85 protein-coding genes, 5 pseudogenes and 1 other annotated feature are annotated in these 104,531 nt (G+C 68.3%); of the genes and pseudogenes, 36 read left to right on the top strand and 54 right to left on the bottom strand.

The window, feature by feature from the left end; all coding sequences use genetic code 11:
* Positions 1-231 precede the first annotated feature (231 nt).
* Complete coding sequence (locus JWP60_RS15325; RefSeq protein ID WP_299793004.1) at positions 232-669, bottom strand: cupin domain-containing protein; 438 nt, start codon at positions 667-669, stop codon at positions 232-234.
* Positions 670-860: 191 nt separating this feature from the next.
* Between JWP60_RS15325 and JWP60_RS15320 the strand changes: the two genes are divergently transcribed.
* The gene (locus JWP60_RS15320) at positions 861-2,732 is read left to right on the top strand and encodes an AI-2E family transporter (RefSeq protein ID WP_299793001.1); all 1,872 of its coding nucleotides are present in this window, start codon (positions 861-863) and stop codon (positions 2,730-2,732) included.
* A 76-nt stretch (positions 2,733-2,808) separates the two neighbouring features.
* On the opposite strand, the gene JWP60_RS15315 is transcribed toward JWP60_RS15320, so the two are convergent.
* From JWP60_RS15315 to JWP60_RS15275, 9 genes are read right to left on the bottom strand one after another with little or no spacing between them, the layout of a single operon-like run.
* Positions 2,809-3,468, bottom strand: coding sequence for an aspartate/glutamate racemase family protein (locus JWP60_RS15315; protein ID WP_299792998.1), 660 nt, complete (start codon positions 3,466-3,468; stop codon positions 2,809-2,811).
* A 25-nt stretch (positions 3,469-3,493) separates the two neighbouring features.
* Positions 3,494-4,441, bottom strand: a complete 948-nt coding sequence (locus JWP60_RS15310) for an SMP-30/gluconolactonase/LRE family protein (protein WP_299792995.1) — start codon at positions 4,439-4,441, stop codon at positions 3,494-3,496.
* Positions 4,441-5,205 carry an aldolase/citrate lyase family protein gene (locus JWP60_RS15305; RefSeq protein WP_299792992.1) on the bottom strand — a complete coding sequence of 255 codons (765 nt, stop codon included), beginning with the start codon at positions 5,203-5,205 and terminating at the stop codon, positions 4,441-4,443. Before JWP60_RS15305 ends, JWP60_RS15310 begins: the two co-directional genes overlap by 1 nt.
* Positions 5,206-5,252: 47 nt before the next feature.
* Positions 5,253-6,005, bottom strand: a complete 753-nt coding sequence (locus JWP60_RS15300; protein ID WP_299792988.1) for an SDR family oxidoreductase — start codon at positions 6,003-6,005, stop codon at positions 5,253-5,255.
* A gap of 12 nt (positions 6,006-6,017) precedes the next feature.
* Positions 6,018-7,016 carry a tripartite tricarboxylate transporter substrate binding protein gene (locus JWP60_RS15295; RefSeq protein ID WP_299792985.1) on the bottom strand — a complete coding sequence of 333 codons (999 nt, stop codon included), beginning with the start codon at positions 7,014-7,016 and terminating at the stop codon, positions 6,018-6,020.
* A 39-nt stretch (positions 7,017-7,055) separates the two neighbouring features.
* A complete protein-coding gene (locus JWP60_RS15290; protein ID WP_299792982.1) occupies positions 7,056-7,748 on the bottom strand; it encodes a GntR family transcriptional regulator in 693 nt (230 codons plus the stop codon).
* 9 nt (positions 7,749-7,757) lie between these two features.
* Positions 7,758-8,375 (bottom strand): DAK2 domain-containing protein, encoded by a 618-nt coding sequence (locus JWP60_RS15285; RefSeq protein ID WP_299792979.1) that lies wholly within the window; start codon positions 8,373-8,375, stop codon positions 7,758-7,760.
* Positions 8,375-9,373: a dihydroxyacetone kinase subunit DhaK gene (locus tag JWP60_RS15280; protein WP_299792977.1), complete on the bottom strand. Its 999-nt coding sequence runs from the start codon at positions 9,371-9,373 to the stop codon at positions 8,375-8,377. Before JWP60_RS15280 ends, JWP60_RS15285 begins: the two co-directional genes overlap by 1 nt.
* Positions 9,374-9,392: 19 nt before the next feature.
* Positions 9,393-10,283: a dihydrodipicolinate synthase family protein gene (locus JWP60_RS15275; protein ID WP_299792974.1), complete on the bottom strand. Its 891-nt coding sequence runs from the start codon at positions 10,281-10,283 to the stop codon at positions 9,393-9,395.
* A gap of 130 nt (positions 10,284-10,413) precedes the next feature.
* On the opposite strand from JWP60_RS15275, the gene JWP60_RS15270 reads away from it, so the two are divergent.
* From JWP60_RS15270 to JWP60_RS15255, 4 genes are all read left to right on the top strand, one after another.
* A complete protein-coding gene (locus tag JWP60_RS15270; RefSeq protein ID WP_299792971.1) occupies positions 10,414-11,148 on the top strand; it encodes a GntR family transcriptional regulator in 735 nt (244 codons plus the stop codon).
* A 404-nt stretch (positions 11,149-11,552) separates the two neighbouring features.
* A complete protein-coding gene (locus JWP60_RS15265) occupies positions 11,553-12,698 on the top strand; it encodes a PAS domain-containing sensor histidine kinase (RefSeq protein WP_299792968.1) in 1,146 nt (381 codons plus the stop codon).
* A complete protein-coding gene (locus JWP60_RS15260) occupies positions 12,695-13,150 on the top strand; it encodes a response regulator (protein WP_299792965.1) in 456 nt (151 codons plus the stop codon). Before JWP60_RS15265 ends, JWP60_RS15260 begins: the two co-directional genes overlap by 4 nt.
* Positions 13,138-15,090, top strand: a complete 1,953-nt coding sequence (locus tag JWP60_RS15255) for a PAS domain-containing protein (protein ID WP_299792962.1) — start codon at positions 13,138-13,140, stop codon at positions 15,088-15,090. The genes JWP60_RS15260 and JWP60_RS15255 overlap by 13 nt, the downstream gene beginning before the upstream one ends.
* 145 nt (positions 15,091-15,235) lie before the next feature.
* Here the strand turns inward: JWP60_RS15255 and JWP60_RS15250 are convergent, their stop codons facing one another.
* Complete coding sequence (locus JWP60_RS15250) at positions 15,236-15,571, bottom strand: CzcE family metal-binding protein (RefSeq protein ID WP_299792959.1); 336 nt, start codon at positions 15,569-15,571, stop codon at positions 15,236-15,238.
* Between the two features lie 268 nt (positions 15,572-15,839).
* On the opposite strand from JWP60_RS15250, the gene JWP60_RS15245 reads away from it, so the two are divergent.
* Positions 15,840-16,235 (top strand): hypothetical protein, encoded by a 396-nt coding sequence (locus JWP60_RS15245; RefSeq protein ID WP_299792956.1) that lies wholly within the window; start codon positions 15,840-15,842, stop codon positions 16,233-16,235.
* A gap of 143 nt (positions 16,236-16,378) precedes the next feature.
* On the opposite strand, the gene JWP60_RS15240 is transcribed toward JWP60_RS15245, so the two are convergent.
* On the bottom strand, positions 16,379-16,735 hold the full coding sequence (locus JWP60_RS15240; RefSeq protein ID WP_299792953.1) for a hypothetical protein: 357 nt from the start codon (positions 16,733-16,735) through the stop codon (positions 16,379-16,381).
* A 243-nt stretch (positions 16,736-16,978) separates the two neighbouring features.
* Between JWP60_RS15240 and JWP60_RS15235 the strand changes: the two genes are divergently transcribed.
* Complete coding sequence (locus tag JWP60_RS15235) at positions 16,979-17,866, top strand: tetratricopeptide repeat protein (protein ID WP_299792950.1); 888 nt, start codon at positions 16,979-16,981, stop codon at positions 17,864-17,866.
* A 48-nt stretch (positions 17,867-17,914) separates the two neighbouring features.
* Here the strand turns inward: JWP60_RS15235 and JWP60_RS15230 are convergent, their stop codons facing one another.
* Positions 17,915-18,505, bottom strand: a complete 591-nt coding sequence (locus tag JWP60_RS15230; RefSeq protein ID WP_299792947.1) for a YSC84-related protein — start codon at positions 18,503-18,505, stop codon at positions 17,915-17,917.
* A gap of 343 nt (positions 18,506-18,848) precedes the next feature.
* On the opposite strand from JWP60_RS15230, the gene JWP60_RS15225 reads away from it, so the two are divergent.
* The 3 genes from JWP60_RS15225 to JWP60_RS15215 all read left to right on the top strand — a co-directional run bounded on the left by JWP60_RS15225 (position 18,849) and on the right by JWP60_RS15215 (position 20,644).
* Positions 18,849-19,223 carry a response regulator gene (locus JWP60_RS15225; protein ID WP_299792944.1) on the top strand — a complete coding sequence of 125 codons (375 nt, stop codon included), beginning with the start codon at positions 18,849-18,851 and terminating at the stop codon, positions 19,221-19,223.
* Positions 19,224-19,344: 121 nt separating this feature from the next.
* A complete protein-coding gene (locus tag JWP60_RS15220; protein ID WP_299792941.1) occupies positions 19,345-19,653 on the top strand; it encodes a hypothetical protein in 309 nt (102 codons plus the stop codon).
* Between the two features lie 169 nt (positions 19,654-19,822).
* Entirely contained in the window at positions 19,823-20,644 is an 822-nt protein-coding gene (locus JWP60_RS15215; RefSeq protein ID WP_299792938.1) for an alpha/beta hydrolase, read from the top strand.
* Here the strand turns inward: JWP60_RS15215 and JWP60_RS15210 are convergent.
* From JWP60_RS15210 to JWP60_RS15185, 6 genes are all read right to left on the bottom strand, one after another.
* On the bottom strand, positions 20,634-20,777 hold the full coding sequence (locus tag JWP60_RS15210) for a hypothetical protein (protein ID WP_299792935.1): 144 nt from the start codon (positions 20,775-20,777) through the stop codon (positions 20,634-20,636). The genes JWP60_RS15215 and JWP60_RS15210 overlap by 11 nt on opposite strands.
* Positions 20,777-21,370, bottom strand: coding sequence for a ubiquinol-cytochrome c reductase iron-sulfur subunit (petA, locus tag JWP60_RS15205; RefSeq protein WP_299792932.1), 594 nt, complete (start codon positions 21,368-21,370; stop codon positions 20,777-20,779). The genes JWP60_RS15210 and petA overlap by 1 nt, the downstream gene beginning before the upstream one ends.
* A gap of 75 nt (positions 21,371-21,445) precedes the next feature.
* Positions 21,446-22,396, bottom strand: coding sequence for an AEC family transporter (locus JWP60_RS15200; RefSeq protein ID WP_299792930.1), 951 nt, complete (start codon positions 22,394-22,396; stop codon positions 21,446-21,448).
* A gap of 7 nt (positions 22,397-22,403) precedes the next feature.
* Positions 22,404-23,405, bottom strand: coding sequence for a cytochrome d ubiquinol oxidase subunit II (cydB, locus tag JWP60_RS15195; RefSeq protein WP_299792927.1), 1,002 nt, complete (start codon positions 23,403-23,405; stop codon positions 22,404-22,406).
* Positions 23,402-24,793, bottom strand: coding sequence for a cytochrome ubiquinol oxidase subunit I (locus tag JWP60_RS15190; RefSeq protein ID WP_299792924.1), 1,392 nt, complete (start codon positions 24,791-24,793; stop codon positions 23,402-23,404). Before JWP60_RS15190 ends, cydB (JWP60_RS15195) begins: the two co-directional genes overlap by 4 nt.
* A 139-nt stretch (positions 24,794-24,932) precedes the next feature.
* Positions 24,933-25,487, bottom strand: coding sequence for a paraquat-inducible protein A (locus tag JWP60_RS15185; protein ID WP_299792922.1), 555 nt, complete (start codon positions 25,485-25,487; stop codon positions 24,933-24,935).
* Between the two features lie 330 nt (positions 25,488-25,817).
* On the opposite strand from JWP60_RS15185, the gene JWP60_RS15180 reads away from it, so the two are divergent.
* From JWP60_RS15180 to JWP60_RS15145, 8 genes are all read left to right on the top strand, one after another.
* Positions 25,818-28,025 carry a molybdopterin cofactor-binding domain-containing protein gene (locus JWP60_RS15180; RefSeq protein ID WP_299792919.1) on the top strand — a complete coding sequence of 736 codons (2,208 nt, stop codon included), beginning with the start codon at positions 25,818-25,820 and terminating at the stop codon, positions 28,023-28,025.
* Between the two features lie 96 nt (positions 28,026-28,121).
* Positions 28,122-30,134 (top strand): PQQ-binding-like beta-propeller repeat protein, encoded by a 2,013-nt coding sequence (locus tag JWP60_RS15175; protein ID WP_299792918.1) that lies wholly within the window; start codon positions 28,122-28,124, stop codon positions 30,132-30,134.
* A gap of 11 nt (positions 30,135-30,145) precedes the next feature.
* Positions 30,146-30,775 carry a hypothetical protein gene (locus JWP60_RS15170; RefSeq protein ID WP_299792916.1) on the top strand — a complete coding sequence of 210 codons (630 nt, stop codon included), beginning with the start codon at positions 30,146-30,148 and terminating at the stop codon, positions 30,773-30,775.
* A 24-nt stretch (positions 30,776-30,799) separates the two neighbouring features.
* Entirely contained in the window at positions 30,800-32,029 is a 1,230-nt protein-coding gene (locus tag JWP60_RS15165; RefSeq protein WP_299792914.1) for a cytochrome c, read from the top strand.
* A 174-nt stretch (positions 32,030-32,203) separates the two neighbouring features.
* Positions 32,204-32,509, top strand: coding sequence for a hypothetical protein (locus JWP60_RS15160; RefSeq protein WP_299792912.1), 306 nt, complete (start codon positions 32,204-32,206; stop codon positions 32,507-32,509).
* Between the two features lie 123 nt (positions 32,510-32,632).
* Positions 32,633-34,438, top strand: a complete 1,806-nt coding sequence (locus JWP60_RS15155; protein ID WP_299792910.1) for an NADH-ubiquinone oxidoreductase-F iron-sulfur binding region domain-containing protein — start codon at positions 32,633-32,635, stop codon at positions 34,436-34,438.
* Entirely contained in the window at positions 34,428-37,295 is a 2,868-nt protein-coding gene (gene fdhF, locus JWP60_RS15150; protein WP_299793015.1) for a formate dehydrogenase subunit alpha, read from the top strand. Before JWP60_RS15155 ends, fdhF begins: the two co-directional genes overlap by 11 nt.
* A 125-nt stretch (positions 37,296-37,420) precedes the next feature.
* On the top strand, positions 37,421-38,011 hold the full coding sequence (locus tag JWP60_RS15145; protein ID WP_299792908.1) for a rhomboid family intramembrane serine protease: 591 nt from the start codon (positions 37,421-37,423) through the stop codon (positions 38,009-38,011).
* Between the two features lie 61 nt (positions 38,012-38,072).
* Here the strand turns inward: JWP60_RS15145 and JWP60_RS15140 are convergent, their stop codons facing one another.
* From JWP60_RS15140 to gcvA, 3 genes are all read right to left on the bottom strand, one after another.
* A complete protein-coding gene (locus tag JWP60_RS15140) occupies positions 38,073-38,723 on the bottom strand; it encodes a glutathione S-transferase family protein (RefSeq protein WP_299792906.1) in 651 nt (216 codons plus the stop codon).
* A 93-nt stretch (positions 38,724-38,816) separates the two neighbouring features.
* The gene (locus JWP60_RS15135; RefSeq protein WP_299792904.1) at positions 38,817-38,954 is read right to left on the bottom strand and encodes a hypothetical protein; all 138 of its coding nucleotides are present in this window, start codon (positions 38,952-38,954) and stop codon (positions 38,817-38,819) included.
* On the bottom strand, positions 38,951-39,892 hold the full coding sequence (gene gcvA, locus JWP60_RS15130) for a transcriptional regulator GcvA (protein ID WP_299792902.1): 942 nt from the start codon (positions 39,890-39,892) through the stop codon (positions 38,951-38,953). Before gcvA ends, JWP60_RS15135 begins: the two co-directional genes overlap by 4 nt.
* Positions 39,893-39,996: 104 nt before the next feature.
* Between gcvA and JWP60_RS15125 the strand changes: the two genes are divergently transcribed.
* The 4 genes from JWP60_RS15125 to JWP60_RS15110 are packed head-to-tail and all read left to right on the top strand — an operon-like array spanning position 39,997 to position 45,197.
* A complete protein-coding gene (locus JWP60_RS15125) occupies positions 39,997-40,872 on the top strand; it encodes an NAD(P)-dependent oxidoreductase (protein ID WP_299792900.1) in 876 nt (291 codons plus the stop codon).
* Complete coding sequence (locus JWP60_RS15120) at positions 40,869-41,861, top strand: tripartite tricarboxylate transporter substrate binding protein (RefSeq protein ID WP_299792898.1); 993 nt, start codon at positions 40,869-40,871, stop codon at positions 41,859-41,861. Before JWP60_RS15125 ends, JWP60_RS15120 begins: the two co-directional genes overlap by 4 nt.
* A gap of 7 nt (positions 41,862-41,868) precedes the next feature.
* Positions 41,869-43,566: a hypothetical protein gene (locus JWP60_RS15115; protein WP_299792896.1), complete on the top strand. Its 1,698-nt coding sequence runs from the start codon at positions 41,869-41,871 to the stop codon at positions 43,564-43,566.
* A complete protein-coding gene (locus JWP60_RS15110; protein ID WP_299792894.1) occupies positions 43,566-45,197 on the top strand; it encodes a hypothetical protein in 1,632 nt (543 codons plus the stop codon). Before JWP60_RS15115 ends, JWP60_RS15110 begins: the two co-directional genes overlap by 1 nt.
* A 238-nt stretch (positions 45,198-45,435) precedes the next feature.
* Here the strand turns inward: JWP60_RS15110 and JWP60_RS15105 are convergent, their stop codons facing one another.
* The 16 genes and pseudogenes from JWP60_RS15105 to JWP60_RS15030 all read right to left on the bottom strand — a co-directional run bounded on the left by JWP60_RS15105 (position 45,436) and on the right by JWP60_RS15030 (position 70,793).
* Positions 45,436-53,424 carry a glucoamylase family protein gene (locus JWP60_RS15105; protein ID WP_299792892.1) on the bottom strand — a complete coding sequence of 2,663 codons (7,989 nt, stop codon included), beginning with the start codon at positions 53,422-53,424 and terminating at the stop codon, positions 45,436-45,438.
* A gap of 158 nt (positions 53,425-53,582) precedes the next feature.
* On the bottom strand, positions 53,583-54,035 hold the full coding sequence (locus JWP60_RS15100) for a hypothetical protein (RefSeq protein ID WP_299792890.1): 453 nt from the start codon (positions 54,033-54,035) through the stop codon (positions 53,583-53,585).
* A gap of 309 nt (positions 54,036-54,344) precedes the next feature.
* Positions 54,345-55,532 (bottom strand): ATP-binding protein, encoded by a 1,188-nt coding sequence (locus JWP60_RS15095; protein ID WP_299792888.1) that lies wholly within the window; start codon positions 55,530-55,532, stop codon positions 54,345-54,347.
* The gene (locus JWP60_RS15090) at positions 55,529-57,880 is read right to left on the bottom strand and encodes a PAS domain-containing protein (RefSeq protein WP_299792885.1); all 2,352 of its coding nucleotides are present in this window, start codon (positions 57,878-57,880) and stop codon (positions 55,529-55,531) included. Before JWP60_RS15090 ends, JWP60_RS15095 begins: the two co-directional genes overlap by 4 nt.
* Before the next feature lie 640 nt (positions 57,881-58,520).
* Complete coding sequence (gene cydB / locus JWP60_RS15085; RefSeq protein ID WP_299792882.1) at positions 58,521-59,534, bottom strand: cytochrome d ubiquinol oxidase subunit II; 1,014 nt, start codon at positions 59,532-59,534, stop codon at positions 58,521-58,523.
* A complete protein-coding gene (locus JWP60_RS15080; protein ID WP_299792880.1) occupies positions 59,531-60,913 on the bottom strand; it encodes a cytochrome ubiquinol oxidase subunit I in 1,383 nt (460 codons plus the stop codon). The genes cydB (JWP60_RS15085) and JWP60_RS15080 overlap by 4 nt, the downstream gene beginning before the upstream one ends.
* Before the next feature lie 341 nt (positions 60,914-61,254).
* Positions 61,255-62,301, bottom strand: a complete 1,047-nt coding sequence (locus JWP60_RS15075; RefSeq protein ID WP_299792878.1) for a hypothetical protein — start codon at positions 62,299-62,301, stop codon at positions 61,255-61,257.
* A 9-nt stretch (positions 62,302-62,310) separates the two neighbouring features.
* Positions 62,311-64,587 carry a xanthine dehydrogenase family protein molybdopterin-binding subunit gene (locus tag JWP60_RS15070; protein ID WP_299792876.1) on the bottom strand — a complete coding sequence of 759 codons (2,277 nt, stop codon included), beginning with the start codon at positions 64,585-64,587 and terminating at the stop codon, positions 62,311-62,313.
* A gap of 5 nt (positions 64,588-64,592) precedes the next feature.
* Positions 64,593-65,606, bottom strand: a pseudogene (locus JWP60_RS15065) (xanthine dehydrogenase family protein subunit M); the annotation flags it as partial.
* Positions 65,603-66,169: a (2Fe-2S)-binding protein gene (locus JWP60_RS15060; protein WP_299792870.1), complete on the bottom strand. Its 567-nt coding sequence runs from the start codon at positions 66,167-66,169 to the stop codon at positions 65,603-65,605. The pseudogene JWP60_RS15065 and the gene JWP60_RS15060, both read right to left, overlap by 4 nt.
* Positions 66,170-66,233: 64 nt before the next feature.
* Positions 66,234-66,725: a hypothetical protein gene (locus JWP60_RS15055; protein WP_299792867.1), complete on the bottom strand. Its 492-nt coding sequence runs from the start codon at positions 66,723-66,725 to the stop codon at positions 66,234-66,236.
* A gap of 105 nt (positions 66,726-66,830) precedes the next feature.
* Entirely contained in the window at positions 66,831-68,384 is a 1,554-nt protein-coding gene (locus JWP60_RS15050; protein WP_299792864.1) for a glycosyltransferase family 39 protein, read from the bottom strand.
* A gap of 148 nt (positions 68,385-68,532) precedes the next feature.
* Positions 68,533-68,865, bottom strand: coding sequence for an undecaprenyl-diphosphate phosphatase (locus JWP60_RS15045; RefSeq protein WP_363320861.1), 333 nt, complete (start codon positions 68,863-68,865; stop codon positions 68,533-68,535).
* Positions 68,866-68,988: 123 nt separating this feature from the next.
* Positions 68,989-69,399, bottom strand: a complete 411-nt coding sequence (locus tag JWP60_RS15040) for a signal peptide protein (RefSeq protein WP_299792861.1) — start codon at positions 69,397-69,399, stop codon at positions 68,989-68,991.
* 216 nt (positions 69,400-69,615) lie between these two features.
* Positions 69,616-70,314, bottom strand: a complete 699-nt coding sequence (locus tag JWP60_RS15035) for a DUF4337 domain-containing protein (protein WP_299792858.1) — start codon at positions 70,312-70,314, stop codon at positions 69,616-69,618.
* 104 nt (positions 70,315-70,418) lie between these two features.
* On the bottom strand, positions 70,419-70,793 hold the full coding sequence (locus JWP60_RS15030; RefSeq protein WP_299792855.1) for a hypothetical protein: 375 nt from the start codon (positions 70,791-70,793) through the stop codon (positions 70,419-70,421).
* Between the two features lie 239 nt (positions 70,794-71,032).
* Between JWP60_RS15030 and JWP60_RS15025 the strand changes: the two genes are divergently transcribed.
* Both JWP60_RS15025 and JWP60_RS15020 read left to right on the top strand, forming a co-directional pair.
* Positions 71,033-71,305 (top strand): hypothetical protein, encoded by a 273-nt coding sequence (locus JWP60_RS15025; protein ID WP_299792851.1) that lies wholly within the window; start codon positions 71,033-71,035, stop codon positions 71,303-71,305.
* Between the two features lie 596 nt (positions 71,306-71,901).
* Entirely contained in the window at positions 71,902-72,258 is a 357-nt protein-coding gene (locus JWP60_RS15020) for a hypothetical protein (protein WP_299792848.1), read from the top strand.
* 1 nt (position 72,259) lies between these two features.
* Here the strand turns inward: JWP60_RS15020 and JWP60_RS15015 are convergent, their stop codons facing one another.
* The 3 genes from JWP60_RS15015 to JWP60_RS15005 all read right to left on the bottom strand — a co-directional run bounded on the left by JWP60_RS15015 (position 72,260) and on the right by JWP60_RS15005 (position 77,373).
* Positions 72,260-75,631, bottom strand: a complete 3,372-nt coding sequence (locus tag JWP60_RS15015) for a serine/threonine-protein kinase PknK (RefSeq protein WP_299792845.1) — start codon at positions 75,629-75,631, stop codon at positions 72,260-72,262.
* 627 nt (positions 75,632-76,258) lie between these two features.
* Positions 76,259-76,531 (bottom strand): hypothetical protein, encoded by a 273-nt coding sequence (locus JWP60_RS15010; protein ID WP_299792842.1) that lies wholly within the window; start codon positions 76,529-76,531, stop codon positions 76,259-76,261.
* Positions 76,532-76,857: 326 nt separating this feature from the next.
* Positions 76,858-77,373: a hypothetical protein gene (locus JWP60_RS15005; protein ID WP_299792839.1), complete on the bottom strand. Its 516-nt coding sequence runs from the start codon at positions 77,371-77,373 to the stop codon at positions 76,858-76,860.
* Between JWP60_RS15005 and JWP60_RS15000 the strand changes: the two genes are divergently transcribed.
* Positions 77,372-78,073 (top strand): hypothetical protein, encoded by a 702-nt coding sequence (locus tag JWP60_RS15000; RefSeq protein WP_299792836.1) that lies wholly within the window; start codon positions 77,372-77,374, stop codon positions 78,071-78,073. The two genes, JWP60_RS15005 and JWP60_RS15000, sit on opposite strands and share 2 nt — an antisense overlap.
* On the opposite strand, the gene JWP60_RS14995 is transcribed toward JWP60_RS15000, so the two are convergent.
* From JWP60_RS14995 to JWP60_RS14960, 7 genes are all read right to left on the bottom strand, one after another.
* Positions 78,060-79,415, bottom strand: coding sequence for an ATP-binding protein (locus JWP60_RS14995; protein ID WP_299792833.1), 1,356 nt, complete (start codon positions 79,413-79,415; stop codon positions 78,060-78,062). The two genes, JWP60_RS15000 and JWP60_RS14995, sit on opposite strands and share 14 nt — an antisense overlap.
* The gene (locus JWP60_RS14990; RefSeq protein WP_299792830.1) at positions 79,412-80,086 is read right to left on the bottom strand and encodes a response regulator transcription factor; all 675 of its coding nucleotides are present in this window, start codon (positions 80,084-80,086) and stop codon (positions 79,412-79,414) included. Before JWP60_RS14990 ends, JWP60_RS14995 begins: the two co-directional genes overlap by 4 nt.
* Positions 80,087-80,099: 13 nt before the next feature.
* Complete coding sequence (locus JWP60_RS14985) at positions 80,100-80,810, bottom strand: hypothetical protein (protein WP_299792827.1); 711 nt, start codon at positions 80,808-80,810, stop codon at positions 80,100-80,102.
* Positions 80,807-81,619, bottom strand: a complete 813-nt coding sequence (locus tag JWP60_RS14980) for an SDR family oxidoreductase (protein WP_299792824.1) — start codon at positions 81,617-81,619, stop codon at positions 80,807-80,809. The genes JWP60_RS14985 and JWP60_RS14980 overlap by 4 nt, the downstream gene beginning before the upstream one ends.
* Positions 81,616-83,823 (bottom strand): AMP-binding protein, encoded by a 2,208-nt coding sequence (locus JWP60_RS26775; protein WP_363320860.1) that lies wholly within the window; start codon positions 83,821-83,823, stop codon positions 81,616-81,618. The genes JWP60_RS14980 and JWP60_RS26775 overlap by 4 nt, the downstream gene beginning before the upstream one ends.
* Positions 83,807-84,424, bottom strand: coding sequence for a thermostable hemolysin (locus JWP60_RS14965; protein ID WP_299792821.1), 618 nt, complete (start codon positions 84,422-84,424; stop codon positions 83,807-83,809). Before JWP60_RS14965 ends, JWP60_RS26775 begins: the two co-directional genes overlap by 17 nt.
* 152 nt (positions 84,425-84,576) lie before the next feature.
* A complete protein-coding gene (locus JWP60_RS14960) occupies positions 84,577-84,834 on the bottom strand; it encodes a hypothetical protein (protein WP_299792818.1) in 258 nt (85 codons plus the stop codon).
* A gap of 107 nt (positions 84,835-84,941) precedes the next feature.
* Between JWP60_RS14960 and yjjJ the strand changes: the two genes are divergently transcribed.
* Both yjjJ and JWP60_RS14950 read left to right on the top strand, forming a co-directional pair.
* The gene (yjjJ, locus tag JWP60_RS14955; RefSeq protein ID WP_363320859.1) at positions 84,942-86,474 is read left to right on the top strand and encodes a type II toxin-antitoxin system HipA family toxin YjjJ; all 1,533 of its coding nucleotides are present in this window, start codon (positions 84,942-84,944) and stop codon (positions 86,472-86,474) included.
* Positions 86,475-87,084: 610 nt separating this feature from the next.
* Positions 87,085-88,674 carry a restriction endonuclease gene (locus JWP60_RS14950; protein ID WP_299792815.1) on the top strand — a complete coding sequence of 530 codons (1,590 nt, stop codon included), beginning with the start codon at positions 87,085-87,087 and terminating at the stop codon, positions 88,672-88,674.
* Positions 88,675-89,126: 452 nt separating this feature from the next.
* Here JWP60_RS14950 and JWP60_RS14945 read toward each other — a convergent pair.
* From JWP60_RS14945 to JWP60_RS14930, 4 genes and pseudogenes are all read right to left on the bottom strand, one after another.
* A pseudogene (locus tag JWP60_RS14945) lies at positions 89,127-90,356 on the bottom strand (IS3 family transposase).
* Positions 89,963-90,079, bottom strand: a sequence feature (AL1L pseudoknot). It overlaps the preceding pseudogene by 117 nt.
* Positions 90,357-90,475: 119 nt before the next feature.
* A complete protein-coding gene (locus tag JWP60_RS14940) occupies positions 90,476-91,255 on the bottom strand; it encodes a phosphonate utilization protein (RefSeq protein WP_299792812.1) in 780 nt (259 codons plus the stop codon).
* Between the two features lie 45 nt (positions 91,256-91,300).
* Positions 91,301-92,515, bottom strand: coding sequence for a phosphonoacetate hydrolase (gene phnA / locus JWP60_RS14935; RefSeq protein WP_299792809.1), 1,215 nt, complete (start codon positions 92,513-92,515; stop codon positions 91,301-91,303).
* A 61-nt stretch (positions 92,516-92,576) separates the two neighbouring features.
* Positions 92,577-92,828, bottom strand: a pseudogene (locus tag JWP60_RS14930) (2-aminoethylphosphonate--pyruvate transaminase); the annotation flags it as partial.
* A 333-nt stretch (positions 92,829-93,161) separates the two neighbouring features.
* Between JWP60_RS14930 and phnY the strand changes: the two are divergent.
* From phnY to JWP60_RS14915, 3 genes are read left to right on the top strand one after another with little or no spacing between them, the layout of a single operon-like run.
* Positions 93,162-94,604 (top strand): phosphonoacetaldehyde dehydrogenase, encoded by a 1,443-nt coding sequence (gene phnY / locus JWP60_RS14925; RefSeq protein ID WP_299792806.1) that lies wholly within the window; start codon positions 93,162-93,164, stop codon positions 94,602-94,604.
* 38 nt (positions 94,605-94,642) lie between these two features.
* A complete protein-coding gene (locus JWP60_RS14920) occupies positions 94,643-95,185 on the top strand; it encodes a phosphonate degradation HD-domain oxygenase (protein ID WP_299793007.1) in 543 nt (180 codons plus the stop codon).
* A gap of 10 nt (positions 95,186-95,195) precedes the next feature.
* On the top strand, positions 95,196-96,593 hold the full coding sequence (locus tag JWP60_RS14915) for an FAD-dependent oxidoreductase (RefSeq protein ID WP_299792804.1): 1,398 nt from the start codon (positions 95,196-95,198) through the stop codon (positions 96,591-96,593).
* Between the two features lie 32 nt (positions 96,594-96,625).
* On the opposite strand, the gene JWP60_RS14910 is transcribed toward JWP60_RS14915, so the two are convergent.
* Positions 96,626-97,348 carry a phosphonate utilization associated transcriptional regulator gene (locus JWP60_RS14910; protein ID WP_299792801.1) on the bottom strand — a complete coding sequence of 241 codons (723 nt, stop codon included), beginning with the start codon at positions 97,346-97,348 and terminating at the stop codon, positions 96,626-96,628.
* 179 nt (positions 97,349-97,527) lie between these two features.
* Between JWP60_RS14910 and JWP60_RS14905 the strand changes: the two genes are divergently transcribed.
* From JWP60_RS14905 to JWP60_RS14880, 6 genes and pseudogenes are all read left to right on the top strand, one after another.
* The gene (locus JWP60_RS14905) at positions 97,528-98,577 is read left to right on the top strand and encodes a putative 2-aminoethylphosphonate ABC transporter substrate-binding protein (RefSeq protein WP_299792798.1); all 1,050 of its coding nucleotides are present in this window, start codon (positions 97,528-97,530) and stop codon (positions 98,575-98,577) included.
* Positions 98,578-98,587: 10 nt separating this feature from the next.
* Positions 98,588-99,640: a putative 2-aminoethylphosphonate ABC transporter ATP-binding protein gene (locus tag JWP60_RS14900; RefSeq protein ID WP_299792795.1), complete on the top strand. Its 1,053-nt coding sequence runs from the start codon at positions 98,588-98,590 to the stop codon at positions 99,638-99,640.
* A gap of 6 nt (positions 99,641-99,646) precedes the next feature.
* Complete coding sequence (locus JWP60_RS14895) at positions 99,647-101,389, top strand: putative 2-aminoethylphosphonate ABC transporter permease subunit (RefSeq protein WP_299792793.1); 1,743 nt, start codon at positions 99,647-99,649, stop codon at positions 101,387-101,389.
* Positions 101,390-101,398: 9 nt separating this feature from the next.
* The gene (locus JWP60_RS14890) at positions 101,399-102,535 is read left to right on the top strand and encodes a 2-aminoethylphosphonate--pyruvate transaminase (RefSeq protein ID WP_299792791.1); all 1,137 of its coding nucleotides are present in this window, start codon (positions 101,399-101,401) and stop codon (positions 102,533-102,535) included.
* Positions 102,532-102,747: pseudogene (locus JWP60_RS14885) on the top strand (HAD family hydrolase); the annotation flags it as partial. The gene JWP60_RS14890 and the pseudogene JWP60_RS14885, both read left to right, overlap by 4 nt.
* A 74-nt stretch (positions 102,748-102,821) precedes the next feature.
* Positions 102,822-103,527: pseudogene (locus JWP60_RS14880) on the top strand (IS66 family transposase); the annotation flags it as partial.
* Positions 103,528-103,699: 172 nt separating this feature from the next.
* Here JWP60_RS14880 and JWP60_RS14875 read toward each other — a convergent pair.
* The gene (locus JWP60_RS14875; protein WP_299792789.1) at positions 103,700-104,308 is read right to left on the bottom strand and encodes an NAD(P)H-dependent oxidoreductase; all 609 of its coding nucleotides are present in this window, start codon (positions 104,306-104,308) and stop codon (positions 103,700-103,702) included.
* Between the last annotated feature and the right edge of the window lie 223 nt (positions 104,309-104,531).

Below are 104,531 nucleotides of genomic sequence, written 5' to 3'. Positions count from 1 at the left end.
AGCAGCATAAAGGCGCCGAAAGTCGCTCAAAAAGGCGCGGGACGTCTCACAAGATCATGAATTCATCGAGTTTCCGAGAATCGCGCCAGTACGTGCGACTCTCGATTTCGAGATGTTCAGACCTTCCTTAGCGCAGCGGCATGCGATGCCTGCAAACAACCTGCTGTTGGTGTTCAAGCGCTCTTGAGTGAGGCCGCTTCTGGCCGAAGCAGCCATTCTCGGCCCCGACTCCTAAGTCGCAGGCTTCAGACCGTATCGAGCCATCACCTGCAGCAGCTTCGCCTTGTCGGGCGGGCCACCTGCACTCAGCACCGCAGCAACGTCACGGAAGTACTGGGCGCCGATGTCGGGAGTGTTGGTGACCAGTGCCCGCGCTGCCTCTCGATGCGGATTGCTGAATGCGTGCACCGCGCCGCGAGGCGTGAACATCCAGTCCCCCGCTGAAAGGTCGCGTTCTTCCCCGTCGACCCGGTAGCGAAGAACGCCCTCGAGCACATAGATGAACTCGTCGTTGTGCGAGTGGCTGTGCGCGGGCGGCACATTGGAACCGGCGGGAACCGTCAGCTCGAAGCTGCCCATCTCCTGCCTGGCAGTGCCGTCGCGCAGGTAACGAATCGAGAGTTGCCCAATCCCGATCAAGGCATCATCGCTGCGAGCCTGCTCTGTCATTTGCGTCTCCTCTGCGGCGCGATCGTAGCAAACGGCGGGCTCGGAGGACAGGCGGGCCAGGACGGCCCGACAATCCGGAGGCTGAAAGCACCTGCCGACCTCCTGATCCTCACGGGCGAAGGGCTCCTCGACAGGGTCGCGGCCAGCTTCAAGAACCTGCTTCGGCACTCCTTGCTCTAACCGGAACCTCATTGTTGCCGCACATTCCACCACCACTCGGTTCGCGCACGGGGCGCATCGTCGCCACCGGATGCGTTCTGGCGATCCTCTACTTCGGCCGCGCATTCCTTGCGCCGATCGCGCTGGCCGCCATTCTCAGCTTGCTGATTGCGCCACTCAAACGCAAGCTGGCGCGCATCGGCCTCGGACACGCGGCGGGTGCACTGGTGTCGGTCGTGCTCGTGGGCGCCTGCCTCGCCGCGGTGGCCGCAGTGCTGGGGTCCCAGCTGGTCACGGTCGCGGCCGATCTGCCGCAGTACCGGGAAGCCATTCGCTCCAAACTGGAGCATGCAAGGGAACTCACGGTTCGTCCGCTCGAGCAGATGGAATCGGTGCTGCGCACCGTGGTGCCGCCGGCGCACCCGACGACCACCAGCAAGCCGCGTGGGCGAGCAGGCCAGGCGGCAGCCGACCCACAGTCTCCGCCGGTCCAGAGCCGTGAGCCGACGACGGCGGCCGAGGCGATCGCCTGGCTCGTCTCATTCGCGTGGGGACCGGTTGGCCAGGTAGGAATCGTGCTGGTGCTGCTGGTCTTCATCCTTCTGGAGCATGAAGGTCTTCGCGACCGCATGATCAGCCTTGCCGGCGCGGAGGCAGGCAGGACGATGCGAGCCGTGGAAGATGCAGCCCAGGGCGTCTCCCGGTTCTTCGTTTCCCAGTTCTTCGTGAACGTGACCTTCGCAGTCGTGCTCGGCTCCGCCCTGTGGATCGTGGGCGTTCCGCACGCCGCCCTCTGGGGCGCGCTGGCGGGCGTGGGGCGGTTCGTCCCCTACGTCGGCGCCCTGGCCGCCGGTGCCGCCATCGCGGCTTTTGCCGCTGCCGTCGATCCAGGCTGGTCGCTCATGTTCTGGAGCGCGGGCCTGTTCCTCGTGCTCGAAGCGTTGGTTGCGCACCTGGTGGAGCCCCGGGTTTATGGCCAAACCAGCGGCATGGCGCCCCTGGGTGTGATCGTCTCCGCGCTGTTCTGGGGTGCCATCTGGGGTCCTGTGGGCCTCCTGCTCTCCACGCCGATGACCCTGTGCCTTGTCGTGGCAGGGCGCCACGTGCGCGCGCTGGAGCCGATCTCGATTCTTTTCGGCGAGGCTCCTGGGCTGACAGCCGGATTGCGGCTTTACCAGCGTGCACTCTCCGGCGAATCGGGCGAGATCGTTGCAGCCGCCCGGATCTACCTGCGGCGCAGCAACTTCGCGCGCTATTGCGACCAGATCCTGCTGCCCGGCCTGGCTCTCGCCGCCGCCGACTTCCGGGTCGGCCGGATCGGCAGCGAGCAGCAGGATCGGATCCGGCTCACCATCGCGGCAGTCGCGGAATCCCTCAGCGCCGTCAAGCGGCATGAGGGCGCCAGTCGCAAGCGCCGATCCACCTCGCTGCTGGAGGCGGACGTCGGCGCGCACCTGCGCGCACTGCGCGATCAGGGGCTCGATCGCTGGCAGGGAGCCCCACCGCTGCGTGCCGGCCAACTTGTCCTCTGTGCAGGGCTCGGAACCACGCGCGACGACGTGCTCACGCAGTTGCTGGTGCAGGCACTCCGGGACGAAGGCATCCAGGCGGCCGGCTTGTCGCTCGCTCGAACGCTGGACGCGCCGCACGAGGGCAAGTCTGCCCCATTTTCGACAGTGTTCCTGGCCTACCCGCTCGAGGAGAATCTGGACGCCTGGCAAGCAGCCGCGAACAACGTGCGCGTCTCGTTTCCGGAGGCCATGCTGCTGACGGTCAAGCTGCCCCTCGAGGAAGGTGTCGCAGACGAAGCGGTCGTGCAGGGACAGGTCGACCTCCTCGTTCGATCGTTCTCGGAGGCCGTCGCGTTCGAGCTCAGTGGTCGTCTGGACGCCGCCGCAATCTGACCTTTCGGCATGCCTGCTTCGGGCCGGGAGCGGAAGTGATCGGGCCAAGGAACCCGGCTCAGAGGGTCACCGGAATTCAGGCAATGGCGAGGCAGCGGGCGAGTTCGCGCATCAGCAAAGGCGGGCTCGCCAGCACGGGACAGGGCAACTCCTCGGCCAGCGGGCCGGCCAGGTGCGCGAGTGAGGCCTGCGCCAGCACGAGCACATCGACCTCCCTGGCCAGGCGCGTCGCGGAATCGCGGACGAGGAGGTCGTGGGTTGCACGGTCCCCCGACAACAGCGCCTGGTAAGCCGCCGCGTTGACTTCCGTGCGCACCTGGATTTCGCGCTCCTGCTGCACGGCGTGGGACTGCAGCAAGGCGGTGCTAGGCGCGACCGTGCTGCTTGCGGTGCACATCAGGCCGATGCGCTGCCCGCTGCGGACGGCTTGCGCGGCCATCGGGTCGTCGATCTTGAGGATGGGCAGGTCGGTCATCCGGCGGGCCACATCCACCCCGGGCGAGGTGGACGAGCAGGTCATCACGATCAGACCGGCGCCGGCATCGGCAGCGAGCATCAGTTGCTCCGCGACGCGGCGGTGCACCTGCGCTGGCGAGGCGCCACGCAGCAGATCCTGCAGCAGGCTCTCGTTGAGGATGTGGAAGGCGTCGACTTCCGGCTGCTGCGCCCGCATCAGCTTGCGGAATTCATCGGCGAGAAAGCCCACCGTATGGACGAACGCGACGCGCACGGTCATGTGCTTCTCCTTGCAATGCGGGGCGCTAGACCGCGCCCCGGGTGTTGACGTAGAGGCTGTACAGCGACTGGCTGCCGGCCATGAAGAGGCGATTGCGCTGCAGCCCGCCGAAGCACAGGTTGGCGCAGCGCTCGGGCAGGCGGATGCGGCCGATGCGCTCGCCTTGCGGCGAGAACACCATCACGCCATCGAGCTCGGGATCGCCCATGCCCCAGCCGCACCAGAGGTTGCCGTCCTCGTCGACGCGCAGGCCGTCGGGGATGCCCGGTCCGCAGTCGACCAGCACGCGTGGGTTGCGCAGCAGCTTGCCGTCGACGACGTCGCAGGCCACGATGTTGCGCTGGGGCCGGGCGCGGCTTTGCACCACGTAGAGCTTTGATTCGTCCGGCGAGAACGCCAGGCCATTCGGTCCCAGGATATCGCCGGTCGCGACCGTCACCGTTCCGCTCTCGCCATCGATGCGGTACACATTGGTGGGCAACTGCGGCTCGGCCCGGAAGCCCTCGTAGTCGTTGGAGATGCCGAAGGGCGGATCGGTGAACCAGAGGCTGCCGTCGGACTTGGCCACGACGTCGTTCGGCGCGTTGAGCGGCTTGCCTTCGAAGCGGTCGGCCAGCACCGTGATGCGGCCGTCGTATTCGGTGCGCGTCACGCGGCGCTTGCCGTGCTCGCAGGTCACCAGCCGGCCTTGCCGATCGCGCGTGTTGCCATTGGCGAAATCCGAGGGCCTGCGGAACACGCCCACCGCGCCCGTCTCCTCCTCCCACTTCATGATGCGGTTGTTCGGGATGTCGCTGAAAAGGAGGTAGCGGCCGTCGCCGAACCACACGGGTCCTTCGGTGAAGCGGAATCCGGTGGCGAGCCGCTCCACGGCCGCCAGAGCTATGCGGTATTTCTCGAAGCTCGGGTGCAACACCTGCACCGCGGGATCGGGATAGCGCGGGCTGGGCTGCCAGGACGGGATCGCCTCCATCAGCGCTCCGCCATCCGCTGCAGCAGCCCCTTGGCGCCGCGCATGATGATGGACGTGTCCGTGGCCACGCCAACCATCTCGACGCCCTGCGCGATGCGGCGTTTGGCTTCCGCTTCGTTGAGGGTGAGATAGCCCGCCGGCTTGCCGATGCGGCGCAGGCGTGCGAAGGCATCGTCCACGGCGGCCTGCACCTCGGGATGCTGGCCGTTGCCGATGTGGCCCATCGAGGCAGCCAGATCCGCCGGGCCGATGAACACCGCATCCACACCCTCGACGCCAGCGATGGCTTCCAGGTTGCGCAAGGCCTCCACCGTCTCGATCTGCACGATCACGCACAGCTCGGACTGCGCGTTGTGCAGGTACTCGGTGTTCAGGCCGTAGCAGGCGGCGCGCGAACTGCCCGACACGCCGCGCACGCCGTGCGGCGGATAACGCGTGTAGCTGACGGCGGCGGCGGCCTCCTCGGCGGACTGCACGGAGGGAAACAGCAGCGTCTGTGCACCGGCATCGAGCAGGCGCTTGACCAGCACCATGTCGGACCAGGCCGGGCGCACGATGGCGCTCACCTCGAAGCTGGCCATGGCCTGCAGTTGCGCGATCACTTCGCCCAGGTCATTGGGCGAATGCTCGGTATCGAGCAGGATCCAGTCGAAGCCGCAGCCGGCGAAGAGTTCCACCAGCGTGTTGCTGGCGAGGGTGGAGAACATGCCGATCTGCTGGCGCTGGGTCAACGCCTGCTTGAAGCGGTTGGTCTGGGTTTGCATGGGAGTCCTGGGTTGCAAGGGCGGCACGTGGGCGAGCACGGCAGCGGTCAAGAATCGAACAGGCGCAGCGAGGCCATCCCGCCGTCCACAGTGAGCACCGTGCCGACGGTGGAACGCGCCTCGGGATGCGCGAGATAGAGCACGGCCCGCGCGACTTCCTCGGCGGAGACCATGAAACCCGTCGGCTGCCGGTTGTCGTAGACCTGGCGCTGCGCCTGGGGATCCGGCGCCTCTTCGATCAGCCGGGCGATGAAGGGCGTGTCCACCGTGCCAGGCGCCACGCAGTTCACGCGGATGCCCTCGTGCAGCAGGTCCGCCTGCATCGCCCGCGTCATGGCCTCGATCGCGCCTTTGGTGGCGGCGTAGAGGACGCGCCGGCGCAGTCCGGTGCCGGCGGTGCAGCTGGACATGTTGACGATGGCCGCGTGCCGCGACTGCCGCAGGAAGGGCAGCGCCGCGCGCGTGGCGCGGACGTAACCAAGCACGTTGATGTCGAAGATCCGGTGCCAGTCTTCCAGCGGGCCGTCTTCCACGGTGGCCGGATAGCTGATGCCGGCATTGTTCACGAGCAGGTCGATGCGGCCGGCATCGGCACCGAAGGACCCGATCGCGCTGTGCACCTCGGCGTCGCTGGCGACATCCGCCTGCAGGGCCAGCGCCCCGGAGGGAACTCCGGATACGTCGCGGTCCAGGACAGCTACGCGCGCGCCGGCCGCCAGCAGCGCCTCGGTCACGGCGCGGCCGATGCCGGCGCCGCCGCCGGTGACCACGGCCACGCAATCTGCAAAGGCTGCTTTCATGGCGGCGCGCTGTCAGGGCTTGGCGGTGGCCTTGATCTCGGTCGCCAGCGCTTCGTAGAAAGGCCTCTCCCTGGCCACGAAGTCGATCGTGTCCTTGGTGTCCAGGTAGCGGATCGTGAGGCCGCGGGCGTTCATGAACTCGATGAAGGACTTCTCCTTGATGCCCTTGGCAAAGCCGTCCTGCAGGAATTTCACCGCTTCATCCGGCGTTCCGGCCGGGGCGCCGACGGCGCGCCAGGTGCCGATCGAGAGATCGATGCCCTTCTCCTTCAGCGTGGGCACGCCGGGCAGGATGGCGCTGCGCTTGTCCGACATCACGGCCAGCACCTTCATCTTGCCGCCCTTGACCTGCTCGATCACTTCCGGCGGGCTGGCGACGAAGGCCTGGATGTGGCCGCCAAGCAGCGCCTGCACGGTGGGCGAGGCGCCGTTGTAAGGGATCTGCAGCAGCTCGATGCCGGCCTTCTTGGCGAAGGCCGCGGCGGACAGGTGCCAGATGTTGCCGAAGCCCGAGTTGCCCATGCTGATGGCGCCCGGGTTGGCCTTGGCCGCAGCGATCAGCGACTCGAGCGTCTGGAACTTCGAATCGGCGGACACCACGATGCACGCCGGGTCCTCGTTGACCATCAGGATCGGCCGGAAGTCCTTGCCCGCGAGATTCACCGGCATGAAGATCGGCAGGGTGAAAATCTCCGAGGTGTAGGAGTTCAGGTTCAGCCCGTTGGCCGGCTTGCGCGCCGCTTGCCCCAGCCCCACGGCGCCACCCGCGCCCGGCAGGTTCAGCACGACCACCGTGCGATCGAGGTAGGGACGCGAGGCCTCCATCAGCGCGCGGAAAGTCATGTCCGTGCCGCCGCCCGGTGGCACCGGGACGATGAAGTTGATGTTGCCTTCGGGCAGCGGCGACTTGCCGCCTTGCGCGAGGGCCTGCTGCGCCGGGGCGAAGGTGGCCAGTGCGGCGAGCGCCAGCGAGGCGAGCGCGACGCGGCGGGAGGTGGCTGCGGTCTTCATGGTTTGTCTCCGGAAAGGATTGTGTTGCAGGGAGGGGAGTCAGGAAAGCGCCGGCAGCGCGCCGGTGCGGCGGAAGGAGGCGTCGACGACTCGCTGGCGCGAGCTGCCGATGTGGTGCATCAGAGCCGCCACGGCCGCGGCGGCGTCACGCTGGCGCAAGGCCGCCAGGAAGCCGAGGTGCTCCTGCATCGCGGGCACCACGCGCTCGCTGGCGATCTGGCTCGCGTCCAGCGCGATCAGCCGCACGTGCAGGCTGTTGACGCGGTAGATCTCGGACAGGATCTCGTTGCCCATGGCGTCGACCATGCGGTCGTGCAGGCCCCAGTCCAGTTGCTGCGCGTCGTGATCGAGCAGGAGGTCGGGCACCGCAGACTGCGCCCGCGCCAGCATGCGCAGGTGCTCGGCCTCGATCGTGTCGAGCTCCGCCGGCGTGACGACCTGGCTGAAGTGCACGATGGCCTCGCGTTCCACCATCGAGCGCACCTGGAAGGCATTGCGAATCAGCTTGAGGTCCACCGGCGCGATCTGCAGTCCCCGTTTCGGTACCGTCAGCAGCAGGCCGGCCGCTTCCAGGCGCGGGATCAGTTCGCGCACGGCGCCCAGCGGCATGTGCAGCATCTCGACCAGCTCGCGTTGCGAAACGAACTGGCCCGGCCGCAGCCGCGCTCCGCGCAGTTGCTCGCAGAAGCGTTCGTAGGCCTCGGCCCGGCCGGAGAGCACGCGCGTGTTCACGAGAGGGTCCTAAAGCGCCTGCACCATGCGCTGCACGGCGACCATGCCGGGGTCGTCCAGGCCGATGCTGCGCTGCGCGAACATGCGCGCGCGACCGATGCGGTTGGGGCGATTGCGAAAGGCATCGAGCGCCTCCTGCGCCGCCGCCCGCACCATCGTCTTGAGCGCCGACGGCGCGCCATCCCTGGCATGCCGCAGCGCGCTGGCAATGGCGGCCAGGCTATCGAGCATGGTCTTGTCGCCCTGCACGGCGCCACCCCGCTGCGAGAGCGCAGCTTCCACGCCATCGAGCAATTCGACCAAGCCGGCGCGGTCCAGCGCGGCGCGCTCGCCGATGCTCTTGGCGGCGGTGAGGAAGGCGAGCGCCAGCAGCGTGCCGAAACTCGAACCGGAGGCACGGGCACACGCTTGCGCGCAGCCCTTGAGCAAGTCATCGAGTGTCGTCGGCGCAGCGACGAGCAACTCGCGGATGTTGGCCGCGCACTTGGAAAGCGTGGCGCCCAGGTCGCCATCGCCCAGGCAGCCATCGAGCGCATTGAGTTCGGGCGCCGCCGCCTCCAGAGCGTCGCAGCAGCGGGCCAGCGCGGAGTGCAGCACGGTGGCATCCACCAGGGTCTGGTCGTGCATCACACCCTCCAGAACGGGCACTGCGCCGGCGCCTTCAGCAGGCGCTCCAGCTCGGCGTCGAGAGGCATCAGCGTCAGCGAGGCGCCGGCCATTTCCATCGACGTGGCATAGCGGCCCACCAGCGGCATCACGGGCGTGATGCCACGCTGCGCCAGCACCTGCGCGATGCGGCGATAGAGGATGTAGAGCTCCTCGTGCGGCGTCGCGCCCAGGCTGTTCACCAGCACCGCGACGCGGCTGCCGCGATCCAGCGGCAGTTCCGGCAGCAGGTGCGACAGCATTTCGTCGGCCAGGGCGTCGGCGCTCTTCATGGCGCCGCGCCAGATGCCCGGCTCGCCATGGATGCCCATGCCGAACTCGATCTCGCTGTCGGCGATGGTGAAACTGGCCTTGCCCGATTCCGGCACCACGCAGGGCGTGAGCGCCACGCCGATCGAGCGGCAGGCATCGGCAGCCTTCTGTGCGGCGGCCGTCACTTGCTTCAGGGAGGCGCCTTCAGCGGCACGGGCACCGGCGATCTTGAACGCGTACACCATGCCGGCGACGCCGCGACGCTTCATCCGGTCTTCCGTGCTGGCGCTGGCCACGTCGTCGGCCACGCGCACCGAGGTGACCTCCAGGCCTTCCATCTGCAGGAACTCCTGGCACATGTCGAAGTTCATGCGGTCGCCGCCGTAGTTGCCATACAGCTGCAGCACGCCGGCCCCGGCGTCGGCCGCGCGCACGGCCGCCTGGCAGTCAGCCACGCGCGGGCCGGCAAACACGTTGCCGACGGCGCAGGCATCGAGCAGGCCTTCGCCCACGTAGCCGAGGAACACCGGCAGGTGGCCGGAGCCGCCGCCGGTGACGATGCCCACCTTGCCCGGGGAGGTACCGACGGTGCGGGCGATCACCCGGCCGTCGTCGCCCAGGCGCCGCAACGCCTCGGGATGCGCGGCCACCAGGCCTTCGAGCATCTCGTCGACGTAGGCCTGCGGACTGTTCAGGATCTTCTTCATGGCGGCGTCCGGCTTGCGCTCAGATGTCGTAGCGCAGCACGCGGTCCAGCTCGCGCCGGATCGCCACGGCCTGCTGCTCGGACGTCGCGGGCATGGGCATGCGCGGCACGCCGGTCTCGCAGCCTTGCAGCGACAACGAGAACTTGATGTTGGCCGGCAGGTTGTCGAAGGCGATCGTGTTCCAGAAGCGCAGCAGGGCTTCGTGGATCTCCTTGGCCTTCTTGTGGTCGCCGGCCTGCACCGCGTTCCACAGGTTCAGGCACACGCCCGGCACCGCCGCGGGGTTGGCGGCGATGGTGCCGTGGCAGCCCAGGGCAAAGGAGGGATAGAGCAGCGCGTCGACGGCGCTGTAGACCTTCTTGCCGGCCGGCAGGTTGATCAGCAGGTCGGCCATCAGCTTCAGGTCGCCAGCGGATTGCTTGACGCCGATCACGCCCGGCATGTCGCGCATGATGCGCACCAGCAGCGCGGGGCTGAGGTAGTTCCAGGGCACGACGTTGTAGATGATGACCGGGAACTTCGTCGACTCGGACAGCGCCTTGAAGTGCTTGTAGGTCGAGTCTTCGTCCGGCTTGAACACGTAGTGCACCGGGGTGACCTGCAGGCCCGCCATCGGCAGGTGGGCGATCGACTTCGCGCGGGCGATGGCGTCGCGCGTGCTGTTGACGATGATGCCGGCGATCACGGGAATGGCGCCGTTCACCTCTTCGCAGGCGATCTCCATCAGGCGCTTGAATTCCTCGGGCGAGTAGGTGTGGCCTTCGCCGGAGCTGCCGCCCACGCAGATGCCGTGGACCTTCTTCCTGACCATGAAGCGGACGACCCCGCGGAAGGCCTGCTCGTCGACTTCGCCGTCGGCGGTAAACGGGGTGACGATGGGCGGGATGATGCCGGTTAGGTCGTGGTTCATGGCTCTGCTTTCCTTGCGATGCGGTGTTATGACGCGCTGATGTTCTACTGACATGTCAGCGTCATGTCACAGGACAAACCCTGACACGGATGCGTGCGGACCCGCGGTAGACGCGCGCGACAATGGGGCCGTGACTCCACCCGCCACCAAAAGAAAAACCGCGCCCGTGCCGCCGCCCGGCGCCGGGGACGAAGCCCCCGTTCCGCCGAGCCTGCGGGCGCTGGCCTATGAGCGCTTCCGCCAGCAGATCCTGGCCGGCCACCTGCGGGCGGGCCAGTTCGTATCGCAGCGCGAACTGGTCAAGCTGCTGGCGGTGCCGCTGGGCGCCGTGCGGGAAATGATTCCCCGCCTGGAAGCCGCCCGCCTGCTGGTTACCGTGCCCAAGCGCGGCCTGCAGATCGCGCACATCGACCTCAAGCTGATCCGCAATGCCTTCCAGGTGCGCTCGATGATCGAGCGCGAGGCGGTCCTGCACTACGTGCGCACGGCCAGCGACGAAGAGCTGGACGAGGAGGAAAGGCAGCACCGCGCCGTGCTGGAACGGGCGCTCTCCGGCAAGCCCGATCCGCGCCTCGACCAGGACGCGCTCGCCGTGGACTGGCAACTGCACGACCGCATGGTCGATGCGATGGGCAACGAGATCCTTTCAGAGATCTACCGCGCCAACAGCCTGCACGTGCGCATGATTCGCCTCGATGCGCAGCAGGTGCGTCGGCACCGCGTCGTGCCGGCCATGGAGGAGCACCTGAAGTTCATCGCGCTGCTCAAGGCACGCGATCAGGCCGGGGCCGTGCAGGCGATGCAGGAGCACGTGGAGCAATCACGCCAACGCGTGCTGCACACCATCCTGCGCGAAGGCGCTTGAGTGGCGTCGCTTGGCTTACATCGCCGGGCGCCCCTCGGTAGCGCTTGTGGCCGTACCGAAAAAGACGTGCCGACCGCAAGACAGGGGCAGCGCACGCCGCGCGCCGACCCAGGTCCTGCAGATCGAGCTTCTCGGCCGCGTTGGATATGCCAAATCAGCAAAAGGCTGCTTGTGGCTGCGCATCACTACTGCGAGCGTCCAACGGATTGAGCGTATGCTCATTCAAGGATATCCGCTCGGGCGCGCCGTCGAGCAGCAGGAACCAGTGCCGGGTCCCCTGCACTGCTCCTTCAGCTTCGCGATCTCACTGCGGAGCCACGGGCCTCAGGAGCCGCCAGCCCGACAAACCTTGCAGTTCCTGCTGTCGGACGCATAGGATGGGAGGGCGAGCAGAGGAGCGTTCCATGGCTGAGCATTCGGGGCACATGCTGGAGTTCCTGCGGCAACCATCGGCCGCATCGCCTGCGTGGCTGCGTTCCTACGGTTTGGCTGCCGGCCTGTTCGGGATCGCGCTCGGACTGGGCTTGATCGCCCAACAGCTGGGGCTGGAGAACCTGGCATTTCCGCTCCTGCTCATGGTCGTCGCGGCCACGGTCTGGTACGCGGGGCCAGGCCCGGGCGCTCTCGCAATCCTGCTCTCGACCGTGGGCTTCGACTTCTTCTTCATCGACCCGCGCTACAGCCTCGTCATCGAAAGCGCCAACTACCCCTACATTGCCGCCTATATCCTGTTCGCGGTCATGGTCGGCTGGTTCGGCGCGACGAGGCGCCGGATCGAGCAGGAGCTGCGCCAGGCGCGCCACGACCTGCGAAAGCTCAATGCGGACCTCGAACGACGAAGCACCGAGCTCGAGGTGAGCAACAAGGAGCTGGAAGCCTTCGCGTATTCCACGTCGCATGACCTGCGGGCGCCGCTGCGGCACGTCGTGGGCTATACCGAGCTGCTGCAGAAGAACGCCCACGCGACGCTGGACGAGAAGAGCCGCCGCTATGTGGCGATGGTCCTGGAATCGGCGAAGAAGATGGGCGAGCTGATCGACGACCTCCTGGCCTTCTCGAAGATCGGGCGCGCCGATACGCGCAACACGCTCGTGGACCTGGGCGACCTGGTACGGGAAGTGAAGAAGGAAGTCGAAGGGGATGAGAACGGGCGCAAGATCGCCTGGAAGATCGGTGCCCTGCCCTCGCTGCATGGCGACCGCGCGATGCTGAGAATCGCCCTCGTCAATCTCCTTTCCAACGCCGTCAAGTTCACGCGCACGCAGCCGCAAGCCGAGATCGAGATCGGCTGCGCCGATGCCAGGGAAGGCGAGGTCGTGGTGTACGTCAGGGACAACGGAGTGGGCTTCGACATGCAGTATGCGAACAAGCTGTTCGGCGTGTTCCAGCGGCTTCACACCCTCGAAGCCTTCGAAGGCACCGGCATCGGACTGGCCACGGTGCAACGCATCGTGGCTCGCCACGGGGGCAGGGTCTGGGCGGACGGCATTGTGGATGGGGGCGCCACCTTCTATTTCTCGGCCCCGGCCACCGAAAGGAGCCAACCATGAGCGGACTGGGAAGGATCTTGCTGGTCGAGGACGACCCAAAGGATGTCGAGCTCACGCTGGAGGCGCTGGGCGACTACAACCTGGCGAACGAGGTCGTCCTCGTGCGCGACGGCGCAGAGGCTCTCGACTACCTCTATTGCCGGGGCGACTTCGCGGAGCGCGCGAAGGAGAGCCCCGCCGTCCTGCTGCTCGACCTGAAATTGCCCAAGATCAACGGGCTGGAAGTGCTGCAGCGGATCAAGGCCGACGAGAGGTTGAGGATGGTCCCCGTCGTGGTCCTCACGTCCTCCCGGGAGGAGTCGGACATGGTGACGAGCTACCAGCTGGGCGTGAACGCCTATGTGGTCAAGCCGGTCGATTTCCACGAATTCGTCAACGCGATCAAGGAGCTCGGAATCTTCTGGGCGATCATCAACGAGGCGCCGCCGGGCAGCGTCGGATGGAAGCGCTGAGCTCCGCAGACCCGGCTCTGCGCATCCTGCATCTCGAAGACAACGCGAGGGATGCCGAACTCATCCGGGATGTGCTCGAGAGCGAAGGGATCGTCTGCCAGGTGACCCGGGTCGAATCCGCGAACGACTACATCGCTGCGCTCGATGCCGCCGCGTTCGACCTGATCCTCGCCGACTTTTCCCTGCCTTCCTTCGACGGCCTCTCGGCGTTGAAGATCGCGCTGGAAAAGCGTCCCGATGTCCCGTTCATCTTCGTTTCCGGAACCCTGGGCGAGGAGGTGGCGATCGACGCGCTCAAGATCGGCGCAACCGACTACGTCCTCAAGCAGCGGCTGGCGAGGATCGTGAGCTCGGTGCGCCGGGCCTTGCGCGAGGCCCGGGACCGGGCCGAGCGCAAGCAGGCGGAACAGCAGTTGCGACGCAGCGAGGCGTTCCTCGCCGAGGGCCAGAGGATCAGCCACACCGGGAGCTGGGGATGGGTGCTGGCCACCGGGAAGGTGACCTGGTCGGAAGAGCACTACCGCGTGCTGGGGTTCGAACCGGGGGAGGAAGAGCCGTCCGTTGATCTGTTCCTGAGCGCGGTTCATCCCGAGGACCGATCGCGCGTGCGGCACGCCTTCGAAGACGCGACGGGCGCGAAACGGGCTTATGCCTTGAGCTATCGCGTGGTCGTGCCGGATGGATCCATCCGGCATCTGCGCACCATGGGCCGCCCGGTCTTGAACGAAGCGGGTGAAGTCGACGAATTCATCGGCACGACCTCGGACATCACGGAGCGCGTGCAGGCGGAAGCGGCGCTGCTGGCGCGCCAGGAAATGCTCGATCTCGCGCAGAAGGCCGCGCGCGCAGCCGCATTCGAGTGGCGCATCGGCGTGGGCGTCGGGGCCAATCGCTGGTCGGCGGACCTCGATGCGATGTACGGACGCGGGCCGGGGGCCCCCGAACTGAGCTTCGACACCTGGAAAAAGCTGGTCCATCCGGACGATTGGCCGGCCGTGAAGGCCGCGATCGCGCGCGCCAGGGACTCGGGCGATGTCGCCGCGGAGTACCGCGTCATTCATCCGGACGGCTCCGTGCACTGGCTGCAGGCGAAGGGCCGGATGTTCTTCGACCAGGCAGGCGAACCGGTGCGCATCGTGGGAGTCATGGCCGACGCCACGGAGCGGCACCAGGCCGAGGACGAGTTGCGGCGAATGGAGTCCCGGCTGCGGCAGGCCGAGAAAATGGAGGCGATCGGGCGGGTCGCCGGCGGCATCGCGCACGACTTCAACAACGTGCTGGGCGGCATCCTCGCATACGGTGAGACGCTGGTCGACGAAACGCCCGAGGCCTCCGCTCTCAGGCGCTATGCGGAGAACGTACTCAAGGCCGCGAACCGCGGGCGCGCGCTGGTGCAGCAACTCCTGGTCTACAGCCGCAGTCAGCGCGGCAAACGGGTGCGGGTCGACCTGTCGGAGGTGCTGGCGGAGACCCTGGAGCTGGTGCGGGGCACGCTGCTGCCGAACATCGTTCTCGAAGCCAGCCTCCCCGGGCCGCCGCTCGTGGTGATCGGCGATGCCACCGAGCTGCACCAGGTGGTCATGAACCTGTGCAGCAATGCGATGCAGGCGATGAGCGGCAGCGGTCACTTGCACGTGGATCTGGCAGTCACGGAAATCGCAGAGCAGAGCGTGCTGTCGCACGGCACGCTCCGGCCAGGCCCGCACGCGTGCCTGTGCGTCGGGGACGAGGGCTGCGGCATGGACGAGGCGACGCTGTCGCGCATGATGGAGCCGTTCTTCACCACCAAGGAAGTCGGCCGGGGAACCGGCCTGGGCCTCTCGATCGTCTACGCCATCGTCGCCGATACGGGTGGCGCCATCGACGTGAAGAGCGCGGTGGGTCAGGGGAGCACGTTCACGGTCTACCTCCCTTTGGCCGATGGCACTGCGCCTGCCTGAGGGCCGGCGCCGGGGCGGAGGTCGCCAATGCGCAGCGCCTGCGGCGCCCCGCCCGGGGCCGGCCAGGTGGATGCCCTCGCCCACTAGCTGAGCACTCTGCAGCCTGCCGGTTCCAGCCCTGAGGCCGGCGCGGGAACGCGTCCCGTCACGCACCCGAGTTGTACTCGTCCGGCTCGATGTAGACCATCACGCGGCGGTCCAGCATCCCGGGGGGCGCGACCCGCCGCAAGTCGAAGGAGCTCACGCTCCACGCGCCGTCGAAGTCGTACCCGAAGGACTCGCCGTTGGCGACGAAGCGCACGGTGTCGCCGTACGAGACATTCACATACCGGGTGTTCGGCCCGATGGCGACGCTGTGGGTGGCCGACTGCGGCGCCACGCGGTCGCCCAGCAGTCCGATGGGCGTCTGCGGCCAGGCCGCGTGCGCGCCCACCGCGACCAGCAGGCCGGCGATCATGAAGGCAGGGGTTCTTGGTGTCATGGGGATCTCCATTGCTCGGGAGGCGCACAGCGCGCCTTGCCCCAGACCCATGCTGCCCGGCGCCCGTTGCCCTGGCATGAGCGAACCAGGCGCTGCCCACGACAACTGCAGGCCGCCGCTGCCGGTGAAAGTCGCTCACGCGGCTCGGAGACCGGCGCTTGTACAAGTGCAACGGGCCGCGGGCGGGCGTGAAGCACCGGCGTCACGCCCCGGCGGTGCAATGGCTCCGTAGCGACCGGAGTCCCGGTCCATCCAGAAGGAGCATTCCATGAACGCACTCCGAAGCTTCACTCTCGCCACACTCGCCGGGCTCTGCCTCGCGGGCCTCTCCGGCCAGGCGCGGGCCCAGGTCGCCGTGGGCATCGGCCCCGAGCCCGTCTGCGCGTACGGCTTCTACGACGTCCCTCCCTACGCCTGCGCCCCATACGGCTACTACGGGCCCGACTGGTTCGTCGATGGACTGTTCATCGGGGCCGGCCCGTGGTTCCACGGCTCCCGCGACTTCCATGACCGGGCGGACCACGGGTTCGACGAGCATCTTGCCGGCATCGGCCACGAAGGCTTCGGTGGCCATGGGGGCGGTTTCGCCGGACATGCAGGCGGTTTTGGCGGGCATGAGGGCGGCTTCGGAGGTCACGGGGGTGGCGGCGGTCACGGGCGTTGACCGCATGGTTTCGCCCCTGATGGGGCGGACGGCCGCTGAAATCCGCGCGAGATGCCTTGCAACGAGAGCGCAGGCACCCTCGCGGTGCGCGCGTCTCGTGGCGGCCTGTTCCTCGCGTTCGCCGGGCTCTGCGGCGCGCCGGTTCAGCGCGCCGCCTGCTCCTCGGCCTGTGCTTGCTCGGCACCCTGGACCCCGCGGCGGATGGCTTCGGCGCTACCGCGCACCGGATCAGGCGCGTGCGCACGCTCGCGCCAGGCCTCGCGCAAGCGGCCCAGCACGGCCTCCAGCTTGTGGTCCGGGTGGTCGGCTCCATACTGGGCTGCCTCCTGCGCGATCTCGAGCGCCGGCGCGTCTGGCGGCAGCGCATCGGCCCGGGCGAGGCCCGCTCCGAAGAAGACGATCAGCGCGGCGGCGGAGAGGCGTGTCGCACGCGACAAGAAGATCCCTGCGGGGCGCGGCGATTGCGGGCGGCCCCGCTGCGAGGCCAGGTCGGATTTCATCTCATGCTCCTTCGGAAGGCGCATCCCCCTGGACGCGCACGTCCAATGTGGGCCCGCTGCGTGCACCGGGTGTTGCCTGCGTGCCGGGGCCAGACGACGGCTGCAACCTGCCGGCAACGCGCAAGGTTGCGGGCCACGCGACGGCTTCAGCTGTCATCGCGCGCGTCATGCCCTCCTCACACCCGCCCCGCACATTGGGGTGATCGGCCATCTGTTGGCTTACCTTGTGAAAGGCGCCCCGTTATGAAGCGGACTCTCTTGACGGCGGTGCTGGTTCTGCTGACGACGGCGGTGCTGGCCTTGCCCAGCGTGGAGGCGGTGGAGGCGCAAGTCCAGCACGGCAACTACGCGCACGCCGAAAGCACGATGCGCGAAGTCGTTGCCGCCAGGCCGGATAGCGCGAGGGCTCACTACGTCTACGCCGAGATCCTGGCGCACGACCGGCAATTCGACCAGGCAGCGCAGGAGCTGCGAACGGCCCGGCAGATCGAGCCGGACCTGCGCTTCACCCAGCCCGACAGGTTTCGCGCCTTCGAGCAAGAGCTCGGCAACGAGCAGCACCCGGCGCAGCGCACCCGCCAGATGGGGGGCGGGCCTGCGAGAGCCCCGGAAATGCAATCGATCCTGGGCGGCGGCCGCGGCGGCATCCCCGGTGCGGCATGGATCGTGGGCGCGGCCGCGATTGCGGTGCTGCTCTGGCGCGTGTTCAGCGCCAGGCGCCAGTTCGCATCCATGCCGCCCGCACCGGCGACCCCCGCCCTGACCGGTCCGGCGCCGCTTGGCCCTGGCGCGCCGCCACCCGGCAGCGCCTACGGCCTGGCGACAGGCCCGAACGCGGCCGGCAGCAGCCTGCTCGGGACCGGTCTTGCCGCGGCGGGGGGCCTCGCAGCGGGCATGCTGGTCGAGGATCTCCTCGACGGGCGCAACACTTCCACTGGCGTACCGGAAGTGGAGGCCGGCAGCCGCTCGGTGCCGGGCGTCACCAGCGGCGCGCCCGATGCGGATCCTGCTGCCGCCGACCTCGAGCAGCGCCGTATCGACTTTGGCTCGGGCGACGAGTGGGACGACGCTGGCGGGCTGGCCGACAACGGCAGCAGTGGCGATGACGGCGGCAGCAACGATGGTTGGTAACGTACATCCCCGCTGCGTGCACGGCCTGGCGTGCCGGGCACGCCTGATTCACCGCAGCGGGACCGGGAGATCCAGCTTCGACACCCGGGTGCCCTCGACATTCGCCGCCGCCATCAGGCCGGAGTTGGTCAGCGCAAAGGCATTCACGGCGGCCGTGGCGCTGCGGGTGTCCAGGGTGCCATTGGCGCCTGCCCTCAGCACCGCAACCGATGCATCGACGCCCGCGGTCCAGCCCTTGCTGGTGAGGAAGCGGTCCAGCGCCTCCTGCGTCATGAACATGAAGACGAGAGCCTTGGACTCCGCGCCGGCTTGCAGGCCCAGCGACAGACCCGTGGTCTGGTAATAGCCGACCGTCTGATCGCGGACCTGGAGCGCGCCACGGCCGTAGTCGCCGCCGACCACGAGGCCCGCGGCGACGACCCGCGGGAACACCAGGATTCCGTTCGCCTTGCGCGCCAGTTCCCTCGACCCCGGGACGCTCGAATACAGGGTGGCGAGGGTCGCTTCGACACCGTTGTCGATCGCCGTCTCCTGCTGGCCAGGCGAGGCGCCGGACCCCATGTTCGTGGTGCAGCCGGCCAGCAGCAGTGCGGCCGCAACCGAGGCGGCCGCCGTCATCGTCTTGATCCGGTGATGCATCGAGTTTCTCCTGCCTGTTCGGGGGTGCCCACTGTCGGATCCGCGCGTTGCCCACCCGTTGCACGGAGCCGCCCCGGGGTCGCATCTGAAACAATCTCCATCAGAGGCGGATGTGGAACAGCTGCTGCACCACGACGGCGTCGCGTGTTCGGATTCAGCTCCCGGCCGTCGAAGCGGCAGGCACGGATACCCTCGGGCCGGCCTTGCCGCACGTCACGGTTGTGACCTGCCTGGCCCGCTGCGGAACCTGCCGGCGACCCAGCCGGGGAGAATCCTGCGCATCATTCGCTTGTCCTGCCCGAGGCCTGCAATCCCGCGCGCCCGCATCACCCCCGCACCGATCATGTCCGCATCGCGCTCGCCCGATATCGTCGTCATCGAGGACGATTCGATCATGCGGGAAGCGATGACCGAGTGGCTGCAAGCCGCGGGCTATGGCGTGCGCGCCGCAGTCGACGGCAGTGCCGGGCTCGAAGCCGTGAGATTCGCCGCGCCCGCGCTGGTCGTCACCGACATGCACATGCCGCGAACGGATGGCTGGGGGGTCATTGCGGAAATGCGGCATGGGTACCCGGGGGTTCCCGTCGTCGCGGTATCGGGCCAGTTCAGCGGCGTCGACATGGTCGCGACCTTGGCGCTGGGCGCTTCGCGCGTGCTGGTCAAGCCTTTCAAGCGCACCGAACTGCTGCTGGCCGTCGCCGACCTCTTGCGCGGGTAGCGCAGGCGCATTGCGCACGGCGTTTCAGCCGTGACCGCTGCAAGGCGGGCCGACACGCTGGCGTGGTGAAGGGCGGCCAATCTGGGAAGCATCGAAGACTTACCGGATTCAGGAGACCGCCATGCCAGCCTGCCCCACCCCGTTCGCCGGATCTTCCACCAGCCGCGTGCCGGTTCCCGGCAGCGACGCAAGCGGTTTCCAGTTGCGCTTTCGCTCGCTGTTTCGCGAAGGCCGGGGCTACAGCTTCCCATGCGACGCGACGGGCAAGGTCGACCTGGACCGGCTGAGCGAGCGCGCACGACTCAACTACCTGTTCGCCCGCGCGATGGTCGGGCGGGATCTTCACATGGCCGAATTCGTTGCCGGCGAACCGCATGGAAGCGGAGCCGGCGATGAGGGTCCCTGGGACCGCCCGGCAAGGCGGCATTAGCCAGAACGCAATTGCCGCGGCCATTGCAATGGAGACCTCGAAGTACTGGCCGGTCGCGATCGGCTTCTTCGGTCTCGGCACGGCTTACCTCGTCTCGCGAGGCGAGGCGCTGTTCCGATTCCCGGCCCCCAGCCTCCCCAGCCTCCCCAACCCAAGCACCGGAAGAACCATGAACACCTTCATCACCAGGGACGGCACCGAGATCCACTACAAGGACTGGGGCAGCGGCCAGCCGGTCGTCTTCAGCCACGCGTGGCCCCTGAGCGCGGACGCCTTCGAGGAGCAGATGTTCTACCTGGCCTCGCGCGGCTATCGCTGCATCGCGCACGACCGGCGCGGCTACGGGCGTTCCGGCCAGTCCTGGCAGGGAAACGACATGGACACCTACGCCGACGACCTTGCCGAACTCGTGCTGAAGCTGGGGCTCAGGGATGCCGTCCACGTCGGCCATTCCATTGGAGGCGGCGAGGTGGCCCGCTACATTGCGCGGCACGGCAGCCAGCGGGTGGCGAAAGTCGCGCTGATTGCCTCCGCGACGCCCTTGATGCTGCGGACCGCGGCCAACCCGCAAGGCTTGCCGGGCGCCATGTTCGAGCAGCTGCGCGCCAGCGTCCGGGCGGACCGCTCGCAGTTCTTCGAGGACCTCAGCCTGCCCTACTACGGCTACAACCGCGCGGGCGCCAAGGTGTCCGCGGGCGTGCGCAAATCGTTCTGGCTGCAGGCCATGACCGCCGGCTTCCCCGCGGTCTACTTCGGCATCAAGGCCTTTTCCGAAACGGACCAGACCGAGGACCTGAAGAGACTGGACATTCCGACGCTCATCCTGCACGGCGACGACGACCAGATGGTGCCGCTGGAGAACTCCGGCCGGCAACAGGCACGGCTGGTGGCGCACGCGACCCTCAAGGTCTACCAGGGCGGCTCGCACGGCCTGGTCACCACCCACAGGGACGCCGTCAACGAGGACCTGCTCGCGTTCATCATGGAGTAGGAGCCTGGCTGCCGGCGTGGGCTTCCAGGCTGCGCACCAGGCCGTCGATGCCGGAGCTTTCCATGACCTGCGCGAACTGGTCCTGGCATACCGGCGGGCCCTGGGCCATCGCGGCTTCGTCGGCGGCCGCCATCAGCCGATCACCAGCGAATCCGGCCCTGTGAAGCGGTGATGAGGAATCACGAGGTTGGTCGGCGCGGGCACGTTCCTGACCACGCGGCCGGCCAGGTCGAACACCGAGCCGTGGCAGGCGCAGACGTAGCCGTCGGGCGCGCGCAGTTGCGCGGTGAGCGCCGCGTCGCCCAGGCGCAGCGCCGGCGAGCAGCCCAGGTGGGTGCAGATGCCGACGCAGACGAACAGGTCCGGCCGCAACGAACGCGTGGCATTGACGCAGCCAGCCGGCTGCTGCGACCGCGCGGAAAGCGGATCGGCGAGGTCGGAGTTGGTCTGGCGCAGCACCGCCACCTCCGCCGGCGTCCGCCGCATGATCCACACGGGCTGTCCGCGCCAGGGCACGGTGCGCATTTGACCCGGATTCAGCTGCGAGAAGTCGACGTCCACCGGAGCCGCCGCGGCCAAGGCTGCGGCCGACGGTTGGAGGCTGGCAACGAAGGGCATCGCGGCGGTCACGAGGCCTGCCCCGCCGACCACGGCGGTGGCGATCAGCAGGGCGCGCTTGTCCCGGTCGGGCGCCGGCGGCGGGGCGGTCGGTGGCGGAGTATCCATGCCGCATGGTCCGCCCGCCTCATGCGCGCCTGATTGCGGCACGCCGCCGCGACGTTGCTTCCGTCATGGCGCGCCTCACCGGGGATGGAACATCGCGATGGCGATCGCCAGGGTCACGATGCTGAACGCCGTGCTGGCGAACACCATGGAGCCGACGTCCGTCGCTTCCAGCCGGTGGTCCAGGGCGAGCAGGATGCCGAAGAAGCCTGACGGCACGGCCGCCAGCAGGATGGCCATGTTGCCGACCGTGGGCGGGACCGCAAAGAGGTGAACGATCGCCGCGACCGCCAGCGGGCGGATCACATCCCCCGCGACGGTCGCGCCCATGATGCGCCGGTTCAGGCGGGGCGCCTGCGCGGAGAGGACCAGTCCGGTCAGGAACAGGGCCACGCCGCCCGACGCCTTTCCGATCAGATCGAGCGATGCGGAAGCGGCGCCACCCAGGTGCAGGCCCGACAAGGACAGCAGCACCCCCAGTGCAGGAGCCAGCACGATGGGGTTCAGCAGCGCGCGTCTCATCGACCGCAGGACCCGCCCGGCCCGGCTGCGTGCATCGGCCGGCGCCCCGTCGACGGACAGCTCGAGCTGCAGCAAGGCAACCGGGGTCACCAGGATCGAGCCGGCCGCCAGGGTGATCGCGACGGGAACGGCCCCGGCCGGCCCGACGATCGCGGACATCAGCGGCAGCCCCACGCCCGCCATGTTCGGAAAGCAAACCGTCAGGGCCTGGACCGCGGCTTCGGCTTTCGATGCGCTCGTCAGCCGGCGTTGCAGGCCGTACCAGGCCAGGTACACCGCCAGCATGACGCAGCCCTCGATCGCGAAGAGCGAGCCCTGCCGCAGCATCTCGCCGCGGGGAGCGGAGCCGAGGGCGGTGAACATGGCGGCGGGCACCGCGAATTTCATGACCACGGCATTGAGCGAGCCCACCTGCCGGTTGTCGATCGCGCCGGTGCGCCCGGCGACCAACCCCAGTGCCATGACGAAGAACACCGGCGCGAGCGCCAGCAGGATGACATGCGTCATCGCAGCGTCAGTGGTATCCAGCCGCGGGATCGACCTTGCCCTTGAACACGGCATAGATCGTGATGGTGTAGAGAAGGATCAGGGGCAGCACAAAGGCGCCCGCGCCCCAGAAGAAGAACCGCAGGCTGCTCTCGGGCGCCGCAGCCTCCTCGATGGTGATGGAGAACGGCACCATGTACGGCAGGAACGAGGCGGCAAGGGTGGCGAAGGCGGCGATGAAGGTGGTCACCGCCGCGGCGAATGGCCAGGCGTCGCGCCGCCGGCGCATGCCGGCCAGCATGACGGCGCCGGCCAGCAGCCCGATGGCGGGGAACACGGCCAGCCACGGCCGGTCGACCCAGCGATGCATCACCTGCAGGTCCACGCGCAAGGCGTACCAGAAGGCGCAGGCGAGAAAGGCGAGTGCGCCGACGAGCAGACCGGGCAGGAGCCGGTAGCACCGCTCGCGGAATTCCCCGCGGCATTTGAGCACCAGCCAGGTCGCGCCCAGCAGCGTGTAGCCGAAACACAGCCCGACGCCGCACAGGAGCGCGAACGGCGACAGCCAGCCCAGCGTGCCGGCGCCGGCGTAGCGGCCGTCGGCGCCGACCGGCAGCCCATGGACCAGCGCGCCGACGGTGACGCCCTGGACGAATGCGGCCACGAACGACCCGCCGGCGAAGCCCAGGTCCCAGACCCGGCGCATGCGCGGGCCCGCGTTGTGGCGGAACTCGAAGGCGACCCCGCGCAGGATGAGCGCGCCCAGCATCAGGCACAGCGGCAGGTAGAAGGCCGACAGCAGCAGCGCATAGACGGCCGGGAAGGCGGCGAACAGGGTCGTGCCCGCGAGCACCAGCCAGGTTTCGTTGCCATCCCAGGTCGGCGCGATCGTCGCCTGCATCATGCGGCGCTCCCCCTCGTCGCGCGCGAAGCCGAACAGGATGCCCACGCCCAGGTCGAATCCGTCCAGCACGACATAGAGCAGCAGGGACAGCGCCAGGGCCGCGGCCCAGAAGTTGGCGAGCGTCATGACCCTTCCCCCTCCAGCAGCGCCAGCGGCCGGCGCGGGTTGTGCAGTCCGACCGGCGCCGGGGCCGGCAGCGGCCCGCGCCGGAGCATCGCGTAGATGTAGGCCGCGCCGCCGGCGAAGATCAACACGTAAATGCCGCCGAACATCAGCAGCGTGAGCGTGACGTCCTGCGGCGTCAGGAAGGGCGTGACGGCGTCCGCCGTGCGCATCGCCCCGTACACCACCCAGGGTTGCCGGCCCACTTCGGCGGTGAACCAGCCCGCCAGGGTGGCGACCCAGCCGATCGGAAAGCACAGGAAGGTGGCCCACAGCAGGCCCCTCTGCGCCTCGAGCCGGCCACGCAGGGCCAGCCACGTGCCCCGCCAGGCCAGCGCCAGCATGAGGATCCCCAGGCCCACCATGATCCGGAAGGTGAAGAACGGGATCAGCACGGGCGGCCAGTCCGCGCGCGGAATGCTGTTGAGACCGGTCTCGGCCGCGGCAGGATCGTCCGAGTCGATCAGGCTGCCCAGGGGCGCGGGCAGCGTGAGGGCATAAAGGTTGCGCCGGTTCTCGACATCGGGCCAGGCCAGCAGAACCTCGGAGGCGGGTTGCTCGTTGTCCCAGCGCGCCTCGATCGCCGCCATCTTCGCCGGTTGGTACTTGTCGACATATTCGCCGCAGAGGTGGCCGAACAGCAACTGCACCGGCACCAGCACCGCGGCGAGGCCCAGGCCCATGTGCAGCATGACGCGCGCTTGCGCGCGCTGCCGTCCGCCCAGCAGGTACCAGGCTCCCATGGCGGCGACGAAGAAGGCCGAGGTCACGTAGGACGCGAGCAGCATGTGCGGGAAGCGCACCCAGACCACCGGGCTGAAGAGGATGTCCACCCAGCTGTCAGGCACGAAGATGCCGTCCCCTCCCATGTGGCTGCCGATCGGCGCCTGCATCCAGCTGTTGTTGACCATGATCCAGAAGGCCGACAGCGAGGTCCCGAGCATCACCATGGCGCAGGCCACGAGATAGAACCAGCGCGGCACGCGCTTGCGCCCGAACAGCAGCACGCCGAAGAAGGCCGCCTCGAGCGCGAACGCGGTGAAGCTTTCATAGGCAAGCAGCGGCCCCTGGATCGGGCCGGTGCGGCGCGACAGCTCGCTCCAGTTGGTGCCGAACTCGAAGCCCAGGACGACCCCCGTCACCACCCCCAGCCCGAAGGCGACCGCGAAGATGCGCAGCCAGAAATCGAACAGCCGGCGGTAGACGCGCCGCGCGGTCCTGAGGTACAGGAATTCCAGCAGGCAAAGCCACGCAGCCAGACCGACCGTGAACGTCGGAAAGATGATGTGGAAGGAAACGGTGAAGGCGAACTGCACGCGCGAGAGCAGCAGCGCAAGGAACTCGGGCGTCATGGCGATACGCCCGCAGCGGTCTCGGCGAATGGTTCGGCAACAGCGTGCATGAGTTCCTTCCTGGTCCGGACCGGGCCTGCGTTCGTGGCAGTGATTCGGCCGCGGCCAGGTCACGTGCCTGCGTCAGCCTTTCCCGAGCTCATTGCAGCTGTGATGTCATTGCGCGGCTACGTTCCGGTCCACTGACTCGCCCTGCGGCTCTCCAGGGGATTCTTCCGCGCTTCAAGGGCGAGTTCCGGGATCCTGCTCGAGGTCGCGGACCGCGTCCGAGATCTCCCCTGCCATGCGCCAGATGGCGCGGCTGTGCGCGGCCGCGAGCGCCGCGAAATCGCCACCGCGCGCAGTCTCGCGCACGCTCGAATAGCCAGGCCGCCGGCGCCAGCATCGCGCAGAACGCCACCAGGATCGCGGTGGCCGGGTTGCCCAGGCCCGGCCTGACCCACAGGGCGGCAGCGCTTCCCGCGATGGTCGCGGTGTTGCCGATGCCGAGGGCCGTCAGCCGGATCAGGGGCTCGGTATTGGCGATCCAGAACGCGAACGCCGCCGCGATCGACGTGGCGAGCGGTATCTCGAAGGAGCCGGGCCCGGCAATCGGCAGCGCGCCGGCGCAACGGGAGCAGCGCGCCTTCTCCCCGGCGCGCAGCAGCACCTGCGCGTGCAGGAGATCGCAGTCGGGGCAGGCGACGGGCCGCATCGCCGTCAGGCGCGGTACACGCGGTCGCGCGCGGTCGCGTGCGGGATGCCATTGCCGACGCCGGTTGGCGCCGATGCGATGACGGGAAGTTTCATGGGTAGTCCTTTCTGCCTGGCCGCCACGAAGGCGGATTTGGAGCGACGGCGATTCCACCCGCGTTACAGCGCGTCGACGCCGCGTTACGAATGAGACCGCGCACTGCGCCTCGCGTCACATGCCGGGACCACGGGGAGCGCGAAATCGCGGCCCGGGCCCCACCGGCCGTTGCATGGAGAGAACCGACATGTCCCTGAAAACGGCCCTCATCGCCAACGCCGCGAGCAACTGACGATGCGCAATCCGACGCTCTCGCGCCGCGCCTTGCTGCAGGCGGGCGGTTCCCTGGTGGTGACGTTCTCCCTGGCCCCCATGCTGGAGCGGTCCGCGCTCGCCGCCGGTGCGACTGCCAAGCCGCTCGCGCCCGGCGAGGTGGACAGTTTCCTGGCGATCGGCGCCGACGGCACGGTCACCTGCTACTCCGGCAAGGTGGACCTCGGCACCGGCGTGGCGACCGCGTTGCGCCAGATCGTTGCGGACGAACTGGCGGTGGGGCTGGACCGGATAGCCCTCATCACAGGCGACACGCTGCTCACCCCGGACCAGGGCGTGACCTCGGGAAGTTTCTCGATCGAGAACGGGGGCATGCAGATTCGCCAGGCTTGCGCCACCGCGCGCGCGGCCCTGGTGAGCGAGGCGGCGAGATCCTGGAAAGTGGCCGCCAGCGAGCTGTCCGCCGCCGACGGAATGGTTCGCGCGAACACCGGGTCGCGCAGCGTGTCGTACGCGCAGCTCGTGGGCGGCAAGCGCTTCTCCCTGGCGCTGGACCCCAAGGCGCCGCTGCTGGCTCCCTCGCGTTATCGCTTCGTCGGCAAGCCGGTCCCGCGCGTGGACATCCCGGGCAAGGTCACCGGCGAGTTCACCTTCATGCAGGACTTCCGGGTGCCCGGAATGCTGCATGCGCGCGTCGTCCGGCCCGCTGCCATTGGCGCCCGCTTGCTGGCGGTCGACGAGCGCTCCGTGAACGCCATTCCCGATCTGGTGAAAGTCGTGCGCCAAGGCAACTTCCTGGCCGTCGTCGCGCGCAGCGAGTGGGGCGCCGTCAAGGGTGCGAAGCTGCTCAGGGCGACCTGGTCCGAATGGTCGGACTTGCCCGACCAGTCGCGGCTCTGGGAGCACGTCCGGGCCACCAAGGTCGTCAGGGACGACGTCACCAGCAACGTCGGGCACGCCGAACAGGTGCTCCCGCAAGCGGCTACGCACGCCAGCGCCACCTACGACTTCGCGATCCACACCCATGGCTCCATCGGCCCGTCGTGCGCCGTGGCCGACTTCCGCGACGGGAAACTGACCTCCTGGTCGGCGAGCCAGGCCACGCACAACCTGCGCAAGCAGCTGGCCGCCATGTTCTCGCTGCCGCTCGCGGACGTCCGTGCGATCTATGTCGAGGGCGCCGGCTGCTACGGGCGCAACGGCCACGAGGATGCCGCCGCCGATGCCGCCCTCCTCGCGCGCGCCCTGGGCAAGCCGGTGCGCGTGCAGTGGATGCGCGCCGACGAACATGGCTGGGACCCGAAAGGTCCGCCGACCCTGATCGACATGCAGGCGGGGCTCGACGCCCGGGGCAACGTGATGGCCTGGCATTCGCAGTTCCACATCCCGCAGGGCGTCGCCGGCCCCGTCGCCCTCGTCGCGGCCGATCTCGCCGGGCTGCCCCACGAGATGAACATCAGCCCCGGCAACATCCTCAACGACACCGGCGTTCCCTACGTCTTCCCCAATGTGCTGACCGTTGCCCACCGCCTGGCCGACACGCCGCTGCGGCCGTCGTGGATCCGCAGCCCGGGGCGCATGCAGAACACATTCGCCAACGAGGCGTTCATGGACGAACTGGCGATCGCCGCGAAGGCCGACCCCTTCGAGTTCCGGACGCGCCACCTGCGCGACCCGCGCGGCGAGGCAGTCCTGAAGCGCCTGCAGGCGCTCGCCAGGTGGCAGGGCCGCGGCACGCCGGAGCGCACCGGCCCGGGCATCGCCACGGGCCGCGGGGTCGCCTACGTGAAGTACGAGCTGGTGCGAACCTACGTCGGCATCGTCGCGACGGTCGAAGTGGACCGCCGGACCGGTGCGATCCGAGTCAGCCACTGCGCGGTGGTGCAGGACTGCGGGCAGGTCATCAACCCCGACGGCACCCGGAACCAGATCGAGGGCAACGTGCTGCAGACCGTGAGCCGCACGCTGCTGGAGCAGGTGAAGTTCAACCGTTCGCGCGTCACGACCCTCGACTGGGTGAGCTACCCGATCCTGACCTTCCCGCAAATCCCGGCCGTGGACATCGAGCTGATCGACCGGCCGACCGAAAAGCCGTGGGGCGTCGGCGAGTGCGCGGCCGCGGTCGTGCCCGCGGCGATCTCGAACGCGGTGTTCGACGCCGTCGGCGTGCGCCTGCGTTCGGTGCCCTTCCTGCCGGACAAGGTGCTCGCGGCCTTGAAAGGCGCATGAGCGACCGGGCAATGAGGCCGGGCAACGGCCTGGCGTCGATACCGGGAACTACTACCACCCCCGGCAGCGCGATATCAAGAAGGGCGGGATAGTGACATGACTCGCATTTGGCTGCTCGTGGCGATGGCACTCCTGCTGGCGGCGACGCAGTCGCGCGCCGCCGACCCGCCGCCCGGGTTCTACACATCGGGGCAGGCCCAGCAGGGCCGCGCGCTTTACGGCGCGAACTGCGCCGCCTGCCATGGCGCCTCGCTGCAGGGCGGCGCAGGCCCCGCGCTGAGCGGCGAGAACTTCCGCGGCACCTGGGGAACGCGGACGCTGGCCAATCTCGTCGCCTTCGAGCACACCCAGATGCCGCCGGGCAAGCCCGGTTCGGTGCCTGAGCAGGACGACCTCGCCATCACCGCGTTCATCCTGCAGATGAACGGCGCGCCGGCAGGCACCACGGCGTTGGCGGCCCGGTCCCCGCTGCTGGGGCGGCGGGTCGCCGATGCCCTGGCACCCCAGGGCAGCGCGCCCATCGGTGCAGCGGCGCCCGCGCCGCCGCCGGCCGCGCCCCCGCCCGTACTGACCGCTTCCTCCAGGCTGCCGGCGCAGGCGGAGCTGGATGGCGCGGATGCCGATCCGCGCAACTGGCTGATGTACAACAAGGGCTACCGGGGCGAGCGGTACTCGCGGCTCGAGCAGATCAACGCCGCCAACGCCCGCCGGCTGGCGCCCGTGTGCGCCTACCAGCTTGGCGTGGTGGGGCCCTTCCAGGCGAGTCCCGTGGTCTACGACGGGCTCCTCTACATCACCACGGCCACCAGCACCCACGCCATCGACGCCGCGACCTGCCGCAGGAAATGGGTGCACAACTGGGTTCCGACCGGCCCCGACACCACGAGTGTCAACCGCGGCGTGGCCGTGGGGTCCGGGCGCGTGGTCCGCGGGACCCAGGACGGGCACGTGTTCGCCCTCGACGCCAAGACCGGCAAGATGCTCTGGAGCCGGCAGGCGGGCGACCCCAGCCTCGCGCAGTTCTTCGCGGCGCCACCGATCATCTGGAAGGACATCGTCATCATCGGGCGGGCCGGCGGCGACTGGGGCGCGGTCGGCAAGGTGATGGCGTTTCGCCTCGACAGCGGCGCGCCGGTGTGGACCTTCAACACCATTCCGACCGGAACCGAGAAGGGCGCGGACAGCTGGACGCGGCCGCGGTCGACCGAGACCGGCGGCGCCGCGATCTGGACCGTCGCCGCGCTGGAGCCCGAATCGGGCCTGCTGTACGTGCCGGTGGGAAACCCGGGACCCGATTTCGCCGGCGACTACCGGCCGGGCGACAATCTCTTCAGCGACTGCGTGGTCGTGCTCGACGCCGCCACTGGCGCCCTCAAGTGGTGGTACCAGCTCAACCCGCACGACGTGCACGACTGGGACACCACCGGCGTGATCCTGTTCGACCGCTCCGATGGCCGCAAGCTGCTCGGCGCCGTGGGCAAGGAGGGCGTGCTCCACGTCGTCGATCGCGAGCGGCAGACCCTTCTCTACAAGGCCGTGCTCTCGCCGCGCGAGAACGCCGACCTGGCGCCGACGCCGCAAGGCATCCACGTGTGCCCCGGCACGCATGGCGGCATGCTGTGGAACGGCCCCGCCTACAGTCCCCGCACCGGCCTGCTGTACCTCAACACCTCCGACTGGTGCGTCACGCTGATCAGCGGCGACGCCGAGGTCCGCTATGTGGCGGGCGAGCTGTTCAGCGGACTCAAGAACGGCCTGGGCACTTTCGACCCGGTCGAGAAGGCGAAGAGCCTGATCCTTGCCATCGACCCGTACACGGGCAGGACCGTATGGCGGCGCGACCGCGACGGGCCCGGCATTGCGGCCGTCACGGCCACGGCCGGCGGGCTCGTCTTCACCGGCGACCAGAACGGCGCCTTCCTCGCGCTGGACGCGCGGACCGGAAGCATCCTGTACGAGTTCGCGACGGGTGGTGCGGTCGGCGGCGGCATCGCGACGTACGAGGCGGGCGGCCGGCAATACGTGGCGGTGGCCTCGGGCAATGGCTCGAGGATCAACTGGCCGGTCGCCGGGTCGGCCACCGTGCTGGTCTTCGGATTGCCGCGATGACACCGGCCTGGATGCCAGCGCTCCTGCTCGGCGCGACGGCCGTTGCGGCTGCGCCCGCGGCCGCCGTGGAACTGCCGCTGTCGCCCGAGGGCCGGCTGGCTGCCGTCGAAGCGGGGCGCCGGATGGCGGGCGCCGAGGGCGGCTATCCGGTTCGCGACTACGTTCTGTTCGAGACGGACGACGCGCTCGCCATGCAGCCCGGGGAGGGCGAGATCTACGCCGTGACGCTGCGGACTCCGTTCGAGCGGGCCCGCTGGACCAGCTACACGCGCGCGCGGCAGGGAGGACCGGCCACGGAGGCGGTCGACCCGCAGCCGGCCGAGACGGTGGATGTCGTTGTCTACGTGCGAAGCACCGAATCGCGCGGCCATGACGTTCTCGACCGGCTTGGCCTGCCGGTCTTCACGCTGGCCTCCCGCGGTCGGCTCGAGCCCCTGGCGGTCGAGCGGAGCCGGCCTTTCCGCGGCAGCCAGATGGTCGTGCGCGCCGGCGGCCAGGCCAGGCCGGCGGAGCGCTGGTTCGGGACCATCGCCTGGCGTTTCCAGCTGGCCGCGGGCGACGCCGGGCCGCTGTCCTTCGAAATCGTGGACGGCACCGGCCGCACGTACCGGTTGCAGGCGGACCTGGCGCACTTCCGTTGATCGCATGCGACGTTCGAGACCATCATGACCAAGCCCACATTGCGTAGCCTCACCTGGCCGGCGGCCGTCGTTGTCGCGGTTCTATTCGCATCCTGGAGTTTCGGGACGGCGCCCGACCCGCACCGGACCCAGGTGCAGCGGGGCGAATACCTCGCCCGGGCCGGCGACTGCAGCTCCTGCCACACCGCCCCGGGCGGAGCGCCCTACGCCGGCGGCGTGCGGCTCAACACGCCGTTCGGCTACATGCTGGCGTCCAACATCACACCCGACCCGGACACCGGCATCGGACGGTGGTCATTCGACGACCTCTACCGGGCCATGCACCACGGCGTGAACAAGGACGGCCAGGACATGTACCCGGCGATGCCCTACGACTTCTACAGCAAGGTCACGCGCGAGGATGTCGGCGCCATCTTCGCGTACCTGCTGACGCTGCAACCCGTGCGCAACGAGGTGGACGTCAATCACCTGGACTTCCCCTTCAACCTGCGTTCGACGATGGCTGTATGGCGCGAACTCTATTTCAAGGCGGGCGAGTTCAGGCCGGACCCGGCCAGGCCCCCTTCCTGGAATCGCGGTGCCTACCTGGTCGAAGGCCTGGGCCACTGCAGCGCCTGCCATTCGCCGCGCAATGTTCTCGGCGGGATCGAGAAGAGCAGGAGCCTCACCGGCGCGGCGGTCGACGGCTGGTTCGCGCCCGACCTCAGGACGGACATCGCGACCGGACTCGGCACGTGGACCGTGGATGAAATCGCGGCCTACCTCAAGACCGGCGCGGTCGAGGGCAGGACCACGGCCTTCGGGCCCATGGCCGAGGTGGTGCGGAACAGTCTTGCCTACCTGACGGACTCCGATGTCCGGGCCATGGCCGAATACCTGAAGGCGATCCCGCCGGATTCCGCGCTGCGCACCGGCCGGCCGCTGCCGACCCCTGCGCGCACCAAGGGGGCCGCGCTCTACATGGGGTACTGCAGCGGGTGCCACCAGGCCACGGGGGCCGGCATTGTCGGCGTGTTCTCGCCGCTGGCCGGCAATGCCGCCGTCACCGCACCCGATCCGGGGAACCTGCTGCAGGCCGTGCTGCAGGGGCTTCCGGCCGAATTCAGGCACGGCGCGATGCCCGCCTTCGCCAGCCAGCTGAACGACCAGCAGATCGCGGACATCGCCAACTACGTGCGCGGCAGCTGGGGCAACACCGCGCCGCCGAACGCAAGCGCCGCGACGGTCGCCAGGCTGCGCCAGCCAGCGCGGTGATCCAGCCCGGCCCGGCATCAGGCCGGATCCGCGCCGGCGTCCGCCCTGGCGGCGGCCAGGTCGAGGGGGCCGCTACAACCGTGACCTTAGTCACACGAACTGACATCGGCGGCCAGCCAGCCGCCGCCAATCTGGCGGGCGTCGAATTCCGATGCAAGCACAGGGAGGAAATCCATGCGGCACCTGCCGAAACACATCCCGCCTCTGCTCCTGTGCTGCTGTGCCGTGATGTTTCCCGCCGTCGCGAGCGCTCAAGCCGGGCAAGCCAGGGAGGACGAGAAGGCGTCCGCGCCGCTGCCGGGCGCAGGCAACGAAGCCGGGGTCCCGGCCGACACCACCCGCAACCGGCGGGAACAGGAGCGCCTGACCGCGAAGTACCGGCAGATGCACGGCGCCATGCGCCGCCCGGGCATCGCGTTCCACGTGAGCCTGCCCGCGGCGGAGGGGAACGTTCCGCACCAACGGGAGCGATTGCAATGAGCGCGGCTTTGAAGTGCAGCGCCCTGCACTTCTCACGTGGGCAGCCGTGGGCCTTCCGCTGGGATGGGGTGTCTACACAACCCTTCTTGCGGCCGCGAAATTCTTTTCCCAGGCAGGATCGCCATGAGCACTACAGTTCAGATGCCGCAACCGGTTCCGGTGGCGCTCGCGACGCCCGACGACATGCGGGCTCGCATCCGCAGGCACACCAGGCCGAAAGGCCGGCAAGTCGATGCGGGCGCGCTCCAGGATGTCCGCGGCTGCATCGGCGACGCGCCTGCCGAAGGGCATCGCAGGGATCTTCTCATCGAGTACCTGCACCGGCTGAACGACCGGTTCGGCCTCCTGCGCAGGCCTCACCTGGCCGCGCTTGCACGCGAGATGCGGCTCGCGATGGCCGAGGTCTACGAGGTCGCCTCGTTCTACCATCACTTCGAGATCGTCGACGGCGACACCCCGGCCCCGCGTCTCACGGTGCGCGTGTGCAGCAGCCTGTCGTGCGAGCTCGCCGGGTCGGCGGAACTCCTGCAACAAGTCCGCGCCGCGCTCGGGCCCGACGTTCGGGTGATCCCGGCGCCCTGCGTCGGACGCTGCGAGCAGGCGCCCTGCGCCGTGGTCCACCAGACCGCGGTACCGAACGCCACCGAAAGCGCGATCTGCCAGCTGGCGAGCAAGAGCACCGACTTCACACCTCCCGTGCCAGCTCCCGGCCTCAACTTCCAACCGGTTGCATGGGTCGGAAAAGGGATCCCGCCCGCGCTGGGCACCGATGGCCTGCCAGCCTTCACTGACTACGGCACGTACCGGAACAACGGCGGATACCAGCTGGCGGCCTCGGTCGCGCAGGGAGCGCTCGCGCCCGACGCCGTGCTCGAGGCGATGGAGCATTCCGGGCTGCGCGGCCTGGGCGGCGCCGGCTTCCCGGCGGGAAGGAAGTGGCGCATCGTGCGGGACCTGCCCGCTCCCCGGCTCATGGCGGTGAACATCGACGAAGGCGAGCCGGGCACGTTCAAGGACCGCACTTACCTGGAGCGCGATCCGCACCGGTTCCTCGAAGGCGTGCTGATCGCCGCGCAGGTCGTTGGCTGTGAAGCCATCTACATCTACCTGCGCGACGAGTACCACCAATGCAGGCAACTCCTTGCAACGGAGATCGAGCGCCTGGTCGCCGATGCGCCCTGCCCCCTGCCGCACATCGAGCTGCGCCGCGGCGCCGGCGCGTACATCTGCGGCGAGGAGTCGGCCATGATCGAAAGCATCGAGGGCAAACGCGGGGAGCCTCGCCTCAGGCCCCCCTACATCGCGCAAGTCGGACTGTTCGGCCGCCCCACGCTGGAGCACAACTTCGAGACGCTGTACTGGGTCCGCGACATCGTCGAACGGGGGCCGCAGTGGTTCGGCTCCTTCGGCCGCAACGGCCGCAGGGGGCTGCGCTCCTTCAGCGTCAGCGGACGGGTCAAGGACCCGGGCGTCAAGCTGGCCCCGGCGGGCATCACCCTGAGGCAGCTGGTCGACGAGTATTGCGGCGGCATGCAGGACGGGCACCAGCTGTACGCCTTTCTCCCGGGCGGAGCGTCCGGCGGCATCCTGCCCGCGTCCCTCGGCGATGTACCGCTCGACTTCGACACGCTCCAGCCGCACGGCTCGTTCATCGGCTCCGCGGCAGTCATGGTCCTCGGCCACCGGGACAGTGCCCGGGCCGCTGCGCTGAACGTCATGCGCTTCCTGGCCGACGAAAGCTGCGGCCAGTGCACGCCCTGCCGCGTCGGAACGCGGCAGGCCGCGGAACTGATGCAGGCAGCGCGCTGGGACGTCAGCACGCTCAACGACCTGAGCCAGGTCATGGAAGACGCGTCCATCTGTGGACTGGGCCAGGCAGCGCCCAACCCGATCCGCACCGTTCAATCCTACTTTCCCCATGAAATCTGATCTCCCGATCATCGAGTTCGCCATCGACGGCTTGCCGGTGCAGGCCCTGCAGGGCGAGACGATCCTGCGCGCGGCGCAACGGCACGGCCTGGCCATCCCCCACCTCTGCTACATGGAAGGCATGCGCGCCGACGGCAACTGCAGGGCCTGCATGGTGGAGATCGCCGGCGAGCGCGTGCTGGCGCCAAGCTGCTGCCGCACCGCGACCGCCGGAATGCAGGTCAAGGCCGATACCGCTCGCGTGCGCAAGAGCCAGGCGATGGTCCTGGAAATGCTGTTGGCCGACATGCCGGAACGCGGCTTCAAATGGACCGACGGCAACGGGGGCCGCGGCCAGCACGGCGAGCTGTCTGCCTGGGCGGAAAAGCTGGGCGTCAGCCCGCGCCCTGAACTGCTTGCACTCAAGCGCGAACCGGTGCCGCCGGACCTGAGCCACCCGGCGATGGCGGTCAACCTCGATGCCTGCATCCAATGCACCCGATGCGTCCGGGCCTGCCGCGAGGAGCAGGTCAACGACGTCATCGGCTATGCCGGCCGCGGCTCCTCCAGCGCGATCGTGTTCGACCTGGGCGACGCCATGGGCGAAAGCACCTGCGTGGCCTGTGGAGAGTGCGTCCAGGCTTGCCCCACCGGCGCCCTGATGCCGAAGACGATGATCGGATCGCAGGTCGTCGACCGCAAGGTCGACTCGGTCTGCCCGTTCTGCGGTGTGGGCTGCCAGCTGACGTACAACGTTCGCGCCGAAAAGATCCTCAGCGTCGAGGGCCGCGACGGTCCGGCGAACCACCACCGCCTCTGCGTCAAGGGGCGGTTCGGCTTCGATTATGTTCACAGCCCGCAGCGCCTGACCACGCCGCTGATCCGCAGGCCCGGGGTGCCGAAACTGCCGGATGAAACGCCCAGACTGTCCCGGTGGCAGGAGGTCTTCAGGGAGGCAACCTGGGAGGAGGCCCTGGACTTTGCGGCCGCTGGCTTGCTGCGCCTGCGGCAGCAACACGGCGCCATGGCGCTCGCGGCATTCGGCTGCGCCAAGGGAACCAATGAGGAGGCGTACCTCTTCCAGAAGCTGGTACGCACCGGCTTCGGCAACAACAACGTGGACCACTGCACGCGGCTTTGCCACGCATCGAGCGTTGCCGGCTTGCTCGAGGGCGTCGGCTCCGGATCCGTGAGCAACCAGGTGAACGAAGTGGCGCAGGCCGGACTGGTGCTGGTCATCGGCTCGAACCCTGCCGAGAACCATCCGGTAGCCGCCACCTGGATGAAGAACGCCGCCAGGCGCGGCACCAGGTTCGTGCTGGCCGATCCGCGGGTGACCGACCTGGCGCGGCACGCATGGCGCACCCTCCAGTTCAAGCCGGACTCCGACCTGGCCGTCATCAACGCGCTGATCCACACCATCATCGAGGAGGGATTGGCGGACCAGGACTTCATCCGGGAAAGGACCGCGAACTTCGACGCGCTGGCCGAGCACGTCAAGCGGTTCAGTCCGCAAGCCATGGAGCCGGTGTGCGGGATCGCGGCTTCCACCCTGCGCGAGGTCGCCAGGGCCTTCGCGCAGGCGAAGGGCGCGATGATCCTGTGGGGGATGGGGATCAGCCAGCACACCCACGGAACGGACAACGTCCGGGCACTCATCGCGCTGTCCGCGATCACCGGCAATCTCGGCAAGGCGGGCGCCGGACTGCATCCACTGCGCGGACAGAACAACGTGCAGGGTGCCAGCGACGCCGGCCTGATCCCCATGATGTTCCCGAACTACCAGCGGGTCGACCTGCAGGAAGCACGCGAATGGTTCGAGAATTTCTGGGGATGCGCGCTCGATCAGAGGCCCGGCTACACGTCGGTGGAGATCCTGCAGCAGGCCCGGGCAAGCGATTCCGACCCCCACAAGGTCCGGGGCATGTACATCATGGGTGAGAACCCCGCGATGAGCGACCCGGACCTGAATCACGCGCGGCGGGCGTTGGCTGGCCTGCAGCACACGGTGGTCCAGGAGATCTTCCTCACCGAAACGGCCTGGCTTGCCGACGTCATCCTTCCGGCTTCCGCGTGGCCGGAGAAAGCCGGGACCGTGACCAACACGGACCGGATGATCCAGCTGGGCCGCCGCGCCATCAACCCTCCCGGAGACGCTCGAGCCGACCTGTGGATCATCCAGGAGATGGCCCGGCGGATGGGACTGGAGTGGTCCTATCCGGGCGACGCGGATGGAGTGGCGGCCGTCTACGAAGAGATGCGCCAGTGCATGCTCGCGGCGATCGCCGGCATCACGTGGGACCGGCTGGAACGCGAGTCGAGCGTGACGTATCCCTGCCTTTCCGCGGACGATCCCGGGCAACCGACGGTCTTCGTCGACAGCTTCCCGACCGCCGACGGGAGACTGAAGCTGGTGCCCGCCGACCTCGCGACCGCGGATGAGACACCGGATCCCGACTATCCCCTGGTTCTCATCACCGGCAGGCAGCTGGAACATTGGCACACCGGTGCGATGACGCGTCGCGCAACGGTGCTGGATGCGATCGAGCCTCTGCCCACCGCCACGATGAATGGCGCCGACCTTCAGGAACTCGGTCTCGCCGCCGGCGAGGTCGTCACCGTGCAGTCCCGGCGCGGCGAAGTCGTCCTCCACCTGCGCAGGGATGATCGCGCGCCGCCGGGGGCCGTCTTCATCCCCTTCGCCTACTACGAAGCGGCGGCCAACCTGCTGACCAATGCGGCGCTCGACCCCATGGCGAAGATTCCCGAGTTCAAGTACTGTGCCGTACGCATCCGCCGCGGTGGGCAGCTGGCGGCGGCCCAGGAATTCTGGGCGCCCTTGAGTGCCATGCGCGGGGTGGACGAGGAGCTCCCATGAGCGCCTGCCGGCGCCAGGCGTCGAGTGAGGAAGTCCGTTGGCGACGCCACGCAGATCCACCAAGTGGTGATGAACCTCTGCACAAACACCATGCAGGCGATGCCTGAAACGGGCGAGCAGCTGCCATGCCACGACTGACCCGGAGTCTCCTGGTTGCCAACGGCTTGGCTTTCCTGTTGCAACAGGTGCTGGGCGCTTCCTTCGGCTCCCTGTTCGCGCTGTGGCCGCTTGGGTCGGGCCGGTTCATGCCGTGGCAGTTGGCGACGTACGCCTTCATGCACGCCAGCTTGATGCACCTGGCATTCAACATGTACGGCTTGTGGATGTTCGGCTCCGAGCTCGAGAGGATCTGGGGTCCGCGCCGCCTGGCGTTCTTCTACGGGACCAGCGTTCTCGCCGCTGCGGTGGCGCAGCTCGGTGTCTCCGCGTTGATCGGCAATCCCGCACCGACGGTCGGCGCCTCTGGCGGCGTGTTCGGGCTGATGATCGGCTTCGCGATGCTGTTCCCGCATCGCAGGATGATCCTGCTGTTCCCGCCGATCCCGATGCCGGCACGGGTGTTCGTCCTGCTGTACGGGATTCTGGAGCTGACCCTGGGCGTCACCGGCACCGCAGCTGGCGTGGCTCACTTCGCCCACCTGGGCGGCCTCCTCGGCGGGTGGCTGGTGATCCGGTACTGGCGTGGCCAGCCGCCGTTCGGCAGTGCAAGGCGCTGAAATCGAGCGGACCAGCTCGTGGTCGGACGTGCCGTCGAAATGGCCCCGGTCGAATCCTTTGTTACTGCAGCCCCATCTCCTCGCGAATGGATCTGTTGCGGGCGTCCGCGCGTTGGTAAGCGGATCGGCTGTCCAGCCGTTCGACGTAGCCAGTGAACAGCGACGTGGGCGCGATCTGCTTGAAAGACAGCAGGAAGCGGAGCAGACCGCCGAAGACGACGTCGGCCATCGAGAACTCCTCACCCAACAGGAAGGGCCCTTTCGCAACAGCGCTTTCCGCAGTAGCGAGCATGGACGCGTAGTTGCCCCAGCCCGCCGAGACCTCCTTCACCTCCCAGCCCGAGCTTTTCGCCATCACGGCCGGCTCGATGACGCTGGGCGCGAAGAAGGACCAGCGAAGGTAGGTGCCGCGCCGCGGATCGTCCAGGGCGGGCGCCAGCCGGCCCGCAGCGTAGCGGTCGGCCAGGTACAGCGCAATCGCCGCCGACTCCGTTACGACGACATCGCCGTCCACCAGCGCGGGGAGCTTGCCCATCGGGTTGATCGACAGGAACGCGGGCTGCTTCTGCGCGCCCTTCATGATGTCGACGACCTTCAGTTCATAGGGCACCCCCGCCTCCTCGAGCGCCCAGATCGTGCCGGCGGCACGGGAGTACGGGTGGTAATGGAGAGTCAAGGTCATGGGAGCGTCCTTTGAAAACTTGAGCGTCACGGGGCGAATGTTCCCATGATTCATCAAGGCGTGGCAGGCGGCACCCACCCGGCACCACGACGGCGCGGCCGTCGGGGATTCCCTGGCCAGCGGTCACGGGCCGCCTTGAGACCACAACGCGTTGACGGCGCGGTCGCCGAGGTACGCACCGGCTGCTCCGGTGCACAAGGCAACGGCGAACACGACCGAGGCGCTCGAAGCATCGTGGCCACCCAGCTCCTCAGAGATCATCGAGTTGCCCCTGAGGAGCGCGTATGGTTGCGCCCAAGCTTTGGTTCCGCCCTTTCGGGCGCCGCTTCAGAGCGTAGCCACCGCCGGAACTGTTCCAGACGCGCGTCATTCTTCTTGGCAGGTGGATACACGAGGCAGTAAGTGTCCGTTCCCGCGAAGTGCAAGTTCAGTGGATCCACCAGTCGTCCGGAGACGAGGTCGTCCTGCACGAGCAGCGTTGGCACCAGGCCGAAACCCAGGTGCGCCAGCACGGCTTGCGTGACCATGTAGTAGTGCTCGAAGCGCGGACCCACCCATGGGTCGACGCCAGTCACGCCGGCCGCTTCGAACCAGTGGCGCCATTGGTCCGGACGGCGTGTGTGCTGCAGCAGGACGTGATGGCGCAAGTCGCCCGCGGTGCGCACCGGATGACGGCCCGCCAGGTATTCGGGCGAGCAGACGACAGACACTCCGCCACCGAGGGGCTCGGCTACCACGCCCGGCCAGTCGCTGGATCCGAAGTGAAAGGCGGCGTCGAAGCCCTCGCGTTCGAGATCGAAGGGAATGTCGCGCGTCGACAGAGTGACAACGATGTCCGGGCGGGACTGGTTGAAGCGCGCCAGGCGCGGAATCAGCCAACGAGTCGCGAAGGCCGCGCCGGTTGCGATGTTCAGCGTGCCGCCGCCCTTGTGGCCGCGCAGGGCCACCGTGGCTGCCTGCATCTGCTCCAGCGCCTTGCGCACAGCGCCGGCATATTGCTGCCCTGCCTCCGTCAACACGAGCCGCTTGCGGACACGCTGAAAGAGCAGCAGCCCCAGGTACTCCTCGGTCTGGGCCACCTGCCGGCTGACGGCGCTCTGGGTGACATGAAGCTCCTCCGCCGCCTTCGTGAAGCTCATGTGCCTCGAAGCAGCCTCGAACGTGCGCAGGGCGGCGATCGATGGGATTTGCCAGGTCACGGACTCAGTGTATGAGAAAAACTCATGATCTGTTTCGCTTTCCTCGTTTGCCGGTCCCGGGATCCGCTCGAATAATTGCGCGATCAGGTGGCTGGCGCTGCGGCATGGCAGTCCGCGCCACCGCCACAGCGAAGAACACCATGCAGAAGTACGAGCGGCTCTTACTGACCGGCGCCGCCGGCGGCCTTGGACGTGTGTTGCGGGAGGGACTGCGTCCCTGTGGCCGCATCCTGCGCCTCTCCGATATCGCGCCGCTTGGCGCAGCAAGCGAGGGCGAGGAGTTGATGCCTTGCGATCTCGCCGACAAGTCCGCGGTCGATGCCCTGGTGCGGGGTTGCGACGCGATCGTGCATCTGGGCGGGCTTGCCACCGAACACGCGTTCGAACAGATCCTCGAAGCGAACATCAAGGGCGCATTCCACGTCTACGAGGCCGCGCGGCGGCATGGCGTGCGGCGCGTGGTGTTCGCCAGTTCCAATCACGTCACCGGCTTCCATCCGGTCGGACAGCCGCTGGACGCTGAGTCGCCGCGCCGGCCGGACAGCTACTACGGCTTGTCGAAGTGCTTCGGCGAGGACCTCGCGCGCTTCTACTTCGACCGCTACGGCGTCGAGACCGCCTGCGTGCGCATCGGCTCGTGCTTTCCGGAGCCGCGCGATCGCCGCATGCTGATCACCTGGCTGAGCTACCGCGACCTGACCGATCTGGTTCGCTGCTGCCTCGCGGCGCCACGGGTGGGCCACACGGTGGTCTACGGCGTCTCGAAGAATCGCGACGCCTGGTGGGACAACAGCGGCGCGGCGCATCTCCGCTTCGAGCCGCGGGACAGCTCCGAGCCCTGGCGCGAGCGCATCGAAAGCCAGCCGACTGCGGAATCCGGCGATCCTGCAACGCAGTACCAGGGCGCCGGCTTCGTGCAGGCAGGCCCGTTCGAAACGCCGCCGGCGGAAACACCGAAAACACCGAAGGAGACATCATGAAGAAAGCTTTCTCGCACCTGCGGCGCGCGCTGCTGCTCGCAGCCTGCGCGTGCAGCGCCGCGGGCGCGGCGCCGGCCGAGGACTATCCCAGCCATCCGATCCGCTTCATCGTGCCGTTCAGCCCCGGGGGCAGTTCGGACATCGTCGCCCGCCTGCTGGCGAAAGACGGCGACAAGATCATGGGCCAGCCGTTCGTCATCGACAACAAGCCGGGCGCGGCCGCGATGATCGGCCTGAACGAACTGGTGCAGGCGAAGCCCGATGGCTACACCGTCGGCATCACCAACAGCGGCATGGTCACGCAGCCGCTGTACGGGATCGCCAAGTACAACTACGTCACGGACCTGCAGCCGATCGCGCAGGTGGGAGAGGTGCCCTTCGTGCTGGCCGTCAAGGGCGATTCGCCCTGGAAGACGCTGGGCGAATTCATGGCCTATTGCAAGGCGAATCCGAAGGCGTGCAATTACGGCATCACCGGCATCGGCAACACCTCGCACCTCGGTCCGGCGCAATTGACGTACATGGCCAAGTTCCCGATGGAGTTCGTCAATTTCGACGGCGGGGGCACGCTCATCACCTCGCTGCTCGGCGGGCACATCCAGGCCGGCGGCATCAATCCGGTGGACATTCGCGAGTACGTGAAGGCGGGCAAGATCCGCATCCTGTGCGTGTTCGGCGAAAAGCGGCTCTCGGATCCGCTGTTCGCGAACGCGCCGACAGCCAAGGAGCTCGGCTACGACATCGTCGTGACACTCTGGCAGGGCATCGGCGCGCCGAAGAACATGCCGGAGGCGGTGCGCACGAGGCTGGCCGACGGCTTTGCCAGGATCATCAACGACCCGCAGACGCAGCAGCAACTGCGTGCGATCGGCATCGAGCCGGCCTACATGGGCCCCACGGAATTCGCGAAGAAATGGACCGCGGAGCAGCTCCACTACAAGCAGGTGGTCACCGACACGGGGATTCTGCAGCTGGTTCGGGGCAAGTGAAGTGCGCATGACCACCGAACGTTCCGACGCGCGCAAGGGATTCTCCAGCCGCGGCCTCGAGTTCCACTCCAGCCGGATGTGGCAATGGGCGCAGGTCGAGGAGGCGCTGGACTTCATGCAGAAGTTCGGCCTCAACAGCCTGATCTTCCACCAGAACGACATCGTCGACCACCTGGTGTTTCCGCACGCTCTGTTCCCGGAAGAGATGATGTGGAAGCGCTGGCCGGTGCGCCTGCACTCGATCTACCAGAACCGGCACTACATCAACAAGGTGGTGCGCGAGGCACAGCGCCGCGGCATTGGTTTCTACCTGGAGGTCAAGGAGATCTGGTACGTCGATCAGGTGCTGGAGCAGCGGCCCGAGCTGCGCAATCCGGATGGCTCGATGTGCGCCAGCCATCCCTTCTGGTGGGAGCTTGTGGACATGAAGTTTCGCGAGCTGCTCGACGCGGTGCCCGGACTTGCCGGCGTGATTGTCAGCCCCGGAACGCGCGAGAGCAAAGTGTCGATCTCGACCAACACCTGCCAATGCCCGCGCTGCCAGGCCACAGACCCGACCGACTGGTACACCGACCTGCTGCGGGCGATGCATCGCCCGCTGGCCGAGCGCGGCAAGACGTTTGCCGTGCGCGACTTCTCCTACTCCGCCGACCAGCAGAGCCGCATGCTGGATGCGGCCCGGCGCGTCTCGCCGGACATCGTGATCTCGCTGAAGAACACGCCGCACGACTATTACCCGACCTTCCCGCACAACCCGCGCATCGGCCACACCGGCGGGCTGCGCCAGTGGATCGAATTCGACACCTGGGGGCAGTTCTTCGGGCTCGGCGTGTTTCCGGTCAGCGTCGTCGAGGACATGCAGGTTCGCATGCGCCATGCGCTGGCCAGCGGCGCCGAAGGCATCGCACTGCGCACGGACTGGGAAGTGATCACCGATGCCGGATCGTTCAACAGCCCGAACAACCTGAACGTCGTGGCCGGCGCGCTGCTGGCGCGCGACGTCGATTGCCCGCTCGGTGACGTGTACGAAGCCTGGGCGCAGCACGGGTTGTATTCGCCGATGCGCGAGGCGTCCGAGATGGATGGACCGCACGTCGCCACCGCGGCCGACGCGCCGCAGCGGCTGAAGGACTTCATGCGGGCCTCGTGGGCGGTCATGGAGAAGGCGGCCTACGTGCGCGGCCACCTGTTCCATGAGGACGACCAGTACCCGGATACGGTGAAAAAGGCGTTCGACATGCTGGTCGACATCCACGGCCGCGACGACTGGGAGCCGGGCGCCTCGAAGCTGCTCGAGCCCACGGATGCGCACCTGGACATCATCTTTGCCGAGAAGGAGCAAGCCGTGCGCGAAGTCGACCAGCTCGAAGCGGCGCTGCAGCCCGCCACGCTCGGCCTGCCTGCCAGGGTGGCGCATGACTTCAAGGAAATGTTGGACCTGTACCGGCTCTATGTCCGCGGCTACGCGCTGTGCGCCCGGGCCGTGTTCCTGGTGAAGAAGGCGCAGGAGCGGCCGTCCGAGAGCACGATCGCCGCTGCGCGGGGCACCGCCGCACCCCTGCGGGCATTCGGCGAGCAGGTTCGACGCCGCCTGGACGGCAGCTCCTACCCCCATTACGTGTACTGGCTGATGGACACGACGCGCACGGACCTGCTGGCTGACGACGTGGAGCGGCTGCTCACGGCGACGAAGGCGGTCGCCTGATGGCCTTCCAGCTTCGCGCCGTGGAACTGCACGGCCAGCGCATGTGGGAGCGCGATCACGTCGTCAAGCTGCTCGCCTTCATGCAGCGGCACGGATTGAACACGCTGGTGCTGCACGAGTCTGACCTGGTGCACCAGATCGTGTACCCGCGCGCCTACTTCGACCCGTATGCGCTGTGGAGCGACCTGCCCTCACGGCGCGGCGAGAACGCAATCTTCAACAACCGCGCCTACTTCGGGCGGCTGCTGGGGTTGGCAGCGGGTGCGGGCGTCGCGGTGTGGGTGAACGTCAAGGAAATCGGGTTCTCGGATGAGGTGCTTTCCCTCCATCCGGAAGTGATCAAGGGCGGCGTCTTCTGTCCCTCGGAGCCGTTCTGGACCGAGTACATAGGCCACAAGACCGCGGAGCTTTTCGACGATTTCCCCGGTCTTGCCGGCATGATCGTGAGCTTCGGCTCGCAGGAGAGCCGCGCCTCCCGCGTACAGAACCGTTGCCAGTGCGAACTGTGCCAACGCGAGCCGCTCGCCGATTGGTATTCGCGCATGATCACTGCACTGCACGGGCCCATCCACGCCCGCGGCAAGCAACTGGCCATCCGCGACTTCGCCTACAAGCCCTCGGATCACCAGCCGCTCATCGAGGCGGTGCGGCGCGCGCCCGAGGACATCGTGTTCTGCATCAAGGCGATGCCGCACGATTTCTATGTCACCTTTCCCGACAACCCGGCGATCGGCGCGCTGCAGCGGCAGCAGTTCATCGAGTACGACGTCATGGGCCAGTTCTTCGGCTGGGGTCTGATGCCGTGCTTCGTGCTGGACGACCTGAGGCAACGCATGCCGCGCTGGGCCCGGCACGGCGTGAGTGGCGCGATCTTCCGCATCGAATGGGAGCGCATCAACGATCTGGACGCGCTGGACACGCTGAACGAGGCGAACCTGATCGCGGCAGCGGCGTGGGCCCGCGACGACCGCATCGACGCGCGCGAGACCTGCCGGCGCTGGCTGGCTGAGCGCGGCTGGGACCAGGCCGCGGCCCCGTGGCTAGCGGGCATCCTGGAGCGAACGCTGCCGGTGGTGCGTCATGCGGCCTACATGAACGACGCCGTGTCCGCGGACAACAGCATGCTGCCGCGAAGCATCCAGCGCGCCTGGTGGGGCATGGAGGTGCGCGACAGCCTCGCCGCCTGGGACCCGTCGCGGGCGGATGACCTCGTGCTCGATCGCGACAAGGCGAAGGCGCTCCTCGCGGAGAAGGACAGCGCGTTGGCCGACGCGCGTCGGCTCGTCGCCGACATCGCCCGCCCGGCGGCTGGCCTGGACGCGCGCGTCCAGAGATACGTGGAAGCGCAGTTCATGCACTTCGAGAGATGGGTTGAAGGGCTGGTCCTGTGCGCCAAGGTCTGCGTTCTCGTGCGCCAGGCCGCGCACGAGAACTCGCCTGCCGCATCGGACGCCGACCGGCTCGCCGGCAGCCTCGCCGAACTGCAGTCGTATGCCGAATGCACCCGGACGCTGCTGCATGCCGACCCTGGCATTGCGCATCAGGTGCTGATGCTGATCGATCCAAAGCGGGCGCTGGATGTAGTGCGCGAAGGGCGCGTCTTCCTGGAGACGTTGCATGCGAATCACTGACCTCCGCTGAACGCGGTCCGTCTCACTTTGCCGTGCGCTGCAACGTGTGCACGTAATGCCGAAGCTGGCCAGATGACATGCGAGGGATCACAGATCGGGCGGCTATCTCAATCGCCCTGACGCTGGTGCTGCCTTACCTCCCGTTCGCCGGCGGCCAGTGAGCCCGCTCAACGCGGTGCGTAGCGCAGCATCACGCTCGTGACACCCCAGGCGAGCTCTCGGCCCGTCACAGTGCGGCTCATGCCGGTTGCGGCACGGCCGGCGGTTCGACTTGCGATGGCGGCATCGCAGGTGCCTCGCCGCACACCAGCAGCACTGCCTGCGCCGGCAGCCTCTCGAAGTCGACCCACTCACCCCACCCGACCTGCACATCCGGCTGCAGCAGGCGCGACGGGTGCAAGTCCCGTTCCCAGTGCAGCGTGATGTGGCGCTGCTGCACCTTCAGGCGCAGTTCGAACGATGGCCAGTGGGCTGGCAGCCGGGGCGAGAGTGCGAGGGCGCCCGGACGCACCTGCAGCCCCAACAAGGTTTCGACTGCGGCGCGGTACAGCCAGCCGGCCGAGCCCGTGTACCAGCTCCACCCGCCGCGGCCGACATAGGGAGCGGCGCCGAAGGTGTCACCTGCCGTGACGTAGGGCTCGAGCTCATAGGCTGCTGCCTGTCGCGGGTCGCGGCTGCGGTGCGCAGGGCTGATGCCCTTGAAGCTGCGCCACGCCGCTTCCGGATCTCCGGCCAGCGCCTGCGCCATCAGGCCCCACACGGCGGCGTGCGAATACTGCCCACCGTTCTCGCGCACGCCCGGCGGATAGGCCTGGATGTAGCCCGGGTTGTGGGCCGAGTGCTCCAGCGGCGGCGCCAGCAGCAGCAGCAGAGCGGCATCCGCATCGAACAGATGCTGCTCGACGGCCGCCAGCGCGGGCGCGGTGAAGGCCGGCGTTGAAGCGCCGGAAAGCACGGCCCAGGACTGCGCAATGAGATCGATGCGGCACTCGCTGTTCGCTGCGGACCCCAACGGCTCGCCGTCGTCGAAAAAGGCGCGCCGGAACCAACTGCCGTCCCATCCCGCACCGTGCAGCGCCGCGATCCAGCCGTCGCGCGAGCGCAGCCAGCGCTGCGCCCTTTCGCCCTCGCCGCGCGCCGTTGCCAGGGGCGCGAACTGCTCGGTGACGGCGCACAGGAACCACGCGAGCCACACCGACTCGCCGCGCCCCTGGTGCCCGACGCGGTTCATGCCGTCGTTCCAGTCGCCCGTGCCCATCAGCGGCAGTCCATGCACGCCCACCGGCAGGCTGCGGTCGATGGTGCGCGCACAGTGCTCGTACACGCTGGCGCCATCCGCCGAAACGGCCGGCGTGTAGTACGCGTCTTCGGCGCCCGCCGGAATGGCCGCGCCCTCGATGAAGGGCACCTGCTGGTCCAGCAGCGTGGCGTCGCCGGTCGCCTCCAGGTAGTGCGCGCAGGCGTACGGCAGCCAGAGCAGGTCGTCCGAGAAATGGGTCCGCACGCCTTCGCCGCCGGGAGCGTGCCACCAGTGCTGCACGTCCCCCTCCTGGAACTGACGCGAGGCGTTGAGGACGATCTGCTCGCGCAGGCGCCCGGGGTCGGCCAGCGTCAGCGCCATCGCATCCTGCAACTGGTCGCGAAAGCCGGACGCGCCGCCGGCCTGGTAGAAGCCGGCCTTGGACCAGAGCCGGCAGCTCACGGTCTGGTACAGCAGCCAGCGGTTCACCAGCGCGTCGAACAGCGGGTCCGGGGTCGTGACCTGCACCGCATCGTTCAGCCCCGACCACCAGCGCTTGACCTGCGCCAACGCCTGCAGCGGGTCGCGGCCACTCCAGCCGGCGGCCAGCTGCCGCGCCGCTTCGGGCGAGGTCGCGTGGCCCAGCACAAACGTGAACGAAGCATCCTCGCCGGCGGCAAGGACGAAGTCGCCGGCGATCGCCGCGCAGGGGTCCAGGCCTGGCCCGCTGCGCCCTGCCAGGGTCGCAGGCAGGCCTATTCGACCCGTGCCATCGAAGAACTCGGCACGGTCGCAGGTCCATTGCGCGAGCGGCACCCCACCCTGGACCGACAGGAACGCGGTGTGCCCGCCGAAGCCTGCACGTTGCTCGCGCTGCTGCGCGAACAGTGCCGCCAGGTCGGACCCTTTCCAGGTCAGGACGCCGCGCCGGTCGCCACGGTTGGCGCCCAGCTGCCATTCGACCAGTCCCAGCGCGCGCAGCCGCAAGCGGGTGCCTGCGTCATTGCGCAGTTGCACGCGCACGACCTTGACCGAGTCCACGAGGTCGGCGAAGAAGGTCGCTTCCACCTCCAGGCCGGCGCGTGAACTTTCGAACACCGTGTAACCCTGGCCGTGCCGCACCCGCAGCGGCCCGCCGGCCCGCGTGACACTGAACACTTCGCCGCTGTCCAGGTCCTGCAGCAGCCAGTGTTCCGCCGCCGGGTCCGCCACCGGATCGTTGGACCAGGCAGTGAGCTGGTGCAGGCGGCTGTTCACGGCCCACGTGTACCCGCTGCCCGCCTCCGACACCTGGAAGCCGAAGCCGCGGTTGGCAATCACGTTGACCCACGGACGCGGCGGCGCCTGGCCCGGCGCGAGCTCGAAGCGGAACTCACCGGTGGCGGCGTCGAATTCACCCGTTGGCGCGGCAACGCGGATCCTTGCGACGGCGCCCGTGTCGATCGCGGTCGCTACCGGTGCCAGCGGCTGCAGCGGCGGCCCGGCCCAGAGCTCGCGCCGGGCAGCCGCCTGCGCCTCCAGCGGGCGCCCGTCGGCCGTGAGGATCACCCGCGCCAAGCCGGCCAACGCAGCCGTCTCCGAGGGCGAGACCTCCTGATTGCGCAGCAGGAAGAAGCCGGCCTCCTCGCTGCGCGGAAAGCTGTTGCGCACCACTTGCAGCAGGCGGTCCCGCAAGGCCAGGATCTCGCGTTGCAGCGGCATCAGGTAGGAATTGGGTTCGCTGTTGAGAACCACCACGTCCACCGGCAGACCGCCGAAGGTCCACCAGGGCTGGGCGCGCAGCAATGAACGCAGCAGCGGTATGCCGTCGGCGGAATGGATGCGAACCAGCAGGATCGGCTTGTCGCCCGAGAGGCCGAAGCGCCAGAGCTGTCGCTGGTCGATCGGCCCGGGTTCCGGGGCGGCGCGGGGCGCGCTGTACATGAGCGCGGTCGTGAAGTCCTGCAGGGCGATGTTCTCGCCCGGCGTCAGCCCGAGGTCCCGCAGCCGCACCTGGGCCAGCGTGGCCGCCATGCGCACCGCGCGCTCCACGTGCATCGGCTGCCGGTAGCTGTCGATGCGGGCGGCCAGCTCCGTTGCCTGGGGTGCCGCGGTCGTGGCGAACGTCAGGCGCGCCAGCGCGCCCGGCGCCAGCCGCACTCGCACGCGCAGGCAGGCGACGGGATCGAGGCCGTTCACCGGCGCACCATCGCCATCCCTGGACTCGGAAGCGAGCGCCGGATCCGCGACGGCCCGGTTGCGCCCACGGAACGCACGGCGGTCGGTGATGCACTGAACCGAAACCAGCTCGCCTTCGGCGCCGGCCAGGAAATGAGCGGCTGCGATCTCGGGGTCGCCTTGCAGGCGCGGCCTGCGCGTCATCACCAGGGCGCGCGATTGCGGCTGCCAGCTGGTGTGGATGAACAGGTTGGAGAACGCGGGATGCGCCTCGTCGGCCGCCGCAGCGGCCAGCACCGGCTCGAAGCTGGACACCAGCTCCCAGGTGGCGGTGCTCTTGCCGGTATTGCGCAAGGTGACGATGCGCAGCTCGGTGTCGTCCTCCGGGCTGACCAGCACCGTGACGCCGCAAGCCAGGTCGTCCCCCTGTGCGTCGAACTCGACCCGGTCGGCCATGAAGCGCGCCTGGTAGCGCCAGTTCGCCCCGGGGGCGGGACTGGAGGTGAGCGAGACCAGAGCTGTGCGGTCCGGGCGCGACACGTAGAAAAAGCTGCCGAAGTCGTCGCGCAGCAGGTCGTCGCGCCAGCGCGTGATGTTCTGCCCCTGCCAGCGGCTCACGCCCGCCCCGCTCGGACGCAGGGCCACGCTGTAGCGGCCGTTGGACAACAGGTGCGTCGGTTTCCAGCCGCGGGTGGCCGGGTCGACCTTGCGGGCCTGGAACACCGGCGCCTGCGCACTGCTGCCGGGTGCGGGCGGCTGCCTGGGGTCGGCGCTCTCCACGATCTGCCTGGGCGTGCTCTCGTGCAGCAGCACTTCGTGCGCCGCGATCATCGGGTCGGCCGACAGCCAGCGCCGCGGCGCGCCGGCGCACAGCACGTCGCACAGGGCCGCCAAGGCCATGCCCTGGTGGTGTGCCATGAAGGTTTCGACCACCGTGTAAGGTTGCGTCGCCGCCTGGCGCGAAGCGGTGCAGTCCAGCGCCTCGAACATGCCGAGCTCGCCGCGACCCCCGAGCTCCTGCAGCCGCTGCAGGTTGGCAGTGGCATCCCGCGGCTCGAACATCGTCGCCAGCAGCGTGGCGTACGGCGCGATCACCCGTTCCGCGGTCGGCGTGCGACGCAGCGCCAGTCGCGGTGCGCCGAAGGGCCCGTACTGGAAGGCCAGGGAATGGTCCTGCGCGAAATACGCCGATTCCGAAATGCCCCACGGCAACCCCAGCGCCTCGCCGCAGGCGCGCTGTTCGGCGACGGCGGCGCAGGAGGCGGAATGCAGCAGGCCCCCAGCGGGTTCAGGCAACAGCAGCGACGGCATCAGGTACTCGAACATCGAGCCGGACCACGACTTGAGTCCGGCGACCACGCCGACCGACAGGAAGGGCCGGCCCAATGCGGACCAGTGCCGGCGCGGCACGTCACCCTTGGCGATCGCGAGCAGGCTGGTCAAGCGCGATTCGGACGCGAGCAGGTCGTAGTAGCTGGCATCGAGAGCCTGTTCCTGCACCCGCAGGCCGATGTGGAACAGGTGCCGCTTGCCGTCGTACAGGCAGCGAAAGTCCATCGCCATGGCCAGTTCGCGCGAACGGTCCGCCAGGAGCAGCAGCTCGGCACGTACCCCAGTGCCGTCGGTGCCCGCACGCGCCAGCGCCCGGCACGCCTGCGCCACGGTCAGCAAAAGGCCGGCGAGGTTGCCGCTGTCCACGGTCGACACGTAGGCGGGCGGCAGGATCTCCAGCGTCCTGGTGTCGTACCAGTTCAGCAGGTGCCCGCGGTGGCGCGGCAGGCGGTCCATCGTATCCAGCGTCGCCTGCAGGCGGGCGGTCAGTTCCCCGGTACTGATCCAGCCGAATTCCCGGGCACAGCAGACCGCCACCAGGTACAGGCCGATATTGGTGGGCGAGGTGCGGTGGGCGATGGTCGGCTCCGGCACCAGCTGCAGGTTGTCGGGGGGCAGATGGTTATCTTCCGCGCCGACCGTTCGCTCGAAGAAACGCCACGTGTCGCGCGCCAGCTCCTGCAGGTACAACCGGTCCCGATCGCGTAGCTCTCCCAGCGCTGTGCGCCCCTGCGTGATCGCCGACCACCAGCTGACCAGCGGCGAACAGGCCCAGAACGAGAACAGGAGGATGCCGGCGACCGGGTGCCGGCCCCAGAGCGACGCTACGCCGAGTGCAGCGCACAGCAGCGACGCGGGGCCGTGCTGCCGCACGAAGGACGGCAGGTGGTCGCGTGCAGCGCCCTGTGCCTGCTCCGCCGTCGTCCATTCCAGCAGCTTGCGTCGGCTGACGCCCATGCGCCAGAGCGAGCGTGCAATCGCATCGGCCAGGAGCACGGCCTGCGCCGCGAGCTGGCTGAATTGCCACGCCGAGGCGGCGAGCGCACGCAGCAACTCCGTCTTCCCGACATGGAAAAAGTGGCGCCAGGCGATACCGCCGCGCGTCGGCACCAGCCCGGCCAGTGCGCCCAGCATGGGGCCCGCGAGCAGTGCACCGAAGACCATCACGATCGCGCCGACCGGATGCAGCGAACCCTCGAAGACCGACAACGCGAGCAGTACGGCGCAGGCGGGCAACACGAGCGAGCGTCGCAGGTTGTCACCCATCTTCCACAGTCCCAGCGCATCGATGCCGAAGGCGCGGGCCTTGATCATCACAGGGAGCAACTGCCAGTCGCCGCGCGTCCAGCGGTGCAGGCGCGATGCCGCGACTCCCGGGTGCTGCGGAAACTCCTCGACCAATGCGACGTCGCTCACATAGCCGCAACGGGCGATCGCCCCTTCGAGCAGGTCGTGGCTCAGGATCGATTCGTCCGGCAGGCGGCCGTCGAGCACCGCATGGCAAGCGTGCACATTCAGCAGGCCCTTGCCGCTGAAGCTGGCGGTGCCGAACAGGTCCTGGTAGACGTCGGACACGGCACTGTTGTAGGGGTCGATTCCGGCCTGGCCGGCGAACAGCCGGTGAAAGCGCGTGTTCCTGCCATCGGGCGTCAGCGGTGTGACCAGCTGCGGCTGCAGGATGCCGTAGCCGGCCACGACGCGGCGGCTGGCCGGGTCCACGCGGGGCGCATTCAGCGGATGGTCGGCGACCGCCACCAGTTCGCGCAGCGCGCCGGGTGGCAGGCCGGTGTCGCTGTCCAGCGTCAGCACGAAACGGATCCCTTGCTGCAGGCGCAGCGTCGGCGCAAGCGGCTCGAAGCCCTGCCACGCCCCGGTCGCGAGCGCGCGCACCAGCAACTCCAGCTTGCCGCGTTTGCGCTCCCATCCCAGCCAGCGCCGCTGGGTCTCGCACCAGCGGCGCGGCCGATGGATCAACAGGAAGCGCGGCTGCGCGCCATCAGCGACAGGCACACGTGCATTGAGTGCATCGACCTGCGCCAGCGCATCGGCCAGCAGCGGCGCGTCGGTATGCAGCGTCTCGGCATCGGCATCGGTCCAGTCGGTCAGGAGTGCGAACTGCGCATGCTGCTCGCGGTTGGCGAGCCAGTGGCGCTCCAGCTGCTGCAGCAGCAGACGGGTCGACGCTGGTGCCGTGAGCATCGTCGGGATCACCACCAGCACGGCGCTTCCCGGTGGGATGCCCGCTGCCAGCTCCAGCCTTGGCAGCAACTGTACTTTCAGGGATTCGGCCAGCAGCCGGTGCACCAGCGACGCGGCCGCTTCGCTTGCCGGCCATGCCAGCAGGAACAGGAACAGGACGCCTGTCAGCCCTTGGAGGTCCAGCCGGCGCGAGGCCAGGAACAGCAAGACGATGGTGCCCAGCGCGATCGCACCGATGTACAGCGGCAGGCGCGCGCGGCGGCCTGTTTTGCCGCCTGCAGGAAGGCCCAGCGAGGCCGCGAGGGCGCCGCGGCCTTCGCCTATCAGGTAGTAGCCGGCCGTCTGCTCCACCGCCGGACCCGCGCTGGCCTGGGCGATGGCCACGACCGCTTGCGCGACCTGCAGTTCGGGCTTGCGACTGTGGCGCGCGAGCTGCTCCATGGCGCGCGTGATCTGCTGGCGCGTGAGCTCGCTTTCGCGCGCGAAGCTGGGAAGCTGGCGCAGGGCCTGCAGCGAGCGGCTCACCGGCTCGATCAGGTCGACCCAGTCGAGCTGCCCGATCAGCCGCAGTGTGGTGATGATGTTGCCGACCGTGAGGTTGGCCGTGACCTGTGCGGTCTGGCTTTCCATCACCAGGGCTGGCCCGTCGGGACAGTTCTTCTCCATCCACCTGGTCAAGCCCGGCGAGCCGTCGGCCCCGTCCGCCGGAATTCGCTGCCAGAGCTGCGCCAGCCAGGCCCGGCGCAAGCCAACGCGTGTCACCTGCGCATCCAGCAGGTCGAGCTGCGCCTCGGTCACGCTGGCGGCAAGGTCGCCCACAGCGTGCGCCAGCTCACGGGCAACCTTGCCGGATGCGATCTCGTCCGCCATCCGGCGAAGATTTTCCAGCAGCACCACACGCAATGTGGTGGGCAATGCCCAGAGCTCGGCGAGGCGAAGCTCGCTGACCTCCTGGTAGGCGTCGAGGAAGGCGCTCAGGATTTCCGGATCGAGCACGCTGTCCGTGTGAGCGACATACGCCCAGGCGATGCCATAGACGCGCGGCAGGCCGGCAAGCGGCGCGTGCGCGAGTTTGGGCAGATCCGCGTAATACCGGCCAGGCACGCCTTCGCGGATCTGTTCAAGTTGGGCTTCGACGAGGTGGAAGTTGTCCAGCAACCAGTCGGCCGCGGGCGTGACGTAGTGGCCGCTGCTGGAGGTGATTGCGACCTGGTCGTAGGCCCGGCGCAGCGCCTTGAGGTTTTGTTCGACGCGCGGGAAGAATGCGGGGCCGCGGCGGTCGCCGCCCTCCTGGACCACCTGCGCGGCGGCAAGGCTGCGGCCGTGCTCCTCGAAGCGGTGCCGGCCGAACAGCTCCGCGCGGATCGGCGGCTCGATCTCGCCTGCGGATTGCAGGAGGTCGCGGGCGTAGGGGGTGAGGGCTGCCAGCCAGTCGATGCCGGCCCGATCGGCGGCTTTCAGGCGAGGTACAGCAACAGCGCCAGCACCGCCACGCCGAGCAGCGCGCCGGTGCTCACGATGCGTGACGAAACGAGCCCGCGCAGCAGGTCCCCGCCCAGACGCAAGGAAACGAAGCGGCCTTGCGACTGCTTGCAGGCGTCCATGTGCGAGGCCAATGCCGCCATGTCGCTGGATACGAAGGTACGGGGGTCTTCAGGCAACGGTGCCTGTGCGCTTGCGCTGGTCATGCTGAGACTCCGGTAGGTGCGCCGGACGGTGCCACGCGCTGGTGTCCATCTCGGGGCGAAAGACGCATCTTGCGCCTGTTTGGACGAAGCCCGACTTGGAAGGTCTTTCGAGGCGGTGCCGCCGCGCGGCCGTCGTGGCCAGCCAACGGCCTGCCGGACCACCTGCTCGCCGTGCGCGGGCGCAGCGGTGTCGAGCACGCCCGCGTCGACGGCAGGCATCATGTGCGGCTTCTTGCCCGGCTGCACAGCGTGGGCGCTCGGCGCCGCCTCCTCCTGTCTTGCGCCTGGTCCTTGTTCATCTTGTGCTTTCCTTCGCCTGAGCCGAAGCCGCCGGAGGCGTCCTAGGGCTGACTCGACCACGGTGCGCCAGGGCAGAGTTCGCACGCGACAGGAACGCACCCGCTGCTCGGTGGGAGACGTCCCACTCCACGCGTTCCAATCGGGAAACCGCTGTATCGCCATACCACCATCACGTCGCCGCTCAGCGCTGCCTCGATCGCCAGCTGCAGGTCGACGGGAGCGAGCCCCCATTCAGCGCATGACCGCAGCCAGCGCGCGGCGTAGCTCGCCCAGTCGCACGGGCTTGGCCAGCACGTGGTCCACCGGCGCGGACAGGTCATGCTGGCCGTGGAGATCCGGCCGCTGGCCCGTCATCACCATCACGCGCACTCCGGGCAGGAACTGCCTGGCCGTGCGGATCACCTCCGCGCCGCCGACCTGGGGCATCAACCAATCGGTGACCAGCAGGTCGATCGGGGCGCAGTCGGCGGACACCAGCAGTTGCAGGGCCGCGGCGCCGTCCGCGGGCGCGAGCACCTGGTGCCCTTCTCGCTCCAGCATCAGCTTGACGGTCATGCGCACCATGGCCTCATCGTCCACCAGCAGCACACGCAACTTACGGCCGCAGGCCTCCGCCGGCGGCGCTGGATGGTGGTCCGCATTCTCGGTGCGGCGTGCCCTGCTCACGGCGCCCGCCGGCCGCAGCGTCAGGCCGAAGATGGCGCCGCCCGCCGCCGGCGCCTGGGCGCTCACCTCGCCGCCCTGGCGCTGGACCAGTGTCCTGACCAGCGCCAGCCCGATCCCGTTGCCCTCGAATTCCGTCGCGTCGTGCAGGCGCTCGAAAGGACTGAACAGGCGCGCCGCGTAGGCGCTGTCGAAGCCGACGCCGTTGTCCGCCACCGCGAGGGACCAGCGCTCCTCGTGCGCCGTGACTTCGACCCGGATGAGGGCCGGCTCGCGCCCGCGCGTGAACTTGACGGCGTTGGCCAGCAACTGGTCGACGGCCAGCCGCAGCAGGGCCGGGTCTGCCATGGGCCTGGGCCAGGGCGCGCCCGCCAACTCCCATTGCACGTCGCGGCCGGCGTACGCGGAGGCCAGGTCGTGGATCGCCTGTTCCACCAGTCGCTTCACGTCCACCGGTACAAGCTCGACCTCCGCGACCACTGCGGCCGACAGCGCGGCGAGGTCGCCCAGGATGCTGTCGCCTCGGCGTGTGCCGGCGCTGATGCGGCCCAGGTAGTGCCGCTGCCGTTCGCTTGCCTGCCCGGCCAGCTGCTCCTCGAGGACCACCGCGAATCCGTCGATGTTGTGCAAGATCCCCCGCAGGTCATGGGAGATGCGGCTGCTGAACGTGCCGAACTCGGCACGCACCAGGGCGAGTTCCGCCTGCGCCGCCTGCAGGCGTGCCTGCAGCGCGGAGATGTCCGTGGCTTCACTCACTCCCTCGTGCCCCTTTCGTTCGCCTCGCCTGCCGCCAGCACCTCCTCGATCCGGCGCGCGAGCTCGTCGCGGCGATAGGGCTTGGACAGCAGCTGGACGCCGGCTTCGAGGCGTCCGCCGTGCACGATCGCATCCTGGGCATAGCCCGAGGTGTAGAGCACCGGCAGGCCCGGACGCCGCTCGACGGCCCGCGCCGCGAGCTCGCGTCCGCTCATGCCGGGCATCACGACATCCGTGAAGAGCAGGTCGACCTGCTCGCCGCGATCGAGCACCTCCAGCGCCTGCTGGCCGTCGCGCGCTTCGAGCACGACGCAGCCCAGCGCGAGCAGCTGATCGCGCGCGCTGCGCCGCACCAGCTCGTCGTCCTCGACCAGCAGCACCGCGCTGCCGGCCACGGCGCGCGGCGCCGGCGAAAGCGGCTGCGGCGCTGTCGGCGCCTGGCTTGCACGCGCCGCGCGCGGCAAATAGATCCGGATCGTCGTGCCGTGACCGGGCTGGGAATCGATCTCGACATGGCCGCCGGTCTGCTTGACGAAGCCATACGCCATCGCCAGTCCCAGGCCGGTGCCCTTGCCCCTGTCCTTGGTGGTGAAGAAGGGTTCGAAGACCCGGGCGACATGCTCGCGCGCGATCCCCGTCCCGGTATCGGACACGGTCAGCAGGACGTAATGCCCCGCGACCAGGTCGGCTCGCGCTGCTGGCGCCTCTTCGTCGCGCCGCCGGTTCCCGGTGCTGATGCGCAAGTGGCCGCCGCGCGGCATGGCGTCCCGGGCATTGAGGCAAAGATTGAGCAAGGTGTTGTCCAACTGGACCGGGTCGACCAGCGCCGGCCACAGGTCTGCCGCGTCGTCGTAGGTCACCACGATGTCGCTGCCCAGGGCGCGGCGCAGGATGGTGTCCATGGCCGCCACCAGCTGGGACACGTCAACCGGCTTGGGGGCCAGCGGCTGGCGCCGCGCGAAGGCCAGCAGGCGCTGCGTGAGCTCGGCGCCCCGCTGCGCGGCCTGCGTCACCATTTCGGCCAGCGGCCGCAATTGCGCATCATCGGCCAGGTTCTCGCCCAGCATCTCGGCGTTGCCGAGGATGACGGTCAGCAGGTTGTTGAAATCGTGAGCGACCCCGCCGGTGAGCTGGCCCAGCGAGTCCAGGCGCTGGGCCTGGCGCAGGCGCTCTTCCATCTCCACGCGTTCGCTGATGTCCTGCACCGCGCCCTGCACGCGGCGCACCACGCCCTCCGCGTCGTAGTCGGCCTCGCCGAACACGCGCACCCAGCTGCGCCGGCCCCGCCACGTGCTGATCCGCGCTTCGAGGTCGAACGGCGTGCCGGTGATGGCGCAGTGGGCAACGGCGTGAACCAGGCGCTTGCGGTCCAGGGGGTCGACCAGACGGAGCAACTCGCGCGGACGCGGCCTGCGCTGACCCAGCTCCAGGATGTCCATGCCTTCGGCGGACCAGATGAACTGCTGCTGCGGCAGCTCGATGGCCCAGCCGCCGATGCGGGCGACGCGGCCGGCGATGTGCAGCAGCGCGTCCTTCTGCCGAAGGGCGTCTTCGGCGAGCTTGCGTTCGGTGATGTCCTGGAACGCGCCCTGCAGCCGCACGATGCGTCCGCTGGCGTCGCGCACGGCCTCGCCGATCGAGCGGACCCAGATGCGGCGGCCCTTGGCCGTGTACTTCGGCACCTCGAACTCATACGGGACACCTTGCGTTGCACAGGCCTCCACGAGCCGCATCACCCGATCCCGGTGCTCCGGCTCGAACATCGCCAGCCCTTGCGCGAGCGTCGGCTGCTGTCCCACGGGCACGTCGTGGATGGCGCAGTTCTCCTCCGACCACGTCATCCGGTAATCCGGCAGGTCGAGCGTCCAGGCACCCAGGCGCGCCAGCCGCGTGGCGATCCGGGTCAAGCGCAGGCTCTCCGCCAGCCGGTCGAGGGTCAGTTTCTGCTCCGTGACGTCCATGACCATGCCCACGCGACACGCGGCACCGCTGCCGTCTTCGAACAGGCTGCCCCGTTCGTGGAGCCAGCGGATCGCGCCGTCGGGCCGGCGGATTCGGTATTCGCATTCCAGTTGGTCCCCGGGCGCCAGCGCCGCCGTCGCGGCCTGTACGGCAGGCAGGTCTTCGGGCACGACGAAGGTGTGGAAATGCGCCAGCGTTTCACGGAAGTCGCCCGGCGCAATGCCGAACAGCCCGCACGTTGCCGCCGACCACTGCAGCCGGCCACTGCCGGGACTGTAGGACCAGCTGCCCATGGGGCCGATACGTTGCGCGGCGAGCAACAAGGCCTCGTGCTCGGTTTCCGCACGCAGCTCCGGGCGGGCTGCGGGATCGGGGGAGCTGTTCATCCGAGCGGGCGGCGAGGAGTCTGCCGCTCCGAGCGCCCAATGGCTCGCCCCGTGCCGCGCGCGACGAACGCGCCCCTCGCCTCTTTGCGCATGTGATCCCATTGGTGCGGCGCGGTCGAGAACGCTTCCACGATGCTCCCGTCGGCGGACCGGACTGCTAACAATGCCATCTCTTGGGAAGGCTACGCGGCCCAAAGGCCTGCGCCGATGCAGGCGCCGCGAGGGCCGATGCCCATTGGTATGCCTTTGACACCAGTAGAGCCCCCGATTCCGGACCCGGAGAAGTTGAACCGTAAACGAGACCGATTGGCATTGCGCGTGGCACGTGCACTTTCCAGATGAGTGGCAGGAGATCGTCCTGATCGAAGAAAGTACGGGAGAAAAACATGTCGCCGATGTCCGTACGGAACGAGGCATCGCGGCACCTGCCCCTCGAACTGCGAATCAGGGCGGCGCATGGACGTGGATTGTGCCTGCATGGGTGTCGTGCATCCCTGGGCAAATGAACCGCGGCGCATCCTCCCCAGCACGATCGCTGCGTTTTGGCTGTGGCCGAACGGCCTGAACCACCGACGTTGCACTGACAAGGATGATCCCTCCGTGCGCGCGGGGGATGGACGCCATCCCAAGCGCCACTGCGTCAGTGATACCCCTGCCCCGGCTCGAGCTTGCCGCGGAAGAACCAGAACACCAGGCCCATGTATCCCAGGATCAGCGGGATCAGGATCGCGGCGCCCACCAGGTAGAAGCGCTGCGTGGCCGGCGCCGACGCCGCCTGCCAGATCGTCATCGCGGGCGGCACGAGGTACGGCACGTTGGACACCAGCAATCCGGCGAACGCCAGCAGGAAGATCGCGACGGCGCAGGCGAAGGGCAGTACGGCTTGCCCGCGCCGCATCGCTCGCCAGCACCCCCACGCGCACAACGCGCTCGCCGCCGGCAGCAGCCACAGGAACAGGACGTTGGGCAGCGTGAACCAGCGCCGCGCCACGCGCTCGAACGCGAGTGGCGTCCACACGCTCACGATCGCGATGAACACCAGCAGCGCCACGAGCAGCGGCGGGCCGAGCTGGCGCGCGCGCGCCTCCACCGGCCCGGTCGTGCGCAGCATCAGCCAGGTCGCGCCCAGCAGGGCATAGCCCGTCACCAGCCCGAGCCCGCAGACGATGGCGAAGGGCGAGAGCCACCACATGGGCGTGCCCGCGAAGTCCTGGTTCTGCACGGGGATCTCCTGCAGGATGCCGCCCAGCACCAGCCCTTGCGCGAAGGCGGCGAGCGCCGAGCCCACGGCAAACGAGGCATCCCACACGCGGTGGCGCGGCTTGGCGACCCAGCGGAATTCAAACGCGACGCCGCGGAAGATCAATGCCAGCAGCAGCACGAGCACCGGCAGGTAGAGCGCCGGCAGGATGATCGCGAACGCCTTGGGAAACGCCGCCCACAGCGTGACGCCGCCCAGCACCAGCCAGGTCTCGTTGCCGTCCCAGAACGGCGCGACGGAGTTCATCACCAGGTCACGCTGCTGCTCGTCGCGGAACAAGGGGAACAGGATGCCGATGCCCAGGTCGAAGCCGTCCAGCACGACGTACATCGCGACCGCGAATCCCAGGATCAGGAACAGCGCCACCGGCAAGGCACCCGCGGCTTCGCTCATGGCGGCTGCGTGCCGAACCGGCCGCCGGCGAGCGGCCGGTTCGGCAGGGTTTCGGGACCGAGGCGTTGCGCATCGGGCCCGCGCCGGATCATGCGGCTGATGTACCAGATGCCGATGGAAAACACGACCCCGTAGACCACGACGAACAGCGCCAGCGAGACGAACACCTGCCCCGGTTGCAGCGGCGACATGGAATCGGCCGTGCGCAGCAGGCCGGTCGCGATCCAAGGCTGGCGCCCTACTTCCGTCACGACCCAGCCCGACAGCAAGGCAAGGAAGCCCAGCGGCCAGCACACGCGCAGGATGCGCAGGTAGGTCTTCGCCGCCGCGATGCGCCGGCGCCAGTGCAGCCACATGCCCCACCAGCCGAGCGCGATCATCGCCAGTCCGAGCCCGACCATCGCGCGGAAGGCGAAGAACACCGGCACGACCGGCGGGCGCTGGTCGCGCGGGAAATCGCGCAGGCCGCGGTAGCGGCCGTTCCACGAGTGCGTGAGGATCAGGCTGCCCAGGTGCGGGATCGCGACCTGCGCGACATTGCGCTCGCGATCGCGGTCCGGCCATGCGAACAGCACCAGCTCGGCCGGGCCGGTGTCCTCCCAGTGCGCCTCGATGGCCGCCACCTTCGCCGGCTGGTGCTCCAGGGTGTTCCGGCCGTGCTCGTCGCCGACCAGCGCCTGGATGGGCGCGAACACCGCGAGCATCCCCAGCCCCATCTTCAGCATCACGCGCGCTTCCTGTTCGTGCCAGCCGGCGAGCAGGTAGCGCGCACCGGCCGCCGCGACCACCAGCGAGGTCGTGAGATAGGTGGCGATCATCATGTGCAGGAAGCGGTACGGGAAGCTCGGATTGAAGATCACGTGGAGCCAGCTGACCGGATACGCGATGCCGTCCTTGAGCAGGTACCCGTCCGGCGTCTGCATCCAGCTGTTCGCGGCCAGGATCCAGAAGCCGGAGAGCGCGGTGCCCAGTGCGACGAAGATGGAGGCCAGCGTATGCAGCCACGGCGAAACGCGGTTCCATCCGAACAACATCAGCCCGAGGAAACTCGCCTCGAGGAAGAAGGCCGTCAGCACCTCGTAGCTGAAAAGCGGCGCCAGCACGTTGCCCAGCACCTGCGCGAAGCGGCTCCAGTTGGTGCCCACCTGGTACTCCATGACGATGCCCGACACCACGCCCATGGCGAAGGACACGGCGAAGATCTTGGTCCAGAAGCGGGCGAGCGTGTGCAAGTGCTGCCCGCCGGTGGCCATCCACAGCAGCTCCAGCGTGGCGATGAACGCGGACATCCCGATGGAGAACGCCGGGAAGACGATATGGAAGCCGATCGTGAAGGCGAACTGCAGCCGCGACAGCAGCACGGCATCGAGGTATGGCACGGGGTCGCGCTAGGAGACGTTGCGTACGGGAGTCGGGCAGTCACGAAGATGCGACTGGCCAGCACAGTGGGCCGGCAGCATCAGCCATCCTGTAGTCCGGGCACCAGCGCCGTTGTGGGAACGCCGTCCATCACGCCGGCAGCATGAAGCTCTCGCCGGCGCCCGTGTTCGGCGTGCACCACAGGCGCCCGCCATGCGCCTCGACGATCGGGTGACCCTGAAGCCGAACGGTTGAAACGGGGCCTCGTGCAGCGTGCCGGCGCTGCGGCCGCCATTTCCAATGCGACCGGCACGCCGGCAGGCGGGCCCTTACCCGCACACTCGCGGCCGGCCGGCAGCGCTCAGCGCGACGGCTCGACCGACAGCACGCCCAGTTCCCGCAGTTCACCGAACGCCCAGGCGCAGTAGATCGGCGCTGCGATCAGGCCGGAGACGCCGAAGGCCGCCTCGAGCGCCACCATCGTCGCGAGCAGGCAGAACGCCGGCACGTTCGTCGAATGTCCGACGAAGTGCGCGTTCAGGAAATACTCGCCCTTGTGGATCGCGAACAGGAACCCGATGGAAGCCAGCGTCACCGCGGGGCCGACCGTCAGTGAAGCCAGCACGATCGCGGCACTGGAAAGCAGATTGCCCACGATCGGCAGCATTCCCGTGAGCAGCGTCACGGCGACGAGCGTGCCCGAAAGAGGCAGGTGGCTGCCCGCCACCGGCAGCACTGCGAAGAGGTAGATCGCGGTGAAGAGCGCATTGACTGCGGCGATCCGCAACTGCGCGGAGACGACCATGCCGAAGGCGTGCACCAGGTTGCGCAGCGACGCAGCCGCGGCGCGACCCCAGGCGGAGGCGGCCTGCGGCTTGCGCTCGAACGCCGCGAGCAGGCCGATGACCAGCCCGATCAGCACGTGCGCGGCGCCGCGCAAGGCGGCGTGTCCCCAACGCTGCAGGTTCTGGGCATGCGCGCGCAGCCATGCGCCGGCAACGCGCGTGAAATCATCGGCGGAATGCGGGATGCGATCGGACAGCCAGGCCGGAAGGTTCCCGCGCAAGCGATCCAGTGCATCCGCGAGCAGCTCCAGCAATTTCGGAACGCCGCCGGGCGCACTCAGGACCGTGGCGGCCTGCCAGACGGCCGCGCCGAGCAGCGCCAGGACGACGAGCGTCAGGGCGAAGGTTGCTGCAGGCGCGAATCGCGCCGGCAGCCGCCTGCGAAACGTGTGGAGCAGCCGGCTGTAGACAGCGTGCGTCACCAGGGCGCAGACCAGCACTGCGAAGACGCGCAGCGAGAGCACCAGCAGCAGCCCGATGCCGACGAGGACCGCAGCCGATGCACGGGCGATCGTATCGGCCGCGGGGATGCGGCTGGCCGGAGCTTCTGGTTGTGAGCGCATGGGGCGAGCCTAAGGCGCCATCACCTTCTCCGGCGTCATGGGCAGCGTCCGGATCCTGCGCCCGGTGGCGTGCCAGATCGCATTGGAGATCGCGGCCGCGACCCCCAGCGCGCCGATTTCGCCCACGCCCTTGGCGCCCAGGCGGCTGACGATGCGGTCGTCTTCCGGCACGAAGCTGACGTCCAGCGTATGGATGTCCGCATTCACCGGCACGTGGTAGTTGGCCAGGTCCACGGTCATGAAGCGGCCGAGCGCGTGATCGATCAAGGTCCCCTCGTGCAGCGCCTGCCCGATCCCCCAGACGATGCCGCCCAGCACCTGGCTGCGCGCGGTGAGCGCGTTGATGATGCGTCCGGCCGCGACCGCGCTCACCACCCGCGTGACGCGCACGGTGCCCATCGCCTCGTCGATCCGCACCTCGCAGAACACCGCCGAATGCACGGCGCGCTCGTAACGGCCCTGCTCGTCCTCGTCCGGCTCCAGGTGGAAGTGCGCCTCGAACTGGCCGGCGCCGGAAGCCGCCAGCACTTCATGCAGAACCAGCGCATCGCCCGGCGACTTGCGCAGCCGCACCCTGCCGCCGACGAACTCCACCTCCGCGAGCTTGCTGCCCGCCAGCGGTGACCCCGCTATCGCCCGCGCGAGTTGCCAGACTTTCTTGCGCAGCTTCTCGCACGCGCCATCCACCGCCGAGCCCACGCTGGCGACGTGCGAAGAACCGCCCTCCGTCGGCGCCTCGGGCAGGCGGGTATCGGCGATGTGCACGCGCACGTCCTGCAGCGGCACGCCCAGCGCGGAGGCTGCGAGCTGCGCCAGCACGGTGGCCGTGCCGGTGCCGATGTCGCTGGCCGCCGTTGCCACATCAAGGTGGCCGTCGGTGTGCAACACCACCCGCGCCTGCGCTTCCTCCTGCTCGGCGATCCACTGCCCGCTGGCCATGCCCCAGCCAACGAGCTCGTCGCCTTCGCGCATGCTGCGCGGCTTCGGGTCACGCTGCGACCAGCCGAAGCGCTGCGCCGCCAGCGCGTAGCACTCGCGCAGTTTCTTGCTGGAATAAGGCTTGTCGCTGGCCGGCGCGCGCTCGGCGTAATTGCGCAGGCGCAGCGTCAGTGGATCCATCCCGAGCGCGTGCGCGAGTTCGTCCATGGCGACCTCGAGCGGGAACAGGCCGCTGGCCGCGCCCGGTGCCCGCATGTCCAGCGGCGTGGGCAGGTCCAGCGGCAGCACCCGGTAGTCGCCGCGCAGGTTCTCGCAGCGGTACAGCGTGCCTGACCACCTGGTGACCATCTCGGTGTAGTCGTCCACGCGCGAGGTTTCACCTACCGCCTCGTGGATCAGCGCCTTGAGCGTGCCGTCGCGTTCGGCGGCCAGTCGCACGCGCTGCCAGATCTCCGGCCGGTGCCCGAAGGTGAACATCTGCTGGCGCGTCAGCACGACCCGCACCGCACGCCGCAGGTGCAGCGCGCCCACCATGGCCAGCAGCAGGTTGTACTGCGGCCGCAGCCCGGAGCCGAAGGCGCCGCCCACGAAGGTGTTCAGCAGGGTGAGCTGGCTTTCGTCCAGGCCGAACACCTTCGCCAAGCGCCTGCGGGTGCCGTACCCGCCCTGGTTCTTGTCGTGGATGGTGAGCCTGCCACCTTCCTCGAAGATCACCGTGCTGGCGTGCAGCTCCATCGGGTTGTGGTGCTCCGCGCCCTGGTGGAACTCGGCGTCGATCTTGAAGGGCGCCGCGGCGAAGGCCGCATCGGCATCGCCGCGCGGCTTCGGCGGCGCCGTGTCTTCGTCGAGTTCCCTGGGTGCGCGGCTGTCGGCGCGGTGGCGCAGCAGGTCGGTCTCATGCGCCTCCACCTCGTAGTCGATGCGCACCAGGCCCGCCGCGTAGCGCGCCGCTTCCCAGCGCTGCGCCAGCACCAGCACCACTGGCTGGCCGGCGTAGTGCACCCTGTCGCCCACCAGCGGCTTGACCGGCACGGTGGAGAAGTCCTCGCCCGTCTCGAAGTAGTGTGCGAGCTGCGGCGCCTCGGGCCGGTGGCCGTGCCACAGCACGTCCAGCACACCGGGCACGGCGCGCGCCTCCTGATCGTGCACGGCCACGATGCGTCCGCGGGCGATGGCGGCATTGACCACCGCGCCATGCACGAGACCGTCGACGGCGATCTCGGCGGCATAGCGCGCCTGGCCGGTCACCTTTGCGCGGCCGTCGATGCGCGGGACGGCGTCGCCCGTGGTGACATAGCCCTCCCCCAAGGGAGCGACCGGCTGCAGTTCGTGGAGGTGGTCGCTCATCGTCCGTCGTCGCCGAGGTTGGTCACCGTGCCGGCCGTGGCCACCGCCAGCGCACGGACGATGGCTCGGCGGGCCAGCGGGATCTTGAAGGCGTTGCAGCCCTCACCGGCGCCCTGCGGCACGGCGCCCTGCAGCAGGGCGTCGGCGGAGCGGGCGAACGATGCATCGCTCGCCGGCTGGCCGACCAGCAGGGCTTCGGCCGCCGGATCGCGCCAGGGCTTGTGCGCCACGCCGCCCAGGACCAGGCGCGCGCCGCGGATGATGCCGCCGTCCAGGTCCAGTGCCGCCGCCACCGAGACCAGCGCGAAGGCATAGGACAGGCGCTCGCGCAGCTTGAGGTAGACGCTGTGGCCGCGGAAGCCGTCCGCCGGGGGCAGCGTGAGCGCGATGATCAACTCGTCCTGCGCCAGCGTCGTGTCGATGTCCGGCCGGTCGCCGGGCAAGCGGTGGAAGTCGGCGAAGGGGATGGCGCGTTCGCCGCGCGCGGAAGCGACCTGCACCGTTGCCTCCAGCGCGGCCAGCGCCACGCACATATCCGATGGATGGGTGGCAATGCAATGCGCGCTCGCGCCCAGGATCGCATGCTGTCGCGCCAGCCCGCCGATGGCCGAGCAGCCCGCACCCGGCTCGCGCTTGTTGCAAGGCGTGGCGGTGTCGTAGAAGTAGCAGCAGCGGGTGCGTTGCAGCAGGTTGCCGCCGTTGCTGGCCATGTTGCGGATCTGCCCCGAGGCGCCGGCCAGGATGGCGCTGGCGAGCAGCGGGTAGTGCTCGCGCACCAGCGGGTGGTACGCCGTGGCCGCGTTGCGGGTCAGCGCGCCGAGCCGCAGGCCGCCGTCGGACGTGCGCTCGATCGCATCGAGCCCGAGCCCGTTGATGTCGACCAGCCGCGCCGGCCGCAGCACGTTCACCTTCATCAGGTCGATGAGGTTGGTGCCGCCGGCGATGAAGAGGGTCCCCTCCCCAAGCTGCGCGAGCGCCGCGGGAACGTCTCTTGCGCTGACGAAGGTGAACGGGTTCATGCCTGTTCCTCCCTCGCCCTCGTATTCACGGTGGTCCCCGCAATCCACCGCCTCTGCGCCACCTCGCTCGTGTGCGGCCCGGAACCGAGCACCACCTGCGCCACCGCCTGTGCGATCTGCGCATAGGCGCCGCAGCGGCACAGGTTGCCCGACATCAGCTCGCGCACATCGTCCAGCGACTTCGCATGTCCCTCGTTCGCCAATCCGAGCGCGGAGCACAGTTGCCCCGGCGTGCAGTAGCCGCACTGGAAAGCGTCGTGCTGCATGAAGGCCTGCTGCAGCGGGTGCAGCTGGTCGCCGCGCGCGAGGCCCTCCACGGTGGTCACCTCCGTGCCGTCGTGCATGACCGCGAGGGTCAGGCACGAGAGCACGCGCACGCCGTCCACGAGCACCGTGCACGCGCCGCACTGGCCGTGGTCGCAGCCTTTCTTGGTGCCGGTGAGGTCGAGGTGCTCGCGCAGAAGTTCCAGCAGCGGCGTCCAGCTCTCGACCTGGAGCTCGTACGGCGTGCCATTGATGCCGAGCCGGATGGCGTGGCGGGAAGGACCGGCAGCTGGCGGCATGGGCGGCCTCCGGGAAAGCGGGGAACGAGCGAGCATTCTGCCAGCCGGCACGTGGGCCCGCCGCTCAGCGGCTGCCGCCCAGGATCACGTCGACGCCGGCCGCGCGCGGCTGCTGCCGGCAATCGGCGCGCAGCGCGGGCTCGACGATCTGCAAGCTGCGGTCGCCGCGCGCCAGGCCCTCCTTGATGAACGCAAACATGACGCGGTACTCCTCCTGCGGGTTGCGAAGAAGGCGCAGAGGATGGCGGTGCCTGCCGAGCGTGGCGCCGGCAGGCGGCCGGCCGGTCGAGCCGACAAATTCCAGCAAGATTCCGCAATGGGCAAGGCGCGCCGCCGGCCCGCCGCGGTGCGGCCGCGCCATCATGCGAACACCGCTGTTCCGGGTGGCGGTGAACCAGGCCGCGGCCGAGTTCCAGCGCGAAAAGAAGCCCAGTTCAATGCCGCTGGTACAGAGGCGCGGATCAAGATCTCGCTGGGCTTCCGCAGTCCCATCGAGCACCGCAGGAACCTCGGACTCGCTGCTTAACCCGTCCACGTTTTCTGCCGCATCCCCCATCGGGCGGTTTCGGCTCCGCGCCCTTGCGGGCTTGCTCGCGCCCCGCGTGGGCCACGCACACGGGGCGGCGGCGACCTGCAAGTCGAACCTGCTGCCAGGCGGCGCCTAAAGCCTGCAGTCACCAGGGTCGCGCGGCTCGATCACCCCCCATGCAATCCGGGTCGTCAGGCCCCATGGATGCCGCAGACCGCGCGAAGGAGCCCACGGCAGCTGCCATTCTCCATGCACGTCCGAGAGTACGAGCCAGCGGCTCACGGTGGGCTGGGGAAGACTGGAGCCGCCCGTGCGGTCCAGCACCACGACTGCCCCACAGGCGCGCACATCGGCCTCGCTGACCCACGCCGCGCGTGCGGGGTCTCCGTCTGCCAGCACCGCCAGGGGAAGAGGCCGATAAGCCGCTATCGTGCCACCCAGCCAGGTGTCGGAAATCACGATCCGTAACGGCTGCCTCGCATGCCCGCTCCAGGTCTCCTGGACGAGCGTGGCAAGCTCGCGCCCCGGAAAGTTCGAGCGGCCCTGCCAGCCGATCGCCTCCTTCAACTCGGGAACCAGGATCGCCATGGCGGTCCACAAGACAAGGTTGAAACCGACGCACACGCGCAGCGCCGGGACTATGCGGTCCGCAGGCCAGCGCAGCGCGTCGAGAGCCAGCCACCCAGCCAGCAGAAAGACGTTGTATCCCCAGCGGGGAAGGATCTCGCAACGTGCCACGGTCCCGCTGAGGACAACGAGCAGGAGCGGCGCCAGCCCCGCCGTCCACAGGAACCGGCGATCCGACGCTGAGGCGACGGCGCCCGCTTCGCGCGCTGGTCCTCGCAGTGACCAAGCCATCCACGCCACCACCATGAGCAGCGGCATGAGGGTCAGCAGCTGCGCCTCGCCGAATTCGCCGAGGTTTGCAGCCCATGCGCGAAAGCCGGAGAGCGGCTGCGCCACCGAACTCGCGTAGTGCAGCGTCGAATAGTCATGCAGCTGCAGCCACACCACGTGGGGAGCGAAAACCGATGCCGCCGCAGCCGCTGCCAATGCCAAGCCGCTGGCAGTCCTGCGGTTGCGGGCTTGCCGATCCAACGCCAGGTAGATCAGCAGCCCGCACAAGGGAAACAGCGCGGCGTATTTCACGAGCATCGCCAACCCGGCACAAACGCCCGTGAGCAGCCACAGGTGCCAGTACCCGCGACGCACGGCGAGATAGAAGAACAGCGTCACGGCCGCCTGAAAGGGAAGCAGCGCGGAATTGTGGTTGTACGACTCGGCCTGCCAGCTGTGATAGCCCACCAGCGCGGTCAGCGCCGCGGCAAGCAACGAGCGCCCTGGGCCGAAAATCTCCGCGCCCAGGCGCCAGAGCAGCGCCAGCGCAAGTGCTGCCGAGATCTCGGCGGCAAAGAAAGGGAGTGCGACCGAGGGCCCGAACACCTGAGTCAGGCCATGCATGATCCAGGACGGCAGCGGTGGGTGCTTCCAATAGCTCGCCTCCAGCGAATAGGACCAGACCAGCTGTTCGGCGCTGTCCAGCGGCGGCGCTCCATACCCGTGGGCCAGCCCGGCGGCCCACCAGCACGCGTAGGCGAAGGCGAAGGCGAGTGCGACTGCGACGCCCGCAAGCTGCACCTGGTGCGTGTTGCGACCGGTCACGGCCTGAAGTTGAACCTGGCTCACGGGGCGGTCTGTCTTGCGGCCGTCCTGCCTGCATGCACGGGGCGATCAGCCAAAGACCCAGCACACCGAAGCGGCCCCCAGGCACAGGAAAAGATGCAGCCCCGTGGCACTGCGGTACAGGTTGTCGGCCTTGAGCAAGCGCCAGGCCTCACGTGCGACCACCGGCGGCGCGCTTCAGCACTTCCAGGAGCGCCAGTCCGACGACGCCGGTGACAGCGGTCGCACCGATGCTGCGCGCAGCGGCTTGCCGGAAGGCCGCGGCGGAGCGGAAGAAGCTGACCCGCCAGGACGACCGGAAGCATGCAATGACGGCAAACATCGTGCCGGTGTGAAGCATGACGAGCAAGAACGTCATCTCCGCAGAGGTGGCGTCCAGCCCCATCCACCTCTCCACCATGATGACGTGGGCAGAGCTGGAAACCGGGAGAAGTTCGGCGAGGCCCTGGACGAAAGCCAGGATGACGATCTGAAGGTGATGCATGCCAATATCCAAGCGCGTGCTGTCAATGCCCGCGTGCCGCAGCCAATCTACAGGATGCGGATTTCAGCTTTCTAACAAGCGGCGCGCCCGCGTCAGCCCGCATCCAGGACGGGCCGACGCTGCCTACGACGTGCAAACCTTGCCGTGATCAGCATGGAAGCCTTTGCTCTTCGCATCGGCTTCCGACATGTACTCGCCCTTCTTGGTCTTGCCGTAATACGGGTCACCAGGGCAGTGGTAGACCTTGCTCCGCTCGTTCGCCCACACCTTGCCGACGCTGCTTGCGGCAGGCGACGTCGAAGCGGGCGCAGGAGCAGCTCCCATCGTCGATGCGCTCTTGGCGATGCCACCATGACCGCGACAGGCATGCCGCAGTGACTTGCTCGTGGCGGCTGTTCCGTCGCTGCAGGCGGCTTGCGCGGTGGCACTGCTCGTGTTCGCGCTGGAGTTGACCGCAGCGGGAGTTTGCGAGGTTTGCGAATAAGCACAGGTGCTCACCAGCCCTGCGATGGCGAATGCGAGGCGGACGTTCATGGGATTGCGACCACTGTAGGTTGGGGTGAAGTCATCCTGCCCTCGCCTTTCTGCACGCCGTGTACTCGGACGTATGCGGCCGACGTAGGAACTCGGTGACACTGCTTACGCGCGAGGCGCGCAGAGCTGGCCATCAACGACGCAATCCCGAACGCTTCAGATCCCGGCCGCCTCTTGGCCGCTCGCCCACAGGATGGCCCGACCGTTCTCGTGCCTTCAGTGCAGCGCGAACGCCGAAACCGCGATGCCGATTCCACCGGCTGCCGAGGCCACCGACGCCCAAAGCAACCATTTGCGCCGAGTGAGCACCGTGATGGCAGCCAATGCAATCGCGATCTGAACGAAGGTCAAGGCCAATGCGAGGCGCTCATGGGGCCGCAGCTTTGCTTCGGATTCCTCACCGAGCTTGCGCGACTCCGCCTCGAGCTTTCGGGCTTCGGTCTGGACCTCGGCCTTGCCCGCATCTTCCTTTGCACTCTCGGAGCGGAAATGAGCCTTGACTGCAGGATCGTTGGAAAGCGCAGCCGTTGCCTCGTCCACGTGGCCCTTGACCGACTTCGCCTGGTAGAACGCCCACTGGTCGCTCGCCTGGGCTTGCTTGAGGATGCTTTGGTTCTTCAGAAACATCGCTTCGTTCTGGGCGCTCCCACTCTGGTAGCTGATGAGCGCACCTATGGTCGCGAGCACTGCCGTCATGAGCGCAATCCTCTGACTCAGGCCCCCACCCTCCTTTTCAATGGCGGCCTCGACCTCACGTTCGTGCGGCCCTGGCACTTCGTATTCGGACTCGATGTTGGTCTCCCGCTCGTCAAAAACAAAAGCATATCCGGCCTGCGATGCCGACACTTTCGCGCTTGCGCGGGCCGTGCGGGAGCGCTCTTCAACGACGAGCGCAGCATCCGGTATGCCATGCAACAGCCAGAATCGGCGTCCAACCTGCGCCTCCGAGGGATACCCCGCGACGGGTGAGCCGCCCGTCAGGGTGGTCCAACGAGGCCTGCGACTGCGAACTACCCACGTCAGTCCCGGCCCTCCCGGTGATCCCGTCCGCGGTGTTCGCCGCGGTCATGGTGTTCCTGCCATTGGCGCCGACGCCATTCTTCTCGGCGCCATTCTTGTTCACGCCATTGCCTACGTTGCCAGTCCTGTTGCTCCTCGTAGGAATAGCGCGGCTGCAGGTAAACCTGCTCTTGCGGTTGGACATAGATCGGCTGAGGAGTAACGTAAGTTGCCTGAGGCTGCACGTACACAGGACCCGGCGCGCTGTAAACGGGCGCGCCGAGGCCGAATGAGAACTGCACGTCGGTGTGGGCCTGGGCAGCGGAGGCGATGCCCAACATACCGATTGCAACGGCGGCCACGGCGAATAAGCGGGGGCGGGAAATGCCAGTCATGAGAGCTCCTTTGAAAGCTGGTGGCATCCTGAGCCGACAACCATGAACGGCGCCTGAACACGCCTTCTCCGCGTTGTTGGCGGATGTTGGCGGCCGTGACGAGGCTACTCGCCGCGAACGCCGTCCGGATAGAAGCAATCAGCCATTTGCCGGCGCCTACACGGCATCACTGCCGGGTCTTACCTGGACATGAACGCAGTCGAAACAGAGTGGTGCATCACTCTTCAAAGGAACGCCCCATGAAAAAAGCTCATCTGATCGGCGCCTCTGCCTGCTTTGCTCTGGCCGCGATGTCCGGTGGCGCCAACGCCGGTTGTCTGGGCGGTGCGGCGGCAGGCGGCATTGCCGGCCACTTCATGCGTCACCACAGTGTTGCCGGCGCCGCGGCCGGCTGCGCTATCGGCCATTTCCACTCCAAGCACCAAGCCGCGCGTGCGGAACAGGCGCGAAACGACCACGTTGCACAAGCTCCGACGCAACCTTCCCATCGCCATTGGTTCCACAAGGCGTAAGGCAATGAAGAAGGGGCCCGTTCCACGGCCCCTTTCTCGGATTGCCGTGTCGCATCGCGCGCGTCGCCGCTGCGGCCAAGTCATGGCGGAACTTGCCGGACCCCGCCGGCCATAAGCGTTGCGGAGCCGCAGCCTGCGTCGCGTCGCGCCCGCGACCGCCAGGAATTCAGATCTGTATCCGCGCTCGCAGCTCGATCACGGCGTCGTTCGGGACACGGAAGAAGCTCGCCATGCTACCGGCGTTGCGCATCATCGCCGCGAAGAGCCGCTCCCGCCACTTGGCATGCCAGCGGCACCGCTGGGGACGACGTTGGCGCGGCTGAGGAAATAGCTGGTGTTCGCGGGATCCACTTCCAGGCCGAGCGGCGCACAGCGCGCAAGCACATCGGGCAGGTCAGGCACGTCCTTGAATCCACGTGGTGTTCGGTTGGCGGCGCTTTCCAAGCACCAGGGCCGCCGTGACGGGCGTTTCCGCAGCCGTCGGACTGCGCCTGCGCGCGGACAGCCTTCGCGCCGTCGATCATCGGCCGGGCTCCCTCGTCAAACACACAGGAGCCCCGCAAAGGGCATGTCATCCACTTAACAGAGGACCTATCATGAACCTGAAGACCATCGCTCTCGCACTCACCGTCGTCGCTGCTGGGGTCACGGGTGGGCAAGCGTTCGCGCAGGACCGCGACGTGACCATCACGCGCGACACGCCCAACGGCGTGGTGACCAGGCACATCGAGCGCTCCGACGACGGAGCGGGCCCGGTCGTGCGACGCACGACGCGCGTGGTGCGGCCGGACGGCAGCACCGTCGTGCGTCGCGTGACGCGGCGCGTTTACTCGAACGAGTACGTGCAGCCGCAGCGCATGGTCGTCGTCCACCACCGCTACGATCCGGAGGGTCAAGTGGTGGTCCGCCGCTACGACGAGCATCCCTACCGCGAATTCAACCGCGCGTGGTGATTCACGCCCCTGACTGATGGCCGCAGTGGACCGCGAGGCGGTCCTCGTGGTCCCCTGACAGGAACCGCGCCTTCAGTTTGATGATCCAGTACCAGCAGATCTTCAAGGGCATGGGATCTGCCGCCAGTTGGGCCTCGAATGCCGCCTCGTCGAACTGCGAATCGCTGAAGGTGGAGATGTTCGCGGTCCGGCCCTGCATGGTCGCAACGAAGCGTTGCTGGGTCCGGATGATGTCTACCGTGGCGCCGTACTTGGCTTCCCGGGCGAAGTCCAGCGCCAGCCCCGACTCCCGCCAGACCGCATCGAGCGGATCATTGCGCAACAGAAGCAGCGTGCAGATGTGGTACATGGCATAGCACGCGGCGGGCAGATCGCCCGTCTCGATCGCGGCGCGAAATGACGCCCGGATGAAATCGATCGGGGTCGCGATCGGCTGCGTCCAGAAGGCAGTCGTTCCCATCGCGTAGAGGACCTTTCCCCGATAGACGACGAAGCCGTGCTTGTCAACCAGGTCGCACGCCAGCTGGCCGAAGCGATACCCGTCGCCGTAGCGGTGAAAGACGGGGCCGAGCACGATCCCGAGATAGGCACAGCCGTGCGTGGACGCGCCGCACATTCCGTGTTGCATGCTGACGTTCACCATCCGGCACACAAGCAGGCAAAACAGGTTGGAGTCGGTGAAGTAGGCGGGCGCCAGCAGGGTCGAAAGCACCTGCATGGCGGCCTGCAGTTCCGGATCGGTCATCAGCGGCAAGTCGATCAGGCTCTCGATCGGGCGCCCATCGAGGTTCTGCCAGAGGCTCTCGTACTCGGCCTGTGCCTGCTCCGGAGTCGGGTGCGCAGCAAGGTCGATTCCGAACAGGCGCAGGCAGGCAAGCGCGGTGTCAACGGCTTGTGCGCTTTCAGACTTGACCGTATGGAGCAGGATCTTCTGGTGGTAGACGGCAGCCCGATCGACCTTCGCCGCCGCGCGCTGCAGTAGCTCCACAAGCAATTGCTCCGCTGTGTCGAATTCGCCGGTCAGGAACTTGCACGCCGCGCATTCGAGCCGGAGGCTGAACATCAATTCGTAGAGGGTGGCCCAACAGGTCTCGTCGAGCAGCGCCATGCCGGCGGCGAGATATACATTGGCCGACGAGTAGGCGGCCGACGCCTTGGCCTTTCGCCCGGCACGCAGCTCGATCGCCGCGACCTGGGCTTTCTCGTCTCGATCGATCAGCCGTTCGGCGCCCCGATTGAACTGGCTCGCCATGTCGAACAACTGCTCGGCGCGCTGATCCGCCGTCAGGTTCGCCAGCAGCAACCGTCCGATGCGCAGGTGGACGTCGGCACGTTGCTCGTCGGGTATCAGTGAATAGGCCGCCTGCTGGATGCGGTCGTGCAGAAATCTCCAGGTACTCTCCTGTTGGAAGACCAGCCCGGCGTGGACGGCTTCCTGCAGTGCCGTGTGGATCTCCGCCTCTGTTGTCCCGTGAACCAGGCTCAGGGTCGCGGCCGGCGCGACGTTACCGAGGCAGGCGAGCTGCTTGAGGACTTCCTGGGTGGTGGAAGAGAGCCGCTTGAGCTTCGCGGCCATGAGATCCACCACGTTATCGGTGTAGTTCTTGGCCCGGATGCGACTGACGTCCCACTGCCAGGCTGGCGCGACCGGGTCGAACGCGAGCAACCCCTCTTCGGCAAGTGCCGTGAAAAACTGGATCGTGAAGAACGGATTCCCGCCGGTCTTCTCATGCACGAGCCGAGCCAGAGGGCTTGCGCGATCCCGCCCGCAATGCAGTGCATCGGCGGCGAGCCGGCCGAGATCGTCGAGCCCCAGCGGCGCCAGCACGATCTCCTGCACTCTCGCATCGGCCTTGCGGATCGCCGCCACCGTGCGCAGGAGCGGGTGCGCAGGGCCGACCTCGTTATCCCGGTAGGCTCCGACCAGCAGCAGATGCCGCAACTCGGAATGCGTGACCACATGCTCGAGCAGGTCGAGCGTTGCCGGATCGAGCCATTGCAGATCGTCGAGGAACAGCGCGAGCGGGTGCTCCGGCCGGGCAAACGCACCGATGAACCGCCGGAACACCATCTGGAATCGGTTCTGTGCATCTCGCGCGAGCAATTCCGGAACGGGCAGCTGTTTCCCGACGATGAACTCGAACTCGGGAATGAGGCCGCAGATAAGTTGGCCATTCGGCCCCACCGCCTCCGCCAGGGCGTGGCGCCACCGGGCCACCTCCGCTTCGCTCTTGGCGAGGATCTGACGGACCAGCGTCTGGAACGCCTGCGCCAGGGTCGCGTAAGGGATGTCACGCTTGTACTGGTCGAACTTGCCGGACGCGAAGAGGCCGCGCGGCAGGACGAGCACCTTGTGCAGTTCGTTCACCACGGAAGATTTGCCGACGCCGGAATATCCGGATACGAGCACGAGTTCCGGAGTCCCTTCAGCCGCGACCCGCCCGAAGGCCGCGAGCAGGGCCTCGATCTCGCGCTCCCTCCCGTACAACTTCTCCGGGATCCGCAACCGGTCCGAAAGGTCATGCGTCCCCAGCGGGAACGCATCGATGCGGGACTGCGCCTCCCATTGCGCCAGGCAGCGCCGCAGATCGCTCTCCAGGCCGGCGGCGGTCTGGTAGCGCTCCTCGGCGTTCTTGGCCAGCAGCTTCATGATCAGGGTCGACAGCGGGCCGGGGATCGTGGCGCGCTCACCGGGCGGTGTCGGCTGGCGCGCGATATGGCAGTGCACCCACTCCAGCGGATCGGCGGCAACGAACGGAAGGGTGCCGGTGAGCATCTGGTACAAGGTGACGCCCAGGGAGTAGAGATCGCTGCGTGCATCGATCGAGCGGTTCATGCGGCCGGTCTGCTCGGGCGCCATGTAGGCGAGCGTGCCCGCGATGACCTCGGGTGGCGCCGGCGCCTGGCTCTCGTGCGGCAGCCGCGACGCGATGCCGAAGCCCGTGAACCAGACCTTGCCGCTCGCGACGTCGACGAGAACGTTGGCCGGCTTGATGTCCTTGTGTACCAGGCCCTTTTGATGGATCCGCCCGAGCGCGGCCGAGAGACCGATGGCGATGCTCAGGAACTGCCGCAGCTCCATCGGCGTGCCGATGAATCGGCCCAGCGGCTCGCCACCCGCATCCGTGAGCACGAGCATCGTTCGCGCTTCGCGACGCGTGAGCGCGAGCGGCTGGGCCGCCCACGCGGGCTCGAGCTCGGCCGCAAGCGAGTATTCATGCTGGAGCCTCTTCAGGCTCTGGGGTGCGGGCTGTTGGGCCACGGCAATCAACATGAGGACCGGGAATGGGTAGCCCGGCAGCCCGCCACGGTACAGGGCGAACTCGTCGTCCTTGCGCAGCATCTCCAGCGCGTGTCCGGAATGCTCTTTCATGGGAGCCCCCTCGCGTGCCCGCACCGGGTCCGGCGAAGCCGCCGAGCCGGCACCACAAATCTCATGCCCCTTCCGGTTTGGCCCCGGGGAACCGACGCATTGTCATCCGGATAGTCGGTGTGACTCAAGGAGGCGACCGCAATGCCCTTGCCGGGAAAAGCGGCGAGATTCAGTGAGATGGCGCGGGCCTGCTGGCGCCTGGGGGTACAAGCGCAGCAGCGACTTCGCCCCGTTGTAGACCGGCACGCCGTTGATGGTCTTGCCTTCCATGGTGCCGCGGTAAGCGTGCCCGTCGAACACGGCGCCCACGGGTTAGCGCAGCAGCGGCTCCTCGGATCCGCACGTTTCGAAGTACATCACGTAGGCGTAGCCGCTCGCACGGCGCGCAGCGCCGCAGCGTAGAAGTTGCTCCCGTAAGTCGAACTCATGATTGCTTTCTCCGCTCGGCCACCGGTCGGCCTGCCGTGTCGGAGGCATTCGTCCCGAAGGGGGACAGGAGCCGGGAAAGCTCCCGCGCGGGAAGCTGTCCCGGGCGGGTGGGTGGGTTGGCGCAGCAGGTGCGCCCCTGCGGCAAAGCTCAAACGGACAGGGCCTCGCAGAAGCTGGTCTGCCCTGTGAATGCGGCACTCACCAGGAGTGATGGCTTTCTGGAAACGGCCAATCGGGAGGTTTGCTGCTGGCGCGCTCGGAAGGTGTGATGCCGCCCGGCGGTGTGGGACGAGGACGTGCCGCCGGTGCCTGCATGGAAGAAGCGGCGCGTCGAGCGTTCACGGCGTCGATCACGTTCTGTGCGGAGAGCCTTGCCGCGACGTCCAGACCGGCCGCCGTGAGCGCGCCATTGATGGTCAGGAGCCCTGCGGCCTGGAGCGCCGCGCCCACGCGCGGACTGGAGATTTTCACGGGACCGGGGTGGCTCCGCAATGCATCCAGTAGCAGACGCTCCTTTGCTGGGGACAGCGCCTTCCGCGCGCCGTCCGGCGCGTTGTGTCGCTTGTCGCCCGATCCCGCCACTGTGGCCCTTTCGAGGTCCGAGATGGTCTGCGCGCCCTGCGCGGTGCGTGAGGACCTTCCATTCTCGTGCAGCGCGATTGCACCCAATGTGGCCCTCGACCGCCAACCGTTGCCGGCGCTCAGGTGTGGACCACCTCGGGTTCGCGTCCCACGTGGCTCTGGTCGCTCGCGGTGAGGTAGACGTCGAGCCCGAGGCGAGGCCCCAACGTGCTCACTTAGTCCTGCAGCTTGTCCTGATCGCCGAGGCGCGCATCGGCGATCAGGGGCGGTTCGCCGGCGCACCGCGGCGCAAACCGTTCGGGGAACAGGGCGAAGACGATCGACTTCAGCTTCGGGGCTTGGGCGCGCAGCTTCTCGCAGATGAGAAATCCGCGGCCGTCGCCAGGTCGCTGCCGCGATTGCGAGCGCGCCGGACGAACCGGTAGAGCATGCCGGCGGCGAGGCTGCGCCATTCCTGTAGGCCTGAACCATCGCATCAACGACGTCACCTTCCAGAGCCTGTCGACCCGTGTGGATTTCGACGAGGTGTATTGCGGCGACGCTGACTCGGCGCCTTGCGACTGCAGGCGGACCAGACCCGGCGCGAGGATGAGGCCGCCAGATGAATCAGCGATTAAGCAGGGCACGACAACAGTTGCCTTCGATGTTTGTTCGGGTTTTTGGCAACCCCGCACGAGAGGCACGTTCCAATGTGCAGAAGCCTGGCCTACCATCTGGAGTAGCAACTCCATGAACCGATTTTCAGCTCCCCCGGCCTGCGGCATCCGCCGCGTTCTCGCACCCATCATTGCGTGGGTCGCCATGGCGCTTGCGGCCGGGTCTCCTGCTCCGGCCTGGGCGCAGGCGCAGCGCGACTCCGATCTCCTGGTGAACCTGCGGCACGACTGGGAAGTGGCGCGCTACCAGAGCCCGCCTGGAGACCGCGAACGCTTGTTCGCTGCGCTGGCGGGCAGGGCGCACACAGTCGCAGACCTCATGCCCGGGCGTGCCGAGCCCCTGGTGTGGGAGGGCATGGCAATGAGTGCGCAAGCCGAAGAAGAAGGCTTGCTCGGCGTCTGGACCAAGTACCAGCTCACGCACAAGGCCAAGGCGCTGTTCGAGGCCGCGATCCGGATCAATGGCGACGTCCTCGATGGCGCCGCCTACATCGGCTTGGGCATGCTTTACTACAAGGTCCCGCGCTGGCCCATGAGCTTCGGCGATCTGGCAAAGGGGGGCGAGTTGCTGCAGAAGGCCCTGGCGCTGCACCCTGGATCCATAGACCCCAACTACTCCTATGGCGAGTACCTGTTCGAGACGCGCAGGGCCGACCAGGCAGTGTCCTACCTGCAGAAGGCCTTGCAGATACCGATCCGCTCCGGCTACCAGGTGGCGGATACCGGCCGCCGGGAGGAAATTCGCGCGCTCCTGAACCAGGTCAAGGAGCGCTGACCGCCGCAGCCGGGCGCAGCACAACGCGCACGCCCTGGCCTGCGTGCGCCGTTCCGAACTCCACGGCCAGTCCGTGCAGGTGCGCTATCCGCTGCACGATCGAGATGCCCAGGCCGCTGCCCAGTTCGCGTTGTCCTTCGGGTCGCGAGAAGCGCTGCCCCAGTTGCGTGACCCGCTCGGGCAACAGCGACGGCCCCTCGTTCTCGACCTCCGCGCTGTTCGTTCCAACGCGCAGCGTGACCGTGCCGCCCTCTGGCGTGTATCGCACGCCGTTATCCAGCAGGTTGCGAAGCAGCACCGTCATCAGCGCGGTGCTGCCTGTCAGGGGCCACGTCGGCTCCGTTTCACGCGGCCATTCGCACGCGAGTTCGACCTTGCGCTTCTCGGCCAGGGCGAAGCAATCGTTCATGACCTGCTCCACCAGAATGCCCCAGTTCACCGATTCCACCTGCGCGAGGAGCTCCACCGACTCGACCCGCGAGAGCGCAAGCATCTGCGTGACGAGCCGGTCCATGCGCGCGAGGCCCGATTCGAATTTTTCTTCGGCGCTCCGTCGCTCTTCCCCGGAGCGCGCGCGGCGCAGCACGTCCCACTGCGCGCGCAGTGCTGCCAGCGGTGTGCGCAGTTCGTGGGCGGCATCGGCGGTGAAGCGGCGCTCGCCGGCAAGTACCGCCTCGATCCGGCCGAACAGTCCATTCATGGAGGCCAGCAGGGGCCGCAGTTCTCTCGGAGCATCCACCACCTGCAGCGGGCGCAGGTCGTCGGCCTTGCGGCCGCCCAGCTCCGCGCTGAGGTGGTGCAGCGGCGACAGCGCGCGGCGAACCGCCCAGGCCATGGCCCCCAGCAATACGGGCAGCACGAGCACCCAGGGCACGGCCTGGCTCACCGTGAGGTCCCAGACCAGGTCGGTGCGTTCGCGCATCCTCTGGCCTGCCGCAACCAGCCAGGTCCCGTCGAAGGATTGCAGGTAGTAGACCCGCCAGGGCTGGCCCTCGATGTCCTCGAGCGTGAATCCCACCGCGTCGGCAAGGTAGGGGATCTGCACGCCCTCGCGATCGGCCGCGGCGATCTGGCCGCGCGCGTTCCACACCGCGATGGCGAAGGCGCGCAGGTCGGCGTCGCCCACCAGGCTTTTCTTCGGCATGGGCGGCAGCAAGGCGCCGACGCGCAGCGAGGCTTCAGGGAGCGTGGCTTGCACCTGGCGCGCCAGGTGGATGATCTCGGTGTCGTACAGCTCGTTGATCTCGTGCCGGGCCCGGTGGATCGTGATCGCCAGGCCCGCCGCCCAGACGACCGGCGCGCACAGCAGCAGGTACAGCAGCAGCCTACGCTGCAGGCTCACGAAGCGGCCTCGCCGGGGCCGAGCGCGTAGCCCACCCCGCGGATCGTGCGCACGATGCCGGGGTGGATCTTCCGGCGCAGATGGTGCACGTAGACGTCGACCGTGTTGCTCTCGGGCTCGCTGCCGTTCCAGTCGTACAGGCGCTCTTGCAGATGGGCGCGCGACATCACGCGCTGGGGCTGACTGAGGAGTGCCTCCAGCAGCGCCATCTCCCGGCTGGTCAGCTCGATGTTGCGCCCGCGCCAGCTGACGGTCTTGTGCGCGGGGTCGTACGCCAGTGGCCCATGGCGCCACACGGCCTGCACGCGGCCGGCGGCGCGGCGCACGAGGGCACGCAAGTGCGCCGCGAGTTCGTCCACGCCGACCGGTTTCACCAGATATTCGTCGGCGCCCAGGTCCAGCCCCGCGATGCGCTGTTCCACCGCGTCCCGCGCGGTGAGGATGAGAACCGGCAGCGTGAGCCCGTTCGCTCGCCAGCGTGCCAGCCAGGTCGCGCCGTCGCGGCCGGGCAGGCCCAGGTCAAGGACGACCGCGTCGTATTCCGTGTGGCTGATCGCGGCGTCGGCTTGCGCGCCGTCGCCAAACCAGTCCACCACGTGATCGAGCTGTTGCAGCCCGGTGGCGAGGGCATCTCCGAGCAGAGGATCGTCCTCCACGATCAGCAAGCGCATGGCCGGGCGTCGGCTACCTGGCCTTGATCGCGTCCATGAGGGCGCGCACTTCGTGGCGCCGGCCGGCGTCGGCAATCTCGCGGCCGGGGCGCGGCGGGGCTCTCAGGGCCTTCTCGAGGTAAGGCAGCGGATCGGACTGTCTGGTCTGCATCAGATATTCGGCGTAGAAGAAGTTCGCATCGATTCCCTGCGGATCGATGGCAAGGCTCTTCTGCAGCAGTTCGCGCGCCTTGTCCTTGTCACCGAAGCCGATAGGCCAGCCCGGGACCCTGTAGTAGAGCACACCGAGGCTGTCGTACGCCGAGCCGTTCAGGACCTCACCATCGATCGCGATGGCCTGCTCGAACAGCCGCTTGGCCTGCCGTACCAGGTCGAGGCCGCCGAGGCCGCCCTTTTCGCCGGCCCACGAGCTGAGGATGATGCCTTCCCAGACCAGCGGCTCGGCGCGTCCGGGGCTGGCGCTGGTGACCTGGCGGGCCTTGGCGGCCAGCGATGCGAAGCGTTTCTCGCGCTCCGCCGCTGGTTCCTGATAGCGGATCACCTCCCATTCATGCTGCAGGCCGGTGACCGCGTCCTGGGCCGGGTCGGCGATGGCAGCGAAGCTGCAGGCTGCGCAGAGCACCGCGCAGACATGGCCCAGCGCCGTGCGGCGGCTGGGCGCGCCAGTGAGGAGGACCGATCGGTGCATGCGGGGCGTCTTTGGAAGTTGGGTGTGGAACATCATTCGGCTGCGGCTTGGACCTGCGGGTGAAGCAGGTGTTCTCGGTGGCTGGAGAAGGCACCATCCAGGAGCGCGGGTGCGCAGCCGTTCATGCGTACCGCGAACCTTTCCGGAACGCCCAGGAAGCGCTCCGGCTGTCCCGAGCGCAGCAGGTCCACCAGCGCGCTGGCGACCGTCTCGGGCGGATCCGATGCGGTCCCGGTCGCCCGGTTGAAAGCCTCGGCACTGGCCGAATTGAGAGCGGTCTTCGTGCTGCGCGGCCCGAGGTACTGCACGCGCAGCGGACCCTTGCCCAGTTCGCGCCGCAACGCTTCGGCGAAACCGCGCAGGCCGAACTTGCTGGCCGAGTACACGGCGTACCCCGGCAGGCCGAGGCCGCCCAGCACCGAACCGACGCAGACCACGCGCGCTGAAGCCTGGGCTCGCAGGTGCGGCAGCAGCGCGCGCGTGAGAAGCATGGGAGCGAGCAGGTTCGTCGCGAGCACCTGCTCGATCGCGTCGGCAGACGCGTGCTCGAACTGCCCGAACAAGCCTACGCCGGCGTTGTGGAGCAGGACGTTGCATTGCCACCGGGCAGCCCGCGTTGCCAGGTCGGCGACGCCCGTGTCGGTGAGCAGATCGCCGGCGAACCATTCGACGCGCGCCGGCGCCGCATGCGCCTGCTGCAGCGACTGCGCCAGCTGCTCGAGCCGAGCCGAGTCACGGCCCGTCAGCAGGACGCAGGCGCCGGCCGCCAGCAGCGCGTGCGCGCTGGCCGCACCGATGCCCCCCGCTGCGCCCGTCAGCAGGACCCGTGCTTCGGTGAGCTTCATGCGGGAGCTCCAGCGGCGGCGCGGTCAGGCATCGTCGGAAGGGCACCAGTGCCGGCAAGCGGCAGGCTGCGGAACACGTCGCCATAGAGCTTGAAGAAGGCCCGGGCAGCATGGATGATGTCGGCCTGGTCACGCGGGTCTTGGATGCGGTTCATCAGCAGCGCGAACGAGCCGACATGCTCGTTGTCCAGCGTGCCGTGGGAGCGCAGGTAGGTGAAGGCGCGATCGGGCAATTGCAGCGCCTTCTGGATCCGGTCGGCAGCCATCAGCGCCAGCGACACGCTGGTGCCTTCCAGCACGTACACCATCCCGAAGAACCCCAGGGGGTTCCGGCGGACGATCGTGTCGTAGGCATAGGCCACCATCAGTTCGGTCGCAAGATCAGGCGGGCCGGCGCGCACGACGGCCACGTCACCTCCCGCCGCCGCGATGTCGTCGAGGATCCACTGCTCATGGCCGATTTCTTCCTGCACGTACTCGTCGAGCGGCTCTTCCAGCCACCGGTTGCGAACCGGCAGCGCCGCCTGGCAGGCGTGCATCAGAGGCACGGTGTGGCGTACGTGGTGGAACGCTTCGCGCAGGAATGCCAGGTAACTTGGCAACGAGACCTCGCCGCGCAGGCAGGCCTGGATGATGGCGGCTCCCAGCAGGCCCTGGCGGGCATCGGCTGTTTCCGCGACGAGACGCTCGTAGAAAGTCATGGAGATCTCCTGGGATGGGGTGCTCGGGGGGGGCACGCCGAAGCCCAGCTCCGACGCATGCGCAACCAGGACGGCTGCGCGCTGGGGCCGGCCATTCGCGGTGGCCATGCCGCTGGCGAAGTCGAAGGCGGCCCTGGCGCGCACCCACGGGCCAATGCGCGCGTAATCCGGCAGCGTGCCGTTGGCTGCGTCCACTGCCTGCTGCAGTTGCTCATCGCTTGCGTCGGCGTGCGCCGGCCAGAGGACGGCGCCGAGTCCCGGCTGTCCGTCCCCCAGCACCACCGCTTGCGCGATGGCACTCTCGCTGCGCAACGCGGTCTCCACCCATTCGGGTGAGACGTTGCGGCCGTAGCCGGTGATCAGGACGTGGTCACGGCGGCCGCGGACGTGCAGGAAACCGTCGGCGGCAATGGACCCCAAGTCACCCGTGGGCCACCACGCGGGCACGGGCGTGGAATCTCCCAGGTATCCCGCGAACAGGCTGCCGCCAATCTCGATTTCATCCTCCGCTCCGATGCGTACCAGTGCTTGCGGCAGCGGCTGGCCGGCGCTGCCAAGCCTGTGGGCGCCCGGCAGGTTGAGCGTCTGCACCGAGCCTCCTTCGGACAGGCCGTAGCCCTCGTAGGCCGGGATGCCGAGCGACCATGCGCGTGCGAGCAGAGGCCTGCCCACGGCCGAGCCACCCACTGCGACGAAGCGCAGGCATTCCGGTGCGCGTTGGCCGGATTGCTGCAAGTGGTCCGCCCACGCTCGCAACATCTGCGGCAGCAGGATGATGCTGTTCGGCCGGTGCTGCAGGACTGCGGCATGGAGGCCCGCGGCATCGAAGCTGGATGAGCCACGCAAGCCGACCTGGGCGAGCGGGAGCGCGATGCACGTGACGCCACGCGCCAGCGGCGCCAGCACGCCGGCGATGTTTTCCAGCAGCACCGCAAACGGCAGCGCGCACAGGTGCCGGCGGATGCCGAGCGGCTCCAGCGCCGCGAGCAGTCCCGCGGCCACGCGCCGCATTCCGGCCTCGGTGAGGCAGACGCCCTTGGGGGCGCCCGTCGTTCCCGAGGTGAAGGTCACCTTGGACGTGTTGGCGGGCATCGCCACCGGTTGCGAAGGAACGCGGACCAGGGCGAGCTCCTGGCCCGCCACGCTGCAGGCCTGCGACGGCAGTTGCGGCCATTGCGCCGCGGCACGCGGCAGCGTGAGTACCGTATCGACACCGGCAGCTTGCAGCGCATGGCTGATTTGCTGCGGCGTGAAGAACAGCGGCAACGGGACGTGCACGAGCCCCGCGGCAGCGGCGGCGCGATCCGCCACGATCCAGGCTGGAGAATTGTCCAGGAGCGTGGCCACCACTCGCGCACCATCGCGTTCCAGTCGCGCGGCGAGATCGCTGACCTCGAGCTTCAAGGCCTCCAATGTCCATGCACGCTGGCCGTCTTCGAGCGCAATGGACCCAGGTGTCACACCCGGCTCGGTACCGTGGGAGAGTTCAGTCGGCATGGGCATGCGAGGTGGTCCTGGAACCCGGGATGCGAGCTTGGAACTGCTGCAGCACCTGAGGCAGGTAGCCGCCGACGACGACCGGTTGGTGCCGGTAGTAGCTGCCCCAGAGCGTGGCCTGCTCACCGAGCGCACGCGGATCGGCGAGGCCGAGTGTCATGGGTGTGAGCCCGAGGCGAACGAGCAGGTGTCGAAGTTCCTGCGTGACCGTGGTGGCCACCCACTGGAAGCCGTGCTGGGCGAGGTGCGGCCCGAGCAGCAGGATCAGGCGTCGGCCTTCGCCGGCCTTGCGCGCGGCGAGGTGGCCGACCTCCACGATGCTGCGGCGGCGGGCCGGTGCCTGCGGGTGCGGCGCCAGCATAGCCTCGACCGGCTGCGCGAGATAGCGTTCGAGGAACAGCGGCTCCTCGGCGGCAGGGCGGTAGCCGGCAGCTGCCAGGATGCCGCTTCGGTCGCGCAGTGTCACGAGCACTGGCGCGAGGGACGGCAACGCAGCGCCGAAGCGGTGGGCATAGACGCCGCGGATGAAGTCTTCGACCTCGAGGCGGCACGGATCGCCGGCCGTGTGCGTGGCCAGCCACGGGGACGAGGATGGGGCAATGAACATGCGCTGAGCTCCTGGGCTGCCTGTGGAGCGCGAATGCTCGTGCCTCGACATGAATGCGGGATTAAGAGCGTCCAGGGTCACGAACGGGCGAAACGCTCACCGGTACGCCGACAGGTCAAGCTCCACGCGGTAGCGGCGCCCGCTGCCGTCGGTCATTTCGAAGGACGAAGGCCCGGGATCGGCTGCCTCCAGCCGGAACCGATAGGCGACGTCCCGAGACAGCGCTCCTGCGGCCGGGCCTGTCCGTCGGAGCCCACGACCCGCTGGCTGCCGCGGAACGGCCGGCCGCGTTCGACCGCCTGCGGCTCGAGCCGGATGCCGGAGGCCAGCGTGAGGGCCGAAAACTGCATCCGCTCGAGAACGTCGCGCCCGCGCCCGTCGCTACTTCGCGCATGGACGATGACATCCACCGTCCGGGCGGACTGGGCATGGTCCTCCCCGCTCGCAGGCCGCCCCTGGCGCGCCTGCACGTAGCTGGTTCAGCGGGCCCGCTCGAACGGGGTGCGCAAGGTGAACATTGCCGCAGCTGTACGGCGTGCTACAGATCGTATTACAGCAGAAAAAGAACAGCGCGGCCAGATCAGGCGCGGTCGTGCGACGTTCTTTAGATCGTTTCATTAATCGTTTCACGGTTCGACCTGAGCGCGGTAGACTCCACTCGCAAAAGGCCAGTTTTCGTCGACGCATCAATCGTTTCACTGAAATGCCCACCCCTGACGATGTGCTGCGCACCCTGCGCATTGCTGGCCGGCAGAGCGCCGGTGCTCTGGTGGAGCGCCTGGGCATCAGCCGCGCCACGCTCATGCGGTACGTCCAGGCGCTGGGTCCACAGGTGCTGTCCATGGGGCGGGCGCGCCGCACCACCTACGCGGCCACCCGCGCCATCCGCGGCGCCCGGCTGGAGTTGCCCGTCTACTGCATCAGCGAGACCGGAGAAGCTCAAGAGCTGGCCAGCCTGGTTCCGCTCGCCGACGGCACGGCGCTGCAGGTCCGGCAGCAGCTTGGCTGGCCCCTGGACGAGGACATGGCCCAGGGCTGGTTCGACGGCATCCCCTACATGCTCTATGACATGCGCCCTCAGGGATTCCTCGGCCGCCACTTCGCGCGCGCCAACGCGGCGCTGATGCAGGTGCCGGAGGACCCCGCGCAGTGGTCGGACGATGACATCCTGTACGTCCTGTCCATTGCCGGCGTGGATGTGCCGGGCTGCTACGTCCTCGGAGAGACGGCGCTGCGCACGTGGCTGGCCCTCACCCAGCAGCCAGTTGACGCCATCGAGGACGACCAGGTCGATGCAGCCTACCCTGCCCTTGCGCAGGCGGCCATGGCCCAAGGCATCCCCGGATCGTCCGCCGGCGGCGACTTCCCCAAGTTCACCGCGGTGCGCAGGATCCAGGGGCAGATCGTGCACGTGCTGGTGAAGTTCTGCGGCTCCGATGTCTCCGCGGGCACGCAGCGCTGGTCGGACCTGCTGGTGTGCGAGCACCTGGCCGGCGAGGTGATGCGCGAGCGGCTGCAAGTGGAGGCGGCGGCGAGCCGCGTGCGCCAGGCCGGCGGCCGCACCTTTCTGGAAGTCATTCGGTTCGACCGCCACGGCGCACACGGCCGCTCGCCCCTGTGCTCCTGGGGGTCGCTCAACGCCGGGGTGGTCGGTGCGGGACCGGGCCCCTGGACGGCGGCAGCCGCCGCCCTGGCCGCGCGCGGCTGGATCGACGCGATCACCCGTTCGCGCATCGAGCTGCTGTGGCATTTCGGCAAGCTGACCGCCAACACCGACATGCATGAGGGCAACCTGTCGTTTCGCCCGGGACTTGCGCTCGCGCCCGCCTACGACATGCTGCCGATGCTGTACGCGCCCGAGCGCGGGGTCGAATTGCCGCAGCGCGAGTTCGCCCCGCTGCCGCCCATCCCCGCGGAGCGCGAGGCCTGGAACGCGGCGCGGCCGGCGGCTGTCGCCTTCTGGGAGCGCGCAGCAGCGGATGCTCGCATCAGCGCCGGTTTCCGCGCCATTTGCGCCGCTAACGCGCAGCGCCTGCACGCCATGCACTGAGGGCTTGCCATGTACCCTGCCCTGCCCCTCGAACTCGCCCAGCAAGCCTGCGCGCCCTCGCTGCTGGCCGCAGGCACGCCGGTCGCACCGCTGGATCCGCACCGGCTCGACGACCAGGCGGTGGCAGCGATCGCGGTGTTCCAGACCGCCGGCGAGAGCGAGAACACCCGCCGCGGCTACCGCCAGGCGTTGCGCTACTGGCTGGCGTGGTTTCAGATCCGCTACGGCCGCGCGCTGCAGCTGCCGGTGCATGTGGCGACCGTCGCCCAATTCATCGTCGACCACGCGGAGACTGCGCCTGGCGCGGGCGACCAGCAGCTGCCCGCCGCGCACGACGAGCGGCTGGTGGCCGCGCGCATCAAGGCCAACCGCGGGCCGCTGGCGCTGGCCACCATCGAGCATCGGCTGGCCGCCCTCGCGCGCGCCCACCGCGATCACGACCAGCCCTCCCCGGTGGAGGAGGCGCACGTGCGACGCCTGTTGGGCGAAAGCTCTAAAAAGTCACGAAAGCGCGCTGCGGAGCCATGGCCGCGGTGGACATTTGTGGGTTCGGGGAGCCAAAGGGATGACCCCTCTTCCCTCCATTACCACCAACGACTAGATTTCACCCATGGGAAGACGTACCGGATTTGGAGCCATCTTTCGCGCGGCCGCCCGCGCTTCGGCCGCAGCAGAACGAGACCGCCATCGGCAGATCAGGGCCGCGGCCACCCAGGCGCGACGCGCCCACGCTCAATTCACCCGCGAACAGAAAGCGGCGGACAAGGAAGCGAAAGCCCAGTACCTGGCGGATCGCCTGGCTGAAGCCGAGGAGCAGAACGCCGAGGTGCGCGAGCAACTGGAGCAACTGCAAGGCTTGCTGGCGCACACGCTGTCAGTCAACGACTGCATCGACTTCAACTCGCTGCGCATCGTGCCGCAGCTTCCGAAATTCGAGTTACCGATAGAACTTCGCCCAGATTCCGAACCACGCCTGATCGTGGTCAAGCCGGTGGGATTCCTGGGGCGGTTGGTTCCAGGCAGCGCCCAGCGCCATGCCGTAGCCACAGAACGCGCTCGTGCCGAGCACGAGGCGGCGATCGCCCGGCACGGCGAGTGTGAGACAGAGAAGAAAACAAAGCTTGAAGAGCTCCGCAGGAAGCACGAGGAGCAGGTCGCGCACATCCGCGCGGACGCGGCCGCCCGCAACGCTGAAGTCGACGAGTTGGAGGCCCAGTACCACGCCGGCGAAGAAGAAGGCGTCGTCGCCTACAACGAGATGGTGCTGGAACGCTCCGAATACCCGGACGCCGAATTTCCCGAGATGTTCCGGGTGGCATATGTCGCGGCTTCGCGGGAGCTGGTGGTCGAATACGATCTCCCCGAACCGACGGTCATCCCGCAGGAGTGCGATTTCAAGTACGTCCGCACGCGCGACGTGATCGAGAGCAAGACGCGCAAGCCGGCTGAACTCAAGGCCATCTATCAGGACGTGATCGCCTCAATCACCCTGCGCACGCTGCACGAACTGTTCGAGGCCGACCAGGGCAACGTCCTTTCTTCGGTCACCTTCACCGGCATTCGTGACACTGAAGACCTCGCTACCGGAAACCCCGTTCGGGTTCCGGTGATCTCCGTCCGCGCTACGAAAGACGAGTTCCTGGCGATTCGGCTGGATCGCGTGGACCGCGCGCTGTGCCTGAAGAACCTGGGCGCACACGTCTCGCCTCGCCCGGATGAACTGCTCGCGGTGAGGCCGATCGTGGAATTCGACATGGCGGATCGGCGCTTTATCGACCAGGGTGATGCCCTTTCCGTCATCGAGTCGCGTCCCAATCTCATGGATCTCACCCCGTCGGAATTCGAGACCCTTGTCTCCAACCTTTTCAGCAGCATGGGGCTCGAGACGAAACTGACTCGCGCTTCACGTGACGGTGGAGTGGATGCCGTTGCCTACGACGCGCGGCCGGTTCTCGGCGGCAAGGTGGTGATCCAGGCCAAACGCTACAAAGACACGGTCGGCGTGAGCGCCGTGCGCGACCTGTACGGGACCATGCAGCATGAAGGGGCCAACAAGGGCATCCTCGTCACAACCAGTGGATACGGACCGGACGCGCACCAGTTCTCGAAGGACAAGCCCATCGAACTGATCACGGGGAGCGGCCTTCTGCACCTCCTGCAGGAGCACGCCGGCGTGCGGGCGCGGATCCTGACGCGATAGCAGCGCTCGCTGCAGATGCAGAAGCACGCACAACGCAGTCAGGGTTCGAACACCGGTACGGTCGCAAGCGCTCGGAATGCGGGCGCGCCGACGTTGACTGCCGAGAACGGCGTGAGAGCGTGGGGAGACACGGCAAGCCCCTCTACTCCGGAGGTCAAAGTTCGCGTCGCAGCCCTGTGGGCGCACGGAGGCAGGCAATGGCTTCAGCCGACCCATAGCGACGGTAAGCGGTGTGAGGTAACCGGCCACCGTGTTGGGAGATCAGGAGTTTTCCAAGTGGAGTGGAGTTCTGATGTCCCGGAGCTACTAACTGTCGCCAGTTCCTATTCACGGGCAGCAACCATGATCAGCTCTCGGCCGAGCCGGATGCGCGGCCGACCACCTCCGCGCACCGGCCGCGCCGCATTGAACTTTGAATCGCCCCGGCTTCCGTGGAGGCCAGTTGGTTTAAGTCAGGCCACCACCGTGGCGACCTGATTGGCTAGTTGCCGGTAGTAGTTTGCCTCAGCCTCCGCCGGCGGGATGTAGCCGATGGGTTCGAGGAGGCGATGGTGGTTGAACCAGGACACCCATTCGAGAGTGGCCAGTTCGACCGACTCCCTCGTTTTCCACGGCGCCCGGCGATGGATCAATTCGGCCTTGTAGAGCCCGTTGATTGTCTCGGCCAAGGCGTTGTCGTAGGAGTCGCCCTTGCTGCCCACAGAGGGTTCGATGCCGGCCTCGGCCAGGCGCTCGGTGTATCGAATACTGACGTATTGCGAGCCGCGATCGAGTGGCACACGAGACTTCCGTCGCGCTCAGGCTGCCTGGCATACAGCGCCTGCTCCAGGGCGTCCAGCACGAAGTCCGTTCGCATCGAACTGCTCACCCGCCAGCCCACGATGCGACGGGCAAACACGTCGATCACGAATGCCACGTACAGCCAGCCCTGCCAAGTCGACACGTAGGTGAAGTCACTGACCCAAAGCTGGTTCGGCCGCTCGGCGCGGAACTGCCGGTTTACGCGGTCCAGCGGGCATGGCGCCTTGCTGTCGCTGATCGTGGTCCTCACGACCTTGCCGCGCATGACACCTCGCAGTCCCAGACGGCGCATCAGCCGCTCCACCGTGCAGCGGGCTACCACCGTCCCTTCGCGGGCCAGTTGCCTCCAAACCTTGTCGGCGCCATAGACCTGCATGTTGGCTTGCCAGACACGCTGGATCTGCGGCGCCAGGTCCTCGTCGCGGCGAGCCCGGGCACAGCGTCTGTCCGGTTCACGCAGCAGCGCTGCATGGCGCCAATATCCCGACGGGGCGATCTGCAGTGCCTTGCAGATCGGCTCGACTCCGTGGGTGACGCGGTGTTTGTCGATGAAGTCGTTCAGGGCTTCAGTCGGCGGTCGAGCTCCGCCTGGGCGAAAAACGCGCTCGCCAGTTTCAGGATCTCGTTGGCCCGGCGCAGCTCCTTGTTCTCGCGTTCAAGATCCTTGACCCGTTGCGCCTCGGACGTCGTGACGCCTTGGCGCACCCCGGCATCGACCTCCACGCGCTTGACCCATTCCAGCAGCGTTTGCGGCACGCAGCCGATCTTCGGCGCAATCGATTCGACCGCCGCCCACAGCGACGGGTACTCCCCCTTGTGTTCCTGCACCATCCTCACCGCACGCTCACGGCCTCGGGTGAGAACTTGTTCGACTTCTTCATGGCTCAATCCTCTCAGAGATTTGAGCCTCCTCAAAAGCCGGGGCGATTCAATGTGCCAATGGCTGACGCCTTTGCATTAGGAACAATAGCGCTCCGTGATCGCTGACACCTCGCTCGACTCACTGGATCCGCAGCAGCTTCGGCAGGCTGTGCGGGAATTGCAGGAAGTGGTCCAAGCGCAGTGCCGCGACGGTGGCGACGGGCGCCCGCGTCATGGCCCATAGCGCGATGCCATAGGAACCGAGCGAGGCGATCGCGCCCACCAGAGCCAGCGGCGCCCGCGCGCGGGCATAGTGCGAGGCCACCGCCCACCCGCGGCGATGCAGCACCATCAGCGCGAACGGCCAGCCGTCCAGCGCGAACAGGGCGATCACGTACTGCAGCGGGTTGCCCGAGGCGCGGGCGCCGAGCGCATCGACCACGGTGTAGACCGCGATCACCACCGCGTTGGTCAGCGCGAAGGCCACTGCCCGCGGCGAGTCCATGGCGTGGCGCGACAGCCCGAGCGCCAGCACGCCGCAGCTCACGCCCAGCACCCCGAGCCAGGACAGCGCAGACAGCGACTCGCCCACCGTGAAGGCGGCCGACAGCGCCACCAGCAGCGGCGCCGTGCCCCGCATCAGCGGGTAGGTCAGGCCGAGGTCGCCGTGCCGGTAGGCGCCGGTCAGGGCGATGTAGTAGCCGATGTGGATGACCACCGAGGCCAGGATGAAGGGCCACGAGCCAGCCGCCGGCAGCCCCACCAGCAGCAGCAGCGGCAACGCGACCAGCGATCCCGTCAGGTGGATCAGCGCCGTATCCAGCGCCTTGTCTGCGCTGGACTTCACCATCGCGTTCCAGCTCGCGTGCAGCAGCGCGCCGAACAGCACCGCCGCGACGATCGGCCAGGTCAGGACCACGGCCGGCGCTCGCTCGCGCGCTGCGGCCCGTCGCGGCGGGCGCACTCACTGTGCATGGTTCAGTGCCAGGTCGAAGGCATCGAAGTTGCGCCAGCGCCGCTGCGCATCCAGCCCCCGCAGCCGGCGGTTGAGGATCAGCGGCACCCGCTGTTCGCTCAGGCCGCCGTGCGAGCGCAGCGGCGCGTCCAGTGCCGACAGGTCGTGCCGCGCCTGCGCCGTGCCCAGCACCGTGAAGCGCTCGGAGACGCACACGATGTCGCCGATGCGGTCCGGCGGCAACTCGAAGCGGCGCGCCGCCGCCTCGCGCTCCAGCACCAGCTCCATGCCGCGCAACTCGCGCAGCTGCGCCACCAGGGGCGCCGCCGGCGTGCCCGCGGGCAGGTAGATCGTGGCGTAGGAGCCGAGGGCGCCGTGGTGCACGATGTACGGGTCGGTGATCGGCAGGATCACGCGCGCCCGGCCCGCGCCCAGCGCCTCGTCGCACCAGTCCTGCAGGTAGATCACGTCGGGCCGGCCGTCCATGCCGACCTTGGCGTTCATGCCGTGGTCGGCCGTGAGGGCGATCACGCAGCCGAGCGCATCGAGCTCGCCGAGGTAGCGGTCCATCATGGCGTAGAAGGCATTGGCGCCGGGCGTGCCGGGCGCGTGCTTGTGCTGCACGTAGTCGGTGGTGGACAGGTACATCACGTCGGGTCGCTGGCGCTGCATCAGGCGCACGCCGGCGGCGAACACGAATTCCGACAGTTCCGCGCTGTACACGTCCGGCACCGGCATGCCCACCAGCTCCGTCACGCCGGTGATGCCGTGTTCCTGCAGCGTGGCCTCGTCCGCCTTCTCGGCGGAAAAGCAGATCCCGCGCATGCCATGCCCGAGCAGCCGGCGCAGCTTGTCCTTGGCCGTGACCACCGCCACCGCGTACCCTGCCTCGGCCAGCGCCGCCAGTAGCGACGGAGCGCGCAGCCACTTCGGGTCGTTCATCATCAGCTCGCTGCCGCTCGCCGGGTCGTACAGGTAGTTGCCGCAGATGCCGTGCACGCTGGGCGGCGCGCCGGTGACGATCGACAGGTTGTTGGGATTGGTGAAGGTGGGCACCACGCAGTCGGCGATCAGGCCCGTGCCCTGTGCCAGCGTGCGCTCCAGCCAGGGCATGTGGCCGGTCGCCACCGCCTGCCCCAGGTAGTCCGGCTCGCAGCCGTCCACGCACACGACCACCGTGGGCTGGAGCGGCGGCCGGTAGCTCCGGTCGTTGACTTTCAGCATGTCGGGCCTGCTTTCATGCTGCCGCCACTTCGAGGGCGCCGGTGGCGATGCCCATCTCGTGCACCAGCACATGGCCGTCGCGCGGCACCAGCGTGCCGATCGCCGCCTCCACCGCGAAGGTGCCACTGCCCTGGAGGGGGACGCACTCGTGCGTTTCCTGGCCATGGGCGATGCGCAGCAGCCCCTCGCGCAACCGGGCCGTGATCTGGTTGAACTCCGCGTCCCAGGAGCCCCAGTCGCGCAGCATGCTCTGCTTGGTGCGCGCCGAGGTGCTGAGGGGTCCGGGAGTGAGCAGGAAGGGGCTGGCGGTCATGCGGGGGGGCTCCTGTGGAAGATGGCACGTGACGAGACACGAGGACGCGTTTCAGCTGCGGGCGCCCCGGCGCCAGGCCTGGGTGCGCCGCAGCAGCACGCGGGGGGCCAGGGGCGAGGGCATCGGGCCGCGGCGGCACTGCGAGATCGGCGGGGAGAGTCAGGTTCATGCGGTCCGTCCAGGTGGGGGCGTGGAATTCATCGTAGGCGGCAGTTTGCTGTCTGTCAATTGTTGACAATCTTCAAAAGCGCCGGTTAAATCCACCTTCACCGCTTTCGCGACCTCGGCCTGAACCTCGCCCGCTGACCGTCCGCCCAGATCCCAGGAGACCGCATGTCCGCCGACACCCGCCCGCCCGTGATCCACGAACGCCTGCGCATCGCCGGCGAGAAGATCTCCCGCGACCGCGTCATCGAGGTGCGCCACCCGTACAGCGGCGAACTGGTCGCCACCGTGCCCAAGGCGACGCTGCAGGACGTGCAGCGGGCGCTGGCAATCGCCCGCGGCTACCGGTCGAAACTGACGCGGCATGAGCGCTATCGCATCCTGATGAAGGCCGGCGAGCTGGTGGCCGCCCGCCGCGACGCCATCGCCCGGCTGATCACGCTGGAGTCTGGCCTGTGCCTGAAGGACACCCAGTACGAGGTCGGCCGCGCCTCCGATGTGCTGCTGTTCGCCGCCAACCAGGCGCTGGTGGACGACGGCCAGGTCTTCTCCTGCGATCTCACGGCGCACGGCAAGAGCCGAAAGGTCTACACGTTGAAGGAGCCGCTGCTGGGCGTCATCAGCGCCATCACGCCGTTCAACCACCCCCTGAACCAGGTGATCCACAAGGTGGCGCCGGCGGTGGCCACCAACAACCGGGTGGTGCTCAAGCCGAGCGAGAAGACGCCGCTGGCAGCCTTCGCGCTGGCCGACATCCTGTACGAGGCGGGCCTGCCGCCCGAGATGCTGAGCGTGGTCACTGGTGACCCGCGCGAGATCGCCGACGAGATGCTGACCAGCGAACACGTCGACCTGGTCACCTTCACCGGTGGCGTGGCGATCGGCAAGTACATCGCGGCGAAAGCGGTCTACAAGCGGCAGATCCTGGAGCTGGGTGGCAACGATCCCATCATCGTGATGGACGACGCCGACCTGGAGGAGGCGGCGACGCTGGCGGCCAGCGGCTCGTACAAGAACTCGGGCCAGCGCTGCACCGCGGTCAAGCGCATCCTGGTGCAGGACAGCGTGGCCGACCGCTTCGTCGAGCTGCTCGTGGCGAAGACGAAGGCGCTGACGTACGGCGATCCGTTCGACGCGCGGATGGACATGGGCACGGTGATCGACGAGGCCGCCGCGACGCTGTTCGAGGCGCGGGTGAACGAGGCCGTCGCCCACGGCGCGCGCCTGCTGGCCGGCAACGTGCGCCGCGGCGCGCTCTATGCGCCGACGGTGATCGACCGGGTGCGGCCGGAGATGACCGTGGTGAAGGAAGAGACCTTCGGCCCGGTGTCGCCGGTGATCCGTTTTCGCGACCTCGACGAGGCGATCCGCATCGTCAACGGCACCGCCTACGGCCTCTCCAGTTCGCTGTGCACCAACCGCCTGGACGTCATCACCCGCGTCGTGCAGGAGCTGCACGTGGGCACGGTCAACGTGCGCGAGGTGCCCGGCTACCGGCTGGAGATGACGCCCTTCGGCGGCATCAAGGACTCCGGCCTGGGCTACAAGGAAGGCGTGCTGGAAGCGATGAAGAGCTTCTGCAACACCAAGACCTACTCGCTGCCCTGGTGAGTGCCATCGCCGCCACCTTCCCTTCACCCGCGGACGGCATCGCACGCATCGCGGCCCTCTATGCGGCGTTCGGGCCGCGCGCCTACAGCGGCGAGCCCGTGAGCCAGCTGGAACACGCGCTGCAGAGCGCGGCGCTGGCGCAGGCCGACGGCGCCGCGGAGCCGCTGGTGGCCGCCGCGCTGCTGCACGACATCGGCCACCTGCTGAACGACCAGGGCGAGACGCCGACCGCGCGCGGCATCGACGACCTGCATCAGTTCCACGGCGCGCATTGGTTGAAGCCACTGTTCGGCCCCGACGTGAGCGAGCCGGTGCGCCTGCACGTCGCCGCCAAGCGCTACCTGTGTGCCGTCCGGCCTGGCTACCAGCAGGCCCTGTCCGCCGACTCGCAGCGCAGCCTCGCGCTGCAGGGAGGCACGTTCAGCGCCAGCGGAGCTGAGGCGTTCAGCCGCAACCCGCATGCCGAGGCGGCCGTGTCCCTGCGCCTGTGGGACGACCGGGCCAAGGTCGCCGGGCTGGCGACACCGACGCTGCAAGACCTTCTGCCGCTGCTGGCGCGCTGCGCCGCGGCCGCGTCATAGGCCGCCCGCCATGAACGCTCGACCCTTCTGGATCGCCCAGGCGCTGGCGCAGGAGGCGCAGGCCCCGGCGCCGGCGCTGCGCGAAGCCACCCGCGCCGACCTGTGCATCGTCGGCGGCGGCTTCACCGGGCTGTGGACCGCGATCCTGGCCAAGCAGGCGCGGCCGGCGCTCGACGTCGTGCTGCTGGAGGCCGACGTCTGCGGCGCCGGCGCCAGCGGGCGCAATGGCGGCTGCGTGCTCACCTGGTCGACCAAGTTCTTCACCCTGCGGCGCTTGTATGGCGAGGCCGAAGCGGTGCGGCTGGTGCAGGCGTCGGAACAGGCGGTGCTGGACATCGAGGCCTTCTGCCGCGATCACGCGATCGACTGCGAATTCCGCCGCGACGGCACGCTCTACACGGCCAGCGCGCCGGCGCAGATCGGCGCGTCGGATGCCGTGATGGGCGCGCTGCAGGCGTGCGGCATCAGCAGCTGGCACCGCCTGCCCGTCGCGGAGGTGCAGCGGCGCGCCGGCTCTCGCCAGCACCTGGAGGGCTGGTTCTCGCCGCTGGCCGCCAGCGTGCAACCCGGCAAGCTGGTGCGCGGACTGCGCCGCGTGGCCCTGGAACTGGGCGTGCGGCTGCACGAAGGCACGCCGATGGTGGACATCGCGCCGGGCTCGCCGGCCATGGTGCGCACGCCGCACGGCAGCGTCGCAGCCGACCGGGTGGTGGTCGCGATCAACGCCTGGATGGCCGGGCGCTTCCGCGAGTTCGAGCGCAGCATCGCCATCGTCTCCAGCGACATGGTGATCACCGAGCCGGCGCCTCAATCCCTTGAGGCCAGCGGGCTGAACGGCGGCATCACGGTGCTCGACTCGCGCACCTTCGTGCACTACTACCGCAGCACGGCCGACGGCCGCCTGATGTTCGGCAAGGGCGGCAACACCTTCGCCTATGGCGGCCGCATGCTGCCGGTGTTCGACCAGCCCTCGCCCTGCCGCGAGGCGCTCGCGCGCAGCCTGCACGCGTTCATCCCGCAGCTCGCGGGCGTGCCGCTGGCGGCCAGCTGGAACGGTGCCTCGGACCGCTCGGTGACGGGCCTGCCGTTCTTTGGGCGGCTGCGCGGCACCGCAAACGTGTTCTATGGCTTCGGCTACTCGGGCAACGGCGTCGGGCCCAGCCGCATGGGCGGCGAGATCCTCTGCGCGTTGGCCCTCGGCCGGGACGATGCGTGGACCCGCAGCCCGCTGGTGCGCGGGCCGCTCGGGATGTTCCCGCCGGAGCCGATCCGCTACCTCGGCTCGATCGTGGTGCGCAACGCGATCCGCCGCAAGGAAGCGGCGGAAGACAGCGGCCGCACGCCGCGCGCGCTGGATCGCCGGCTGGCGCAGTTCGCCGCGGCGGCCGGCAAGGCGGACAAGCAGTGAGAGGAGAGTGGGCGCAGCCGGCGGGGCCGCGCTCAGCGCCTGGCCTTGGCGGCCTTGGCGGCCTTCGCCGCCGGCAGCTGGCCCTTGGCGTTGTTCTCCATGGTCCGTTCCTTGCTCTCCATGACGTGGTCGAACATCGCCTTGCCGGCAGCCTGCGTATCGCCCGAAGCGATGGCCTTCACGATCTGGCGGTGCTCGCCGGCGGAGATCGGCAGCATCGTGCCCTCGGCGAGGTTGATGCGGCGGAACAGGGACAGCTCCTTGATCAGCTTGCGGTAGATGGCGGTGACCTTGCTGTTGCCGGCCATCTCCACCAGGCGGTCGTGGAAACGGAGATTGAGCAGGTGGTAGTTGCGTGCGTCGTCCGCCTTCACGGCCTTTTCCATCGTGTCCACGAGTTCGCGGATTTCCTTCAGCTGCGCGGGCGTGATCTTCTGCGCCAGCTGGCGGCCGACCATTTCATCCATCGCCGCGCGCAGGTCGAAGATCTCCAGCGCCTCCTCCAGCGGGATCGAGCGCACGAAGACGCCGCGGTTCTTCTCGTTGCGCAGCAGCCCCGCCTCCTCCAGCATCCGGAAGGCCTCGCGCACCGGCCCGCGCGACACGCCCATCTTCTCGGCCAGCGTCGCTTCGATCAGCTTGCTGCCCGGCTCGTATTCGCCGGCCAGGATCGCGCGTTCGATCTCCTGCTGCACCACGCTGGTGAGGGAGTTGCTCTGGAGCAGGGCGATGGTCGGATGCAGGCTGGCGTTCATGGGCGAGATTGGAGCACATCGCGGACACTGTCAACAATTTGCAAACAACAATTGACACAACGCAAGACCCGGACGTCAAATGCAACCGACGGGGACGCCTGCACGCAGTCATGGCGACGTTCACCGGCCGGCCCGACCATTTCCAGTTTTCGCCTCTCCCGATGAAAGGAAATCCGACCATGCCTGCGCGTCCCGTCCCCCGCCTGCTCGCCCGCGCCATCGCCGCCGCCGGTCTCGCCCTGCTCGCTTGCGGCGCCTATGCGCAGAAGGCGCAGCTGCTGGTCTACACCGCGCTGGAGACCGACCAGCTCAAGGCCTACCAGGAAGGCTTCAACAAGGCCCATCCCGAGATCGAGCTGAAGTGGGTGCGCGACTCCACCGGCGTGATCACCGCCAAGCTGCTGGCGGAGAAGGCCAACCCGCAGGCCGACATCGTCATGGGCGTGGCCGCATCCAGCCTGGCGCTGCTCGATCGCCAGGGGATGCTGGAGCCGTACGCGCCGCTGAACCTCGACGCGATCATGAGCCAGTACCGCGACAAGAAGAAGGTACCGGCCTGGTGGGGCATGGACGTGTGGGGCGCCACGGTCTGCTTCAACACCATCGAGGCGCAGAAGAAGAACATCCCGAAGCCCGAGACCTGGCAGGACCTGACCAAGCCGGTCTACAAGGGGCAGATCGTGATGCCGAACCCGGCGTCGTCCGGCACCGGCTACTTCGACGTCACCGCCTGGCTCTCGCTCTGGGGCGACGAGGGCGGCAAGGGCAAGGGCTGGAAGTACATGGATGCGCTGCACGAGAACGTCGCCCAGTACACGCACTCGGGCTCCAAGCCGTGCAACATGGCAGCGGCCGGCGAGTACGTGGTGGGCATCTCCTTCGAATACCGCGGCAACACCAACAAGGCCAAGGGCGCGCCGATCGAGCTGGTGTTCCCGAAGGAAGGCCTGGGCTGGGACCTGGAAGCCTTCGGCATCATGAAGGGCACGAAGAAGCTGGAGGCGGCGAAGAAGCTCGCCGACTGGGCCTCGAGCAAGGACGCGATGCTGCTCTATGGCAAGAACTTCGCCATCACCGCGCAACCCGGCGTTGCGGCGCCGCTGGCCAACGTGCCGAAGGACTACGAGGCGCGCCTGGTGAAGATGGACTTCGGCTGGGCCGCCGACAACCGCGAGCGCATCCTCGAGGAGTGGAAGAAGCGCTACGACGGCAAGACCGAGAAGCGCTGAGGCGCCCGCCGTGGCACCGCAGCCGTCCCTCGAGTTGCGCGACATCCGCAAGGAGTTCGGCGGCTTCACCGCGCTGCACGATGTCAGCCTGGGCATCGCCAGCGGCGAGTTCGTCTGCTTCCTCGGCCCTTCGGGCTGCGGCAAGACCACCCTGCTGCGCATCATCGCGGGGCTGGAGGTGCAGTCCGCGGGCCAGGTCTGGCAGGGCGGCCGCGACGTCTCGCGGCTGCCGCCGGCGCAGCGCGATTACGGCATCGTGTTCCAGTCGTACGCCCTCTTCCCCAACCTGACGGTGGCCGACAACGTCGCCTACGGGCTGGTCAACCGCCGGACCGCGCGGGCGCAGATCGCGCAGCGCGTGGCCGAACTCCTGAAGCTGGTCGGGCTGCCTGGCAGCGAGGGCAGGTACCCGGCGCAGCTCTCGGGCGGCCAGCAGCAGCGCATCGCGCTGGCCCGCGCGCTGGCCACCGCGCCCGGCCTGCTGCTGCTGGACGAGCCGCTGTCCGCACTGGACGCGCTCGAGCGGGTGCGGCTGCGGCAGGAGATCCGCGCGCTGCAGCAGAAACTGGGCGTGACAACCATCATGGTGACGCACGACCAGGAGGAGGCGCTCTGCCTGGCCGACCGCATCGTGGTGATGAACCAGGGCGTGATCGAGCAGGTCGGCACGCCGATGGAGATCTACCGCGAGCCGGCCACCCCCTTCGTCGCCGACTTCGTGGGCAAGGCCAACGTGCTGCCGGGACGAGTGCACGGCGGCACGCTGGAGGTCGGCACGCTGCGCATTCCCTATCAGGGGCAGGACCGCGACGCGCGCATCTACCTGCGGCCGGAAGACGTGCTGGCGCGGCCGGTGCGGCCGGGCGACGCGCACGTGTTCGACGCCAGCATCGAGAAGATCGAGTTCCTGGGTTCCTACTGCCACGTGCACGTGACCACCACCGCGCTCCAGCCGAACAAGCTCACCGTCTACCTGTCGCTCAATTACCTGTCCGAGGCCTCGCTGGCAGTGGGCTCGCGCCTGCAACTGAAGCTGCTGCCCGAGCGGCTGAAGGTCTTCTAGGCGGGCATGGCCGCGGTCCTTCCCGTTCCCGAACAACTGCCGGTGCGCCAGGCCGCGCACTGGAGCGACCGGCTGGCGCACGGCGCCCTGCTGCTCGTGGCATTGCTGCTGCTGGTGTTCCTTGCGCTGCCGCTGGCGACCATCCTGCTGCAGGCGCTGCAGGGCCGGCAGGGCCAGTTCGTGTTCCTGGCCAACTTCATCGCCTACGCGCGCACGCCCGCGCTGCTGCAAAGCCTGTGGAACAGCCTCTGGGTGTCGGCGCTGGTGACCCTGTTGACGGTGCCCCTGGCCTTCGGCTTCGCCTATGCGCTGGCGCGCTCGTGCATGCCTTGCAAGCCGCTGTTCCGCGGCATCACGCTGATTCCGCTGCTGGCGCCCTCGCTGCTGTCGGCGATCTCCCTGATCTACTGGTTCGGTAACCAGGGCGTGCTCAAGTCCTGGCTGCAGCGGCTGGGTGTGAGCGAGATCTACGGCGCGCCCGGCATCGTCATCGGCGAGTGCTTCGCCGTGTTCCCGCACGCGCTGATGATCCTGCTGGCGGCGCTGTCGCTGGCCGACGCCCGCCTGTACGAGGTGGCGCAGGCGCTCGGAACTTCCCGCGCCCGCAAGTTCTTCACCATCACGCTGCCGGGCGCCAGGTACGGCCTGATCTCGGCGGCGCTGGTCACCTTTACCCTGGTGATCACCGACTTCGGCATCCCCAAGGTGATCGGCGGCAACTTCAACATGCTGGCCACCGATGTCTTCAAGCTGGTGATCGGCCAGCAGGACTTCGCCCAGGGCGCGGTGGTGGCGATCCTGCTGCTGGCGCCGGCGGTGCTCACCTTCGCACTCGACCACTACGTCAGCCGGCGGCACACCGCGATGCTCACCGCGCGCGCCGTGCCCTACGCACCGCAGCGCGCGCCGCTGTTCGACGCGGTCATGACCGGCTACTGCGTGCTGATTGCCTGCCTGATGTTGGCGATGCTGGGCATGGCGGTGTTCGCCTCGCTTGCCACCTTCTGGCCCTACCAGCTCGCGCCCAGCCTGCGCCACTACCTGCTGGGGCTGGTCGACGCCGAGGTGGGAAGCGCCTTTGCGAACAGCCTGAAGATGGCGGCGGGCACCGCCGTCGCCGGCACGCTGCTGGTGTTCTGCGGCGCCTACCTGCTGGAAAAGACGCCGGGCGGCCGGGCGCTGGAACGCGGTCCGCTGGCCTGGCTGCGCACCCTGGTGCGGGCGCTGGCGATGCTGCCGATGGCGGTGCCGGGACTGGTGCTGGGACTGGGCTACATCTTCTTCTTCAATGCGCCGGGCAATCCGCTCGCGGGCCTCTACCACACGGTGACGCTGCTCACGCTGTGCACCATCGTCCACTTCTACACCACCGGCCACCTCACGGCCGTGACGGCGCTGAAGGCGCTGGACGGCGAGTTCGAGGCCGTGAGCGCCTCGCTGAAGGTGCCGTTCTTCAAGACCTTCTGGCGCGTGACCCTGCCGATCTGCACCCCGGCGCTGGTGGACATCGCCCGCTACTTTTTCGTCAATGCCATGACCACCGTGTCCGCCGTGGTCTTCCTGTACGCGCCGGACACCAAGGTCGCCGCGATCGCCATCCTGAACCTCGATGAGGCGGGCGAACTGGGCGCCGCGGCGGCGATGGCGGTGATGATCGCCGGCGCCTCGGCCCTGGCCACGCTGGCCTTCATGGGGCTGGCGTGGTGGGTCGAGCGCCGCACGCAGGCCTGGCGCACGCTCTCCCGATAGGAACCCCGCATGGACCGCGACCGCATCCTCCTCACCCCCGGCCCGCTGACCACGACCCTGCGCACCCGGCTCGCCATGCTGCGCGACTGGGGCTCCTGGGACGGCGACTTCATCGCCCTCACCGCGCAAGTGCGGCAAAGCCTGCTGCGGATCATCCATGGCGCGGACTCGCACGTGGTGGTGCCCCTGCAGGGCAGCGGCACCTTCAGCGTGGAAGCGGCGGTGGCGACCGTGGTGCCGCGCGACGGCCACGTGCTGGTCCTGGACAACGGCGCCTACTGCAAGCGCGCCGCCCGGCTCACCACCCTGATGGGGCGCGAATGCACCGTGCTGCCCTTCAACGAATCAGCGCCGGTGGAACCGGCGGCGCTCGATGCGGCGCTGGCAGCCAACGCCGGCATCACGCACGTGCTGCTGGTGCACTGCGAGACCGGGGCCGGCGTGCTGAACCCGCTGGCGCAGGTGGCCGAGGTCTGCCGACGCCGCGGCCGGGGATTGATCGTCGACGCCATGAGCTCGTTCGGGGCATTGCCGATCGACGCGCGCGAGATCCGCTTCGACGCGCTGGTCGCCGCCAGCGGCAAGTGCCTGGAAGGCGTGCCGGGCATGGGCTTCGTGTTCCTGCGCAAGGCGATCGTGGAAGGTTGCGCGGGCAACAGCCAGTCGCTCGCCATGGACCTGCACGACCAGCACCGGTACATGGAGCAGACCGGCCAGTGGCGCTTCACCCCGCCGACCCACGTGCTGGCGGCGCTGGCCGAAGCGCTGGCGCAGTTCCAGGAGGAAGGCGGCCAGCCCGCCCGCCTGGCCCGCTACACCGACAACTACCGCACGCTGGTCGACGGCATGGCGCGGCTGGAATTCATGCCCTTCCTCGATGCGCGCGTGCAGGCGCCGATCATCGTCACCTTCCACGCGCCGGGCGATCCGCGCTACGCCTTCAAGGACTTCAACGCCGGCGCGAGGGCGCACGGCTTCCTGCTCTATCCCGGCAAGCTGACGCAGGTCGAGACTTTCCGCGTCGGCTGCATCGGCGCCATCGGGCGCAACGAGATGCAGCAGGCGGTGCACGCGGTGGAACTGACGCTGCGGGAGCTGGGGATAGCCTCGGGAGCGCCCGCCCTCCAGCAGCGACGCGAGGGATGAAACCGCGGCTCGCGCTGTTCGACCTGGACCACACGCTGCTGCATGGCGACACCGACGTGCTGTGGTGCGAATTCCTGATGGCGCAAGGCGTCCTGGACCCGGAGCGCTTCGCCGCTCGCAACGCGGAGATGGAGGCGCGCTACCAGGGCGGCACGGTGAATGCCGCCGAATTCGCGCAGTTCTATCTCGGCACTCTGGCCGGCCGCAGCGCGGCGCAGTGGGAGCCGCTGCGATCGCGGTTCATTTCCGAGGTGGTGGTCCCGCGGATCCCGCGCACGAGAGCCAGAGGCTCGTCGTGTTCGACTTCGCCAAAGGCCGGGCCGGCCGCCATCCGATGGAGTTCCTGCGCCACCCCGGGGACCAAGCCTGGCGCGGTACGCTGGTGTGCGACGACTATGCCGGCTACAAGGCGCTGTTCGCCCAACATCACCGAAGCCGGTTGCTTGGCGCACGCCCGGCGCAAGTTCCACGAGCTGTGGGTCAACCACAAGAGCACGCTGGCCGAACGGGCCCTGGCGCTGTTCGGCAGGCTGTACGAGGTGGAGCGCGAGGTCGCCGCACTGGCTGCCGAGGAGCGCTTGCGAATACGGCAAGCCAGGGCGAAGCCGGCGGCCGATGCCCTGTATGCGTGGCTGATGGCGCAGCGGCAGAAGGTGCCACCGGGCTCCGCCACGGCCAAGGCGATCGACTACAGTCTTGGGCGCTGGCCGGCCCTGACACGCTATCTGAACGACGGCGATCTGCCGGCGGACAACAACTGGGCGGAGAACCAGATCCGGCCCATTGCGATCGGGCGCAACAACTGGCTGTTCGCTGGGTCACTGCGCGCGGGCAAACGTGCTGCCGCCGTCATGAGCCTGGTGCACTCGGCCAAGCTGAATGGGCATGACCCGCATGCCTATCTCAAGGACGTCATGGAACGCCTGCCGACGCAGCCCGCCAGCTGCATCGGCGAGTTGCTGCCGCACCGCTGGCAGCCTCCGCTGAACTGACCTGCTCCCGTCGTTAAGACGGGAGGCCCGGACGCTTACGGACATCCAGCCTGCTTGACGCGCTCGCGTCTAGTCCTACATCTTCCCGGGCGTACTCAGCTGATTGACGTGCGCTTCTGGCCGGGCCAAAAGCGGACCTCCTGAAACCTCAGATTCTGGTCACGACACATAGTCATCGTGATCTTGGAACTCGGGCTGGCTCGGCGACCTCATCGCTGGAGCGGCCTTCCTTGAGGGTGCCGGCCCACCACACGATTTCGTCCAGCATCCGCTTGGCGTAATCATCGAGGTAAGGATAGTCCGCCATGGACTTTCCCCCGCGCAGCATGCCCATCATCTCGGTCATGCCGATATGAACGGTGTGCTTGAGCGAGGCCGCGAGGAGCATCTCTCCCAAGTGCCCGATGGCCCGGGCCGCGCCGGTGCCGCCATAGCCCAGGAAGGTCGCCGGCTTTCGGCGGATCTCGGAGTGGAGGTAATCGACGGCATTCTTCAGCACGGCCGGGATGCTGTGGTTATATTCCGCCGTAATGAAGATGTACCCGTCGAGGCTGGCGATCTTCTTGCCCCAGCGCAGCGCCACCTCGTTCTGCGGCGGCGCCTGGTGCAGCGGCGCCTTTTCCTCGAAGAACGGCATGGGATAGTCGCGCAGATCGACAATCTCGAAATCGGCGTCATTGCGCCCTTTGGCGATATTGAACAGCCAGTCGGTCGGGATATCCGCGAACCGCCCGGGACGGGTCGTACTCATGACGATTCCGATTTTGGGCCGCTTTTGCATCGTCGCCTCTAGACACTTACGATTAGTAAGCAACGATATGGCGGCGCCTGAAACGGGCGCCAAGACGGCACTTTTTCCGCAGTAACTTACCCGCCGGTAAGTGAGGTCGCTGGCTCAGTCAGGGGCGGCGGCTATGTCACCGCGGATTTGCTCCCTGCCGCGCTCGCGCGTCTCCTCGATGTCGGCCCGGTTCTCCATCACCCACTTACCGATGGGGGCGAGC

Source organism: Ramlibacter sp., assembly GCF_028291745.1.
GTDB lineage: Bacteria > Pseudomonadota > Gammaproteobacteria > Burkholderiales > Burkholderiaceae_C > Ramlibacter.
Note: the sequence above shows the minus strand (reverse complement) of the source record. Positions and strands in the feature narration are given on the sequence as shown.

What these genes read in the sequence shown, in the direction of transcription:
- JWP60_RS15325 (WP_299793004.1), bottom strand. Translation starts at nt 669, where the DNA reads ATGACAGAGCAGGCTCGCAGCGATGATGCCTTGATCGGGATTGGGCAA.
- JWP60_RS15315 (WP_299792998.1), bottom strand. Translation starts at nt 3,468, where the DNA reads ATGACCGTGCGCGTCGCGTTCGTCCATACGGTGGGCTTTCTCGCCGAT.
- JWP60_RS15310 (WP_299792995.1), bottom strand. Translation starts at nt 4,441, where the DNA reads ATGGAGGCGATCCCGTCCTGGCAGCCCAGCCCGCGCTATCCCGATCCC.
- JWP60_RS15305 (WP_299792992.1), bottom strand. Translation starts at nt 5,205, where the DNA reads ATGCAAACCCAGACCAACCGCTTCAAGCAGGCGTTGACCCAGCGCCAG.
- JWP60_RS15300 (WP_299792988.1), bottom strand. Translation starts at nt 6,005, where the DNA reads ATGAAAGCAGCCTTTGCAGATTGCGTGGCCGTGGTCACCGGCGGCGGC.
- JWP60_RS15295 (WP_299792985.1), bottom strand. Translation starts at nt 7,016, where the DNA reads ATGAAGACCGCAGCCACCTCCCGCCGCGTCGCGCTCGCCTCGCTGGCG.
- JWP60_RS15285 (WP_299792979.1), bottom strand. Translation starts at nt 8,375, where the DNA reads ATGCACGACCAGACCCTGGTGGATGCCACCGTGCTGCACTCCGCGCTG.
- JWP60_RS15280 (WP_299792977.1), bottom strand. Translation starts at nt 9,373, where the DNA reads ATGAAGAAGATCCTGAACAGTCCGCAGGCCTACGTCGACGAGATGCTC.
- JWP60_RS15275 (WP_299792974.1), bottom strand. Translation starts at nt 10,283, where the DNA reads ATGAACCACGACCTAACCGGCATCATCCCGCCCATCGTCACCCCGTTT.
- JWP60_RS15265 (WP_299792968.1), top strand. Translation starts at nt 11,553, where the DNA reads ATGGCTGAGCATTCGGGGCACATGCTGGAGTTCCTGCGGCAACCATCG.
- JWP60_RS15260 (WP_299792965.1), top strand. Translation starts at nt 12,695, where the DNA reads ATGAGCGGACTGGGAAGGATCTTGCTGGTCGAGGACGACCCAAAGGAT.
- JWP60_RS15255 (WP_299792962.1), top strand. Translation starts at nt 13,138, where the DNA reads ATGGAAGCGCTGAGCTCCGCAGACCCGGCTCTGCGCATCCTGCATCTC.
- JWP60_RS15250 (WP_299792959.1), bottom strand. Translation starts at nt 15,571, where the DNA reads ATGACACCAAGAACCCCTGCCTTCATGATCGCCGGCCTGCTGGTCGCG.
- JWP60_RS15245 (WP_299792956.1), top strand. Translation starts at nt 15,840, where the DNA reads ATGAACGCACTCCGAAGCTTCACTCTCGCCACACTCGCCGGGCTCTGC.
- JWP60_RS15240 (WP_299792953.1), bottom strand. Translation starts at nt 16,735, where the DNA reads ATGAAATCCGACCTGGCCTCGCAGCGGGGCCGCCCGCAATCGCCGCGC.
- JWP60_RS15235 (WP_299792950.1), top strand. Translation starts at nt 16,979, where the DNA reads ATGAAGCGGACTCTCTTGACGGCGGTGCTGGTTCTGCTGACGACGGCG.
- JWP60_RS15230 (WP_299792947.1), bottom strand. Translation starts at nt 18,505, where the DNA reads ATGCATCACCGGATCAAGACGATGACGGCGGCCGCCTCGGTTGCGGCC.
- JWP60_RS15225 (WP_299792944.1), top strand. Translation starts at nt 18,849, where the DNA reads ATGTCCGCATCGCGCTCGCCCGATATCGTCGTCATCGAGGACGATTCG.
- JWP60_RS15220 (WP_299792941.1), top strand. Translation starts at nt 19,345, where the DNA reads ATGCCAGCCTGCCCCACCCCGTTCGCCGGATCTTCCACCAGCCGCGTG.
- JWP60_RS15215 (WP_299792938.1), top strand. Translation starts at nt 19,823, where the DNA reads ATGAACACCTTCATCACCAGGGACGGCACCGAGATCCACTACAAGGAC.
- JWP60_RS15210 (WP_299792935.1), bottom strand. Translation starts at nt 20,777, where the DNA reads ATGGCGGCCGCCGACGAAGCCGCGATGGCCCAGGGCCCGCCGGTATGC.
- petA (WP_299792932.1), bottom strand. Translation starts at nt 21,370, where the DNA reads ATGGATACTCCGCCACCGACCGCCCCGCCGCCGGCGCCCGACCGGGAC.
- JWP60_RS15200 (WP_299792930.1), bottom strand. Translation starts at nt 22,396, where the DNA reads ATGACGCATGTCATCCTGCTGGCGCTCGCGCCGGTGTTCTTCGTCATG.
- cydB (WP_299792927.1), bottom strand. Translation starts at nt 23,405, where the DNA reads ATGACGCTCGCCAACTTCTGGGCCGCGGCCCTGGCGCTGTCCCTGCTG.
- JWP60_RS15190 (WP_299792924.1), bottom strand. Translation starts at nt 24,793, where the DNA reads ATGACGCCCGAGTTCCTTGCGCTGCTGCTCTCGCGCGTGCAGTTCGCC.
- JWP60_RS15185 (WP_299792922.1), bottom strand. Translation starts at nt 25,487, where the DNA reads ATGCGGCCCGTCGCCTGCCCCGACTGCGATCTCCTGCACGCGCAGGTG.
- JWP60_RS15180 (WP_299792919.1), top strand. Translation starts at nt 25,818, where the DNA reads ATGCGCAATCCGACGCTCTCGCGCCGCGCCTTGCTGCAGGCGGGCGGT.
- JWP60_RS15175 (WP_299792918.1), top strand. Translation starts at nt 28,122, where the DNA reads ATGACTCGCATTTGGCTGCTCGTGGCGATGGCACTCCTGCTGGCGGCG.
- JWP60_RS15170 (WP_299792916.1), top strand. Translation starts at nt 30,146, where the DNA reads ATGCCAGCGCTCCTGCTCGGCGCGACGGCCGTTGCGGCTGCGCCCGCG.
- JWP60_RS15165 (WP_299792914.1), top strand. Translation starts at nt 30,800, where the DNA reads ATGACCAAGCCCACATTGCGTAGCCTCACCTGGCCGGCGGCCGTCGTT.
- JWP60_RS15160 (WP_299792912.1), top strand. Translation starts at nt 32,204, where the DNA reads ATGCGGCACCTGCCGAAACACATCCCGCCTCTGCTCCTGTGCTGCTGT.
- JWP60_RS15155 (WP_299792910.1), top strand. Translation starts at nt 32,633, where the DNA reads ATGAGCACTACAGTTCAGATGCCGCAACCGGTTCCGGTGGCGCTCGCG.
- fdhF (WP_299793015.1), top strand. Translation starts at nt 34,428, where the DNA reads ATGAAATCTGATCTCCCGATCATCGAGTTCGCCATCGACGGCTTGCCG.
- JWP60_RS15145 (WP_299792908.1), top strand. Translation starts at nt 37,421, where the DNA reads ATGCCACGACTGACCCGGAGTCTCCTGGTTGCCAACGGCTTGGCTTTC.
- JWP60_RS15135 (WP_299792904.1), bottom strand. Translation starts at nt 38,954, where the DNA reads ATGATCTCTGAGGAGCTGGGTGGCCACGATGCTTCGAGCGCCTCGGTC.
- JWP60_RS15125 (WP_299792900.1), top strand. Translation starts at nt 39,997, where the DNA reads ATGGCAGTCCGCGCCACCGCCACAGCGAAGAACACCATGCAGAAGTAC.
- JWP60_RS15120 (WP_299792898.1), top strand. Translation starts at nt 40,869, where the DNA reads ATGAAGAAAGCTTTCTCGCACCTGCGGCGCGCGCTGCTGCTCGCAGCC.
- JWP60_RS15115 (WP_299792896.1), top strand. Translation starts at nt 41,869, where the DNA reads ATGACCACCGAACGTTCCGACGCGCGCAAGGGATTCTCCAGCCGCGGC.
- JWP60_RS15110 (WP_299792894.1), top strand. Translation starts at nt 43,566, where the DNA reads ATGGCCTTCCAGCTTCGCGCCGTGGAACTGCACGGCCAGCGCATGTGG.
- JWP60_RS15100 (WP_299792890.1), bottom strand. Translation starts at nt 54,035, where the DNA reads ATGATGCCTGCCGTCGACGCGGGCGTGCTCGACACCGCTGCGCCCGCG.
- JWP60_RS15090 (WP_299792885.1), bottom strand. Translation starts at nt 57,880, where the DNA reads ATGAACAGCTCCCCCGATCCCGCAGCCCGCCCGGAGCTGCGTGCGGAA.
- cydB (WP_299792882.1), bottom strand. Translation starts at nt 59,534, where the DNA reads ATGAGCGAAGCCGCGGGTGCCTTGCCGGTGGCGCTGTTCCTGATCCTG.
- JWP60_RS15075 (WP_299792878.1), bottom strand. Translation starts at nt 62,301, where the DNA reads ATGCGCTCACAACCAGAAGCTCCGGCCAGCCGCATCCCCGCGGCCGAT.
- JWP60_RS15070 (WP_299792876.1), bottom strand. Translation starts at nt 64,587, where the DNA reads ATGAGCGACCACCTCCACGAACTGCAGCCGGTCGCTCCCTTGGGGGAG.
- JWP60_RS15060 (WP_299792870.1), bottom strand. Translation starts at nt 66,169, where the DNA reads ATGCCGCCAGCTGCCGGTCCTTCCCGCCACGCCATCCGGCTCGGCATC.
- JWP60_RS15055 (WP_299792867.1), bottom strand. Translation starts at nt 66,725, where the DNA reads ATGGGGGATGCGGCAGAAAACGTGGACGGGTTAAGCAGCGAGTCCGAG.
- JWP60_RS15045 (WP_363320861.1), bottom strand. Translation starts at nt 68,865, where the DNA reads ATGCATCACCTTCAGATCGTCATCCTGGCTTTCGTCCAGGGCCTCGCC.
- JWP60_RS15040 (WP_299792861.1), bottom strand. Translation starts at nt 69,399, where the DNA reads ATGAACGTCCGCCTCGCATTCGCCATCGCAGGGCTGGTGAGCACCTGT.
- JWP60_RS15030 (WP_299792855.1), bottom strand. Translation starts at nt 70,793, where the DNA reads ATGACTGGCATTTCCCGCCCCCGCTTATTCGCCGTGGCCGCCGTTGCA.
- JWP60_RS15025 (WP_299792851.1), top strand. Translation starts at nt 71,033, where the DNA reads ATGAAAAAAGCTCATCTGATCGGCGCCTCTGCCTGCTTTGCTCTGGCC.
- JWP60_RS15020 (WP_299792848.1), top strand. Translation starts at nt 71,902, where the DNA reads ATGAACCTGAAGACCATCGCTCTCGCACTCACCGTCGTCGCTGCTGGG.
- JWP60_RS15015 (WP_299792845.1), bottom strand. Translation starts at nt 75,631, where the DNA reads ATGAAAGAGCATTCCGGACACGCGCTGGAGATGCTGCGCAAGGACGAC.
- JWP60_RS15000 (WP_299792836.1), top strand. Translation starts at nt 77,372, where the DNA reads ATGAACCGATTTTCAGCTCCCCCGGCCTGCGGCATCCGCCGCGTTCTC.
- JWP60_RS15005 (WP_299792839.1), bottom strand. Translation starts at nt 77,373, where the DNA reads ATGGAGTTGCTACTCCAGATGGTAGGCCAGGCTTCTGCACATTGGAAC.
- JWP60_RS14990 (WP_299792830.1), bottom strand. Translation starts at nt 80,086, where the DNA reads ATGCGCTTGCTGATCGTGGAGGACGATCCTCTGCTCGGAGATGCCCTC.
- JWP60_RS14985 (WP_299792827.1), bottom strand. Translation starts at nt 80,810, where the DNA reads ATGATGTTCCACACCCAACTTCCAAAGACGCCCCGCATGCACCGATCG.
- JWP60_RS14980 (WP_299792824.1), bottom strand. Translation starts at nt 81,619, where the DNA reads ATGAAGCTCACCGAAGCACGGGTCCTGCTGACGGGCGCAGCGGGGGGC.
- JWP60_RS26775 (WP_363320860.1), bottom strand. Translation starts at nt 83,823, where the DNA reads ATGCCCATGCCGACTGAACTCTCCCACGGTACCGAGCCGGGTGTGACA.
- JWP60_RS14965 (WP_299792821.1), bottom strand. Translation starts at nt 84,424, where the DNA reads ATGTTCATTGCCCCATCCTCGTCCCCGTGGCTGGCCACGCACACGGCC.
- JWP60_RS14950 (WP_299792815.1), top strand. Translation starts at nt 87,085, where the DNA reads ATGGGAAGACGTACCGGATTTGGAGCCATCTTTCGCGCGGCCGCCCGC.
- phnA (WP_299792809.1), bottom strand. Translation starts at nt 92,515, where the DNA reads ATGCTGAAAGTCAACGACCGGAGCTACCGGCCGCCGCTCCAGCCCACG.
- phnY (WP_299792806.1), top strand. Translation starts at nt 93,162, where the DNA reads ATGTCCGCCGACACCCGCCCGCCCGTGATCCACGAACGCCTGCGCATC.
- JWP60_RS14915 (WP_299792804.1), top strand. Translation starts at nt 95,196, where the DNA reads ATGAACGCTCGACCCTTCTGGATCGCCCAGGCGCTGGCGCAGGAGGCG.
- JWP60_RS14910 (WP_299792801.1), bottom strand. Translation starts at nt 97,348, where the DNA reads ATGAACGCCAGCCTGCATCCGACCATCGCCCTGCTCCAGAGCAACTCC.
- JWP60_RS14905 (WP_299792798.1), top strand. Translation starts at nt 97,528, where the DNA reads ATGCCTGCGCGTCCCGTCCCCCGCCTGCTCGCCCGCGCCATCGCCGCC.
- JWP60_RS14895 (WP_299792793.1), top strand. Translation starts at nt 99,647, where the DNA reads ATGGCCGCGGTCCTTCCCGTTCCCGAACAACTGCCGGTGCGCCAGGCC.
- JWP60_RS14890 (WP_299792791.1), top strand. Translation starts at nt 101,399, where the DNA reads ATGGACCGCGACCGCATCCTCCTCACCCCCGGCCCGCTGACCACGACC.
- JWP60_RS14875 (WP_299792789.1), bottom strand. Translation starts at nt 104,308, where the DNA reads ATGCAAAAGCGGCCCAAAATCGGAATCGTCATGAGTACGACCCGTCCC.